The following is a 115,343-nucleotide window of genomic DNA, read 5'->3' as shown; positions in this document are numbered from 1 at the left end:
CATCAATCATTTAGCCTCCGGCAAGATGACTTAGGCGAGGCTCGTGGCATCGCGACGAGCTATCTCGGCTGCGGCGGCGACCGACGGACGAATGAAACAATGACCGCGCCCAAGACCAAGCTCCACAAAGGTGATTTGCCCGCCGGCCTGACGTTTCCGAACGGCGTCGCGATCGACACCGAAACGCTAGGGCTGAACCCCCATCGCGATCGCCTGTGCCTCGTGCAGCTTTCGAGCGGTGACGGCACGGCCCATCTCGTGAAATTCGACGGCAAGGACTATAGCGCGCCGCGCCTCAAGGCCCTTCTGACCGATCCAAAAGTTCTGAAGATTTTCCATTTCGCCCGCTTCGATATCGCCGTGCTCGAGCAATACCTCGGAGTTGCAACAGCACCCATCTACTGCACGAAGATTGCTTCGAAGCTTTCCCGCACCTACACCGACCGCCACGGATTGAAGGATCTCGTTGGCGAGCTTCTCGGAATAGAGCTGTCGAAGCAGCAGCAAAGCAGCGACTGGGGCGCGTCCGAGCTTTCCGATAGCCAGAAGGCATACGCGGCGAACGATGTGCTGCATCTTCACGCAGTCAAGACGAAGCTCGATATGATGCTCGCGAGAGAAGGGCGGGAAGGCTTCGCCAACGAAGCTTTCAAGTTCCTTCCGACCCGCGCCCGCCTCGACCTCGCCGGGTTCGAGGAGGACGATATTTTCGCACACTGAACCCGGCCGCGGCCGGGCTCGGAGCATAAGGTCCCAAAGTCTCCCCAATTAAAGGCGAGATTAGCGGGCCTTAGGGGGAACTACATGGCCAGCGCGGCTGTCACCACGGATAACTCTGCTACAGCCGGTGGGCATGCCCGCGCGTCAGGCAACAGCATCGTCATAGCCGGCGATCGCACGCAAAGCAGAATGGCGGCTCATCGCCATTCAAGACGCGTGCGAGTGCTGAAGATTGCGCTTCCGGCGACCGCAGTCGCAACGGCCGTCATCGCCACGGCGAACATCCTGGGCAACGCCGGCATAAGTCCTTCGATCCCGCCGCTCGAAATTCCGCAAATCGTTGCCGACAATCTCAAGATGCACAACCCGCACTACCAGGGCTTCAATGCCGATGGTGGCAAATACTGGGTGAAGGCGGAAACGGCGCAGCAAGATCTCAAGACGCTGACCGCCATTCATCTGCAAGGCATCACCGGCGAACTGATGGATGCCAAAAAGCAGAAGACCTATCTCGTCGCGAGCCGCGGACTGTTCGACAACAACTCGAACGTTCTCGAACTCTATGATTCGATCGACGTGACGGGCGAGGGCGGCCTGAACGCCAAGCTGACGCGGGCGACCATCAAGACGAAAGAAAACATCATCACGTCCGATCAGCCGTCGACCATAATAATGGGCGCCGGCACGATCACATCCAATCAGCTGACCATCCGCCAGAAGGCAAAAGAATATACCTTCGTCGACAACGTGCGCACGTACATGAAGCCGAAGGAAGCTTCTGCCGCCTCGGACAATCAAAACGCGCAACAGGCGCTTCCCTTCGGCAAACCCGGCGAGCCCGTCGAAGTCACGTCGAACCGGCTCGACATCGACGACGTGAAGAAAACGGCTTTCTACACTGGCAAAGTCGTCGCGACCCAAGCCGGAGCGACCATGACGGCGCCCGAAATGACCGTCACGTATGAAGGTGCGGTTGCACCCGAAGGCGGCAACGCAGCCCAAGCCGCGCCCGATGGGGACGCGGATCGCGGAACGAAGGTGAAGCAAATCCTCGCCACGGATACCGTGGTGCTGAAACAGCCGAACGGCGAAACGGCAACCAGTCACACGGCGCTCTTCGATACGATCTCGAACACCGCCGTTCTTGAAGGCGACGTCGTGCTGACCCACGGCGATGACAAGAAAGCCGTCGGTGATCGCGTCGATTACGATCAGAAGGCGCAGACGATGGTTCTCACCGGCCCTGTCGTCGTGACACAGGGAGCGAACGTGTTGCGCGGCCGCCGGCTGACCTACCATCGCACGACGAGCAAGATGCAGCTGTCGTCGCCGGCCGATGTCTCGTCCGGCGTCAGCGCAGGGCGCATCACCGCGCATTTCGTGAGGGCCTCGGCGAAGGCATCCCCGCAGCCGGCTGATGACGATCAGGACGAGAGCGGCGGCGGAATTTCATTCGGCGCCGCCTTCAAGACGGATTCAAACTCCCCTTATGATGTCGTATCCGACAAGCTCGACGTCGACGACGTCGCCAAGACGGCATTGTTCACCGGCAACGTTTCAGCCGTGCAGGGAAACATCTCGATGCGGTCACAGGAACTGACAGCCTTCTACACAGGCAGCGCCGCGATCGGTGCGACCGGTGACAAGGCAGCCGGCGGTGCGGCCGCTTCTTTGACGCACCTCACCGCCAAGAAGAAAGTCGTGGTGACCGCCAAGGATGGGCAGACAGCAACCGGCGACTGGGCTGAAGTCGATGTTAAGAAAAATCTCACGACGCTCGGCGGCGCCGTTGTGCTGACCCAAGGCAAGAATATCGTGAACGGGACGAGGCTGGTGATCGACATGAACACCGGCGAGGCGACGATCAAGACCGAACCGGCTGCCACGAGCGGAGCGCTAATGACGAGCCGCAACGGCGACGCCAACGGCGAGGTTTTCAAGGCCGAACGTCCCAGCGCCGTCTTCTATCCGGGCCAATTGAAGAAATCGAAAATCCAGGCGGACAACTGGCAGGTCCGTACGTCACCTTGACGTTGCGACCGGCTTGGACACATTTCAAACCGCGGCGACAATGCACGAAGGGCTGCGAGGTATCGGGTGTTTAAGGCTTTACCAATTCGCCTGCGATCGAAGAACGGTTCGGCCGCGAACGGCGCGAGCGAACGCACGAACGGCGTCAGTGCCAAACGCGCGGCCGCGCCCTCCGACGACCCGCACGCCATAGGTGCGGACGGTTGGCTGACTGCCTTCGATGTCAAGAAATCGTACCGCAAGCGGATGGTCGTCAAAGGCGTGAACCTGGCCGTCGGACGCGGCGAATCCGTCGGCCTATTGGGTCCGAACGGCGCGGGCAAAACGACGGTTTTCTACATGATCACCGGCCTCGTCGCCGCCGACGAAGGCCGCATCACGATCGACGGCGAGGACGTGACCAAGCTGCCGATGTATCAGCGGGCCCGCCTTGGCGTCGGTTATCTTCCGCAGGAGGCCTCGATCTTTCGCGGATTGACGGTCGAGCAGAACATCATGGCAGTCCTCGAGCTGATCGAGCCTAACCGCAAGGCACGCAAAGAGCAGCTCGACAGCCTGTTGGAGGAATTTTCCATCACCCGGCTGAGAAAGTCGGCAGCGATGGCGCTCTCGGGCGGTGAACGGCGGCGCTGTGAAATTGCCCGCGCGCTGGCCTCTCGGCCATCGTTCATGTTGCTGGACGAACCGTTCGCCGGTATCGACCCGATCGCCGTCGGTGACATTCAGCAACTGGTGCGCCACTTGACCGAACGCGGTATTGGTGTGTTGATCACTGACCACAACGTTCGTGAAACGTTAAGCCTAATTGATCGCGCTTATATTATTTACGATGGTCAAGTTCTGACACAGGGCAAGCCTTCTGAAATCATATCGAATGAAGACGTCCGGCGGGTCTACCTTGGCGATATGTTCGTTAACGCGCGATGAGTATAACTGGCTCCGATTTTATCGAAACGGAGCAACGGATTAGCGCATGGCGCTTTCAGCAAAATTAGAGCTGAGACAAGGCCAGCAGCTGGTAATGACGCCTCAGCTGCAGCAGGCGATCCGTCTACTTCAGCTGTCCAATCTCGAACTGACCGAATTCGTCGACACTGAGCTCGAACGCAATCCCCTGCTTGAGCGCGACGACCCCGCCAACGCGAAGCCCGCGGACGATGCGATCGTCGAACGCGCCGAAGAACGCGCCGCCGACGACCGCTGGCTCGATCTCAGGGAGCCCGTCAGCGACCATACCGGCGGCCTTGATGTCGATTTCGGCAACGTCTTTCAGGAGCCCGGAACAGGCGAACCGGGATCGCCCTCGGCACCCCCGTCGGGCATGAGCTGGGCTAACGTCTCCCAACGCATGCACAACGGCGGCGACGGCGATAACGACCTTGAGGATTACGTCGCCAATCAGATTTCGCTCAGGGATCACCTGAGCGCTCAATTGCCGTTGACCGTTAACGATCCCGTCGAGCGGCTGATCGGGCAATACCTGATCGATCTCGTCGACGAAGCGGGCTACATCCCGGCGGACCTCGAGGCACTCTCGCTGCGCCTCGGCGCACCGCTCGAATTGGTCGAAAGCGTACTGGGCAAACTGCAGACGTTCGATCCGCCCGGTATCTTCGCCCGGTCCCTCGCCGAGTGCCTCGCGCTCCAGCTCAAAGAGCAGGATCGCTACGATCCTTTGATGGCGCAGCTCCTCGCGAACCTTGATCTGCTTGCCAGCCGCAATATCCCCGCGCTGAAAAAGGCGATCGGCATCGATATGGACGAGCTCGCGGACATGATCCGCGAGATCAAACGGCTCAACCCGAAGCCCGGCCTCAAATTCGGTTCTGTCCAGCTTCAGCCGGTCGTGCCGGACGTCATCGTGCGGGCGGCTGCCGACGGCGGCTGGCACGTCGAACTGAATAGCGACACTCTGCCGCGCGTTCTGGTCAATCGCTCGTATTACACGCGCATCGCCAAAACGGCGACCAACGAGCGCGACAAAGGCTATATCTTCGATTGTCTGCAGACGGCCAATTGGCTCGTGAAGAGCTTGGATCAGCGCGCACGCACGATCCTCAAGGTCGCCGAGCAAATCGTACGCCAGCAAGACAGCTTCTTCATGTACGGCGTCCAGTATTTGCGGCCGCTCAACCTGAAGGTCATCGCTGACGCCATCTCCATGCACGAGTCGACCGTCTCGCGCGTGACGTCGAACAAGTACATCGCGACGCCGAGGGGCATCTTCGAGCTCAAGTACTTCTTCACGTCGGCCATTGCCTCGGCCGCCGATGGCGAAGCTCACTCATCCGAGTCCGTCCGTCACCGGATCAAGCAGCTGATCGACGCCGAAAGCGCCGATGATGTGCTCTCCGACGATCAGCTCGTCGACCGCTTGCGGGGTGAGGGCATCGAGATCGCGCGGCGGACGGTCGCAAAATATCGCGAGGCGATGCGCATTCCCTCGTCCGTACAGCGCCGGCGCGACAAGAAACTCGTTGAACGTCTGGGCGACTTCGCGTGAAACGCACGCCCTAACCCACTGAACCTTCGAAATATTTTCGTAACATTCGCGTTCAAAGCGTGATTTGACAGGGCCCGATGGGGGGCCTATCGCTTATTGATCAAGAGCCTGGGTTGGTGTCGGTCACACGCACCCGAGGTTAAAGAAAGGCAGGTCGGAACCTCGGAGCATTACGCTCGGTAACGGCAAACTCAGCCTCGGTAAGTGCAGAACAGGCATTTTCATGACCCTCCAAATCACTGGTAAGAATCTCGAAATCGGCGACGCCTTCCAGACCTACGCTGGCGACAAAATTCGCGGTGTCCTCCAAAAATTTCTGGCGCGAGAAGTAGACGGTCACATCCGTTTGGAACGCGAGCGTGAAGTCTTCAAAACCTCTTGCACGGTCCATTTCTCCAGCGGCCTTCTGCTCGAAGCGCACGGCGAAGGCGGCGACGCCTATAGCGCCGTCGATGCCGCAGCCCACCGCTTAGAGACGCGCGTGAGGCGGTATAAGAGCCGCATTAAGCACCATACATCCCCCGCTGCTGCAGCGCGCCGCAGGGTCGACATCGAAGCGCGGGACTATGTAGTCAGCCTGAGCGATGAGGATGAGCCGGAGCAGGACGGCGCGAATCCGCTTATCATCGCGGAAGGCCAGCGGAACATCGGCCATATGACGGTGAGCGAAGCTGTATTGAAGCTCGACCTGTCGGAAGCGTCCTTCATGATCTTTAGGAACGCTGCCCACGGGGGATTAAACGTCGTTTATCGGCGTACTGATGGGCACATTGGGTGGATCGACGCCGATCTTCCTTTGGCGACGAAGGCGAATGGCGCCTTGCCGCCGGAACATGCGGATTGAGGGCAGTTTATTTATTTTAATCAATGCAGTGTATGCCGTACAAATTTGGCCCGGCAGGCCACATCGACGGCCATATCATTGTGGATGGAGCCTGAATGAATATCGAAGACATGCTGGCCACCGACGCGATTATTCCGCGTTTCGAGGCTGAAGATAAGAAGCAGGCGCTTCACATCCTCGCACAAAAGGCGGAAGCGCTGACCGGCGCCTCCGCTGCCGATATCTATGCAGCCCTCCTGCAAAGGGAGAGGCTGAGTTCAACGAGCCTCGGCCGTGGGATTGCGATCCCGCACGTCAAAATGCCGACCGTCAAAAAGATCACGTGCATCTTTGCGCGTCTCGAGCGTCCGATTGCATTCGAAAGCCACGACGGTGAGCCCGTCGATCTTCTGTTCTTCCTGTTGGCGCCCGAGCACGCAGGCGCCGACCATCTGAAGGCACTCGCGCGTATTTCCCGGCTTGTCCGCGATCCGGCGACCCTTGAAGGCCTGCGGAGCGCCAAGGACGTTGAAGGACTCCGGACCGTTCTGACGAAGCCACTGACATCACACGCGGCCTGACATGCTCGCTGACGCCCTCGGCGGCCGGCTCGCGGAACGCGAGTCGCCGAGGGCAATAAGCGAATGCGTCAGTGAAGGACTGCGATCACGCCCAGTCCAATGCCACCGACCAGCAGCCGCCACCACCCGAAGAATGACAATCCGCGCCGCGATATGAAATCGAGCATGTGGCGAACCACGATCACGCCGGTGACAAACGCCGCGATAAATCCGAGCACGATGTGGCTGACGTCGTCAGGCGTTAAAATCGACCAGTTCTTGTAAAGATCGTAGGCGAATGCGCCGGTCATCGTCGGCATCGCCAGAAAAAACGAGAATTCCGCAGCCGTACGCTTGTCGGCGCCGAGCAGCACCGCCGAGACGATCGTCGACCCGGACCGCGAAACACCCGGGATCATGGCGAGACACTGGGCAAAGCCGATGATCAGCGCCGTCGTCCACGGAATGTCCATCACGTTGGTGAACCGCGGCTTGTACTTGATCCGGTCAACGGCAAGCAGAATGATCCCGCCAATCACCAACGCCGTGCACATGATCAACGGCGATTCAAAAAGAACTTCCTTGATGATCCGATGCGCCAAGACACCGATGAAAACAGCCGGCAGGAAGGCGACCAGCACCGCGAAAACGAAACGTCGCGTTGTCGCGCTGGTCGGAAAATCGAGCGCGATGTGCCAAAGTTTGCCGGCATAGACGGTGAGAAGCGCGAGAATTGCGCCGAGCTGGATCAGCACCTCGAAGGTGCGACCTGCCGAGGTGACCCCCATGAGCTCTTCGGTAAGAAGAAGGTGCGCCGTCGAGGAAACGGGTAGATATTCCGTCAAGCCTTCGATCAGCCCGAGCAGTACGACTTGCCACGTTTCCATCAGTGCTCCTTCGCGCGCTCGAAAGCGGCCGAGCGTTAACAGAAATTGTGGCGATGCCAAAGAGGTCGTTTGGCCGAGTTGCCATCGAATCGACGACAGCGGGTGTATAGTATCGCCATCAGCAGCACAGGAATCCTATGCCCCCGCGACTTACGCAATACCGCCTATGCCCGCGATCTCGGTCCATTCGATTGGCGCTTGCCGAATACGGCGTCGAAGTTCAGCTTCTCGATGAAAATCCCTGGGAATGGCGCCAAAGTTTTCTTGCGAAGAATCCCGCAGGCGAGATGCCGGTTCTCGAATTCGAGAACGGCCTGACGCTATGCGGCGCGTATTCGATCTCTGAATTCGTCGCTGAAGAAGTACTGCCCAGCGCGACGACGATTGCGCCCGGTCCCCCTCCGCTCATTCCGGGCAACCGGGAGGATCGCGCGGAGATCCGCCGCCTCATCGACTGGTATCACGGCAAGTTCGATCGCGAGGTGACGAGAGAGCTTCTCATCGAGAAGGTCTACAGCTCGATGCGCCCATCGGGCCCCGTCGCGCCTGATCCGGGCATCCTCCGTGCCGTTCGTGCAAACCTCAAATATCATCTCTCCTACACGGGCTATCTCGCCGACACTCGGCGCTGGATCGGTGGCGACGAGCTGAGCTTTGCCGATTTTGCTGCCGCAGCTCAAATTTCGACCGTAGACTACCTGGGCGAGATACCGTGGAACGACTATCCGACGGTCAAAGTCTGGTATCAGCGAATGAAATCCCGGCCGTCCTTCCGAGCCTTGCTCGGCGACCGCGTTCCGGGAACGGCGCCGCCCCTTGCCTATTCCGATCTCGATTTCTAAATCGCTCGTATGTCCGAAGCCCAAAATTCCGGTTCCGCTCTTGGCGGGATGATCCGCGCTGAAGCAGCGAAGCTTGGGCTCGACGCTGTCGGCATTGCGCGATTGGCCGACGACGCGGAGCTGACAGCTCGGCTCGCGCACTTCCTGAGCGAGAACCGCCACGGCGATATGGATTGGATGGAAACGCATGCCGATCGGCGCGCGGGTCCGCTTCGGCTGTGGCCGGACGCGAAGAGCGCCATCATCTTCGGACAATCGTACGCGCCGCCGGCCAATCCACTCGACGCCCTTCGCGATCGTTCGAACGCTGCGATTTCGGTCTATGCCAAAGGCCGCGATTACCACGACGTTCTAAAGAAAAAGATCAAGTCGCTGGCGCGTTCGTTTTCCGAACGATCGGGCGCTGAAGTCAAAGTCTTCGTCGATACCGCGCCGCTGATGGAAAAGCCGCTCGCCGCGAAGGCCGGTCTCGGCTGGCAAGGCAAGCACACGATCCTCGTTTCCCGCGAACACGGCAACTGGCTCTTCCTCGGCGCCATATTGACGACGGCCGAACTCGAACCCGATGCAGGCACCGAGGACCATTGCGGTTCGTGCCGGCGATGTCTCGACGTCTGTCCGACGAATGCCTTTCCCGCGCCCTACCAGCTCGACGCGAGGCGCTGCATCGCCTACCTCACGATCGAGCACAAAGGCCATATCGCACCTGAATTTCGCGGCCCCATCGGAAACCGCGTATTCGGTTGCGATGACTGCGCCGCCGTCTGTCCGTGGAATAAGTTCGCGAGCGCCGCGACCGAGATCCGCTACGCAGCGCGCCCCGAAACGGACAATCCTCCCCTCGCCGAATTGCTCGCACTCGATGATGCAGCATTCCGATTGCGCTTTGCGGGGACGCCGATCAAACGGACAGGGCGCGACCGCGTCGTACGCAATACGCTGATCGCTTCGGGAAATTCGGGCGATCGATCCCTCCTTCCCCTTATCGAACCACTGATGGAAGATAACTCCGCACTTGTCCGCGCGATGGCGATCTGGGCATCTCGCCGGCTGGCGAGTGACGCTGAGATCGATGCTCTGCGAAAGCGCTATGAGGCTCGCGAGCACGACGCCGAGGTCGCCGCTGAATGGAATTTGCCAATTGAGGAACTCCGCTAGCATGAGCCGGCTCTTCTGTTTCGGACTGGGATACTGCGCCACCGAACTCGGACGGCGGCTGATAGAGGAAGGCTGGACGGTCCCCGGCACGACCGCGCACGCCGAAAAAGTTGAGCGCCTCGTCGAGCAGGGCTTCGAACCCTTCATTTTCGACGGGAGGGAAGCTCTGCACGACGTCGCCGATGCACTACAAAGTGCAACGCACGTGCTGCTATCTATTCCCCCCGATGCTGATGGCGATCCGGCATTGCGATGCTACGGCGACGCGATTGCCGCGAGCCCTTCCATTCGCTGGATCGGATACTTTTCGACCGTCGGGGTCTACGGCGACGCAGCAGGCGGCTGGGTGGACGAAACGACGGAGACGCGCCCCGGAACCATCCGTGGACAGCGTCGCGTCAAAGCTGAAAACGGTTGGATCGAACTCGCGCGCGCATCCGGAAAAGCGCTCGTCATCTATCGCCTGCCTGGAATTTATGGCCCTGGCCGCAGCGCCATCGATCAACTCAAAGCAGGCACTGCACGGCGCATATTCAAGCCGGGTCAGCTCACCAATCGCGTCCACGTTGAGGATATCGCGACCGCGGTCGAAGCGAGCATCGATCTTGCCCCCGGCGTGCACATCTTCAACGTGACGGATGACCTTCCGGCAGCGCCCCAGGATGTCATCGCCTATGGAGCCGAGCTGTTGGGCATGCCCTGCCCCCCCGCAACCGATCCCGATGATGCCGATGTGTCGTCCACGGCGCGAAGTTTCTATATCGAAAACAAGAAGGTCTCGAACGCCCGCATGAAGGCCGAGCTGGGCGTCAAACTTGCCTATCCCACCTACGTCGAAGGACTGAAATCCATAGCGGGACTTTAGCGAACGGCTTTTTAGCGTTCCGTCACACGTTTTCCGCCATTCCGCCAGAATAGAGGATAAAGACGTCAGCGGCTGCGCTCCCTGTCGGGGCGCCGATGTGAGCGGGACCACGAGCTTTTCCATGGCGATTAAAACGCTCTTTGTAGCGACGTTGGCGGTGATGACCTCCGCGCTGGTCGTCCATGCCGACCCCATCGATCCGGCACAGGCGATTGCACAGAAATTCTCCAGTGCGAGCGACGAACCAGCCGCGAAGCCAGCACCAAAACCAGCCCAAAAACCAGCATGGAAGCCATCGGCGAAGCTGGCGCCAGCGGCGGCTAAGCCGGACGCCGATTATGAAGCCGACATGCTGAGCCGAGCGGGCGCCGAAGAGGCTGATCGCCTGAAGCAGGAAGCCCGCACCCGGCAGGTTGCCGTAGAGCCCGCTGCCCGCGCTCCCATTGCCCCTGTCGCCGCTGCTGCAGCCGTTGCCGTTCCCGCGCCGCCGCCGGCTGTTACCCCGGTCGCCGAAAAACAACCCGCGCCAGTTCCCGTCGCTGCAGCTGTCCCATCGAAACCGGAAAGCGAGCGGACGATTGTCGCCGAGGCTCCGAAGCCCGGCTCAGCGCCAGCCACCGTGCTGCTTGTGCTCGATACGAACGATGCGGCCCTCGGTTTCAAGCCCGACCCGATCATTTGCATCGACGATCGCTGCTGGCTTTCGAATGGCATCGAAGAACCGGCGATTAGCATGCCGCGCACTCAAGCGGTCGCGTTGCAGACGACGGAGGAAGCGACAGCGGATTCCTGTGCCGGGAAATCGGCCTGCGTCTATCGCGCCGTTTCGATCGATCCTGACGCGCGTATCGAAGTGATCGAGGTCGGCGGAAGCCGCGGCGCTTCCGCCGGAGCCTATACGGTTCCGGCTGACACGAGCTGCCGGAGCGAAGGCGGTGTCCTCGTCTGCTACAACGGCCTCGCGACGCAGAACTTTCGCATTTGGGTCGTGCCGGAAGCCATCGCCGCGTCCGCCGGACCCTCGAGTATCGAAGAGGCAATCGAGAACGGACTTCCCGATCCGGGCGCCTCAACGAGCAACGATAAATAGCGCTAAAGCAGCTTGCCGAGCTCGGAGAAAAGCAGATCGAGGTCTTGCGGCCGCGACAGCCGGTGCTCGGCGTCGGCAACCTCAATCAACTTGACCCTGTCGCCCGTCAGGAACGTCGTAAGTTCGCGCGTGTGAGATGCTGGCACATCGACATCCAACAGACCTTGCAGAATGACCACCGGCCGCCCGGGATCGAACGGCTGACGCGCGAAAAGATGTTCGCGGCCTTCCTCGATGAGGCGGCGCGTGATCGTATAGGGCTCCGCGTAAGCCGACGGTTGCTTGAAAAATCCGCGCTCCATGATTTCGCTGCGAACCTCACCGGAAAACCGCTTCCACATCAGTTCTTCAGTCATGTCCCAGGCGGGCGCGATGAGAACGAGCGCTTTGATCCGCGCCGCCTCGGCAGGACGCTCACGCATCAGCTTTCGCAAGAGCAGCAGCGCGATGTGCCCGCCCATGCTCGAACCGATGGCGATCTGAGGACCACTGGTGACCTCTGAGAAGACCGCCTCGGCTTCTTCGATCCACCGCCCGATCGTTCCATCCTCGATGCGCCCCTGAGATATTCCGTGACCGGAATAATCAAATCGCGTCGACGAGATATTATGCTCAGCCGCCCATTGAGCCATTGCTGTCGCTTTCGTCGACGACATCTCAGACATGAAACCCGAGAGCCAGAAAAGACCGGGCCCGGCGGATTTCGCCGGATGCTGCGCGATAAAGGGGATTTCCCGCGCCTGCGCGCCTCTCCCGACAGGAAGCATTTGCGGTTCCGCTGCTGGAATCTTATAGGGACTGTCCATCGTTGGCCTCAACGACTCCGATTGATGAGCTGAAATGAAAAACACTTTGACGGTGCTGCAAGTCATTCCTCGCATGCGCGCAGGCGGCGCTGAACTCGGCTGCTTGCAGATAGCAACCGCCCTCGTCAAAAACGGACATCGCGCTCTCGTCGCATCCGCAGGCGGCCCGATGGTCGATCAGATAGTCGCCGCAGGCGGCGAGCATATTCCCATGCCGCTCGCCACCAAGAACCCGCTCGTCCTCTTCAAGAATGCGCGCCAGCTCGCCGGCATCATCCGTCGCGAAAACGTCTCGATCATTCATGCGCGAAGCCGCGCACCGGCCTGGAGCGCCCTTTATGCTGCGCGGCGCACCAGCACGCCTTTCGTGACAACCTACCATTCCGAATATTCCGAAAAAACCCGGCTCAAGAATTTGTACAACAGTGTCATGGCGCGCAGCGATACCGTGATCGCGGTTTCGGACTACATGGCGCACCTCATCCGCACGCGCTACCATACCCCCGAAGAGCGCATCGCCGTTATTCATCGCGCCTTCGATGGGACTGTGTTTGATCCCGCGCTGCTGACGCCCGAAAGATTGGCCACGGTCCGGAAGTTGCTGGATGCAGACGGCAGCAAGCCGGTCCTGATCCTCGCCGGCCGCATCACGCCGCGCAAAGCCCAGCATCATCTCGTCTCTGCTTTGGGAATTCTGAAGGAGCGCGGCGCGCCGGACGTCGTCTGCGTCTTGGCGGGTGAGGTCGAAAAGCCGGCCTTCAAAGCGGAACTCGAAGCGCAGGCGCAGAAGCTCGGCGTCGCGCATCAATTGCGCTTCCCCGGACACGTGCGCGACATCGCGGCCGCTTACGGCATCAGCGATATCGCCCTCAATATTTCCGAGCAGGAAGGCCTTCCGCGCGTCGCCATCGAATCTCAGGCGATGGGCGTGCCGATCATCGTCTCGGATACGGGCCCCGGCCGCGAAGTGGCGCTGACGGAACCCGACGTCTCGCCCAATAAAGCGTCCGGTTTGCGCGTCCCATACGCCGATCCGACCGCCGTCGCCGATGCGATCGAAACAATGCTCAAGTGGCCGGCCGAGAAGCGTAAGGCGTATGGTGAACGAGGAGCGGCCAACGTTCGAAGCCGCTTTACGTTGGACCAGCTGACATCGAAAACGCTGGCGGTTTACCAACGCTTGATCAACGCAAAATGACGCCGCTGGGCTTCTCGTCCGACGGGGCGAAGGGTCTTTGATCGATCGTCGGGGGCCTCCCCCGTGACGGCGCGCGCAGGAAATTTTCGTGGAAAAGTCGAGACCGTCAGCTCTCCATTGAACGCCTTCGTCTTGCAAAGAACATTTTGCGCAATGCCCGGTTGAGCGGGCCTGACATAATTCTCCACTGCTATTACCGATACTGACACTAATTATCGGACGGTTCACTGTGCGCGCTTTTGCGTCCGCAAAACTTCCGATATCAAAGACCGGACTGGGTGGGTCGAAACCACGGGGACGTGGCCTTAGGTGTCAAAAGCGAGGCGATGCAAACAATAATCTGTATCAAATGGGGTACGCGATACGGCATCGATTACCTCAATCGCTTGGCATCGATGATCCGCCGCAATACGCAGCGGGAAACCCGCCTCATCTGCTTCACTGACGATGCAAAAGGGGTCGATCCGTGGGTGCAAATTGCACCCCTTCCCCCGATCAACTTGCCCGCGCGCGAATTTACGACGCCGTGGCGAAAGCTATCGCTCTGGCAGTACCCGCTTCACGATCTCGAAGGCGACGTACTGTTTTTCGATCTCGACGTTGTCATCACCGGATCGATAGACGGCTTCTTCGACTTCGAGCCAGGCCGCTTTTGCGTTGCCCAGAACTGGACCCAACCCAACGAGCGCGTCGGCAATACGTCGATCTATCGCTTCCCTGTCGGCAAGATGTCTCACATCTTCGACACGTTCAACGCTGACCCTGAAACCATTCTGCGCCGCTACCGGATTGAACAACAATATATTTCCGCCGAGAGCGAAGACGTCGTTTTCTTCCCCCCGGAATGGTGCCTGAGCTTCAAGCACTCGCTGCTGCCGAGTTGGCCGCTGAATTTTTTCATCCCGCCCCGGCTGCCGCCCGAAGCAAAGGTCGTAGCGTTCCACGGCAAGCCCGATCCGGATGAAGCACGCGACGGAATTTGGCCCGTCAACGCGGCGTGGAAGAGATCCTATAAGTACGTCCTGCCGACCCCCTGGATAGCGAAGCACTGGCGTTGAGGGCCATTTGGCCCGCCAAAAGAGCGCTGCGACGCCGGGAAAGTGTTCGGAAAACGGGCGAAGGCACGCCTTTTGGCAATTTTGCTCACGCGTCACGCTTGACTTGAGAGCCCGTTCTTTCCCATGTTCGCCGCTGACTGAGCCGGGAATCCGCCTTCGGTCAATAATCGGAACCACATAAGGAGTTGAACCATCCGTAAACCAATGCGACCCGAGCCTCAGAGCCGGGAAAACTCAGGGCCCCGCATCAACGACCAAATTCGGGCCCGAGAAGTCCGTCTCATCGATGAGACAGGCCAGAACGTCGGCGTCATCGCAAAATTCGATGCACTTGCCCGCGCCGAAGAGGCCGGACTAGACCTCGTGGAAATTTCGCCCGACGCGGAACCGCCGGTCTGCAAAATCCTCGACTTCGGCAAGTTCAAATTCCAAGAACAGAAGAAGGCCGCCGAGGCCCGTAAAAATCAGAAAATCGTTGAGCTAAAAGAGATCAAGATGCGGCCGGGCATCGATGATCATGACTACGACGTGAAGATGCGGGCGATTAAGCGGTTCTTCGAAGAGGGCGACAAGGTCAAGATAACGCTGCGCTTCCGCGGCCGTGAAATGGCGCACTCGCAACTTGGCATGGCCGTCCTACAACGCGTGAAAGCCGACACCGAGTCCATCTCCAAGGTCGAAAGCGAACCACGCTTCGAAGGCCGGCAGATGGTCATGGTGCTCGCCCCCAAATGACGTCAATGAAATGACTGCGGCGGGGTGTTCGCCCCGCCCTTGTCTACCTCTGTCCGTTGGCCCTCGCGCCGATTACGGCGCCGCCTCTGAGACTTGCTCTCGCACACTGACGGTTCTAGCTTTGCCCTACTGACGGAAGTCTTCGGGGGAGCGGCCGCATGAGCGATGACCGGCCTTTTGATTTCTCGATACTCGACCGCATTGGCGCCCCCTACCGGCATTTCGAGGCGGGCGAAAAAATCTTCCTCGAGGAAGATCCCGGTGACACCATGTACATGGTGCGGTCAGGCCGTGTCGACATCATCACCTATGGCATCGTGCTGGAAAACGTCCAAACCGGCGGCATTTTCGGCGAGATGGCGCTGATCGATGATGGACCTCGAAGCGCGGCCGCCATGGCCGCCGAGCCGACGGAAGTCGTCGCCATCGATAAGCCGGCGTTTCTCGCCGTCGTCCGCGACGATCCGCAATTCGCGCTCCGTGTCATGAGCCTTCTCGCGACCCGTCTGCGGCGGGCGAACAAGCAAATGTGAGATGCGCGGCATCGTCCTTTGATGCCGCGCACCCAGTCAAATGAACCTCAACATCCGTGACGCCACATGCAGCGGCGGAAACGCGGGCCGCCCCAACCCCAGCGGCTCGCGCAGATATTGCGCCAGCGCCAGCAGTACCGGCGAACGCCAACCGGCGTCGCAAGTGATTGGCTTGCTTGTATTCCCTTTAGCGGTGCGAGCTGAGCGGCTTGTGAAGAAGTGCCCGCCGCAGACAAACCGATCGCAACGACGGATGCTGCCAATAGTGGTGCAATACGCATGTTCATCTCCGCTTATCCAAAACGAACAGCACGCGAGCAAGCGTGCGAGCAACCGTCGTTGCCTACGGCTGAATGAACTCTGAATAAGGAGGGGATGCATAGGGAGAATTGTAATCTTTGTGTAAACCGCATTAACGCAGCGGGCGCCTCGTTTACACACCACGAAACAATTGGATTGAGCGCTCTAAGACACTGGAATCACGCTGCAATCTGCAGCTTCGGCTTCGCGGCGCTCTTCGAATATTTCTGGTGCGCCTCTTCGAGAAGCTGCAACAGAATATCCTGGCGATTGTAGAGATTTGGAAAAGCCTGACGCAGGTCGTCGAGCTGCTTCAGGGCCGCGCTGTTCAATCCGACATGAACGATGTGGTACATGACTCTGATCCGTGAACTGAAGATGATGCAACGGACATCGCACGTCGAAGCCCTCGCACGCTGTTCCCCGCGAAACCCTTGCGCGGCCTGAACTTCAGCGACTGACGGCGAGATCAATCGAGGTCGACCAAACCGAGTGCGGCGAGTGAGATGAAAGCCGCAATCATCAGAATGCCGACCAGCAGGACCAGCGCCGGATAGAACGCCGCGAATACGACACCGGCCCGCCAGCCGGTGGCAGAACGCAGGCTGATGGCAGCGGTCGGCAGCGCCGCAAGAAAGAAAATCGCCACGATGAACGGATCCAGTCTCATGGGCAGTCTCTTGAGGATAGTCGCAGGTCAGGGCGAGTTGAGCTTGCCACAATCGAGCCCCGGCGCCAGTCAACGGCGGCGAAGGAGACGCAATCAGCGGTAAACACGAATTTGCTGATGAATTCCGGCATCGCCGCGCGAGAAGATCCGGCTGAGGTCTATTTGGCGCATGACCGGACACATTCAAATCAGCCTAAAAACTGGCGTCGACGCGTAGCTGGCCGCACCAAAAAAACGTTCCTGTTTCCCAAGATACAGCGGTTCGCTTGTCAGTCCGCTTCAGGTATCGCATCGTCCGCCCATCAGTCGCAAAAAGGCTTCGAAATGCATCCCAAGGTTCGTCACGCCCTTCTCTACATTGGCGTTAACCTGGGTTCGACCGTCGTCGATTACGCGATCTTTCTCTCGCTCACTTACGTCTTCGGACTGCCTATTCTGCAAAGCGTCATCGCGTATTCAGTCGGAATGGTCGTGAACTACGCCCTGACGAGGACCTTCGTCTTCAATCACGACATGTCGCACAAATCCGCTCATCGCGTGTTCATGGAATTCGCAGGGACATCGTTCCTCGGTCTTCTGCTGACGGCGGGCGTGATCTGGGTGACGGTGCACGAAATGAATCTCCCGCCGATCGACGGGAAAACGATCTCGGTGCTGATCTGCTTCGTGTCGCTCTACTACGTCCGTAGCCGCGTCGTGTTCAGCAAGAACACGAACGCTCCCGCCGCCGCGGAAACCGAATTGCAATCGGTATCGTCGAGCTAGATCCCGCTTAGAAATTCACGTGCTGAATGATGTAGCTTCCGCCCGCTGCGATCAGGCCCGCGATCAGCACGTACGGCAGGATGGAAACGAGCACCATCAGCAGTTCGACGAACGCCTTGAAGATCTGTTCCGCCGCCGCCCAGAGCTGGAAGAAGCCCTTGTAAAGCACGTAGATGATGGCGATGACGACGACCGCCAGAATTGCGATTTTCCAAACCGGCAGAGCCTGCCAGTTCGATTGAAAGATCTCGAACATCTGACCGAACGACCACTGCCAGACGAGTTCGACGAACTTGAAAATGGCCGTGATGCCCTGTTGCAGCAAATTGACGATCTGATCGATGATCTGCTTCACGGCCCGTCTCCCCTCGCGCATTGGCGCACTTAACAACGTATTAACCCTGTAATTAGTTCTAATGTAACTAATGAGAATTTCGCGGGTCTCCTGCGAAATCCTTCCGCGCGTTGCTTTTTTCGCAACGCTACCGAAAATGTTGCGAATTCCCGATGCCTCCCCTATAACCCCGCTCAGAGCCGCCCGGCGAGGCATGCCGTGGCGGTTCTTATGCTTTTGAAAAACAAGCGGAAACCGCAAAAAGCACCCTTCGCAGGACCAGCCGTTTCGCAACGGCTGAGAGTGCTGGAGCAGCAATGCACCGGCACTTCGGCTCGGAAACGAGCCAGGGCATTTGAGCGCCTCCAAGCTCGCCTCCGCACTTCGGACCTTTTGGTCCGGGGCCGCAAGGCGGCCCGGCGCCGAGCGCCGCCCCCCGCGGAGGGCCAGGATGTGAAGCGCGCCAGCGCGAGCATCCGGCGGGCCCGTGAGCGAGAACTAAGGACAAGCAAAATGCCTAAGATGAAGACCAAGAGCGGCGCCAAAAAGCGCTTCAAGATGACCGGCACGGGCAAGGTTGTTGCAGCCCAGGCCGGTAAGCGTCACGGCATGATCAAGCGCACGGCGAAATTCATTCAGAAGGCGCGCGGCACAGGCGTGCTGAACGATTCTGACGCGAAGATCGTCAAGAAATACATGCCCTACAACCGCTGAGATCTCGCCGGTGCTTGCGGCCGGCTCCCTTCAGGGAGCGCCAAGCCCCGAATGAAATCTCTTTCTTCTTGAAGCACTAATTCCAGGAGTTTTCTCCCATGGCTCGCGTCAAACGTGGCGTCACCGCCCACGCCAAGCACAAGAAAGTAATCAAGGCCGCGAAGGGCTTTTATGGCCGTCGCAAGAATACGATCCGCGTCGCCAAGCAGGCTGTCGAGAAATCGCAGCAGTATGCCTATCGCGATCGCAAGCGTCGCAAGCGCAATTTCCGCGCGCTCTGGATCCAGCGCATCAACGCCGCTGTCCGCGAGCACGGCCTGACCTACGGGCGCTTCATCAACGGCCTGACGAACCTCGGCATCGAGGTCGATCGCAAGGTTCTGTCGGATATCGCGATCAACGATCCGGCGGGCTTCAAGGCTCTCGTCGACAAGGCTGCGGCAGCTGCCAGCTCGCCGGTCGCCAAGGCCGACCAGGACAAGGTCAAGAAGGCGGCTTAATCCGCCACTTCGCGCTCGGTTTTCCGACCGGTCCCGCTGCCGACCATTCCTTCATCCCCTCCCCGGCGGGGAGGGGTCAGGGGTGGGGAGAAGCCACACAACCGAGCGGGCGCAATGCAAGTTCCTGGCACAATAGTGGAGTTTCGCCGCTAGCCATGCGCCTGGATCCTCACCCCACCCCAGCCCCTCCCCTGAGGGGAGGGGTGATCTGGGGAAAAGAATGTTGGGTTCCGGCTCAAGGAGATTTCTATGAGCGGCGCTAACGACCTCGCAGTCCTCGAAAAAGACCTACTGGCCGAGATTGCCGGCGCCGGTGATCTGGCATCGCTCGACGCCGTCCGCGTATCGGCCCTCGGCAAGAAGGGCCGAGTGTCCGAGCTGATGAGCAAACTCGGCTCGCTCCCGCCTGAAGAGCGCAAGAACTTCGGCCAGACCGTCAATACGCTGAAAACGAAAGTCTCCGACGCGCTCGACGCCCGCAAAGCGGTGCTTGAAACGGCAGCTCTCGACGAGCGCCTCAAGACCGAGCGCGCCGACGTCACGTTGCCGGTTCGCCTCGGCCCCGTTGCGGAAGGCCGCATTCATCCCGTCAGCCAGGTCCTCGACGAAGTCGTAGAGATTTTCGCCGATATGGGCTTCTCGGTTGCCGAAGGTCCGGACATCGAGACCGACGAGATGAACTTCGACAAGCTCAACATCCCGGCCGAGCATCCCGCGCGCCAGGACCACGACACCTTCTATTTCGCGCCGAAACCCGACGGCTCGCGACTGCTGCTCCGCACGCATACGAGCCCCGTGCAGATCCGCACGATGGTCGCGCAAAAGCCGCCGATCCGCATCATCGCGCCGGGCCGCGTCTACCGCATGGACAGCGACCAGACGCACACGCCGATGTTCCATCAGGTCGAAGGCCTCGTCATCGACGAGTCGACCCACATGGGCCACCTGAAATGGGTGCTGCAGGAATTCTGCAAGGCGTTCTTCGAGGTCGATGAAGTGAAGATGCGCTTCCGCGCGTCGCACTTCCCATTCACCGAGCCTTCGATGGAAGTCGATATCGGCGCCGAAGCGATCGGCAAGCCCGGCCAATGGCTCGAAATTCTGGGCTGCGGAATGGTGCACCCGAACGTGCTTCGGAACTGCGGTCTCGATCCCGAGAAGTATCAAGGCTTCGCATTCGGCGTCGGCCTCGACCGGCTGACGATGCTGAAATACGGCATCCCCGATCTGCGCTCGTTCTTCTCCGGCGATTTGAAGTGGCTGAGCCACTACGGCTTTTCGATGCTCGACGTGCCGACTCTCGGCGGCGGGCTGTCGACGTGAGGTTGGAAATAATTCATCGGCCAACGCTTTCCCTCCCCTCAGGGGAGGGGCTGGGGTGGGGTGAGGACGCAGGCGAATGGTCAACGAGATCGCGCGCAATCTCCGCGAGACTCCCACTTCTTCGGAAAAACGGCTTTGGAACGAACTGCGTAAACTTCGCGCCTCCGGCTATCACTTTCGGAGGCAGCATCCGATCGAAGGCTTCATCGTTGATTTTGCGTGCCTCTCCCAGAAATTGATTATTGAGGTCGACGGAGCGCAGCATCAATTGCCGGAAAACAGTCGATCGGATGCTATGCGCGACGCACGGCTCCAATGGCTTGGATACCGCGTGCTGCGGATCGGAAACGGAGACGTTACGGACCATCTTGACGGAGTCGTCTTGGAAGTTCTGGCCGCATTGGGAGCGGTGGTGAAACAGGAATGAAACCGCTATGACCGTCCGACTGCTTCGCCCCACCCCTACCCCCTCCCCGCTCGGGAGGGGAATTCTGCGTACGAGACCTGCGAAATGAAATTCACGTTCTCTTGGCTGAAGGACCACCTCGATACGGAGAAATCCGTCGACGAGATCGCGACGACGCTGTCCGCGATCGGGCTCGAGGTCGAAGGCATCGAAGACCCGGCGAAGTCGCTCGGCGCCTTCAAGGTCGCGCGCATCGTCGAAGCCAAAAAACATCCGAACGCGGATAAGTTGCAGATCGTCCAGGTCGAGGTCGCCAAAGGCGAGCCGCTGATGGAAGTCGTCTGCGGCGCACCGAACGCGCGCCCTGGCATGGTCTCCGTCTTCGCACCGCTCGGAACGTACATTCCAGGCTCGAAAATCACGCTCGAGAAAAAGCCCGTTCGCGGCGTCGTCTCGAATGGCATGATGTGCTCCGCCGCCGAGCTCGAACTCTCCGAGGAAAGCGACGGCATTCTCGATCTGCCCGCGGAATGGGCCGATAACGTCGGCGCCCGCTATATCGATGTCGTCGGCCTCAATGATCCCATCATCGAAGTCAAACTGACACCGAACCGCCCCGACTGCACCGGCGTTCGCGGCATCGCGCGCGATCTTGCGGCGGCAGGCATGGGCAAGCTGAAGCCTGAGCCGAAGCTTGGGCCTGTCGAAGGCAAGGCCGAATGCCCGATCGACATCGAGCTGGACTTCACCAAGGAGACCGCGAACGCCTGCCCGGTATTCGCCGGACGCTTGGTCAAAGGCGTCAAGAACGGACCGTCGCCAGCATGGATGCAGGCGCGGTTGAAGGCAGCTGGCCTCCGCCCGATCAACGCGCTGGTCGACGTCACGAATTATATCTCGCTCGATCGTGGACGTCCTCTGCACGTCTATGATGCGGCCAAGCTGAAGGGCGCCATTCGCGCCCGTCTTGGCAAAGCAGGCGAGAAGTTCCTCGGCCTCGACGACAAAGAGCACGCAGTCGACGACACGATGTGCGTCATCGCCGATGACTCTGGTCCGCTCGGCCTCGGCGGCATCATGGGCGGCGAAGCCTCGGGCTCGACCGAGACGACGACCGACGTCTTCATCGAGAGCGCCTATTTCGATCCGCTCCGCACGGCGGCGACGGGCCGAAAGGTCGGCCTGCAAACGGACGCCCGGTATCGCTTCGAGCGCGGCGTCGATCCGGCGTCGGTGCGCCCCGGCCTCGATCTCGCGACGGATATGATCCTGAAGTTCTGCGGTGGCGAGCCGACGAAGGCAAAGATCGCGGGCAAAGAGCCAATCGAAAACCGTGTCATCTCTTTCGATTTCGCGCGCATCGAAAAGCTCTCGGGCGTGAAGATCTCGAACGACGAGATCTCGGACACGCTGAAAGCGCTAGGCTTCACCATCGATGGCAAGCCGAACGCCGCAAAAGTCACCGTTCCAACCTGGCGTCCTGACGTCCATGGCACTGCCGACCTCGTCGAAGAGGTCGTCCGCATTGCCGGTCTCGACCGCATCCCGGCGACGCCCCTGCCGCGCGCTGACGGAATTGCCCGCGCCGTCCTCACCGAAAAGCAGAAGCGTGCCCGTCGCGGACGCCGCTTGCTTGCCGCCCGCGGCTTCGTCGAAGCCGTGACGTGGAGCTTCATTCCGAAAGAGCAAGCCGTCCATTTCGGCGGCGGTGCGCCGGCCCTCGATCTTGGAAACCCCATCTCCGTCGAAATGTCGTCGATGCGTCCGGGATTGCTCCCTGGCCTGCTGACCGCAGTGACGCGCAACCGCAATCGCGGCATTGCCGATGTCGCGCTTTTCGAGCTCGGCCAAGCCTACCGCGGCGAGCGGCCCGAGGATCAATATGCGAGCGCCGCCGGTGTGCGCGCCGGAACGGCGGGCCTGACGGGCGCGGGGCGGCACTGGGACGGCAACGCCAATCCCGTCGGCGTCTTCGACGTTAAAGCCGATGTCTTCGCCGCGCTTTCCGCGCTCGGGCTCGACCCTTCGAAAGCGCAGATCACGCGCGATGCCCCGGCTTGGTACCATCCGGGCCGTTCAGCCGCGCTCAAGCTCGGCCCGAAAACCGTGCTCGCCTACTTCGGCGAAATTCACCCCGCGACGCTCAAGGCGCTCGACGTTGAAGCCCCCGTTTCCGCTTTCGAGATCTTCCTCGACGCCCTGCCGCCGGAGAAGAAGAAATCTCGCGCGAAGCCGCCGCTTGCAGCGTCCGATCTGTTGCCCCTCACGCGCGACCTGGCATTCATCGTGCCGAAGGACGTCGCCGCCGGAGATGTGGTAAAAGCCGCGGCAAACGCCGACAAGGCGTTGATCCGTTCCGTCAACGTGTTCGACGTTTTCGAAGGCGGCAGTCTCGCTGCCGAAGGCAAGAAATCCATCGCCATAGAAATAACGATCCAGCCTGCGACGGAAACGCTGACCGATCAGGCGATCGAAACGATAACCAAAAAAATAGTAACGGATGTTAAGAAGGCGACCGGCGGCGACTTGCGTTCCTGATGCCGCCGTCATGACTTTGCGCATGAGGCCAATATGAATTTGCAGGTTCCCGCTACATCGCCAGACAAAGGCACCGTCGAAAAGCAGCCCTATCGTATCGTCATCGTCGGAGGTGGCGCGGGCGGACTGGAACTCGCGACACAGCTCGGCAGAAAGCTCGGCCGGTCCGGCAAGGCAGAAATTACGCTCGTCGACCGTGCGCGCACGCACATTTGGAAACCGCTCCTGCACGAGATCGCGGCAGGCAGCATGGATACCGGACGCCACGAACTGTCCTATCAGGCGCAGGGCCACTGGCACGGATTTCGTTATCGCTACGGCGAAATGATCGGCCTCGACCGCGCCAACAAGCGCGTGCACCTCGCCGCCACCTACGACGAGGACGGCCGCGAGATCACGCCGGACCGTTGGTTTCCCTACGACACGCTCGTCATCGCCATCGGCAGCGTATCGCATGATTTCGGCACGCCGGGCGTGTTGGAGCATGCAATCATGCTCGACACGCCGGAGCAGGCGGAGCGCTTCAACAGGCGCCTGTTGAACGCCTGCGTTCGCGCCTACGCGCAGCCCGGCCCTGTCAGGGACGGCCAGCTCCATGTCGCGATCATCGGAGCCGGCGCAACGGGCTCGGAGCTTTCGGCAGAGCTGCACCATGCGGCTCGCGGCCTGATCGAATTCGGACTCGATAAGCTCGATCCGGAAAAAGACTTTAAGATCACGCTGATTGAAGCGGCGCCGCGCATCTTGCCCGCCCTTCCCGAGCGTCTTTCGCAAGCTACCGCAGACATTCTGAGCGGCATCGGCGTCGATATCCGCGTCGGCAGTCCGGTCACCAAAGTCACCGCAGAAGGCGTAACGCTCGCCAACGGCGAGTTCATTCCGTCGGAGCTCGTCGTTTGGGCTGCGGGCGTCAAAGGCCCGAATGTCTTATCGAAGCTCGACGGTCTTGAAGTCAGCCGCATGAACACGCTGGTCGTCAAGCCGACGTTGCAGACGACGCGCGACGACAACATCTTCGTCATCGGCGATGCGGCGTATCTGCTGCCCGACGGTGAAACCGCGCCGATCCCTCCCCGCGCTCAGGCGGCTCACCAGGAAGCGAGCCATCTCGTCAAACAGATCCAGCGCCGCATGAATGGCGCGACGGACCTCGCGCCGTTCAAATATCGCGACTTCGGCTCGCTGGTTTCGCTCGGCAAATATTCGACCGTCGGCAACCTGATGGGCTTCATCGAAGGCAAGTCGCTGCGCATCGAAGGCTGGTTCGCCAAGATGATGTATCGGTCGCTATACAAGATGCACGAAGTCGCGCTGCACGGCTATATCAAGGTCGCGCTCGACACGCTCTCGCGCATACTCACGCGCCGCACCGAACCGCAGGTCAAGCTGCACTAGGCTCGCGAAAGCGGCACGAATTTCTGTGACGGAATACGATTACGCCGGCCGCTCAACGAGCAGCCGGCGTAATTCATTTAAAGCAAACGAGTTCTAGCTGCGGCCGCGCAGCGCCGTCAGCAGCTCCGCCGTCGGATAGCTGTCGGCTGGCAGACCGAACTTCATCTGCATTTCCTTGACGGCCTTGCGCGTACCGGCGCCGAGCTTGCCGTCGATCTCGCCTACATCGAAGCCGCGACGCTTTAGAAGGCTTTGCAGCTCTTTCAGCTGCTCGTAGCTCAGCGAGACCACGCTGCCGCTCTCGCGTTTGAGGTTCGGTGCGCCCGCCATGCGCGCAGCGAGATGCGCCGCCGTCATCGCGTAGGTCAGCGACTGGTTCCAATCCGTGTAAACGTGGAAGTTCTGGTAGGCGAGAAACGCCGGGCCGTTGCGGCCCATCGGCAGCAGCAGCGAAGCCTGAAGACCATCCGCCGGGAGCTGTTTGCTGCCGACAGCTTGAACGCCCCACGCCGCCCATTGCGAGCGCGGCAGCTGGATCGCGAGATCGGCCTTATCCCACGGCAGTTCCTTTGTGAGGCGCACTTCCTCGATCCACGGCTCGCCGCGGCGCCAACCCATCTCCGACAGGAATTTCGCCGTCGATCCGATGACGTCGGCATTGCTGCGAATAAGATCGACGCGCCCGTCGCCGTCGTAATCGATACCGAGGTTGAGATAGTGGCGCGGCAGGAACTGCGTCTGGCCGAGTTCACCCGCCCATGAGCCAATCATCTGATCGGGAGTAAGGTCACCGCGCTGGACGATCTTCATCGCGGCTTTCAGCTCTTCGCGAAACATATCGCCGCGACGGCAATCCCACGCCAAAGTCACGAGCGAGTGCAGAACGGGCAGCTTACCCATTCCAGCACCAAAGTCGCTTTCGAGCGCCCAGAACCCGGTGATAACCGCGCCCGGAATGCCGAACTCCTTCTCGGCGCGGTCGAATATGTCGGCATAACGCTGCAGGTACGTGCGGCCCATCTGCTCGCGGCCCTTGGTGGCGAGCTTGAAGTAGAATTCGATGAACGTCTGCGAGAAGAAGCCCTGCTTCCGGTCGCGGCTGATCGTCCCCTGATCAGGCGTCATGCCGCCGATCGTTTCCTCGATGATCTCCGGACGAATGCCTTCGGCGATCGCCTCGCGCTTGAAATCGGCGAGCCATGTGTTGAACGGCACCGTGTTCTGGCAATTGCGCTTGTTGGGTGGCGGGGGCGGCGCGCTTTCCGCATTGGCAGTCGCAGAAAGACCCGCCAGCATGAGGGATGCCACCGTGAAAACGAGAAAACCTGCGCGCATGAGATGCCTTCGGCCGTTGATGGGCGCCGGCACTTTTGCCAGCAGCGAGCAAAGCGTCAAGAGACTATGGCTTCAGTGAGGCCTTCCCGGCGTCCTATCTACGCGCTGCCGATCAGGATGCCCACCATAAACACGATCAGGCCGCCGACGACGACTTCCGAAGCCGCTCTCCAGAACTTCGTCTCACTGAACTGGGAGCGTATTCCGGCAATGATCCAAAGCTCGATGAACACCACGCTGACAGCGATTGTCGTCGCGGTCCAAAAATCGGGAATGAGATAAGGAAGCGTGTGTCCGATGCCGCCAAGTGCGGTCATCAGCCCTGTGACCGAGCCGCGCAGCCACGGATGGCCGCGCCCAGAGATCTCCCCGTCGTCGGAAAGCGCTTCCGCAAACGCCATCGATATGCCGGCGCCGACCGAAGCAGCGATGCCGACCAGAAATGTCTGCCAAGTGTTATGCGTCGCGAAGGCCGCCGCAAAGATCGGCGCGAGGGTCGAGATCGAGCCGTCGATCAGACCCGTCAGTCCGGGCTGCACATACTTGAGCACAAACGAGCGGCGCGCGGCATGGGCCTCACGCATTTTCGCTTTGTCCGTCAGCTCGACGGCCGCAACGTCGTGCGCGATTTCAATGTGCTCGTTTTCCGCAGCAATCAGATCGCCGAGAAGCTTGCGGATTTCGGCGTCCGACGCACGCGCCAGTGCAGATTGGTAGAAACTCCGCGTCTCCGCCTCGATCTGCTCGGCCTGCCGCCGCACCTTCTCGATGCCGAGCGGCCGGACCATCCAGATCGGATCATGCCGGACGAAACCGGACACGTCCTGGCGACGGATGAGCGGAATATGGTCGCCGAACTTGCGGCGGAAGAGATCGATCAGCCAGCGGCGGTGCTCGTTTTCCTCTTCTCCGAGTTCGGAGAAGATTTTCGCCGACGCCGGATAGTCGGCGCTGAGGCCCGCCGCATAATCGGCATAGATGCGGCCGTGCTCTTCCTCGAGTGAGATCGCAAGCGCCAGGATTTCGCGCTGATCAAGATCGCCGAACTTTCGCATGAACCACACCCTAGAATTAGAATAATTCTAATCTAGAGGGAAATGGTCCATTGGGCAAGCGGCACGCTCTCCGCGCGCCGCCCCCCTGTTGATATCGCAGGGAGCGCAGACCGCTCCCTGATCGCCGAACCTCAGCTCACGCGGGGTTCGCAGCCGCCGCCGCCCCGGCAGCACTCTCTTTCGCGGCGGCCCGCTCGTACGCGTTGCCGCTGCGTTGCTGATACTTGTTCTTGAGCGCGTCCCACTCGATCGAAAGTGAGCCGCCGCTCAACCCATGCTGTCGATCCCAGTTCGACAACAGATCGATGCACGCGTGATCGATGTAATCGAGATCTCCGATATGCACGTGAACGTTCGCACCGGGCTTCAGCGCCTCGAGAGCGGACGCCAGCATCGGCAATCGAACGAGTGTCGCCGAACCTTTGAGGTGCAGATCGACCCGATTGTCCGGCCCTTCCTCTTTCGTGATCTCGAGATGCGAGAACGCGTAAACGAGCTTCAGGAGCGATAGTCCAAGCCCGACGAGCACGCCATCCAACAGGTTCGTCAGCACGATCGTGATGACTGTGATCGCGTAGATCGCGACTTCAGCCCATCCATAGGTTCGCAACGTCGGCACGATCTTCGGATAGGCGAGCTTGTAGCCCGTATAGACGAGAACGGCTGCGAGCGCGGAAAGCGGAATGAGCTTCAAAACCGCTGGAAAGAACGCGACAAGAAGCAAAAGCCAAACGCCATGCAGAATGGCCGACCACTTCGTTTGCGCTCCGGCCGCAACGTTTGCGCCCGATCGAATGATGACACCCGTCATCGGCAACACGCCGAGCACGCCGCAGATCGAGTTTCCGACGCCCTGCGCAAAAAGCTCCTTATCGTATTTTGTGCGAGGCCCCGTGTGCATCTGATCGACGGCCGTCGCGCAGAGAAGCGTCTCGGCGCTGGCGATGAAGGCGATCGAAATCGCTCCAATCAGGATTGCGGGCTCCGTGATGCGGAAGAGCTTGTCGGTGGTCGGATACATCTGGAGCGACCACTCCCAGATGTTGCTCGGAACATCGACGAACTTGATGGCGTCCAAACCGAGGAATTTGGCTGCGACCACCGCAACGACAACGCCGACGAGCGGCGCCGGCACCAGCTTCAGGGATTTGGGCGCGTAAGAACTCCACCCGACAATCGTGACGATCGTCAGAAGCCCGACGAGCCCGGCCGTTTGACGTGCGTCGCCACCGCGTATCGCGTCGAGAAAGGCTGCCGGAATCCCGATAAGGTTCTGCACCCCGCTGCCGAGCGGCTTGCCGTCGAACATGACGTGAAACTGCGAGGCGAAGATCAGCACACCGATGCCGGCGAGCATACCGTGAATGACGGCCGGCGAGACGGCGCGAAACCATTGGCCGAGCTTCATATAGCCCGCCACGATCTGAATGAGTCCGGCGAAAAGCACGATCGTCCCGAGCATCGCGGCGCCATGCTCTTGGACGAGCATATAGACGAGAACTGTAAGACCCGCGGCCGGTCCGCTGACCTGCAGTGGCTGACCGGAGATCGCCGCAACGATGATACCGCCGACGATCCCTGTGATGATGCCCGTCGTGGGAGGCAAGCCCGACGCGATCGAGATGCCCATGCACAATGGCAGGGCCACCAGAAATACGACGATGGATGCGAGAAAATCGCGTCCAAATGTGCTTGTTGCAGCCGGTGCTGAAGCCGGACTCGACATCGTCATAGAGCGTTCCCCGTTCTTGCGCGGAGCAATGTTCCGCGCAGCATTTGTTTTTTATTTTTGTGCGAAACTCTTCGCTCCGCGTGCGACATTTAACGCCGGGGACGATAGCCACAGCGAGACGCCGCCGCAACGGTGGCGACACCACGAAAAGTTGCGGCGTTGCGATATACGCATGAAAAAGATACGCATGAAAAAGGCGTCGGCCCTACACGGATCGACGCCTTGAAACTCTGTAGGATTCGCGAATTGCGAGGCGAGTTCAGCGCATTAGCGCGAGTTGCCTTTACCGCCCGATGGCTTGCCGCCCATCGCCTGCTGCTGGGTATCCACCCATGTGGACATCGCCTGCTGCCAACCCTTCTGCCACATCTCCGCGGCCTGCATCCAGAACTGGATCGGATTGACGGCCCCGCCGCCAAAGTCGGGAAAAGCTCCGCCATTCGTCGCCGAGAACCCTGGGAAGCCGGACCCGGCTCCGAACCCAGGTACGTTCGGAAAGTTCGGGAACGTCGGGAAGCCCGGCGCCTGCCCGGCATTGCCGAGCGCCTTCACCTGCTTTTCCCAGACGTCCATAACCTGGTCCACGGCCTGTAGCTGCAGCTTGGAGGCGCTTTGCATCTGCTTGCGGCTCAATTCGACGAAATCAGTCGGCCAGCCGAGAGCTTTGGCCGCCTCCGCCATCTTGTCGAAGACGGCATTGCTGTTTTTCTCGCCAAGTTCGGCAAGCTCCGCCCGCCAGTCGGCCATGGCGTCGAACGCCTGCAAAACAGCCTTCTTTGCATCTTCCCCGAGCTTGGTAAAAGCGGGGTTCGCCTCGAACGATGAATTCGCCATATCGGATCTCCAAGGGCGCCGGGGGAGCACAAAGGGCGCGATGGGTTTTCTCGCACACCGCCAGTCCTCCCGCCAGTTATATCGACGATGCGGCGATCGCGCAGCCCCGATAATCCCCTCAGTGGCTTAACGCCCCTTTTGCCGGTCAGTTCCGGGTGCTATGAGCCCCGCCCATGACAGCCATTTCACACATCCGAAATTTCTCGATCATCGCCCACATTGATCACGGCAAGTCGACGCTTTCCGACAGGCTGATCCAGCTTTGCGGCAACGTCTCAAATCGTGAAATGAAGGAGCAGATCCTCGACTCGATGGACATCGAGCGCGAGCGTGGCATCACGATCAAGGCCCAGACCGTCCGCCTCGATTACCGGGCGAAGAACGGCGAGCTTTATCAGCTCAATCTGATGGATACGCCCGGCCACGTCGACTTCGCCTACGAGGTGTCCCGGTCGCTCGCCGCCTGCGAAGGGGCGATCCTCGTCGTTGACGCGAGCCAGGGCGTCGAAGCCCAGACCCTCGCGAACGTTTATCAAGCGCTCGATAATAACCTCGAGATTCTCCCCGTTCTGAACAAAATCGACCTACCGGCCGCCGACGAGGATCGCGTCAAGCAGCAGATCGAGGACGTGATCGGCATCGACGCATCGGGTGCGATCGGGGTCTCCGCCAAGAGCGGGCTCAACGTCGAAGCCGTGCTCGAAGCCGTCGTCGAGCGGCTGCCGCCCCCGAAAGGCGACCCGAAGAAGCCGTTGAAGGCGATGCTGATCGACAGCTGGTACGACGCCTACCTCGGCGTCATCGTGCTCGCACGCGTTATCGACGGCACCTTGAAGAAGGGCCAGCGCGTCAAGTTGATGGCGACGGACGGCAGCTATCAGGTGGAACGCGTCGGCATTTTCCGTCCGAAACAGGAAATGCTCGAGCAGCTTGGCCCCGGAGAGGTCGGCTTCTTCACCGCCGCCATCAAAGAGGTTGCCGATACCCGCGTCGGCGATACCATCACGGACGAAAAAAATCCGACCGCTGAAGCCTTGCCCGGCTTCAAGCCGGCGCAACCGGTCGTCTTCTGCGGCCTCTTCCCCGTCGACGCCGCCGATTTCGAAGACCTGCGCGAGGCGATGGGCAGGCTTCGCCTGAACGACGCAAGCTTCTCCTTCGAAACGGAAAGCTCGGCAGCGTTGGGCTTCGGCTTCCGCTGCGGCTTCCTCGGGCTCTTGCATCTCGAGATCATCACGGAGCGTCTGGAGCGCGAGTTCAACCTCGATCTCATCACGACCGCGCCGAGCGTCATCTATCACTTGCATATGAACGACGGCTCGATCATCGAGATGCACAATCCGGCCGACATGCCGGAGATCTCCAAAATCGATCACATCGAGGAACCGTGGATCGAAGCCACCATCCTCGTGCCCGACGATTATCTCGGCGCCGTCTTGAAGCTGTGCCAGGACCGCCGCGGCCGTCAGAAACAGCTCACCTACGCGGGCTCGCGCGCCATGGTGGTCTACGAGCTGCCGCTCAATGAAGTGGTGTTCGATTTCTACGACCGCCTGAAGAGCGTCTCGCGCGGTTACGCGTCGTTCGACTATCACATCAAGAATTACGAGGAAGGCGACCTCGTAAAGCTGTCCATTCTCGTCAACAGCGAACCCGTCGACGCGCTCTCGATCATCGTGCACCGCGCGCGCGCCGAGAGCCGTGGCCGCTCGATGTGCGAAAAGTTGAAGGAGCTCATTCCTCCTCACCTCTTCCAAATTCCGATTCAAGCCGCCATCGGCGCCAAGGTCATTGCGCGCGAGACGATCAAAGCTCTGCGGAAGGACGTGCTGGCCAAGTGCTACGGCGGCGACATCTCACGTAAGAGAAAGCTGCTCGACAAGCAGAAGGCCGGCAAGAAGAAGATGCGCGAATTCGGCAAGGTCGAAATTCCTCAAGAGGCGTTCATCAACGCCCTCAAGATGGACGACAACTGACGGTCGCGCAGCGCGTCGTAGCTTGAGCGAAAAGCGCCTACTGGAAGCCGCCGCCTAAGCTCTTCATGACCTCGTCGGAAGAGGTGCGCCGTGGCTGCCTCTGGGCCCCGGTCGAACGCCCAGTCGAGGGCCGTACCGCGGGCTCGGGCTTCGGAATGGGCAAGCCTGTTACCGGATCGATCACGACGGCGCCCGTCGCGGTGTTGGGGTCTCCGGCGCTCCCGCCTTCGGGCGCGATGGGCTCAATCGATATATTTGGCGTCAACACGGTATTGCCCGTGCCGGCATCCGCGGGCTTAGCCGCATCTCGCGGCTCTGCCTGCTGATCGGATGGAGCGCCTGGCTGCGCAGTAGCACCGGGACTGGCTGCCGCTGGCGGTTGCGGTTGAGCTGGCGTCGCCGATGGTACGTCCGGCAGCGCTGGCTGGGCCGACGAGTTCCCGGTCCCGGCCGATTCTGGGATGACCGGCGGCAATCGTTCCATTTGCTTTTTCTTCGCGGCTTCGAGCGCCGCCGCGCGCTCGGCAGCAAGCTTCTTCCGGCGCTCCTTCTCGAGGCGAACACGCTCTTCATCGACGCGCCGCGATTGTTCAAGCTCTTCGACGTTGCGCTCCATCTGCCTGACGACCAGCTCACGCTGAAGATTGGCAACGTCGGTCTTGACCGTGACGCCCGCGAGATTGTCGAGTTGGCCGTCATACAGCACGACGACGGCAGGCAACGTTCCCTTCGGTGGCGGCGGCGTCCAATTGGCAAGCGGAATCGCGGGCGGCGGCAACGGTCTGACGACAGACGTAAGTTGGAACGCAGCGTTCATGCCGAGCGTTGCGAGGTCGGCCGTGACGTTTCCTTCCGCCTGGCCGTCGGCGCTGTCGAGAACGAACTTCTCGAGCTTGATCGAGCCATCGGAGATCGACAGGGCGAGTTCGCGGTTGCCGAGCGTCATCTTCGAACTATTGAGCGCACCCGCAAAACCCGCCGATATCGCACGCTGCTCGTTTTGCAATTTTCCGCCGAGCACATCGTCGACGAGCTGCGCGACCGTCGACGTCGAGGGGCCGGGAACTTCGACGTCCGCAAGCCTTGCTGTGCCCCCACCCGTCATGACCGCGACGAGACCCGCCGGACTTTGCGCCCGTGCTTCCGCATGGAGATCGATCGTCGCCGTGCCTTTGCCGGCCGCGCTGATGGTCGCCAGCTTCGCCTGATCGAGCTTCAGCGTCGAAGTGAAAGCGACGCCGTTCGACACCTTCTCGAGACCGGCGTTGCCGCTCAACTGTCCGCCCGCAGCCACCGCGCTGAGATCGCTCAACACAAGCTTCCCGGGGGCGAGCGTAAGCGTCATCCGGCCATCGTGCGCCGCGAGACCGCCGCTCAGTTCAAGAGATTTGAACGCGATATTGAGCGTCCCATTCGTGTTGCCCAGCGCCGCGAAATTGAATAGTCCCTCGGGCCAAATCGGTTGCGCGTCGGCGGCGGCATCGTCGGCCGCATCGGATGGCGTCGAAGCAGGCGGCGCTGGCCGAGCGTCGGTCACCGCTGCGAGCAGGCTCTGAAAAGCGACGCGATCCGTCTCGAGCTTACCGTCGATCCGCATCGCGTCCGCATCGGGCTTCACGGTCACATTACCCGCAAGCGTCGACGTGCCGACGGAAAAGCCACGTGTCGCAATCGTCCAATCGGGTCCAGTCCGGCCGATATCGAGCGAACCGCGCGCTGCCACGTTTTCGGCGCCGCTCGGCAGCGAAACGCCCGCAGCTGCCAGCGCATCGGTGAATTGCGCCGCCTTGAAATCCAGCGTTCCGCCAAGCGCCAAATTCGCGTTGTCGGGCCACTGCGAATGCCCATTGAAACTTAGTTTGAAATCGGACGACGAAACGTCGGCGCGCACGTCCGCGTCTGCGCCGATGATCCCGACAGTGACAATCGACGCGCGAGCGGGTTGTGCCGCTTGTGCCTCGCCGACCGGCGCGCGTCCGAGCGTCTTCAGGAGCGACGACAAAGATGGCGCATCGAGCGCCGTTCGTATGCGGCTTGGCCGCGAGCGCCAGCCCGCGAGACCGCCATCGAATTCCGCCGTCCCGTTGAGATGGGCCCCGTTCAACGTTCCATCGAATGTCACGTCTGTCGCCCCGGGCGCCCTGAGACCAAGCCGGATCAGCCCGGCGATTTTGCCGTCCTTCAGGCCTTTGAAGCGCTCCTCGCCGAGCACCGCCACAAGCCCGGCCTTGCTGACGAGGTCGCGCATCGCCTCGGGCGTCGCACCAGTGAGATCGAAAGCGAACGTGCCAGCAGGCCCGCTATCGCGCGTCTCGACACGTCCCTCGAGTTCGATCGAAAGCCCGCTTTGCGTGGTCAGCCTCGCAACCGGCAGCTTGATTTCCCGGTTTTCGATCGTGAACGAGACATCGACATCCCGATAGGTCGTGTCGCCATCCGTCAGCCGGCTCGCGATAAGGCGGAGCCGCACGTCACCCGGCAACACGGCGCGGGGATCTTCGGCGCCCTCCAATTTCTGAAGACCGAGCGACCGCCGGAATTCGCTGCCGAGAGCGGCAGCAATTTTCGGGAAAACTTCACGCGTATCGAGATCGGCGGCCTGCAACGTCAAATCCGTTTGCTGGCGGTCTCCGCGCAAGATCTTGAGTTCGCCTGCGAGCGCCCGCCCCGATAGATCTCCCGAGGCATCCGTCAGCGCGAAATGCGTATCGTCGACTTCGAGCTTGCCAGCTGCCGAATAAGAACCATCGGCATTGAAATCGATCGGAACCCCGGATTTCTCCGCCCACGCTTTCAATCGCCCGAAACTGCTTCCGCCGATGAACGCATTTCCGGCGAAACTGAACTTACCTGCGTTGTTCTTGAGGTCGCCCGCGAGATCGAGCCGCGACCCGCCGGGCAGGCTCACCTTGAATGTTTTGAGATGCGTGACATTGCCTTGCCGAACCGCATCTATCGACAGGCCACCCGCGTTTTCGCCGCCGACCTTCACCTGCTCGAGGCTGATCTTCGCCGTCGCTGTGCTGTCACCCGCAACGGATTGCATCAATCCGCCGGTAAGTTGCTTGAGCTTCTCGAAGGACGCGCTTCCCTGCCCGGCGCCCGCAAGCCTGTCGATGTCGAGCCATTTCGATTGCAGCGAAATATCGAGCCGGGGCGATGCTGTCCAAGTCGCGACGGCCGATCCCGTGATCGTTTGCGGAGCGGCAGTGTCGTCGAGCGAAAGTGCGAGCTTCTCGAACTTTGCGCCGAGGGGATCAGCCGTCACGTCCGATACGAGATCGAGCAGCGGCGGAGCCTTTCCGGGCGGCGTGGTCGTTTCGCTGCCGGGAATTGCGATCTTCCCCGTCCACCGGCCTTTGAATGTCGGCTTGTTGCTCAAATCGGAAACGTGCCCGTCCAGCATGTAGACGGTCGGCGAGTCATCGCCCCGCGCGGACACCTTGAGCGCGAACGCCCCGTCTGCGCTCGGAACATCGGTCGCGAATTTCACATCATGGGCGGCCCCAGCCCACGACACCGAGCCCTTGAAGCGAAATGGGCCCTTGAGACCATCGGCAGACAGCTCACCGTCGATGCCATCGATAAGGGCGACGCGCTCCGCGGCCGCATTGTAGATGGCAACGGCGCCCTCGGTGAGCCGCACCGACCGGAGCGCAACGTCATGTGGCACGAACGGCATATCGCCGGCCTTCAGCTCGATATTGGTCCAGTTCCCGCCACCGGCGTCGTCGACGGCGAGCGTTAGAACCGGCTTGTCGAGCTCAATCTGGCTCGCTTCCAGAACACCGCGAAGAATTGCCGGACCCGAAAGCCACATCGTAAAGCTCTCGGCACGGACGAATGGCTCGCCCGTCTGACCGGTCAAGTTGGCGATACGAACCTTTTCGAAGCGAACGTAGGGAACCGGAAGGAGCTTCAGGTTGACCGATCCGCCGACGCGGACGTCACGGCCGAGTACCTTCGATGCTTCTTCCTCGAAGACGCCGCGGTAACCGTTCCAGTCAACGAAATTCGGGACAGCGAAAAGCGCCGCAAGAACAACGACGAGAAGGCCGCCAAAGTATAATAGCCCGTTGTTCATGAACGTCTCTTTGAGCCGCGCCCGAAACGCAACGCACACCGGCGGACATCGAAATAACGTCCTGCCTTGTACACCTGTATTGCACGGCGGAAGTTCACTCTGAACCCGAAATTTGGCTCAATTCCAACAAGCGCGCAGCAGTGTTTCGACAAATCGAATTCGCGTTCTTAGATCATAAGCTTACATGTCTTGTAAATGCGTTAGAAATTCCGGCGGATGTACTGAGTGGGTCACGAGAACCGCGAAGCGATAAGTTGTCGTTTTGAGCAGTCGACGCAACTCGCATGATAGCTGCATCGAGTACGCGAAGACCTCCAACTTGTTTCAGAATGCGGAGGCCGGCGCCAATTCCAGAACGCGCCCCTTTCCCATACTCAGGAAAAGCAATTCCGGAATTCGAATTCTCAATCGCCGGACAAGCGAGATCTGATTTGTGCGGGAATGGACAAAAGCGCCCGCGCGCCTTCCCGGGAAAGGCCTCGCCGAGCCGGAAACCCGCGCACGTCGCTTGACCCGAAATGTCCGGCTTTCCAAACACTTGAATAGTTGTGGATCGCTGCCGCAACGCTGTTGGCGAGGCCGCGGCGCCGCGCCGCGCCGGTTGTACGATCAGCCCCGGTGGTTTACCTGAGTGCCATGATCTCAATTCAGAAGCCGAACGCCGCCGGCAGCGGAGATTTGCCGCACGACGATGATCCGCCGTTCGATCTCCCCGAGGCGCCCAAAGCTGCGCGCCAAGATGACAAGAATAGCCCGTCGATTTCGGCGCGAGCTGTCGCGGCGGCGCGCGGCCAGCCGACATATCTCGATGGCCTCAATCCCGAACAGCGGGACGCCGTCGAAACGACCGAAGGACCGCTGCTGGTGCTCGCTGGCGCCGGCACCGGAAAAACACGGGTTCTGACGACGCGTATCGCCCACATCCTGGCGACCGGCCGCGCCTACCCGTCACAAATTCTCGCCGTGACGTTCACGAACAAAGCCGCCCGCGAAATGCGCGAGCGGATCGGCACGCTGATCGGCGGCACGCTCGAAGGCATGCAGTGGCTCGGCACGTTCCATTCCATCGGCGTCAAAATCCTGCGCCGCCATGTCGAACTCGTCGGCCTGAAGCCCGGCTTCACGATTCTCGACGACGATGATCAGGTGCGCCTGCTGAAGCAGGTCCTCGAAGCCAATGGCGTCGACAAAGACCGCTGGCCCGCACGTCAGCTCGCAAACCAGATCGACGGCTGGAAAAATCGCGGCCTCACCCCGGATAAAGTTCCCGAAGGCGAAGCCTACAATTTCGCCGCCGGCAAGGGCGCGCTCCTGTACGCGGCCTATCAGGCGCGGCTGAAGGACCTCAACGCCTGCGATTTCGGCGATCTGCTTCTCGAATGTATTCGGCTTTTCCGCGATCACCCTGACGTGCTCGCCGATTATCATCGCCGCTTCCGCTACATCCTCGTCGACGAATACCAGGACACCAACGTCGCCCAATATTTGTGGCTGCGGCTCCTGGCCAAGGGATCGCCGAACATCTGCTGCGTCGGCGACGACGATCAATCGATTTACGGCTGGCGTGGCGCCGAGGTCGACAACATCCTCCGCTTCGAAAAGGATTTCCCCGGAGCCAAGGTCATCCGCCTCGAGCGCAACTATCGCTCGACGGCAAACATTCTTGCCGCCGCATCGGGGCTCATTGCCAAGAACGACGGCAGGCTCGGAAAGACCCTGTTCACGGACGGCGCCGCCGGATCGAAAGTCACCGTCGCGAATTTCTGGGACGACGAGGCCGAAGCCCGCGCCATCGGCGAGTCGATAGAGAGATTGAAGCGCAAGAACGAACGGCTGAACGATATGGCTGTTCTGGTGCGGGCATCCTCCCAGATGCGCGCCATCGAAGACCGCTTCATCACGCTCGGCCTTCCCTACCGCGTCATCGGCGGCCCGCGCTTCTACGAGCGCCAGGAAATCAAGGACGCGATTGCCTACCTCGACGTCGTCGCCAACCCGGCGAACGATCTCAAATTCGAGCGCATCGTGAACGTGCCGAAGCGCGCCCTGGGCGACACGACGGTCAAGCGCGTCCACGAGCTGGCGCGCGCCCGCGCCATTCCTCTCTATCAGGCCGCGCGAGAAATCGTCGAAACGGATGAGCTGACGCCTCGTGCGCGCAAATCGCTGTTCGATCTGACGCGGTCATTCGAACGCTGGCGCGCCAACTTGGAGCACATGCGCCATACCGATCTCGCCGAACAGATCCTCGACGAGTCCGGTTACACGGCGATGTGGCAGGCGGATAAGAGTCCGCAATCACAGACGCGCCTCGAAAACCTCAAGGAACTCGTGCGCTTCATGCACGATTTCGACACGTTGCAAGGCTTCCTCGAGCACGTTTCCCTCGTCATGGACGCCGAACAGGGCAGCGATGGCGATCGGGTTTCCTTGATGACGCTTCACGGCGCCAAAGGATTGGAATTCGGCATCGTTTTCCTGCCAGGCTGGGAGGAAGGTCTGTTCCCCCATCAGCGCTCGATGGACGAAAGCGGCAAAGCCGGGCTCGAGGAAGAGCGGCGGCTCGCCTACGTCGGCATCACCCGCGCAAAACGCCTTGCGAAAATTTCGTTCGCTCAGAACCGCCGGACGCACGGCCTCTATCAGTCGGCACTCCCTTCTCGCTTCGTCGACGAACTTCCCGTGGCGACTGTTGAGGTTGTCGAAAGCGAAACGCCATTCGGCGGCAGGCCGGATCCGTTCGGTTATGGCGGAGGCTTCGGCCAAAGCCGTTTCGATCGCCCGGGCTCATCCGAACCCTTCAGATCGACTTACAATACCCCGGGATGGCAGCGCGCCCAGCAGTCGTGGAGCAGCGGCAGCAAGCAGGACAAGAAAAAGAGATCGCGAGGACCGCTGACACTAGAAGGCGAACTGGTTGCGGCCTCGACCGCCAACGCGCCTTCGTTCAAGACCGGTTCGCGCGTCCGCCACGAAAAATTCGGCGACGGCACTGTCACCAACGTCGATGGAAACAAGCTGACGATCGAGTTCGACGACGGCGAGATAAAACGCGTCGTCGCGAGTTTTGTTGACCTGATATGACAGGTCTGCGATAGCTAATGCTCGAACGGTGTCCAATTCTTGCCGCGAAATTTCTTGGTATTGCCGCAATTGTACAACATGTTATCCCCAGCTCGTTGAGCGTGGGGGTTCATCAGCTAGAGCAGTCGTATACGTCGCTGGCATGCCGGCGATGATCAGGCGTGTCTTGCGTTCAAGTCCCTGATCTACAAGAAAATTTGCGGGGACATGAAACCGAAACAGGGGACGTTTGTTTGGGAGGGTAGAGTCCTTGAAAGGAGCTATCCAATGAGCACTTACCGCTTTCCATTAAGGGGTAAGGTAGGCGTCGTGCGCGGACAGGACGGGGATGTTCCGTCGCGGCGGATTGGTGTGCAGCGTGATTTGAGCCGGGCGAATCGCAGGAACTACCTGCTGACTGACACACCACCGCTGACCGAGGAGGAAATTCGAAACCTTCCGGTCGCCCATCGCTACTCATCTTGAAATAGAGAGAAAAACGCATTCGGACTCGCAACGGCATCGCTCTCGAGCGGTGCCGTTGTTCTTTTGAGAATACCGGCTCAAGCTGCCGCCGCCGTTCTGACTTTCAATAAGTCCCACGCAGCATTGATCTGCTTGATCCGCTGTTCGCGATAGAGGCGATCAGCCTCGTCGCGCGCATGGTCCGGGTGCCAGGACATCCGCAACGCGTCCACGATTTTCTTCACCGCCGCATCCGGCGCGTCGGGATTGAGCCCGAGAATTCTGTAAGCCTCGAAAATGGTCGATGGTGCATCGGGCTCTTGGGATGCGGCACGTTCGTCCTGCGACGCGGGGGCTGCGCCTTGAGCGATGCGCGTGATGCGGTCGAGATCCCGCGTGATCGTGCGAATCGCTGATCGCAACTTCTCGGGTCCGATCTGCGTGATGCGGCGTCCGAGCTCCGACGCACGGTCGTATAAGCTGTCGAGTTCTGACGCGAGCACATCGCGCAACAGAAGATCTCCGGGAAGCCCCGCGACGAGAAGCTCGGTTTCATGCAACCTAACATGCAGCTGAGCGAGCGGATTGGGATCTTCGCCCTCCTCCCCATAGTCTGCCGAGGCGGCTTCGTAGCTTTCATAGCTCTTGCGGAAAGCGGCCGCTCCCCGGACGAACGAGGCCGCAACAAACTCCCAAACGCGTGACGGCAGCGATCCGGCTCCTGCCGCAAAATGCAAAAACTCGAACGACGCGAGTTGCCGCCGGCGGACGAAAACCAAGCAGGCTCCCATCAAGGAGGCGAGCAACATGGAGACAACGCCCGCAACTTTCAGGGCATTCCCCGAGCCGGGCGATACGGCGGATGCGGCTTCCGGATCAACGACGGTGACCCATTGCGTCGGCGCCGCCTCCCGATCAGAGCCCCGTTCGGAGCGAAGGGCGGCTGGCAAGATGACCGCGTCGGCCGCAAGAGTTTGCGACGCGACCTGCGGTAGCATCGTGGTCTGTGCGAATCCTGGGAATACGAAACGGCCCCTCAACTTGCTGACAGGAGCGTACCCGGCCGGGAGCCGGTCGGGCAAATGAACGCCCAAAGCCCGAGCTGACGCCGCGACCCTGGACCAGGCCACACGCTGCCCGCCGCAATTGATCGAAAATTTGTAAATCATCATCGTTTCGCACGTCCACGCGGCCGAGCCAGAGCATGACGGGAAAGCGAGATCCTCGCGGGGACCGATGATGCGATAAGTGTTCTCTTCCGAGGGAGAGAGGCGAGGAACGCCTCCGTCCATCGTACAACTATAAGGTAGAACGAGTTCGTCGGCGTCGACGACGCCGCTCCCAAGGACCATGCACACCACCGCAAGGCCCGAGGCTAAACAACGCAAAGCCCCCATAACGTCCGCCCCTGAAACGAAATCCCCTCTAATTCCAGTTGTGCATGATCCCAGCCAAAGATCGGTTCTACTATGGCAAAAAAGAAAGTTATGAACCGAAAAATTGAGGGCCCGAGGGAACTTAGTGATGTATCATCAACCGACTTGGGGGCGGCTATTGAGCACCGCTCCCCGGGAAATGCTCGTCATCTTTCCGCGATGAAGAGTTGCAACGCTCGACATCAACTTCAGCGACTCGCTATGAACTTCATTGCGTAAGAAGCTGGATCGAAAAACAAAAGTTCGGGGAGTTAGCGCATGTCATCGGCAGACTTTGCAGAGGGCCGGTTACGCCGGAGGCAAGGCCTGTTTCAGCGGCTCGCTGACTTGGCGGACTTCGAGGCCAAGCCCGCCGAACTCCACGAGGAGGTCGAGAGAAAGCCGATCGATATCCTGGAGCCGGACGACACGCGTAAACGCGAACGCTTCATTCCGGTGACGCGCTTTGCGCTGCTCGACCGTCTGACGAAACCTTGGCTCTGGCCGGCAGGACAAGCTGCCGACGCCCGGCGCTTTTTCCGCTACCTCGATTACTGGCGCCAGCAGCAATACTTTGCGCTGCTGCTCGATCTCGAGCAGACCTACGAGGCATTCTCGCCCGATAGCGACCTGCTGATGACGCGCAGCTTTTCCGACGACGACCGCGCAGCGTTACAGCATCGCGTTTTCGAGGGCGTCGAAAGCCTGCTGCAGCGGGCGAATTATGAGCGCATCGATCCAAACAACATCGACATCATCCTGACCCGCGATAGCCACTACGGCCTCGATCTGTTCGTCGATATGAAAGCTTTCGAGCGGATCGCGATCTATTATCGCGGCGCGACGAACCGGAAATATGAAAAGCGGCGCCTTCGCAAGTTTTTGCGCAAGGAAGAATTCAACGTTCCGGTCTTCCAGCGGCTTTGCTTGATGTTCAAGTTGAAGCCGGCCGAAGTGTGCATCGAAGAAGCGATGCGCGACATGAAGCTCTCCCGCGAGGCGGCCGAGAAATACGTCGCCCGCACCCGCGCGCATTTCCCGAAGAGCATGAATGAGAAGAATATCTACTTGAAGCTCTTCAAGAACATTCCACGCACCGACGTCGAAATGATCTTCCCGAACACCGAAGTCCGGTTTCGACCGATGGACAAGCTTCGCCTTGGTGTGACGGCAAGCGGCGGCCTCGGCATGGGTGCAGCGGGCGCAGCCGGGAAGGTCGCTCTATTGATGAGCAATCCGATCGCGGCGATAGGTGCGCTGGCTGGCATCGGCGGCATCGCCTTTCGGCAAGCCATGGGCTTCCTCAATCAGAAGCAGCGTTACATGGTCATCATGGCGCAGAACCTCTACTTCCACACCATGGCCGACAACCGCGGCGTCATCCTGAAAATCGCGGCCCGCGGCGCCGAGGAGGATGTGAAGGAAGAGATGTTGCTCTATAGCGTTCTCGCCAAGGAGAAGTCGACGCGCGCCGATCTGCCGTCCATCGACCTTGCGATCGAGAGTTACCTGACCCGAACCTTCGGCGTGAAAATCGATTTCGAGATCGACGACGCGCTCGATCGCTTGATCCGCGACGGCATCGTCGTCGAAAAGCCGGACGGCAGCTTCGTCACGTTGCCCCCGGCTGAAGCGGCGAAGCATATCGACGCCAAGTGGGACTTGTTCCTTGACCACCTACCCGATCCCGTCAGCACGGAAGGCTACGAGTTCGAGGGCAGACCCTCGAACTGAAACATCAAATGGCATTCAAAAAATTCGCGGCGCAGTTTGGCGACCGATCCCTGGCCTATGAGACCGGCAACGCGCTTCAAGACCTGATAGAGCCGCCGCCCGACGCATTGACCGTCTTTGAAGATGGCCTCGACCGTTGGCGTCTCGAAGCCTACTTCGACGTCGAAGCCGGCGACCGCGACCTCGCGGCCGAACTCGGACCGCTCGTCCAGGGAACGTTACCGCCTTTCACCGTCGAGACCGTCCCCGACCTCAACTGGGTCGCGATCTCGCAAGCCGCGCTGCCGCCGGTCCACGCCGGTCGGTTTACAATTCACGGTAGCCACGACAAGGGACGCATAGCCGGCGGCCCGAACGCCATCCTGATCGATGCGGGTGAAGCATTCGGCACCGCGCATCACGCAACGACGCTCGGATGCCTTCTCGCCATTGACCGTCTGACGCGCTCGCGCTCGTTTCAATGGGTCTTCGACCTCGGCTGCGGCTCGGGGGTGCTGGCAATCGCCGCTTCGAAAGCCTTGCCGCATGCCGAAATCATCGCCGCCGACATGGACCCGCAATCGGTAAAAGTCGCGACCGAGAACGTTCGGCTCAACGGCGCCGCGAGCCGCATCGCGCTCGTCGTTGGAAATGGCTTGGCGCATCCCAGAGTCCGGACCCGCGCGCCGTTCGACCTCTTCATAGCCAATATCCTCGCAGGCCCCCTGATCCGGCTCGCGCCATCGATCTCCCGTTCCGTCGTAACCGGCGGGACGTTGGTGCTGTCGGGCATTCTCATTCCCCAGGCCCCCGAGGTCATCGCCACCTATCGTGCCCACGGCTTCTCGCTCGCCCGCCACGACCGCCTGACGGGTTGGTCCACGCTGACGCTCGAGCGGCGTTGAAATCGCCATTGCCCGCTGGAAATCTGCCGCTTAGAAACTGACCCATGCTGCAGACGTTTCAATCCCAATCCGAACCCGAGCGCGTCGCCGAACGCGTAAAGGCGCTTCGCGCGTGGATGGCACAAGCGAAGATCGACGCCGTTCTCGTTCCGCGCGCCGACAAGCATCAGGGCGAATATGTTCCGGCGTCCGCCGAGCGCCTGAAGTGGCTGACGGGATTTTCAGGCTCCGCCGGCATCGCCGTCGTCACGAAGCGATCCGCCGTCCTCATGGTCGACGGGCGCTACACGGTCCAAGCCGGCACCGAAACCGACACGAAGATTTTCGAAGTTTCGCTGCTGCCGCGAAATAAGCTCTCCGAATGGCTGATTGGGCATTTGGGAAAGTCCCAGGTCATCGGCTTCGACCCATGGAACCATACGGCCGGCGAGATTGAACGGCTGCAAAAAGCGCTCGCCCCGAAGGGCGTGAAGCTGAAGGCACTCGCGAAAAATCCGATAGATGTGATCTGGGGCAAGGCGCGCCCCACGCCGCCGCAAAATCCCGTGATCGCGCAACCGATTGCCTTCGCCGGTAGAACCCCCGCCGACAAAATCGCTGAGCTGCAAACGCGCCTCAAGGATGAAGGTCAAAGCGCCGTCATTCTTACGCTGCCGGATTCGATCTGCTGGCTGTTCAACATTCGCGGCAGCGATGTCGCGCACAATCCGGTCGTGCTTGCCTTCGCAATCGTGCCCGCGAGCGGCAAAGCCGAACTCTTCATTGAGACGGACCGCTTCGATCCCGAAGCCCGCGCCGCCGTCACGCCCGTCGCCAAGCTTCTTTCCCCGGCGACGCTCGCCGCACGGTTGAAAGAACTCAAGGCGAAAGGCAAACGCGTGCGTCTCGATACCGAGACGGCAGCCTATTGGTTCGAAGCGCAGCTCGGAACGAAGCTAATCTCCCGCGGACAAGACCCCTGCATCGTTCCGAAAGCGATCAAAACCGACGCGGAAGTCATCGGCGCGCGCGCCGCGCACGTCCGCGATGGCCACGCCGTCGTTCGTTTCCTTGCGTGGCTTGATGATTGGGCCGCGGATGGAACGCTGGACGAGATCACGGCCGTCCAGAAGCTCGAAGAATTTCGCCGCGACACGAACATGCTGCGCGACGTGAGTTTTCCGACGATATCGGGCTCCGGCCCCAACGGCGCCATCGTCCACTATCGCGTCACCGAGGATACCAATCGCCGGATGCGTCCGGGCGAACTCTTCCTGATCGACAGCGGCGGCCAATATCCCGACGGCACGACCGACATCACGCGCACGATCGCGATCGGCGAGCCGAGCGAAGACATGAAGCGCCATTTCACGGCCGTTCTGAAGGGTCACATCGCTGTCGCGACCGCGATGTTCCCGAAAGGCACGCGCGGCATCGACCTCGATCCCTTCGCCCGCCGCGCACTATGGCAGATCGGCGCCGATTTCGATCACGGGACGGGACACGGTATCGGCAGCTATCTGTCCGTGCACGAGGGCCCGCAGTCGATATCGCGCGCGGGAATGGCTCCGCTTCACGCCGGGATGCTGATCTCGAACGAGCCCGGCTATTACAAAGTCGGCGAATACGGCATTCGCATCGAGAATGTCGTCCTCGTCACGCTGCCCGAGCCCGTCGAAGACGGCGATCGCGAGATGATGGCTTTCGAAACGCTCACCCTCGCACCCATCGATCGCCGGTTGATTGATCCAAAAATGCTGGACACGAGCGAACGCGATTGGCTCAACGCCTATCATAAGCATGTCTTCGAAACGCTCGCCCCTGGCCTCGATCCGTCCGCGCGCAATTGGCTGAAGCAGGCGACGCAGCCGGTATAGTTCGCCCGCTTCGCCTGTATCGCCCGTGACAGCTGAACGAGCCGCTTTTCCATAGATCTCTCCCACGCATGAGCATGAGGGAGAGCATCGATGTTTCAGATCAACGAGCTAAGCGCTGCACCGCATTTTCCAGAGCCGTTGAAAGCGATCGTAGGCGTGACGCGGCCCGAAAATATTATCGCCCTTCTTGCGCAAGCCGCCGGCGGCGACGAAGCCGTCGAGGTAACGATCCGCGATGGCGAAATTTTCATTTCGCTCGCGTCAACCTGATCGGACGTCGCGCATCAGCCTTGCCCGACGAGCGCGATCCACCCGTCCTCATCGAGCACCGTCACACCCAGCGCCCGCGCGTTGTCGAGCTTCGAACCCGCCTCGGCACCCGCGACGACGTAATCCGTCTTTTTCGAAACCGATCCCGAAACCTTCGCGCCAAGCCGTTCCGCCTGCGCCTTCGCCTCATTCCGCGTGAGCTTCGTCAGTGTTCCGGTAAAGACGACCGTCTTGCCGGTCACGGGCGACGCCTTCGCTTGAATGCGCTCGTATGGCTTGACCGTCACCTCGTTCAAGAGCGCATCGACCTGCTCCTGATTGTGCTGCTCGCCGAAAAAATCGACGAGCGCGTCGACGACCGTTTCGCCGATGCCTTCGATATTGTCGATGTCCTCGTAAGCATCGCTGCCTTTGCCGCCTTCGATCGCAGCATCGACTGCCGCCCGCAAGGCTTTGAAAGTGCCGTAGGCCTTGGCCAGATCCTTCGCCGTCGTCTCTCCGATATGCCGGATGCCGAGAGCAAAAAGAAAGCGATCGAGCGCCACTTCCCGTCGCGCTTCAATCGCCGAAAAAAGCTTACGGACCGATGTCTCCTTGAACCCTCTGACTTTCGTCAGCGGCTCGTCGGAAGAGCGATCGCGTGTCTCGAGCGTGAAGATATCGGCAGGGGACTTGATGCGACCGGTATCAAAGAAGAACTCGATCTTCTCCGCCCCGAGCCCGTCGATGTCGAACGCATTCCGCGAGACGAAATGTTTGAGACGCTCCTTCGCCTGGGCCGGACAGATGAGCCCTCCGGTACAGCGGCGGACAACGTCTGCCTTCCCGGTTTCTTCCACGGACTCGCGCACGGCGTGGCTTCCGCAAATCGGACAGACCGTCGGAAATTCATACGGCTTCGAATGCCGGGGCCGCTTATCGAGCACGACCTCGACGACCTGTGGAATGACATCGCCTGCACGCTGGACGACGACCGTATCGCCTTGGCGAATGTCCTTCCGCGCGATCTCGTCCTCGTTATGCAGCGTCGCATTCGACACGACGACGCCGCCGACCGTCACCGGCCGAAGCTTGGCGACCGGCGTGAGAGCCCCGGTTCGTCCAACCTGAATATCGATCTTTTCGAGCACTGTCGTCGCGCGCTCGGCGGCGAACTTGTGCGCGATGGCCCAGCGCGGCGACCGCGATACGAACCCGAGCCGCTCCTGATAGTCGAGCCGGTTGACCTTGTAGACGACGCCGTCGATGTCGTAGCCGAGCCCCACCCGGTCCCGCTCGATATCGCGGTAGAAAGCGAGCACATCCTCGATCTCCGTCGCAACGTGCATCAGCGGATTGACCGGCAATCCCCACCGCTTGAACGCCGCGACGACGCCGGTTTGCGTATCGGCGGGAAGTTCCGATGCGGCGCCCCAGGTGTAAGCAAAAAACCGCAGCGGCCGTTTCGCCGTGATCGACGGATCGAGTTGCCGAAGCGACCCTGCAGCCGCATTCCGCGGATTGGCGAAAACCTTGTCTCCGCTCGCCGCCTGCGCCGCGTTGAGCTTCTCGAAATCCTTGTGCCCGAGATAAATCTCGCCACGGATCTCGATAACCTCCGGGATATCGCGGCCCTTGAGCGTGTGTGGGATTTCGCGAACCGTTTTGATGTTCGCCGTGACGTTCTCTCCTTCCGTGCCATCGCCGCGCGTCGCCGCCTGGACGAGAACGCCCGCCTCGTAGCGGATGGAAATAGAAAGCCCATCGATCTTCGGCTCGGCCGTAACCTCCAAGACATCGGTGTCGCCAAGCTTCAGAAAGCGGCGCACACGCTCGACGAAATCGACGACGTCCTGATCGTCGAAAGCGTTGCCGAGCGACAGCATCGGAACGTCGTGACGGATCTTACCGAATGCCGCGACCGGCGCCGCGCCGACCGTCTCCGTCGGACTGTCGGAGCGGCGAAGCCCGGGGTGCGCCTTCTCGAGTTCGTCCAAACGGCGCCGAAGCGCGTCATACGCGGCATCTGAAATTTCCGGCGCGTCCTGCCGGTAATAGAGTTCATCGTGATGCGAGATCTCGGCCGCCAGCCGGGCCATTTCCGCCTCGGGAGCTTCCGTGTTTGAACGCGCGGATGCGCTGCCCTTCGATTTCTTTTTTGAACCTGCTGGAGACATGACGATCTCGGATCACGGGAAGCAAAGCAGAAAGCGCGGCAGGATCTCCGGCCGCGCTTCAAATTCTAGCACGAGGTTATTTTCAGACGGAAACCGGCAAATCAGCCGTTTCCGAAGCTCATTTTAGGTACGCTGAGCTTGGGCACCGAGTTCCATGCCTTGGACAGCCACGATCCGCCATCCTCGCGCGGGGCCAGCCCGTCGGATTGGAGCAGCGCGTAGGAATCCTTGTACCATTTGCTGTCCGGATAGTTGTGGCCAAGCACAGCCGCAGCGTTCTGCGCTTCCTTGGTGATGCCCAGCGCCATGTAGCTCTCGACCAATCGCGCCAGGGCTTCTTCCACGTGCGCCGTCGTCTGGTAATCGCTCACCACCGTCTTGAAGCGGTTTATCGCGCCCACATAGTTGTGCTTGTTGAGATAGTACCGGCCGACTTCCATCTCGTTCGCAGCGATGTTGTCCTGGCAGATGCGGATCTTGTTGTCGGCATCGCGCGCATACTCGCTTTCGGGATACCGGCTCTTCAATATCTTGAACTGTTCGAGCGCCTTTCGAGCCGGAGTCTGATCCCGGTTCGCGGTCTTCAAATCATCGAAGTAGGCGGACGCGATGACGTGGTGCGCCAGCGGCGCTTCCTTCGTGCCCGGATGCATGGTGATGTAACGCTCGGCCGAGGCGATCGCCTCCGGCGTCTTGCCCGCGCGATAATAAGCGTAAGCCGCCATGACGATGGAGCGGCGAGCCTCTTGCGAATACGGATGCTCGCGGTCGACCGATTCGAATTTCACGGCCGCGTCGTCGAAATTGCCTTTGGCCATCATCGCATCGGCGTCAGCAAACATTTTGCTGGGCGGATCGGGATTGAGAGCCGAGGTATCGAGCTTGTTGCCTGAGCAGCCGGCGACGGCAAGAGCAGCCACGACCGCCGCAGCCCTCAGAACTCTTGTGATTTCTCGCGTCGTTCTCATCATGCGCCGCGTTGCTTCCCACACTGGCTGACGTTGTTGTCAACGCCGGCCAAACTCTGACGACGACTGCATGCGGATAGCACCCCGAAGATCGCCCCGAAAGATGAATCGTCAGCATATCCCCGCCAACAGACCCTTCCAGTGAGGCTAAAGCCAGAATGTGGTGCATTCCAGGCTGCCGCGGAAGAGAATGGCGCCCCAACCGGGCGCCACTTCGAGCATGGAATAAGCGCCGTTGGCTTATTCCGCTGCGACGACGGTCTGCGGAACGAGATGAACCGGCGACCGGGTAGCACGGGCACGAGGCGCCAGCGCGATTTCCCAGTTCGAAGCGTCAGAGAACAGGGCCTGAAGGACCATCGAATTCAGGCGGTGACCGCCTCTGTAGGAGCGATAAGCGCCGAGCAGCGGCATACCGGCAAGCGCCAGATCGCCAACAGCGTCGAGCATCTTGTGGCGGACGAACTCCTGCGGATAGCGGAGCCCTTCCTTGTTCATGATCTTGTCTTCGCCAATCGCCACCGTGTTCGTCAGATCGGCGCCGAGCGCCAGACCGGCCTTCCACAGCTTCTCGACGTCGCTCATGAACCCGAAGGTGCGGGCGCGGGAAATCTCATGGCGGAACACGCCGGGGCTCATTTCGTACTGGAGCCGCTGATTGCCGATGATGGGGGACGAGAAGTCGATCTCGACGTCCATGCGGAAGCCCGCATGTGGCTCGAGCGTACCCCAGCAGCCGTTTTCTTCGACGCGAACGGGCTTCAGAACCTTGATGTATTTGCGCGGCTCGGAAAGCTCGCGAATGCCGACCCGATCAATGGCGTCGACGAATACCGCCGAGCTGCCGTCCATGATCGGAACTTCTTTGCTGTCGATCTCGATGTAGAGGTTGTCGATTGAAAGGCCGCGAAGGGCCGCGAGAAGATGTTCGACTGTTCCGACCGTTGTTCCGGCGCCGTCGCCGATGACGGTACAGAGTGTAAGATTTTTGACGTTAGCTACGTGCGCCGCGATTTCCGAAATGACTTTTCCTCGTTTCGTAACGAGAAAGCGGAGCCCAGTATCAGCCTCTGCTGGATGCAGTGTGAGTGATACCGGAGCTCCGCTGTGCACCCCCGTGCCTGTCAACTGGATCTCGCGGGCAAGCGTGGTTTGCCGCGCACCGATGAATCGATTCGACATACAGCGCCGTCCCTCATTCTTTTGGCGGGCCGCTGCTCCCCAGCATTAACGCGGCCTACCAACCCCCTGACCCCGTTTGGACGATCCCCTTAAAGTTCAGAGCGAGCCAGCCTTATTTTGGGCCGTGTCAGCTCTGATCAAAGGCGCATCACAAGTGGTCGATGCACAAAAGCTAACTGCTTCGCTAAACACCGACAAATCACGCTTTCTTACACTGTGTTACGGTTTGGCAACCATGCTTGACGCCGTCGCGGTCTTGATGCAGCCCCATTTTCTCCGCGTTTTCCGCCCGAAAAATCGCCTGCTCTCGCCACGCTTTTTTCACGATTTAAAATCGAAAGCGTACCGCATTCAAAACAATTTTCAGGCCCGCGCTCTATTTTCTTCCCCGCCCCGCAAAACGTTCAAGAAGGCCCGGTTTTCTTGGCTCTTCTGCATCTCTCGCACCTGACCGGGAACCCGATCCGTGGTGTGCATTCCATTCTTTCTGCGCCTGCGGAGGAAACTCTTCGATGCCCGGCAGACGACGCGATCCGCGATGAATTTCGGCGGGTGCCTGCGGCTCGAATCGGGAGTCGTAATGTTGGGCCGGAGACCCCGCTGGAAGCGGCGGCGTACGTAACAATGCATTGCCTGAGAGGGGAGGAAAATTCTCCAGCCCGTCCTCGATCATCACGTTTCCGGGCGCAATCCAACTGTCACGATTCTGTCGTGCAGGTTCGCTGTGGACAGGATGGGAAATATTCTGCCCCTGATAGGAATTATTCTGCCCCGGCTGACCATTAGAAGGTTGCAGAGCCTCCGCCAGACGCCGCTGCAAATCGCCGGGCGGCGGCGGAACCGGAGCGGCCTGGCTATGCGGATGCGGCGCGGGCCGATGTTGCTGAGGCTGATTCAGCGGAGCCTGATACTGCGAAGCCTGGGGCGCGGCAGCTGGCTGTGCGGCCGGCGATCCTGCAATCGCGCGCAATCCGCCCTGCTGGCCGACGATCGATTCGGCCGCCCGGTTCATGCCCGAGGCCACGATCGATACCCGCAAGCGGTCGCCGAGTTGCTCTTCGAACGTCGCGCCGACGATGATGTTCGCATCGGGATCGACTTCCTGCCTGATCCGGCTCGCCGCCTCGTCGACCTCATAGAGCGTCATTTCGCGGCCGCCTGAAATCGACAGCAGCAGACCCTTGGCCCCGCGAAGCGTCACGTCGTCGAGCAGCGGATTGGCGATCGCCTCTTCCGCAGCGAGAACCGCGCGCCGTTCGCCGGTCGCTTCGCCGGTGCCCATCATGGCCGTGCCCATGCCGCTCATGACCGTTCTGACGTCGGCGAAATCGAGATTGATGAGGCCTTCCTTCAGCACCAGTTCGACGATGCACGCGACGCCCGAATAGAGCACCTGATCGGCGAGCACGAAGGCTTCCGCGAACGTCGTGCGCTCGTTGGCGATACGGAACAGGTTCTGGTTTGGAATGACGATAAGCGTATCGACGAGATGGCGAAGGCTCTGCACCCCCGCGTCCGCGATGCGCATGCGCCGCGCGCCTTCGAACTGAAACGGCTTACAGACGACACCAACCGTCAGCGCGCCGAGTTCGCGCGCGATGCGGGCGATCACGGCCGCAGCACCTGTTCCGGTGCCGCCACCCATACCGGCAGCGATGAACACCATATGCGCGCCCGCGATATGCGTGCGAAGTTCTTCGAGCGCCTCTTCAGCGGCCGCTTCGCCGATCTCGGGCCGCGCGCCGGCGCCAAGCCCTTCCGTCAGATTGACGCCGAGCTGGATGCGATGCTCGGCACTTGATGCCTCGAGTGATTGCGCGTCCGTGTTCGCAACGACGAATTGCACGCCTTGCAATCCGGCTGCGATCATATTGTTGACGGCATTGCACCCCGCGCCGCCGACGCCGATCACCGTGATCCGCGGCTTGGCGTCGACCAGTTTCGGCAATTGCAGCTTGATGCTCATAGCTTCCCCGACTTTGATAGTTCGCCGCTTCGCCCGAATTCGATGAGCCCCCGCGCCCACGTCGTCGACGATTGCAGCCCTCTATGCGACACGTTCAAAACCCGCCCTTGAGCCATGTACCGACACGGCCGAGATACCCTTGCGTCACCGTCTTCCGGCCTCGAGCCACGCTATGTTCGCCGTCGCCGCGCGCCGCGATCAGCGCCAGCCCCGACAACGTAGCAAGCTGCGGTCCCGCGAGGCTTGCGTTGAGACCGGGAAGATCCGTTGGCCGTCCAACACGTACGGTCCTGCCGAACTCGTGGGCGGCGAATTCCGGCAATCCCAGAAGTTGGCTGGCTCCGCCCGTCAGAACAACCTTGTCTCCCGCGTAGCGGCTTGCCGCGTTCGAGACCAAACGCTCGCGCACAAGCCCCATGATCTGTTGCACGCGCGGACGGATGATATCCGCGAGCCGCGCTCTGCTCGTTTCGTAGCTCGCATCGTCCTCTTCGCCGGCGATCGGATAGGAAAACGACTCGTGCTCGTCGGACTGGGCATTGAGAAGTGTGCCATAAAGCGTTTTGATTCGCTCGGCTTCAGCAAGTGGCGTCTGCAACGCCTTCGCGATGTCGTAGGTGATGTGCTGGCTTCCGACCGGAATAACGTCCGTTCCGGTGAAGGCGCCGTCGGCGAAAAGCGCAATGGACGTCGTTCCCGCCCCGAAATCGATGCATGTAACACCGAACTGCCGCTCCTCGGCGGTCGTTGCGGCAAGGGCGCTCGCGTAAGGCGCGGCAACCAGGCCGTCACAGCTCGCATAGCATCGGTCGATCAGAACGAGCAGGTTGCGCAACGGCGCTTCGTCCGCCGTGACAGCATGCAGCCCCGCCGAGAGCCGGCGCGCCGAAAGCCCGAGCGGGTCGCGAACGCCCCCTGCTCCATCGACTTCATAGCCGAGACGATTGAGATGTATCAGCGTCCGTCCGTTGCGTTCGGCGTAACTTTCCCCCGCAGCCATGAGCCGGGCAAGGTCATCTTGCGTTACGCTTCCAGTCTCGACGTCCGTCCGTGCCGTGCAATGAACCGATGAAAGCCGCCCGGCAGCGACCGACAGCGTAAAGCCGCCGACCGAAATACCGGCCGCACGTTCCGCCTGACCGATAACGCCGCGAACGACCGATTCCGCCTCGTCGAGATCTGTCAAAACACCGGCTTTGATGCCCTTCGAACGCTGCAGGCCAAGCCCCGCCAGCCGCAGCGAAGGCTTCGCCTCGCCGGCGATGTGTTCAGCCACGACAACCGCCGCAACAGTCTTGCTGGTGCCGATGTCGAGAAGCCCGAAGGTCCGGTAATTGCGCCGATCCGCCACAAAAATCTCCGTTAGGGCCGTTCTGAAGCGAGAGAAATAGTACGCGCGCCGGCGTTCGAAGCCGTCCGTGCGGAATTGCCGGTTAGAGGCCGGATCGCGATCCGGCCGGGGGTCCGAACATCGACGACCATCGGTGCTCCCTTGAGCGTAGCTGCGGCCTCTCGCACGGTCGCGACTTCTTGGAAGCCTTCGATTTCGCGATCGGCGCCAAGCTCCAGCGCCGTTCCATTTTTGAGCACGATCCGCCAGCGCCGCTCGGCGATACGTTCGCCATAGGCGTATTGGCGTTCGATGAGCGGGTATTGCCGCAAAGCCGAAAGCATCAGAATGGCTTCGGTGTCGGCACCTTCGCCGACGACGCGCGGCAAGTTCCAAGTGTTCGCACGAGGGACAGGCCCGAGCGTGCGGCCGGTCGCATCGACGAGGAAGTTCGTTTCGCCCCGCTGCCACATGAAAGCCGGCGTCCGCTCGCGAATGACGACGTCGAGAGTCCCCGGATACACGCGCGTAATTTGCGCCGTATCGACCCACGCGATCCGCTCGATGCGCTTCAGCGCAGCGTCCGAATTGAAGGCCGCGAATGTCTTCACGTTCGGCAGATCGAGCGCGTCGAACACGTCGGAATCCGACGCGTAATGCTGGCCGGAAACGTTCACCTGATCGATTCCGAATCCGGCGGCGATCATCACGTCGTTGGTTTTTGCTGCAAAGTCGATCGCCGCGAGTTTGCTGAACGACAAAGCGAAGGCACCCGCGCAAACGGCAACGATCGCAGCGGCGGCAATCGGCACCGGCTTCATCCAGCGCTGATTGCGGCGCGATCCGCGAAAGCGGCGTTCACCGCGTGGAATTTGCAGATCCAAAGGCGATCGCTTGGCCGTGCGGTTCGTGGCGCTTCGACCGCGCGTCGCGGGGCCGCGCGCTTCGGCAGTCCTGCTGGACGGTTGGGTCCAGCGAGCAGCATCCGGTTCAGGCGTTGGCGCATCGTGTGCAGCCCGCCACCAGAACCGTTGCTTGCTCTCTACCTGTTGCAACTCGCGTCCTCGACCATCCATCGGACGAGGTCACCGAACGACCAGCCGGCATACCCCGCCAGCTCAGGCACAAGGGAGGTTCCCGTCATGCCCGGCTGAGTGTTGACTTCGAGGCAGATCAGCTCGTTGGTTCCGCCCGCGGTATCGTCGAAGCGGAAGTCAGCCCGCGACACGCCGCGACAGCCTAAAGCTTGATGCGCCCTTAAGGTTAAGGAACGGACCAACTGGTAAATATCTGGTAAAAGTTGTGCAGGCAGCTCGTGCTTGGAGCCCCCCGGACCGTACTTCGACTCGTAATCGTAGAATGCGAGTCCCCTTAAGGGCACAATCTCGATCACGTCCGTCACAAAATCGCCGATGACAGCGCAAGTTAGCTCGCGACCCGCGATGTACCGCTCGACCATGACGATCTCCTCCAGCGGACCTCCCGCAGCGATGGAATTCGGCGGTCGCTGCGCGTCCGGCGGCACGATCACGACGCCGACGCTCGACCCTTCCTTGAGGGGCTTTACGACGTATGGCGCGGCCATCACATGGCCCTCCAGCGCCTCCCCGCGCGTCACCAGCACGGCTTCCGCAACCGGAACGTCTGCGAGCTTCATGATGTCCTTGGCCCGCTCCTTGTGCATGGCAAGGGCAGAGGCGAGCACGCCGGAGTGCGTGTAGGGAATACCGAGCAGTTCGAGGACGCCCTGCACGCAGCCGTCCTCACCGAATTTGCCATGCAACGCGTTGAAACACACGTCGGGCTTCAGTTCCTGAAGCCTCGTGGCGAGGTCGCGCTCGACGTCGATTTCGGTGACGGTATAGCCTTCGCGTAACAGCGCCTCGGCAACAGCCGCGCCGGAACTCAAGCTCACCTCGCGCTCGGCGGAAAGGCCGCCCATCAAGACGGCGACGTGACTGTGCGTGCGGCTTGGCACCGGGCCGAGTTCATTCATGGCTGGCTCGCTTACATCAAAAGAAACATCGGTGGGGCAGTCTGATCAGTTTTGGTTCGCGTGAATAGCCGCGCGTTCCGCCGCCAGCGCTTCGCCGGTGGGGCGGCCGGGCTTCGGCACGCCGATCCGGATGATTTCCCAGTTGAGCGTGATGCCGGACTGAGCCAGCACGCGCGCGCGCACAGTTTCGCCCAACGTTTCGACGTCTTCGCCGGTGGCTTGCTTGTCGTTGATCAAAAAATTGCAATGCATCTCGGAGACTTTCGCGCCCCCGACGCGCATGCCCCGGCAGCCCGCTTGGTCGACAAGCTTCCAGGCGCTGTGTCCGTCCGGATTCTTGAACGTCGAGCCGCCCGTCCGCTCTTTGATCGGTTGGTTTTTCTCGCGATAATCGGCGACTTCGTCCATCTCTTTGAGAATTTCGGCCGGATCGCCCCGCTCACCTTCGAACGTCGCCTCGGTGAAAATCCAATCCTTCTGGATCCCGCAGTGGCGATACGTGAACCCCATGTCGGCAAGCGAAAGCACGTGGATATTGCCTTGCGGGTCGACAGCCCGCGCACTGACGAGGCAGTCCTTTGTTTCCCGCCCGTGCGCGCCCGCGTTCATGCGCAGCGCGCCGCCGATCGAGCCTGGAATTCCACGGTAGAACGCGAGCCCGCGAATTCCGGCTTCGGCCGCCGCGCGCGAAACTTTGACATCCGGAAGGGCTGTGCCCGCCCGCAATCGCTGACCGTCGACCTTGATCTCACCGAAACCACGGCCGAGGCGGATAACGACGCCCGGAACGCCGCCATCGCGAACCAGCAGGTTCGACCCGAGCCCGACGACCTGAACGGCAACGTCACCTGGCCGATGCTTCAGGAAATACGCGAGATCCGCTTCATCGGCCGGCGTGAACAGCACCTGCGCCGGTCCGCCGACGCGAAACCAGGTCACGTCGGCGAGCGACGTATTCGCGCTCAATCGTCCGCGCAGATCGGGCATCGCGGCAATGAGTTCGCCGGTGATATCGGGAAACATTAGCCGTCGCTCCCGGTCCGCTGAGGCGCCTCCGCGAGCCATCCCGGAAGCGCGTTCGCCCATTCGGTCGAATTCCCCGCGCCGAGACAGACGACGATATCGCCGGGCCGCGCCAGGCGTTTGATCGCGGGCACGAGAAGGCTCGGATCGTCGACGGCTTCCGCCGGACGCCCGCCAAGTGTTCTGATCCGCTCCGCCAGCGTACGATTATCGACGCCGGCAATCGGGTTTTCGCCCGCCGTATAGAGCGGCGCAACGACGACGCTGTCGGCGTCCTTGAAGCACTGGGCGAAGTCATCGAAGAGGTCGCGCACGCGCGTATATCGATGCGGCTCGACGACGGCGATCACGCGGCCTTTGCTGCCGCCCCGGGCGGCCGCGAGCACTGCGGCGATTTCCGCCGGATGGTGTCCATAGTCGTCGTAAATACCGACGCCGTTCCATTCCCCGGCGAATTGAAAGCGCCGTTTGACGCCGGAAAATCCCGCCATCGCCGCTTTGATCTTCGCATCCGGCAAACCCGCATGCGTCGCGACCGCAATCACGGCAAGCGCATTGAGCGCGTTGTGCGAACCGGGGATCGGCACCGACCAGCCTTCGAGGCGTCTCGCGCCGCCCTTCACATGCGCCGCCAAGCTCGCGTCGAAAGTCGTTGTGTTGCCCGAAATGCTGACGGACTCGAGAACGAGGTCGGCGTCCTTGCTTTGCCCGTATGTCAGCAGCCGGCGCCCGTCCGCTCTGAGGTTCAGCCGCTCGATCATGTCCCTGACGACCGGATGATCGATGCAGGCAACCGCCAACCCGAAGAAGGGAATATTCCGCAGGAAAGCTTCATATTCGCGGTGCATCGCCTCGACCGAGCCGAAGTAATCGAGATGCTCCGGATCGATATTGGTGACGACGCCGATTTCCGTCGGCAGCCGGGTGAACGTGCCGTCGCTTTCATCCGCTTCGACGATCATCCACTTGCCCTGGCCGAGCCGGGCGTTGGACCCCCACGAGTTGATGATGCCGCCGGTGATGACCGTCGGCTCTTCACCCGCTTCCGTGAAGATATGCGAGAGGAGCGACGTCGTCGTCGTTTTGCCGTGGGTGCCGGTGACCGAGATCGTCGAGTAGAGCCGCATCAGCTCCGCCAGCATCTCGGCGCGGCGGATGATCGTCAGGCCCTTCTGACGCGCGGCGATGAGTTCGGGGTTTAGCGGCTTCACCGCCGTCGAAATGACGACGTAGCGCGCGCCGATGAGATTAACCGGATCATGGCCGACGAAAACACGGATGCCCTTGGCCCGGAGCCTTTTGACGTTGGCGCTTTCCTTCTGGTCCGAGCCCTGGACCGTATAGCCCTTGGCGACCAGAATTTCGGCGATGGCGCTCATGCCGATGCCGCCGATTCCGATGATGTGGAAAGGCCCGATGTCGCGGGGCATCTGCATGGATGGAAATTACCTCGATGAGTCTATGTCGAACGCCGGATCATGATCTTCAGGTGCTCTAACGCTCGCGCCCGGCACCAGAATACTTCCGTTCCGCTAAAGCGAGAGTAAAGTCGGCCAAATTCCGGACGGCGTCCGGGCGTCCCGCGGTTTTAGCCGCGTTCGCCGCAGTCGCAAGGGCGGCCGGCGCCTGCAAAAGCTTTTCCAACTCGTCCGCGATGCGTTCGGGCGAGAGATTTCGCTGCTCGAAGCACCAGGCACCCCCTGATTCGGCAAGCCGGCGGGCGTTGTTCAGCTGATCGTTGTCGAGCGCATGCGGCAATGGCACCAGGATAGAAGGCCGCCCGATAACGGTCAGTTCCGCGACCGTCGATGCACCCGCCCTGCCGATGACGAGATGAGCCGCGGCCATCCGCGCCGGGAGATCGGCGAAGAACGGCGCGACCTCCGCGCTGATGCTCGCCTCGACGAACGCCTCTCTCACCCGATCCAGATCTTCTTCGCGCGCCTGCTGCACGACGCGCAGCCGCTTCCGGATGTGGTCAGGAAGCGCAAAAAGTGCGAGCGGCACGGTGTCGGAGAAGAAGCGCGCGCCCTGGCTGCCGCCAAAAATCAAAATGCGAATGACGCCGTCGCTCGTTGGAGCCTCGTAACGCCGCGCCGCCGCATCGATCACGGACTGGCGAACCGGATTTCCTGTCAGAACGGCCTTTTCGGCGAGCGTGCCTTCGAGAAACTTGGTTCGCTCGAACGACGTCGCGATTGCCGTCACGCGCTTGGCAAGTAGCTTGTTGGCGCGTCCCAGCACCGCGTTCTGCTCGTGGATCGCCGTTGGAATACCCCGCAAACGCGCCGCGAGTAACGGCGGAAATGTCGGATAACCGCCGAAGCCGATGATCGCCGAAGGCCTGACCGCACCGAGCACGGAAAATGCCGCCCGCGTTCCACGTGCGAGTGCGCTCGCGGTCTTGGCGATGTCGGAAGGCGCACGCGATGCCAAGGTCGCCGAAGGAACCTGATAGACCTGACGCGCCGGAAAACCGCTGCCGTAGCGATCGCCGCGCATGTCGGTCATCAGGTCGACGGCGATGCCGCGACGCTTGAGTTCTTCGGCAAGAGCAAATGCGGGAAAGAGATGTCCCCCCGTTCCCCCTGCGGCAAGCATGATCGATTGCACGCCGGTCATTCAAATCTCGCTCATGATTTCGGTGTTTGTCCCGCGATTTGTACTTCGTCGATTGCCGGAATCCATCGCGGCTTTTTGAGGCGCTGCGGATCGGGCCGCCGGCGCGACAGAGCCAGAAGCATCCCGGCCGTTATCGAAAGAGCCAGCATGGACGATCCGCCCGCCGAGATGAATGGCAGCGTCATGCCTTTCGGTGGCAAAAGGCCGATATTCACACCCATATTGATCAGCGATTGCAGCGCAAAGACAAGCGCCAAGCCCTGTATGGCCAGCCTGTCAGCCGCGTTCGGCTCTCCAGCGGCCCGCCGCATGGCCCTGATGGTTATGAACGCGAAGACACCAAGCAGCGCGACGCAGGCGATGGCCCCGTATTCTTCGCCGATCACCGCGAAGATGTAATCGGTGTGGGCATCCGGAAGGATGGACTTGATCGTGCCTTCTCCCGGCCCCCGGCCGAATAGCCCGCCCTCGGCGAAAGACTGTATCGCTCGCCCCGCTTGCGAACTCTCGAGCGGCGCCGAGCCGAAATATTTCAGGAACCGCGATTGCACATGCGGAAAATATTCGTAGGCGAGCCACATGCCGCCGCTTCCGACGATAACGAGAAGCCCCGCCCCGACCGCAGGCAACCCCGCCAGCAGGTAAAGTAGTCCGGCCGTCGAGCTGATCAAAACCGTCTGTCCAACGTCGGGCTGGGCAACGAGAAGGCCCGCGAAGAATGCCCACAGCGCCAGCCCGAACGGCAGCGCCGGCATATCGCTGCGCGACGACGCCTCGCCGAACAGCCACGCGATGATGACGATGAACGCCGGCTTCGCGAATTCGGACGGCTGCAGCGAATAGCTGCCGATGTTCAACCACCGCTGCGCACCGTTGATCTCAGCACCGGAAAAACGCACCGCGATCATGCCCGCGACGGCGGCGAGAAAGAGCCCCGCTGCAAGACGCCTCACGCCGGCCGGCGAAAAAAACGAAATGACGATCATCAGAACCGTGCCGAGCGCCGCAAAGAAAATATGGCGCTCGACGAAGTAATACGCCGGCAAGCCCTTCTTCAACGCGACGGCAGGCGACGCCGCTGCCGACAATACGACCCCGATGACGACGAGCGAGACGAGCGCGATCAGCAGGCTGCGATCGATCGTGAACGACCATTCGGCGAGCAAACTGCGGTCTGCACGCGAGAGCTTCATGGGGCCGCTCGCATCACGATCCCGGGGAGCGACGCGACCAGCCCCCGAAAACTTTCGCCGCGAACTTCGAAGTTTCGAAACTGATCGTAGCTTGCGCACGCGGGCGAAAGCAGCACGACCGGTTCGGCGCCCTCGCTCGACTGAGCGTCATTCGAGGCTGCCCACACGGCTTCGTCGAGCGTGCCGCTCCGCAGGAAAGGAACCTTCCCCTCGAGCGTCTGGGCGAATTCGTCCGCCGCCTCGCCGATCAGGTAAGCCTTCGTAATTCGCTCGAAGTAGGGAGCGAGGCTTTCGATGCCGCCGGCCTTCGGCTTGCCGCCGAGTATCCAATAGACGTCACGCGGAAATGAAAGCAGCGCTTTCTCGGTCGAATCCGCGTTCGTCGCCTTACTGTCGTTGACGAAGAGAACCTTACCGATCCGGCCGATTTCTTCCATGCGGTGCGGCAGCCCCGGAAACGACGACAGCGCGCCTTGCCAATCGAGGTCCGTCGAATGTCCGAGCGCATTCAGGCACTCGCGCACGGCGGCGACGGCCGCGAGAGCGTTCTGTCCATTGTGCCGTCCGCGAAGCGTCGGAATGCCTTTGAGCGAACCGAGTTTGACGGCCAAGCCTTCGCGGTTGGCGCACACGATCGTATCGTCGAGCAGGCTGTATCCGGGCGCGAGCGATTTCTCGGCGCTGAAGGCGATAGCTGGTCCCGCAGGCACCCGCCGCCGCAGCATCGCCAATCCATAGTCGTCGTCAATGCCGACGGCCGCGATATCGGCCCCGGCGACGATGCGTTCTTTGATGGCGGCGTAATCGTCGATCGTTCCATGCCGATCGAGATGATCGGCCGTCACGTTCAGCATCACGCCGATCGTCGGAGCGAGCGTCGGCGTCAGATCGATCTGAAACGACGACATCTCGATGACGTGAAACCGGCGAGGCTCCGGCCCGTCGAGCGTGAGGATAGGACGGCCGATGTTGCCGCCCATCTGCGCGTCGAGCCCCGCATGCCGAAGGATGTGCGTGATGAGCGCCGTCGTCGTCGATTTGCCGTTGGTTCCCGTGATCGCGATGAAGGGCGCACCCGGCGCGTGCAAGGCGCGCTCCCGCGCGAAAATCTCGATGTCGCCGATGATCTCGACGGCGTTCTCCCGAGCCCTTTTGACCGTCCAGTGCGGCAGGGGATGCGTCAACGGCACGCCGGGCGCCAGCACGAGCGCGGCGTAGCCGGCCCAGTCCGCCACACTGAGGTCCGTCAATGGGATATCGCGGGCAATCGCAGCATCGCGCGCAGCCACGCCGTCGTCCCAGGCGGCAACGAAGGCGCCGCCGTCGCGGAGCGCTTCGGCGGCCGCTATCCCGGAAGCGCCAAGGCCGAAAACGGCAACCGATTTGCCTTTGAAAGACGTCGCGCGAATCATGGGGCCAGAGTCTACCGTATGTCGCGTCGTTTGGCGTCTAGCGCAGCTTCAGCGTCGAAAGCCCGACGAGCGCAAGAATGACGGAAATGATCCAGAACCGGATGACGACCGTCGATTCCTTCCAGCCCTTTTGTTCGTAATGGTGATGCAGGGGCGCCATCTTGAACACACGCTTTCCGGTCCATTTGAATGACAGCACCTGAATGACGACCGAGAGCGTCTCGAGCACGAACAGCCCGCCGACGACCGCCAGAACGATCTCATGCTTGATCGCGACCGCAATCGCGCCGAGCGTGCCGCCGAGAGCCAGCGAGCCGGTATCGCCCATGAAAATCATCGCGGGCGGCGCATTGAACCACAGGAACCCGAGCCCCGCCCCGATGAGCGCCCCGCATATGACGGAGAGCTCGCCCGTGCCGGGCACGTGATGAATTTGCAGGTAGCCCGCAAACTTCGCGTTGCCGGAAAGGTAGGCGATGACGCCGAACGTCGCCGCCGCGATCATCACGGGGACGATCGCCAAACCGTCGAGGCCGTCCGTGAGGTTGACGGCATTTCCCGCACCCGCGATGACGAGCACGGCCATCAGCACGAAGAACGGCCCGAGATTGATTACGAAGTCCTTGAAGAATGGGAATGTCAGATCGGTGCTGAGCCCTTTCGGGCTGAGCATCATCAGTGCGAACCCGGCGATCGCCGCGACGAGCAGTTCGAGCAGGAACCGGATACGGCCGGAAAATCCCGCCGTCGTGCGCTTCGTCACCTTCAGGAAGTCGTCGTAGAAGCCGATCGCGCCGTACGAGAGCGCGACGCCGAGCACGACCCAGATATAGCCGTTTGATAGTTGCGCCCACAGCAGCGTCGACACCGTGACGCCCGCGAGGATCATCAGGCCCCCCATCGTCGGCGTGCCACGCTTCAGAAGGTGCGTCTGCGGCCCGTCGGTGCGAATGGGCTGACCCTTGCCCTGCTTGAGGCGAAGAAGATCGATGATCGCCGGACCGAACATCAGCACGAACAGGAGAGCGGTGAAGATCGCGCCGCCGGTCCGGAACGTGATATAGCGAAATACGTTCAGCGCGCTGATCTGGTCGCTGAAATTGACGAGCGCATAGAGCATGCGGTGAAAACTTTCCCCTTGTGATCCGCGCCGGCTAGACGGCGGGCCCGTCTTTTCCAAATTGCGTCTTGAGCGCCGCGACCACTGGGCCAAGGCGTGTCCCGTTGGATGCCTTGACCATCACGACATCTCCCGGACGAAGATTCTCGGCAAGCACGGTCCCGATTGACTGAGACGTCAAAGCGTATCCGCCTTTCTTGGCCGCCGGTAGGGCATCGTATAGGCCTTTCATATGCGGCCCGCACGCAAAGACCAGATCGACATCCGCCTCGTCAACTGCGCCTTTCAGGCCTGTATGAAGCGCGGCCGCCTCGGTGCCAAGCTCCAGCATGTCGCCCAGGACGGCAATACGCCGCGAATATTTGGCCCGCGGCACCCCGGCGAGCGTCGCCAAGGCAGCCTTCATCGAGGCCGGATTGGCGTTGTAGCTCTCATCGATCAGTAGCGCCTCCCCGGCGCCGATATAAAGCGTGCTGCGCGCACCGCGCCCACCCGGAGGCTCGAGATCTGCGAGCGCTTCTAAGGCCTTCCGCACATCGACGCCGATGGAATGAAGTGCCGCGGCAACAGCCAGCGCATTTTCCGCAATGTGCCGCCCCGGCATCGCGAGATGGACGGGATAGCTGCTGCCGCCCAGGACGACCGTCATGTCGCTGCCGGTATCGGTCGCGACGAAATTCGATCCCTGGACATCCGAGCCGGCATCGAACCCGAACGTGATCGGCCTAGCGCCGAGCCGCTCCGCAGTGGCCTTCAACCGGCCCGCATATGGGTTATCGAACTTGATGATCGCCGCGCCGCCGCGCGCCAGACCTTCGAAGATCTCGCCCTTGGCATCGGCGATAGCCTCGACCGAGGGAAAGTGTTCGAGGTGCACCGCCTCGACGGTCGTGATGATCGCGGCATCGGGCCTGACCATCTTCGTCAGCGGCCGGATCTCGTCCGCGTGATTCATCCCGATCTCGAACACGCCGAATTTCGTCTCGCGCGGCATCCGCGCCAGCGTCAGCGGCACGCCCCAATGATTGTTGTAGGATTTTTCGGATGCATGCGTCGCACCGAGCCGCGACAGGCACGCCCGCAACATTTCCTTGGTGCCGGTCTTGCCAGCACTTCCCGTCACGCCGACGATGCGTGCGTCGGGCCCCAATCGCGTCCGCGCCGCAATGCCCAACGCTTCGAGCCCGCCGAGCGTATCGGCGACGCGGAACAAAGCGCCGTCTCCCGGCTGACGCGAATAGCCTTCGCTTACGAGCGCCGCTGCGGCTCCGCCCTTGAACGCCGCCGCAACGAATTCATGCCCGTCTCGCTGATCTTTGAGCGCAACGAACAGATCGCCGGGACGCAGCGTGCGCGTATCGATCGAGACGTCCGTGATCGGAGCGCCCGACCCGCCTTCGGCGTCGACACCCAGCGCAGCACTCAATTCGGAAGAGGACCAGAGAGGTTGCATCAATTCGTCAACTCGCGAGCGCCCGCCGAATTTCATCGTGATCGGAAAACGGCACGATGCGATCGCCGATGATCTGGCCGGTTTCGTGGCCCTTTCCGGCCACAAGCACGACATCCCCGGGCATCATCATTTTCACCGCCGTCGAAATGGCTTCGGCGCGGTCACCGATTTCGTGCGCCCCGGCCGCGCCGGCAAGAATTTCTTTCCGAATCTGAGCCGGTTGTTCGCTGCGCGGATTGTCGTCCGTCACGATCGTGACATCGGCCCGCTCGACGGAAATCCGCCCCATGATCGGCCGTTTACCCTTGTCCCGGTCGCCGCCGCAGCCGAACACGGAGATCAGCCGACCCGTCGCGAACGGCCGGCAACCGTCGAGCGCCGCCGCCAGCGCTTCGGGCTTGTGCGCGTAATCGACGATCGCAAGGCCGCCATTTCGCTCGCCGATGATCTCGAGACGGCCCGGCACGCCCTTGAGCCCTGCGAGCGCACTCAAGACGGCGCCCGTCTCTTCGCCGACGGCAATCGCGAGACCCGCTGCGACGAGCGCGTTCTCAACTTGATACGCGCCGACGAGCGGCAGATCGACGGAATACTCTCTTCCATCTGCAACGACACCGATCACTTGCCGGAAGCCTTCGCGCTTGACGGACGTACACTTCAGCGTGTCGCCCAGCGCACCAACCGTCAGCACGCGAAGGCCGCGCGCATTGGCGGCCGCTATAACTTCGATCGCGCACGCGCCGTCGGCATTGATGACCGCAGGTTTGCCCGGCGGCAGCAGCTCCGTGAAAAGCCTGAGCTTCGCGTCGAGATAGGCTTCGACCGTCGGATGATAATCCATGTGGTCGCGGCCGAGGTTCGTGAACGCCGCCGCCGAAAGCTCCACGCCGTCGAGGCGGTGCTGATCGAGCCCATGCGACGACGCTTCGAACGCGATATGCGTAACGCCTTCGTCGGCGAGGGCCGCGAGCGTTGCATGCAGCGTCACCGGATCGGGCGTCGTCAGCGATCCGTAGACCGCGCCACCCGGCTTCACGATTCCAATCGTCCCGATCGATGCCGCGCTATGACCGAGCGCCGTAAAAATTTGCCGCGTGAAATCCGCGACCGACGTCTTGCCGCTCGTGCCCGTTACAGCCACCGCACATGCGGGCTGCCTGCCGGAAAGCCTTGCGGCGATTTTCGCAAGTAGGGCGCGCGGATTGTCGACTTCGATCAACGCGACGCCGGGCGGAACCGTCACACCTTTGCTTTTACCGACGACGATTGCGGCCGCGCCCCGCGCGACGGCATCGGAAACGAACGATGCGCCATCGACCTTGCTGCCGGGAAGACCGGCAAAAATTGCGCCCGGCCCGACAGCGGCACTCGCCGCGGTGATGCCCGTAACCTGAATATCGGCCGCGCCCGGCGGCAATTCGATATCGGCTGGAAGCACATCGCTAAGCCGCATGACCCCGCTTTTCGCCCCTATGTTCGTCTGCCTATCATTCGGCCCGACGCTTGATACGGGGCCCCATCGAGGCCGTCAAATGCGGCCGAAATGCCTTTATTGACGAACGACGTCGAGCTGCGGCGCAACGCCGAGCTGAGCTGCGACGCGAGCGATCAGCTCTCCCGTCACAGGTGCGGCGTTCGTTCCGCCCGTCCGGTTTCCTTTCGTGTCCGCAATGCCCTTGGGCTCGAACAACATTACGAACGTCAGATATTGCGGATCATCCGTCGGAAACGCGCCGAGGAACGACGATATGACGGCATTGGACGTATAGCCGCCCTTGCTCGCAATATCGGCAGTACCCGTCTTGCCGCCGACCCTGTAGCCCGGCACGTCGGCTTTGCGGCCGGTGCCGTCCTTATCGATGACGTTGGCGCGCATGAGTTCAGCCATTTGGCGCGATGTCGCGGCGGAGATCAGGGGTTTGCCGTCGGCCGTGCCCGCGTCGAATTTCCTCAGAAACGTCGGGTGAACCGTCTTCCCGCCGTTGAAGATCGTGGCGGCTGCGGCCGCGAACTGCAGCGGCGCAACGGCGATGCCGTGCCCGAACGAGGCCGTGATCGTCGTCACCCGGTTCCAGCGCTGAGGCACTTGCGGGCTAGCAACCGCGCCTGCCTCCGTCTGCAGCGGATCGAGGAGGCCGGCTTTTTGCAGAAAGTCCCGGAACTTCTCCGGTCCCGCCTGCAGCGCCAGCATTCCGGCGCCGACATTCGACGAGTGGGTGAACACTTCCGTCACCGTCAGCGGCCGGCGGGACGGATGCATGTCCGTCACCGTAAAACGTCCGGCTTCGAGCGGCTTCGTCACGTCGAGAACGGTATCGGGTTTCACCAATCCCTCGTCGAGGGCCATGGCGAGCGTCAAAGCTTTGAACACCGAGCCAAGCTCGTAGGTGCCGCCCATCATGCGATCGACGCGCTTGTCGTTAAGTGTTTGGGCGGGCCAAGTGGGGTCGACGCGCGGCAGCGAACTGCTCGCGAGAATTTCGCCCGTCTTGATATTGAGAACGACACCGGCAGCGCCTTCCGGATGATAGCGCCGCATGGCATCGTCAAGCTCGTCCTCGAGCGCGTGTTGAACCCCGATATCGAGCGAGAGGCGCACCGGCGGCCGATTCGACAGCACGGCCGAATGAACCGGATCGACGCCGACCTTGTCGTCGATATACTTTTCGATACCCGCAACGCCCCGGTTATCGACATCGACGTATCCGAGCGCGTGACCCGCCATCTTGCCGCCGGGATACGCGCGTTTCAGCTCGTAGCGAAACGAGACACCAGGAAGTCCGAGATCGTGCACCCTCTGCGCGATGCCAGGCGACACGCCTCGGCGCACCCAGACGAAGCGCCGCGATTTATCCGAAAGCGCGCGCAGCAATTCGCTTGCGTTGAGATCGGGAAGCACGGTCGAAAGCTTTTCGACGACCTCGTCGCGATCCAACACGACACCCGGATCGGCAAAGATTGAGGGCGCTTCGAGGTCCGTCGCGAGCAACCGTCCATTGCGATCGACGATGTCGGGACGGCTGAAGCTCGTCGCCGCTACAGGTTCGGAAATCGCGAGCGCGATATCCGTACGCCGCCCGACCGCCAGAACGAGAAGCTGGGCAACGACGACCATGAAGGCCGAAAACAAAACGCCATAGACGGCCGCCTCCGCGCGACGGCGCGGAGCGCCCGACGCGGCTTCCCCGCGGCCGAGAGGCGCGCGCACGCCCGCACCACTGACCATGTGCGCCGCCGCACCCCTGATCAGAACATCGTCGCGATCAACGGCCATCGGCGCTGCCCTGGCGCTCGTTAAGTTCCGATACTTCCCGTCCGTGTGCGAATTGCTCAGGCTTCGGCGGTCCAAGACCAAGCCGGCGAGCCAAATCATCGATCCTGTCTGGGCGCGCGAGTGTGCCGCGTTCGGCCTTCAGCACGGCGATGTCGCTGCGTGCGCGATCGGCCAGGCGCTCTTTCGCCTGCAGTTCGGCTTCGAGGCGGCGCGTATCGTAATTCAATGCGTAAAGAAGCAGCGCGCTTGCGACTGCAAAAAAGAAAGCGGCAACATTCAAGAGACGCATTTTGATACAATTCCCGTTCAGCTTGTCTCCAAGCTCAGCATTAGCGGTGTTGAGGGACCCCCATCACGTCTAAATCCAACGGCCAAACTGCAGCGTCCGTGCGGGTTGCCGCCCGCAAACGTGCTGACCGCGAACGAGGGTTCACTTCCAATTCACCTTTAGAAGGTGTTAACGGGCGGGAGTTAACAATTCGGAAACTCGGCTCGCGGGATTTTATCGATTCCGGCGGCAAGTGCCGGGAGCCGCCCGCCGTCTTCCCGCTCCGCTCAACAAGAAATTTTTTGACGATCCTGTCTTCCAGGCTGTGAAAACTGACGACGACGAGGCGTCCGCCGGGCTTCAATATGCGCTCGGCCGCCGACAGCGCGTTGGCAAGTTCGCCTAGCTCGTCGTTGACGAAAATTCTCAATGCTTGAAACGTCCGCGTCGCCGGGTGCCGCCCGTCGACCTTCCGTCCGTGAAACACATGCAGGACGATATCGGCGAGTTCCCGCGTCCGCGTGAGCCTCGCCTCGTCTCGCTTCCTGACGATGGCGCGAGCGATTGCGCGCGAGCGGTGCTCTTCACCGAACGTGTAAATCACGTTCGCGATCTCTTCTTCTTCGGCCGTGTTGAGAAAATCAGCGGCGCTCATTCCGGACGACGACATCCGCATGTCGAGCGGCCCGTCGGATTGGAATGAAAACCCGCGCTCGGCATCATCGAGTTGCATCGACGAAACGCCGATATCGAGAACGACGCCGTCAACCTGCGCGCCGGATAGGTGCTCGCGGACGGCGTCTTCCATCTGGCTGAACGGAGATTCCACGACCTTCAGCCGCCCGCCGGCTTCGTCGACCAGACCGGTGGAATTGGCGATGGCCGTCGGATCGCGATCGAGAGCAAGCACACGGCAGTTTGCAGCACCGAGAATGGCACGCGTATAGCCGCCCGCGCCAAATGTCCCGTCGACGTAGATCTCGCCGTCCTTCGGCGTCAGCGTCTCGAGAACTTCCGAGACGAGCACGGGAATGTGGCGCGTAGGCTTTTCAGCCGGCCCCTGCGAGGCTCCCTCTGCCCCGCCACCGCGCGTCATTCCCGTGCCCCCTCGTCGCCGCCGTCACCAGACGGGCGGCTCCCCGCTGCAAAAAGTTTTCGCGTTACCTGGATTTTGCTTCGTGCTTCGGCCCGGCGCTCTTCGAAGCGCTTGGGCTCCCACATCTGGAACTTTTCACCAAGGCCGACAAACGAGACGGCGGCGTCCAAGTGGGCGTGGGCGCGAAGGCTTTCAGGAAGGACGATGCGGCCGTCGCCATCGATCGAGAGAACCTGGACGTCGCCGTAGAGTGCGACAGACAGTTCATCGCGCTCATCCGAATAGTCCGGCAGGCCCGCGAGAAGCCCGTCGATTTTCTTTGCAAGTCTTTCGCCGCCTGCATCGAGCGCTTGAGCATCGAGCGAGGGGTAGCAGTAGAGACCGCCCGCGATTCCGCCGGCGTAACCGTCGCGCTCGAGAACGGCGCGAAACGAGGCTGGAATGGAGACCCTGCCTTTGGCGTCGATCTTGTTTGTGAATGTCGAGACAAAGCGGTCCATCCCTCAGCTAACGAATTTCGTCCTCCACTCGGGTACCTGGTTACGCTTTTGGTTGGTCCCGGCGGCTCTCCTTCGGGGAGCTGGCCGCCTGAACCAAATCGAGACTTCCGTTTCGGGCGGCCGGCGCGCGAAACGCGTGTAGCCCGAAACAAACAAAACAAAACGAAGAAAGGGGCCGTGGCGGTCGCTCGATTTTGGGCCCTCTACCAAACCGGCGCCCTGCCACGGTGTCCTGCCCGGTGCGGACGGGCCTTTATGGGATCGCATGGGATTTGATGGTCGTCAACGGATTATTAAGGATATTTGGTGGTGCGAAGCGGAATTGCACCGACTGTCCACAATAAAGCGCCCTCAGACCTCAAGCGGAGATTGAGATAAACCGCATAAAGCAATGAAGATTATAACTATTTTCGAATAGAGTTAGCAGTAACGCAGACCTGATTTGAAGCCTTCGGATAAGGGCGCATCCTCTACTCAGCAGGCGACGGGGGGCCCACATCCGGCGCCATGGACGGTTGATCCCTCGATCGATCCCTTGGCGCCCCAACTAGACAGGTGCCGCTATGGCGAATTCCATTCCTCGACCTGGAGCCGCGCACTCCCGAACCTCTCCCGGCCTGAATTTACGATGGCCAGCGTCCATCCTTTGGCGCGACACCGATCCGGCAATCCGAAAGATAACGACAGCCGACGTTTGGAACTCTCTCCTCGAAGGCCTTGAGGACTTCCGCGCGATGCCGACGCACGTCTTCTTTGCGTTCTTCATCTATCCGGTCGTGGGCATCATCCTCGCTCGCATCCTCTTCGGATACGGGTTGCTGTCACTCGTCTATCCGATGGCGGCGGGCTTCGCCCTGCTCGGCCCGTTCGTAGCGGTTGGACTTTACGAACTGAGCCGCAAGCGCGAGGAAGGGCTTGATCCCTATGCGACCCAGGCGATCGAGGTCGTACACCGTCCCGGAATGGGCGGGATCTTGACGCTGGGCTTCGTTTTGGCGGTGCTCTTCGTCGCTTGGCTCTACGCCGCGAACCTGATGTACACGCAGATAATGGGCGGTGAGCCGGCATCCCTTTCCGACTTCGTCCATGAAGTGACAGGGACATCGAAAGGCACCGACCTTATCATCTACGGCAACCTGGTCGGCTTCATGTTTGCGCTCGTCGTGCTCGTGATCAGCGTCGTGTCGTTCCCGATGCTCGTCGATCGCGACGTAAGCGTCGGCACGGCCGTTCGAACATCGGTTCGCGCATCCGTCGAAAATCCAGGACCGGTCGCACTATGGGGATTGATCGTGGCGGTTGGATTAGTGCTCGGCGCACTACCGCTGCTCGTCGGATTGGCGATCGTTCTGCCGATCCTCGGCCACGCGACGTGGCATCTCTACCGGAAGCTCGTCGTCGGCCCGGAGCGCATTCCCATCAACGACACCGACGAAGAAATACCAGCCGGCCTGTAAGCCGGGTTCTGTCTGGAGGTTGCCCTCCGCGACGGCCATTCATCTGGGACGCCTGTCGCCAAGCGCCTCGTGCAATCAACCCGGGTGGGTAGCGTGAAGAACGCGCCTTGCGTCTGCGGTTTCCCGCTCCGCGCGCCCACCCCTATTTGATCTTGCTCCCGGTGGGGTTTGCCCTGCCGCTGCTGTTACCAGAAGCGCGGTGCGCTCTTACCGCACCTTTTCACCCTTACCGACGGACTTGGCCCGAAGGCGGTCCGGCTTGGCGGTATGTTTTCTGTGGCACTTTCCCTGGGGTCGCCCCCGGCGGCCGTTAGCCGCCACCGTGTTCCTCATGGAGCCCGGACTTTCCTCTGCCGGAAGTGTTTGCTCGCGAGCCTTTAGAGCCCGCTTCGCCACAACGAAGTCCGACAGCGGCCGTCCAGCCGGCTGGTAGCGGAGATAAGCGACCTGCGAGCCAAAACGTCAAGGGCCTGAGCACGCCGTTTACCGTCATCTTCGGCCGAATGAGCGGACCGAATAACGGCCGGAGATCCAGCGTAAGACTCGTCGAAGACACGATATTGAGCCTTCGGCAGCTTTATGCTGGATCCCCGAACACGCTCGCAATGCTCGCGCCTTCGAGGATGACGGAATTGGACAAACCACGGCTGGCTCCACAAGCCCGCCCCGGCGGCCGGCTCCCCGCAGGGGAGTCGCCGGGGCAATCAAAGGACTTCGCCGGGGCCAATTAAACAGCCAAACTCGCGCGCATGTTGTGCGAACGGTCGTGGACGGCGCGTTCCAGGCGATTGCCGGCGGCTTTCGCCGTCAGAATTTGCTGGACGCGTTCGGCGATCTGCATCGCTGCCTCGGCGGGCGGCAGGCCACCCGAATAAATGTTTGAGATCACCGTGTATTCGTAACGAACATCCGGATTGCCGCTGAACTGCGCCGCGGCTTTCTTCGAGTCATCGTCCAGCCTGTACGCGATATAGGCGGACATGCTGCGCGACGCCAAGGCATCCCCGCCCGGCCGCTCACCGATGAGGTTGATGACGAGCTTCGGCTGCAACGCGTCGCCCAGCGCTTCGGCGAGCTTCACCCGGCCATAGGGTGCGAGGATCGGCTTGCCCGCCGTGATCTTCTGTTGGCTGAGCCCTTCGAGCAGTTTCGGAAGAAGATCCGGAATGTTGTGATGCACCGCCTCCGCCGAGAGACCATCGGAGACGATGATCTGCACGTCGGCTCTTTCGGGCTTCAATTCCGCAATCATCTCGTCCGATGGCTTCGCGCCGCGGTCCGGATGACTGAGATGCGCTTCCTTGCTCTCCGCCGACGTCGCGACACGCCGGAAATCGATTGTCCCCATGCGCTCCGGCGTAACCTCGGCGTAAATCGCTTCGCGCGCTGCCGCGAGGTTCGCCTTGATGGCGCGCGATACCTGCTCCGTTGGCCGCGGCCCCGCACTTTCGAAGCCGTAAGCGGCGGGAAGATTTTTGCGCAACCGCTCGAACTCTTCATCCGAGCAGAAGATCTTCGGATTGCCCCAGTTCGGGCCGCGCTCGACTTCACCATCTTCGTCGCGCGCAAAAATTCCGCGCTCGATCGCCCATTCGAGAAATTCCGGCGCAGGCGATAGCCCGTGAACTTCGCGCATCGTCTGATCGTCATGCCCGCACGTATCGAAATACGCGAGCATCCGGTCGATCGAGAGATAGACGTCCATGAAATAGTTCGCGCCCGCCGCCGTCAGCAATTCGGCGGCAATCTGCTGGCCTTCCATCGTGATCTCGGAATGCAGCGTGTAACAGGGTGCCATTCCCATCGGCAGGCCCAACAGCTTGCCCATGAAATGATCCTGCAGGTTCGACACGATCATCTCGAAGTTCGAGCGATGCGTTTCGGGCCCGATGAACCCGGTAACGTTGTTGACCATGAACGGATCATAGCGCCGGGCGAGCCCGTAGCAGAGCGCCTCCGTCGTCGTCATGTCGATGCCGTTGTGCTTGCTGTAGGTCAGCTCGCTGCCCTGACCCGTCTCGAAATACATGAACTGCGCCGCTTCGCCGGCCAGCGGTCCATGCTTCGCCATCGTCGTATAGGCTTGGTCGAGCACGTCGGCCGTCACGTCGAATTCTTCGATCAGCGTCCGGTCGGTGCCGGCGAGCGATTGGAACATGATCTCGACCGGCGCCCCGCTTTCGAGACAGGCGAGCTGCGTCTTGACGTGCGACAGCACGCAAATCTGCGTCGGCGCACCCGTCTCCCGGCGCAGCTTGTCCAGATGCTTGAGCGTTTTGCTGATGTTCTCGACCGTGTCGATCGCCGGGTTGAGACCGAGCAGCGCGTCGCCCGAACCCATCGAGAGCCCCGTGTAGATCAACGCCGTCATCGCATCGAGATCGTCGGTCGGATGGTTGGGCTGCAGCCGCGACGACAGCGTGCCGGGAGCACCGACGAGTGTGCGCGCCTTGCCGGACCGCTTGAGCTTCTTGGCGGCATAGACGAGTTCGTGCACGTCCATGAGCTTGGCGACTGCTGCCGCCATCACGCCCGTAAGGGCCCCGCCGATGCGCTTGGCTTCCGAGCTCTTCGCCCTGAGCAGAAGATTCTTGATTTCGCCGAGCGTCTTCGATGCGATCTCGGCGAATGCATCGCGATCGATGCCGTAATTGATCCGCATCACCGAATCGACGCGGCCCTGATCGTCCGTCAGCGGGCGATCGTAAAGGTGTTGAAGCGTCAAACCCGAGAGGATCGACCGCGCCGCTTCGCGCTCGACATCATCCTTCGCGGCGAGACCGCAGTTGCGATCCCCTGCCTTGTCGAAATCGGCGGCACCGAGCAGCGCCTTCAATCCATGAAAGCGGTATCGCCGGTCGAATAGGTCGATTTCGTAGAACTCATCCGCGCGAGGTTCAGGAACCTCGATTTGCCGCCACGGCTGAAGGTCGACCATGCGCACCGCCCTCGTTGCTCACGCGGCCGATGGTTTCTGCCTGTTACGCGTCAACAGGCTTGCGGCCGACGGAGATCAACATAAGCGAAGTTCGTGACGCGCAAGTCAAGTTCCTATTAATCAAACCAATCGGAACCACGACCCGCCCCGGCGGTCGGCTCCCGCAGGGAGCAGCCGGGGCCATCAGAGGACTACCGGAGTTGGGCGGCGCGGTGCGAAACTTCTTCCTGGCTCACCTCGCCCGCCTGGATGAGCGCATTGATGCAGCGGGGAGAAAGCTTCTCACCCGCAGCGCGCATGCACTGGCGAACTTCAGGACTATCGGACGCGTACTGGCTGCAGAGCGCATAGTAGTCGCGCGAGCAGGCGAGCTTCACGCGAAGACTGACTGCATTCGCCGCCGAAGCCCAAACGATGGGCAATGCGGTCGCAATCGTAAGAGCAATCAAAGCAACCGAACGCTGACTGAACACCTTGGCATGAATCTGCGCGGACATGTCGGCCCCCCGGTCATCTAATGTGACGTTAATAGATTGAGAATAAACAGTTTAACAACCGTTAAAAGCCGTATCCATTTGCCGGATTGGCGCATAAGTCAGCTTCGCGTCAGCCACGCGAAGATTCTCGAGGGGTTATCTGAGTGCGCGATCGAGATTGATCGCCCGGTCGAGACCTTTGACTTCGGTGACCCCGATTGCGCCGACGAAGTTCGCACCGTCGAGATCTGCACCGGTGAAGTCTACGCCGGAAATGTCCGCGCCCGCGAAGTCCGCGCGGGAGAGATCGGCATCCCTGAAGTTGACGCCCTTGAGATCAGCGCCTGTGAACTTCGCAAACCACAACACGGCGCGCTCCATATTGGCATCGCGCAACCGCGCGCCGGAGAAATCGCAGTACTTCAGAATGTTGCGGTAGGCAGTCGCCAGCGTCCCTTCGCCGGGCCGGCCCTCGAGCGGATAAAAGTTCGCCCTCGACAAATCCGCGCCCCTGAAATCAGACCCTGAGAGTTCGGCCTGCACGTGCACTTCCGTCAAATTCGCGCCCGCGAAGCGCGGCGCATCGAGCGTGTTGTTCGAGAGATCCGCATAGATCGTCGGGCGAAGGATCGTCGCGCCGGTCAGATTGGCGCCGGAAAGGTCGGCGCGCATCAGAACCGAACGGTCAAGCCGCGTATGCGAGAGATCGGTGCCCTTGAGATCGGCGCCGGTGAAATCCGTCCCGTAGAAATCGGAGTTTGCGAGGTTCGCGCCTTTGAAATTCAGCTCGGAAAGATCGAGATAGACGAGGTTCTTCCCCGAAAAGTCGGGCTTCGCGCCGGGCTTTGCCTGAAACAGCGCGGTCGTAATGGTGCGGGCGTTTATCTCCGCGTTCTTCAACACAGGCCCGATGGGCTGATCCGCAACGGCAAAACCAGCGCTGCAGATCAAGATCGACAACGCCAGACCGGCCAACCTGCGGATCATGCCTGAACTTTCAAACAAACCTTTTGCAGACTGATCATGCATGAGTCCGGATCCCCCGGGGATATCATTTTCGTCGCGCCGCAAGGCGAAATCGTCGCGTCACCGCACGATTTTGCTACGTTATCTCGTTCACGTTGGATCAGGACGCCGGCTTCCGGCAGGGCGCAAAGAGATCGAGCGACGGATCGTAAACGCGGGTCGCCACACCCATGATCCCGAGGCTCGAATGAAAAATATTATCGTGCCCGACGCGGCTGCCGCTGCGGCTGACCATGCAGCCTTGATCGAGACCGCGAGCTTCCTTCATCTCCGGTGACAGCCAGACGAACATCGGCACGTGAATTTGTGCTTCAGGCGCGATCACGTACGGCATGCCGTGAAGATACATGCCGTTCTCGCCGAGGCTCTCGCCGTGATCGGACACATAGATCATGCCCGCATCGACGCCGCGGCTCGCCGCCCCTTTCAGCGTTTCGATGAGACGCGCCAGAACGTGGTCGGTGTAGAGGATCGAGTTGTCGTAAGCGTTGACGATATCCTGAAGTTCGCAGCGGCTGAACTGCGAGTCCTTGCACGCCGGCTTGAACGTCTCGAACTTTTCCGGATAGCGCTTCCAGTAGGCCGGACCGTGGCTGCCCATCATGTGCAAAACGATCACCGTATCGCGATCTAGCTTCGCGATACGCGCGTCGAGGCCATCGACGAGAATATCGTCGAAGTTCTGGGTGCTCGCATAGAACGTCGGAACTTTGTGACCGGTCAGCGTCTCCGTCGGAATGCGCGCGCACACGCCCTTGCATCCCGATTGATTTTCTCGCCACACGACGTCGAGGCCCGCGCGCTTGAAGATGTCGAGAAGATTTTCGCGTGCGTCCGCCTTGGCGTTCGTGAAGCCATCGCGGCCAAGCCCCGAGAAAATGCACGGCACCGACTGCGCCGTATCCGTGCCGCACGAGTAGGCCTGGCTGTAGTTGATGAGATCGCCGATCTTGGAAAGCCCGGGGTTTGTCGGCTTGGGATATCCATTGATCGAGAAATGATCGGCGCGCGCCGTTTCGCCGACCACGAGGACGAATAGCGATTTCCGAGAACCACCGGAAACGCTCTGGTGGGCATCCTCACCGTAGGAAGCGATGGTCTTCGCCCGCTTGCGCTTCTCCTGCCGCCAATAGCTTGTCAGCGCCGAAAAGAAATTGATGGGCGTCAGCGTCATCTTGAGTTCGCGATGGTCGCGGCCGAGCGAGATGAAGTTGCCCCATACGGGCAGCATCACGGCGACGAGAAGCAAAAGCGAAGCAGCCGCCGCCTTGAGCTTGCCCGCCGTCTCCTCGCGATACGATTGCTTCGTCCACGGCACGAGCCAGAAGAGAACCGCGGGAGCAAGTCCAAGCAGGACGACATATGCAACGAGCTTGAGGGTGATGAGATCGTTCGCCTCGCGCGTGTCGGTCTCGAAAACATTGCGAACCATGTGCACGTCGATGACGATGCCATATTCGCCCATGAAGTAAGCGGCGGCCGCCATCGCCGGCAGCAGGATCAGCAAGAGGATGCGCAGGAGCGGCTTTGCCGACAGCGCCAGCAAAACGAGATACGCGACAAGCACTGAGGACGTCACTACCGCCGCGGCGAACAGCCAATCGTCGAGGTCAGACGGAGCGACAACACCGGCAAATTTCCGCCAGAAGGGCTGATTGAGAACCAGCGCCACGTAGATCGCAACGATAAGCGCCAGGAACTCTGGCCGGCGCGGCTTGAACAAGGTTGATCCCGTTTCGGTGTTGCTTGAGTTTTCCGCACCCCCTGCGGAATGCCCCCGCACTCGGTGGGCGCACGATGTCGCATCAACATCAGCGGCCAGCGTCCGTCAAGCGGCGGTGCGTTTACCGGAGGCTTCGATCAGCCGCTCCAACGTGACTTCCGTTGACCGGTCGAGCCGGCCGTCGACACGGCGCGGACGAAAATGCAACTGGAACGCCCTGAGGACTTTCTCCGTAGCCGCATCGAGCGTGCCCGTCGCCTCGACATCGTAACCGTAGGACGCAAGGCGCTCCTGCATGCGCGCTATCCGCGAACCGGAATCCCCGAGCCCGAGGCCGGGATCATCCGCCCGAACGGGTGACGGACGCACCCAGAGACCAAGGCCCTCTTTCGCCAGCAGCAGCCAGTCGAACTTTTCGCCGGGATCGATCTTTCTGCCCGGAGCCACATCCGAATGCGCGAGAACATTCTCCGGCGCGATGCGATGGCGGCGCACGATATCTTTCGACAACGCCACGACGGCCGCCATCTGATCGGGCGGAAAATCAGGGTACCCGTGCTCATGACCGGGATTATGAATCTCGATGCCGATCGAATGCGAGTTGATATCCGTCTCGCCGCGCCAGTACGAGACGCCGGCGTGCCACGCGCGCTGCTCTTCGGGCACGAGTTGCGTGATGCGCCCCGCTTCGTCGATGACGTAGTGGCACGACACGCCGCTTTCGGCGCGCCCGAGCCAGTCGATCGCCTTGGCCGCTGTGGACATTCCCGTGTAGTGCAGAATGAGCAGCGACGGCTTCACCCCGCCGCGCCGCGCCTCGCGGTTCTCGGCCGGATGAATGTCGTGCGAAAGCGGTGTGTCGGACGGAAAGCTCACGTCGTCGGTTCCAGCGCTCTTTCGACTCGTTGGCCGCGCTCTTCCAATATCGCCTCATATGCAGAGGTGATCGCCTGAAGCCGGCGCTCCGCACCCGCGAGGAATTCAGGCGGCACGCCCTTCGAGACAAGCGCGTCGGGATGATGACCTTTGACGAGCTCGCGATAGCGCGCCTTGATCTCCGCGTCGGAGGCCGTCGGCGAGACGTGCAGGACTTCGTATGGGCCGTCGGCATCGACGACGAATCCGCGTCTGACGCAACGGAACTCGCCCGGCGTCAATCCGAAGATCTCGGCCACGTGCGCGAGATAGCGATCCTCATCGGGATGCAGGACGCCATCCGCGCTCGCAATATGAAAGAGGCATTCGAGGACGGATATCTTGAGGTCCGGCTGTCCATCGAGCATGCGTGCGATCTGCGCAGCATATGTCTCGTAACCGGCGACGTCCTGGGCCGCCAGCTCGTAGAGCTTGCGAACGTGCGCGCATTCGCTATCGGGAACCTGGAACTGCCGCTTGAAAGCTTCAGCCTCGATCGGCAACGAAACGCCGTCGGCTTTGCTCATCTTGGCTGCAAGAGCGACGACCGCAATCGTGAAAGCAACGCGCGACTGAGCCGGAGTGCGAAGGCCCTCCAGGCCGAACGCCCCTTTGACGTGCTCGAGGGCGGAGCGCAAACCTCCGCCATACGCCGCAACGGCGTTCTTCAGAAATTGCCAAGGCATCGATGGTCCGTGGGTATGTTCGCCTCAAATCGCCAGCCCGCGGCGGCTGTCACGGCGAAGCATAAACGACGCGCGTCGCCAAGACCCCTAAAATAACGGCAACATAAGCGGAAAAAGGCGAATTCCCGGTATGCAACCGATGAACGGCGAACAGCAAAACGCTACGAAGCAGACGATTCGCCGCTTTTCCGGGCCCGGAGAAAAGCCTGGAAGGCCGATGCATCTGCAGCGCGGCGCAACCCGTCGAGATACGACCGGAATTCCTCGGCCTCTTTCTCGAGTCGCGTAATCGTCGCCCGCCGATAGTCCTCGAAGGCTGAATTATCGGTATCGCGGCGCGGATATGACTCCCGTCCCGCTCCACAGCGATGGCGCGCAAACCCGCGGCGAGCTCCTAGGAACATGACGGCCGCCACAACTACGAGCGCGATCCCCACAACGTGCATGAAAAACGCCAGTGGGTGAAAGAAATGATGAAACATCAAGTCACTCCGTTCGCCTAATATTTCCCTATGAAAAACGGGGCCGCTCGAAAGCAGCCCCGTCGATTCCACGGCAATCAGGTCGTTGCGCCCTCGTTCGGAGCCGGACGATCGCGGCGTTCGGACATGAACTGATCGAACTCGGATTTGTCCTTCGCCTGCCGCAGCCGTTCGAGGAACGCGCGGAATTCCCGCTCTTCCTCCTCGAGACGCTTCAAGGTCGCATCGCGATAATCATCGAAGGCTTTGTTGCCGCTCGAAGCGGCGCCTCTGCCGAAATTCCGCATTTCTTCTTCGACGCGTGACCGCGCCCGTTCAAAGCGATCGGCGAACCTGTTTTCCCACCGTCCGCGACCTTGGTGCCATCCGCAATTCATGCGTCCACTCCAGAGCATATAGGCCAGGATGGTGAGCCCAACCGGCCAGAAAACGATGAAACCCAAGACCATCGCGGCAATCCACGCGGGCCTGCCAAAATCATCGAGCGTCTGAACCACTTGCGTCATCGCCACCCTCTCCTTGTTAGGATGTAAATGTATTTTACATTCACATAAGTGGGTCGGCAAGAGGGGACTTCAAGGGCGTGCTGAAGGATTTTCACAGGATGGCGAACAGTCCGGGCTCGTTGCCGAACAGCTTGATGGCTGCCGCCCTGCTGCGGGCGAGCACACGCTTCATTGCGCGGTCCTGCCCCTGCTCGTCAGGCGCAACTTGTCGTTCGATAGGTCCACTAATGGCGCGTGTTAGACGTTGGCCCGTCGACCATCTTGTATTCAACGTGGGTCGGCTCGGTCTTGAGATGAGCCTCGCGTTTTTTCCAGCGCGGCCAGCCTAAGGACCAGTTTTCGATGGCCGAACTGTTAGCTTCCAAATAGGCGATGGTCGCGCGTAGATGGACTATAGCATCCTGGCGGCTGACCCTGCGTTCAGTATCCCCGCGAAGCTTTAAGTGCCGCCACCTCCAGGCCCATGCACCGGGAAGTTGGTTGATCCAGCGATTGATCGTTCTGGTTTCCCATAAAGAGGCGTGGCTTCGCTCGGCGTCGTTCAGCACGGAACGCAGCGCCAGAATGACCGCATCAACCCGTGATGTCATTCTGTTGCGCTCCCCCATAAACGACCAGGTAGGACCAAGCGAAGCGAATCCTACCGCCCGCCCCTCATCCGCTTCATCAGCTCGATGGCAATCTCATTCTTGAATGCGTAGGGATCGACGGTCACGCCAAGGATCGTCTGGCAGTGGGGGCACGTGTAAGCGGCGCCGGCGAACGAGTTCCCCGCGTTATTCGTAATACTTACCTGCTCGGAACGCACACCGCCGACCATGTTTTGACACTTGGGGCACTTGCCGGCCATCCATCACCTCCGAAACATCTTCCGATATCGATTTCAAATCGAACGTTCGTGAGAGACGCTCGCAATAACGCGTTCGTGCGATCTTAAAAGTTCGAACGCGAGGAACCAGCCAAACGTTGCAGCCCGCAGCCGAGCGTAACCACCCACTGCGAACGACGCATCGCGAGTCGAAATTCCCTGCAGTATTTGTATGCGGAATAGTGCGCGGCGGACAATCGGATCATTCGTGCGACAACCCGAAGTCGTCGACAGAGTTTTTCACGCCGGATTCTCGGTCGCGTTTTTAGCCGTTCTTCTTCGGCCTTGCGCCAAGCCCGTCTAGATAAATGAGCACCGCAGCGTCCAAGAGATCCTCGGGGCTCATCGGAATGGGCCTGCGTGCCTCGTCACCGCGCGCGAAGAGCGACGCGATACCGTGCGCTTGCGCCCAGATATGGAGCGCCATCATCATGGCAGGCGGCCGCTTGGCCTCGGGCATCCCCGCAACGAGCGCTGAACACGCGTCTTTCAACACGTTGAACGCGCGTTCACCCGCCACATGCAGATCGGGAAACGCCTTGAACGACAGGCCGGATTCAAACATCGCCGAATACTGCGCAGGCTCGAGCCGTGCGAAATCGAGATAGGCGCGCCCCACGCGTTCAAAAGCGGTGAACGGATCGGGTGTGCCACCCGCCCAAGCTTGTTTCAACTTCGCCTCGAACGCATCGAACGCGCGCCGCGCCACGTCCGCCATCAACGCATCCCGGTCGCGATAATGGCGATAGGGCGCTGCGGGGCTGACGCCCGCTGCACGGGCCGCTTCCGCGAACGTGAAACCCGACGGTCCCTTGAGCGCAATCAAATCGAGCGCAGCCTTCATCAAGGCTTCGCGCAAGTTGCCGTGATGATAGCCGCGCCGGCTTCCGGGAGGCGGTTCGTGATCCCAAGTCATGCGGCGCTTCTAGCGGATTTGGAGGAAGTCTGCACGCGCAGAGCCATGAGGCGGTCGCCGATTACTTGCAGATGTTCTTCAGCCCTGTAAGGCCATGGTGTGCAAGGTCGAGATGGAAATGGTCGGCGTGCAAGCTGTTGTAGTTCGGACCAAGCACCGTCATGAAATATTGGCAGGCCCCGTTATGCACGCTGCGCAAGAACGCTTGCTCGCCTTCCGAGCCACCCCATCCGCGCTGAACACTGATCGACCGGCCGTCTGCCAGAACGAAGCCACCGATGTCGATGGCGTTCGCATAAGCGTGCTCCGAGATCGTCGCCCCGTCGACGCTGTTCATCGCCCGGCACGAATAGGACGCGAGCACCGTCAGGCCGACGAGTTCCTGGCGAAAATGACGCCGCGCCGCCGGTTCGACAACGTCTCGCACCCAGCTATCGATCTGCGGGATCATCGGGCAGCGAAGCGATGCCGGCGGTCTCAATTCGACACGGCCGTTATCCGCGGCCGACATCTCGAAAGGGCTTTCAGCGCCGCATACGCTCGGACCACCCAACGCCGACCGGGGACGGACGAATGCCGTTTCCCGCACGGCGCCCGACGCCAGGCAGGCTCTCTCTTCCGGCGAGCGCCACGGATCGTCCTTGACCACGAAATTTGGCCCCGTGGCGCAGCCCCATAGCAAGCCGAGCCCTGAAAGCATCAGGACGGCGGCAGGAACAAATACGCTGAGACGAAAACGCGAGACCATGACGGGGGTCAGTAGACGGCGTTAGGGTTAACGGCGCGTTAAGGTGTGGATCGTCACGGATTATCGCTGCGTTTTCAGACGGATTTGGGCCTCGGGCTTGTCGAACCGAAGGCGGAGTGCGGCGGACTCGCGGCGGCCAGCCATCGTGGCCGTCAAGCCGCAGACGGCCCCCTCGAAAAAGTTATCCACATTCAATTGGGAGGCGACATCTCCCTGAAATCCTCCCGTCATTGAGCACGGCTATTTGGCAAAACGCCCCCGGAGGTGCTGGGGCGGGCTCGAACTTGTACCGCGTGCGAGCCGGAATAACCGTCCTCGCGTTCTTCGATCGGGCATGTACCGCGTACCGATCAGAGGCGCTTCGGCGGATCAGCAAGCTCTCGGCGGGGCTATCGATTGAGCCTCGGTGCGGGCGTGGGCCTGGCCGACCTAGATCCCGGCGTCGCGATTATCCCCCGTGTCCGCCCGGTCATCAGGTCGCCCAGGTCGCGTCGCCCCCTCATGTCGCGTCCGTCAGCTCAAGCCTCATCGCTTGCCAGAAAAGCCAACGCCTCTGCTTTGAAACTTCTGTCGCCGACCGCCCGGTTGTGATCCTTGCCCGGAATGACATAGGCACGCGCCCCCGGAATGAGCTTCGCGAGATCTTCCGCCGACCCTCCGATCACATCGACATCGCCGACAGCGACGAGCACGGGAGCCGCGATTTCGCCCGCCATCTCCGCCGAGATCGGCGCACGCGACGACCGGATGCACGCGGCGAGCGCTTTCAAATCGCTCTTCGTCTGCTCGGCAAATGCGCGAAACGTTCGAGCAGCCGGGTTCGTAACTTCGTCGATGCTCGGGGCTTCGAGCGCACGTGCGATCGGCCCGGTCCCCGCCATGCCGCGCACCATGTTGATGCCGAGACCGCCGAAGACGACGCGCCCCACGCGATCGGGATGCGACAACGCCAGGAAGGCCGCAATCCGCGCGCCCATCGAGTAGCCGATCACATGCGCCCGCGCGACGCCGACATGATCGAGCAGCCGGCGCGCGTCTTCCGCCATCAGCGGCGCCCCGTAGTCGACGAGTTCATAAAGCTTCTGGCTCTCGCCATGCCCGCGATTATCGAACGCGATGACGCGATAACCCGCCTTGGTGAGGAACGTGACCCATCCCGTATTCACCCAGTTCGTCGCCACATTCGAAGCGAAGCCGTGGATGAGCAGAACCGGAAGCTTTCCGTCGTCGCCGCCGCCCGTATCGAGATAGGCGATATCGACGCCGTCGCTGTCAAAGTGGTCCATGCCGCCCGCCACCGCTCAACTACCGGAAGTTTTGGAGTTTTAAAGCTTTTATGTCCCCTACCATCATCGATGCCACGAGGATATGGTGCGGCCAAACATCTCCTGTCGCGGAAGGGTGAAGCATGGCCGGAGCCGTAATCCCACACTTGGCAAACGATGCTGGCGCAGAGCGAATCTTCGTTGGTGTCAAAGAGTTCAATTGCATGGGCGCGCGCGCGCCGTTCGACCATCCGCATGTCTATCTCGACATGGGCCAGGACAATCAAATTCTCTGCCCCTATTGCTCGACGCTCTATATCTTCGATCCGCGCCTGAAAGCCGATGAAAGCGATCCGAAGGGCAGCCTCGTAGCTGACGCTGCTTAACGCCATGAAGGCCGGCCGCGGCATCGGCTCGGACCAATCCCGATGACAGCGGAACCGGGACGCGCCGTCGTCGCCGGCGCCGGCATCGGAGGCCTTGCAGCAGCAATTGCGCTCGCCCGAACCGGCATCGACGTCCGAGTTTGCGAGCGCCGTTCCGAATTCCCCGAAGAAGGAGCCGGCATCCAGATCGGACCAAACGGCGCGCGGATTCTCCGCGACCTCGGCGTCGCCGAGTTCCTGGAAAAAGCCGTCGCGAGTCCGGACGTATTGAGCGTGCGCGACGGCGCAACCGGCCGCGAGCTGACCCGCCTCCCGCTTGGCCGCTGGATCGCGGAACGCCACGGTGCGCCCTACTGGACGGCCCATCGCCGCGACTTGCATATCGCCCTGAGAGCGCGCGCCGAAGCCGAGCCACGCATCACCGTGACACGCGGAACGGAGATCGTGTCCTTCGCAAGCGAACGCGACCGCGTCCGCGCGATCACCGCTAACGGTGAAACGCTGGAAGCCTCGCTTCTCGTCGGCGCCGACGGTCTCTGGTCGGCGCTACGCGATGAGATCAACGGCAGCAAAGCTGCTTTGATCCCGGTCGGCAAAACCGCTTTTCGCAGCGTCGCACCGGCCGAGCATTTGCCGTCAGGCCTTGTGCCCAACGCCGTACACATTTGGCTCGCGCCGGGCGCGCACGCGGTCCACTACCCCGTCAACGGTGGTCGCGACATCGCACTCGTCGTCATATCCGATGACGCTTTACGCATTGAAGGCTGGGATTCCCCCGCCGTCGCCGACACCGTCAAATTGAAAGTCGGCGTCTTCGCCGAACCCCTCCGCACGCTCGTCCACCGCGCAGCCAATTGGAGAAGCTGGTCGCTTTACCGTATGCCGCCGCTCGACCGTTGGACATCCGGCCGCGCCGCACTGCTGGGCGACGCCGCGCATCCCGTATTACCATTCCTGGCACAAGGCGCCGTCATGGCGCTCGAAGATGCGGTGACCTTGGCGAACTCCGTCGCCGCTCGAAAAGGCGATATCGAAACAGCGCTCGGGGAATACGAACGGGCTCGCCGCACGCGCGTCGCAAAGGTGGCTGAAGCTTCCGAGCGAAACGGCCGCATCTATCACATGCAAGGCGCGATGGCGGTCGCCCGCAACGCTACCATGAAGCTCGCTCCGCCAAATCGCGTCATGGCCGGCTTTGACTGGCTCTACGGCTGGAAACCGGGACCATGCTGATGCGATGGCCGTCTCTTCTGCTGAAACGCACCGACACCGTGACGCTTGGCGTCCAGGGCATCGTTGTCGATGAGACGCCGCGCGTGCTCCTCGTTCGCCACGGCTATCGCGCCGGCTGGCATTTTCCGGGCGGCGGCGTGGAACGCGGCGAGGAAATCGAGACGGCGATGGCGCGCGAGCTGCTCGAAGAAACGGGCGTCATCATCGCAAAACCGCCAAGCCTCATTGGCATTTACTCACATTTCGACGACTATCCGGGCGATCACATCGTCCTTTTCAAAATCGACCACTGGCGACGCGAACGCATCCCGCCTCCAAATGCCGAAATCGCCGAACACGGCTTCTTTGCGCTCAACGCACTGCCGGAACTCCTGTCGCCAGGGGCGGCGCGACGACTGAAGGAAGTCTTCGGCAAAGGCGAGCAATCGTCCGCATGGTAGCCATCGCCCCGGCGAGGCTATCGCTCGCAAATTTTCGACGCTAAGAAGATCCGGCCCGCAAATTGTGATCATCCACCCTTATTGATAAGCACACCCCATTTGATAAGCACACCCATGGAATTTTGGAGCGCGATCACCGCAAACTTCCTCATCGCGTTCCCCGCGCTGTTTTCGATTGTGAACCCGCTGGGCGGAGCCCTGATCTATAGCCAGATCACGATCGGCCGGCCGGTGTCGGAACGCACTTGGCTCGCGTGGCGCGTCGCCTTCTACTCGGCGATCGTCATGCTCGTTTCGCTTTTGATCGGCGCCACGCTGATGAGCTTTTTCGGCGTCAGCATCGATGCGTTGCGGGTCGCGGGTGGCACGGTCGTCGCCGTCAGCGGCTGGCGCATGCTGTACAATCCGCAGGAAACCGAAGATCGCAAGCAAGATCACGCGACGGCCGATAAGGCTCATGCATGGGGCAGCGACGTTGCCTTTTTCCCGCTGACGATGCCCTTCACGACAGGCCCCGGAACGATCTCGGTCGCGATCGCTTTGAGCGCCACGCGCCCGACCTCACCTGTCGCCGAGCTGTTGCCCTTCTATGCCGGCGTCTGCGGCGCCGCGCTTGCGATCGCTTTACTCGTCGGCATTTGTTACGCTTACGCCGAGCGCGTTGTCGATTTGCTCGGTCCGGCGCGCACGCGCATCCTCACCCGGTTATCCGCGTTCTTGCTGCTCTGCATCGGCGTGCAGGTTCTGCTCACCGGCGTCCAGGGAGCGCTTGAGCACGTCATCGCCCTCAAGCACTAAGCAGCAAGCACTAGCCGGCACGCGCCTTGTCGGCGACGAGATCGGCTGCTTCGCGCATGCTCGCGCCCTTGAGCAGCAGCCCGAACCACGCGAACAGCTCGCGCGAAATCGGATTTTCGGCAACCCGCCATTCCGGGTGCCACTGCACGGCCAGAACGCGTTCGCCACCGCTCGGACGAATGCCCTCGATGACGCCGTCGGCGCTCGTTGCTTCGACGGCGAGCTTATTCCCGAGATCGCTCACGCCCTGAAAGTGCGCCGAGTTGACGACAATCGACGATGCCCCCATCGCGCGTTCCAGGATGCCGCCGGAAGCAAGATCCACGCGATGTTCCAGCTTGAACATCTCCTCGATCGGCAGCCCCGGCGGGGTATGGTGAATTTGCGCCCGCTCCGCTTCACCGAGATCGCGCCTCAGCGTCGCGCCATAGGCAACCGCGATTTCCTGGAAGCCGCGGCAGATCCCGAGCACCGGCCGATCCCGCTCGACCGATTCCGATATCAGCCGGAACGCCATCTCGTCACGCCGGGGATCGAAAGGCCCATCCCCCTCGTCCGCGCTCCGGTAAAGGTGAGGGGCGACGTTGGACGGACTTCCCGTCAGCAGCACGCCGTCTAGCCGGCTCAGAATGGATGCGGCGTTCGAAATGTCCGGCATCGAGGGAACGAGCACGAAGTCCGCGCCGATGAATGGCGCCGCGCGAAGGTAGCGCTCGGCGACGCCCTGCACCGGGTCTTCCGGCACGCGTGTGCAGCAAATGACGCCAACGAGTGGCCGACGGGACATGATCCGCTATCCTTCAACATCGCAAGAACATCTGCGGGATGCATCAAGGTAGGAATCCCGGCAGGCATCGTTATCGACCGGCCCGATACCACCGCCCGGGCAATCGGGCAATGGAGACCATCGCCCGGGGGCTGTGCAGCTACTGCATACATTGGATTCATCTTCTGCATTTCCCAAGGCGCGGCCGACCCAATATAGAGTGCGGCAACGATAAGCCGATCCGGGGAGTCCAAAGTGGCCGCAGGTCCAAGTTTCGTATGGGAAGATCCGCTGTTGCTGGATGCCCAGCTGACCGAGGATGAAAAGCTGATCCGCGACACCGCGAGATCGTTTGCCGCGCGAAAGCTGCAACCCCACGTCATCGAAGCCTATGCCCAGGAAAAGACCGACCCCGGCATTTTTCGCGAGTTGGGAGATCTCGGTCTCCTCGGCTGCACTTTGCCCGCCGAATACGGCGGCTCCGCATCGAGCTACGTCTCCTACGGCCTGATCGCCCGCGAAATCGAACGCGTCGATTCCGGTTATCGCTCGATGATGAGCGTGCAGTCGTCGCTGGTGATGTATCCGATCCATGCCTACGGCAGCGAGGAGCAGCGCCAGAAATACTTGCCCAAACTCGCGAGCGGCGAATGGATCGGCTGCTTCGGCCTGACCGAACCCGACGCCGGATCGGACCCCGGCGGCATGCGAACGAGAGCCGAGAAGATTTCAGGCGGCTACCGGCTCACCGGCTCCAAGATGTGGATCACCAATTCTCCGATCGCCGACGTCTTCGTCGTCTGGGCCAAATCGGCTGAACACGGCGGCAGCATCCGCGGCTTCATTCTCGATAAGGGCATGAAGGGCCTTTCGGCGCCAAAGATCTCGGGCAAGCTTTCCTTGCGCGCGTCCGTCACGGGCGAGATCGTCATGGACGGCGTCGATGTACCCGAAAACGCGATGCTGCCGAATGTCTCTGGCCTCGCCGGGCCGTTCGGCTGCCTCAACCGCGCGCGCTACGGCATTGCTTGGGGCGTGATGGGTGCGGCGGAATTCTGCTTTCACGCCGCGCGGCAGTACACGCTCGACCGCAAGCAATTCGGCAAGCCGCTCGCCGCTACGCAGCTCATACAGAAAAAGCTCGCCGACATGGAGACCGAGATCACGCTAGGCCTGCAAGCCGCTCTCCGCGTCGGCCGCCTCTTCGACGACGGACAAATGGCGCCCGAGATGATCTCGCTCATCAAGCGCAACAATTGCGGGAAGGCACTCGACATCGCCCGCGCGGCCCGCGACATGCACGGCGGCAACGGCATATCGGAAGAGTTCCAGGTCATGCGCCACATGTTGAACCTCGAAACGGTCAACACCTACGAAGGCACGCATGACATTCACGCATTGATCCTTGGCCGCGCCATCACCGGCCTCCAGGCATTCGCATGACGGCATCAGCAGGTACGAAGCCGCTCGCAGGACTGCGCGTCCTCGAGCTTGCGCGGGTCCTCGCCGGTCCCTGGGCCGGACAAACGCTTGCCGATCTCGGCGCGCATGTGATCAAGGTCGAGCGGCCCGAGGGCGGCGATGAAACGCGAACGTGGGGTCCGCCCTTCGTCGCAGGCAGCAAAGGCGGGGCCTCCGCCGCTTATTTCCACGCAACGAACCGCGGCAAGAAATCGATCGCCCTGAGTTTTGATCAGCCCGCTGGCCTGAACGCGGTGCTGGCGCTCGCGAAAGACGCTGACGTCATCATCGAGAACTTCAAAGTCGGCGGCTTGGCGAAGTACGGCCTCGACTACGCCGCGATAAAGAAAATCAATCCTCGCGTCATTTATTGCTCGATCACCGGCTTCGGCCAAACCGGCCCATACGCATCTCGCGCAGGCTACGATTACATCGTGCAGGGCATGGGCGGGATCATGGATCTGACCGGCGCACCCGACGGCGAACCGCAAAAAATCGGCGTCGCGTTCGCAGATATTTTTGCCGGCGTCTACTCGACCGTCGGCATTCTCGCCGCGCTCAATTCCCGCAACGCGACCGGCGAAGGCGCCTACATCGATATGGCTTTGCTCGATACGCAGGTCTCCGTGCTCGCCAACCAAGGGATGAACTATCTCGTTTCCGGAAAACCGCCGCGCCGTCTCGGCAACGCGCATCCGAACATCGTCCCCTATCAGGTATTCACGGCCGCAGACCGTCCGATCATCATCGCGACCGGCAACGACGGACAATTCGCTCGCGTCTGCGAAGTGCTGGGGTTGTCGGGCCTCGAAGCCGACGAACGCTTCAACACGAACGCGCACCGCGTTGCCAATCGCGCGGCTCTCATTCCACTCATAGAAGCGGAAACGGCCAAGAGATCATCCGTCGATCTGCTGGCAGCCTTAGAGGCGGCTGGCGTACCCGCGGGCCCCGTGAACCGGCTCGATCAGACGTTTGCCGACCCGCAGGTCATCGCGCGCCAACTGCGCCAGGACCTGACCCGAGACGACGGAACATCGGTCCCGGCAATTCGCAGTCCGATCGTCATGAATGGCGAACCCTGCGTCGCAACCGTTCCAAGCCCTGAGCTTGGCGAACACACGTCGGATATCTTGGATTTACTGGCCGAAGGAGGCGATCCATGGACCGCCTTCCCGAAAGACGCCGGCTAAATCTCGCGAAGCTTCGGCAGAGCGCTCGAATACGTTCGCGGATGTTTCGGACCGGTCAGATGCGCATAGGCTCCGATCGGCATCGGCTTGCCGAAGAGATAGCCTTGGATCTCGTGGCAGCGAAGAAGCCGGAGCATCGCCACCTGCTCATCCGATTCCACGCCTTCCGCCACGACGCGCAATCCCATGGCGCGGCCGAGCCCGATGACGGAATTGACGATCGCGGCGGCATCCGAATTGTTGATCATGTCGGACACGAAACTGCGGTCGACTTTGATCCGGTCGAACGGAAATGCCCTGAGCGTGCTGAGCGATGAATATCCGGTCCCGAAATCATCGATGGCGACGCTCACGCCGAGATCCTTGATCTCCTGCAACGTCATCTTCGCCGTCGCCGAATCTTGAATGAAAAGACTCTCGGTCACCTCGACCTCGAGCCGTTCCGGTGCAAGACCCGTCTCGGACAGCACGTCCTTCACGAGTTGCGCGAAATCGGCCTGGACGATCTGAGCCGCCGATACGTTGACCGCGACTCTGAGCTGCGCCGTCCAGCGCGCGGCTTCCCTGCAGGCTTCACGCAGAACGAAGGCGCCCATGGGGATGATGGCGCCGCTCGTTTCAGCCGCGGGAATGAAATCCGCGGGAGATATCGAACCGTGCTCCGGATGCTTCCACCGGAGCAGAGCTTCGAAGCCGCCGACCGCGACCGTTCGGGCATCGACCTGAGGCTGGAAGACGACCGACAGCTCACCCTTGTCGACAGCGAGACCCACGTCACGCTGCATGATGCGGCGCCGATGCTGCTCGCGCTGCATCTCCGACTCAAAAAGCGCGTACCCGCATCCACCTCTTTTGACACGCCGCCGTGCCGTCTCGGCATGCGCGAGCAGAGTATCCTGATCTTTTCCGTCGGCGGGAAAATTCGAAACGCCAACGACCGCTTCGACGGAAATCCGCTCGCCGCTCTCGTGGTCGTAGCGGCCGCTCAAGCCTTCAACGAGCTGGCGGGCGAACTCTTTGCATGCGCCATCCTCGGGGCCGACCGTCTTGGCAACCAGAAACTCATCGCCGCCCATACGGACGATCAAATCGGACTCGGATGCAACCGATCTGAGACGATCGGCGACTTTCCTGAGCACGATGTCGCCGACCGAATGCCCGTGAAGATCGTTGATCGCTCTGAAATCGGCAAGATCGACATGGAAAAGGCCGACGGACCGCTCCATTTCCGAGGCGCGCTGCAGCGCCACTGCAAGCCGCTTCCGGAGCGTCGCGCGATTGCCGAGCCCCGTCAAAGGATCGAAGAACGCAAGCTCGTTAAGCCGCGATCGCGCATCCGTGCTCTCGATCGCCATGGCGCAGATGTTCACGCACTTGGAAACGATCAGGCGCTCGAGGTCGCTCGCTCCGCGCGATTTGCGAAAATAAAATGCGAAAGCCCCGAGCACCCGACCGTCGGGCGCTTCGATGGGGCTCGACCAACAGGCGCGCAGCCCATGGTGCAAAGCGTGGTTCTTAAAATTTTCCCAAAGCGGATCGGTTTGAATGTCCTGAACTTCAACCGCCTCCCTCCGGAAAATTGCCGTACCGCAGGAGCCGACATTGGGCCCGATGGCAACCCCGTTCACCCATCCGCTGGCTTCGGGAAGACTCGGGCCCGCAATGAAACTGAGGCGGCCGTCGTCGTCGACGCTGATAACGGAACAGATGACTTCGGGAGCGAGTGCTTCGACTTCATGGCAAAGCATGGTCATCATGTTCAGGAGGCTTTCGCCGGAAGCAATTCCGACAAGCATCTCCCGTTGAAGAGTTTGCAGCCTCTCCTTGATGAAGTCCGCATTTGCAAGCGGGGCGCCGCTCAACATCATGGCTCGATAATTTCTCCGAGGCGTCGCACGACATTCACCTATTGGGACACGAGCACTCCGACCGGTATGTAAAGAAAAAGTTGCGGAGAGTTTAATCTGAAGTCCACCAATGTTCTTGCGAGTGACATCAGAGATGAAATCAACAATTTGGCTAACGAGACTTTGTTCGCAGGTGCCGAATTGAAACGTCCCGGCGACCGATTCAGCGGCTGCTCAACATCATTGTGGATGAAACATTAACGCTGGCCGAAGGGCCTCCCGAACCGTTGCTGATACCCGCTTGAGTTCGTGAGAAAGCGAAGCTGTAGCGGTAGGACGCCGCAGTCCAAATATCGTCAAACTCAGGTCTCGCCGCCGGGGCATGATCCGCCCGTTGGAAAGACCAGCCGGCAGAACAGTCTGATCTCAACGGACGGCCTCTCGCGCGCCTAGTTGAAATATCCTCTTTCCTAGCAGATATAGGCGACGCCACACCGTTATTTCCCACCAACCTCTGGTCACACCGGAATAACATGCCCTTTACGCTTGACCGTCGACATGTCTTGGCTGGCGCCTTAACCAGTGCCGCGGTGGGTTGGAGCAGTTCCGCAATGAGCGGCGCACCGATTGGGGCCGCCACCCTCGGATCGCCGCAACCGTTTTCCTTCGATGACCTGAAGGAAAGAGCAAAAACCTTATCGCAAACGCCTTACGCCCCCGCGCCCCAGCCGGACGATCCGCTGCGGGGCATGACCTTCGATACGTTCGCCCAGGCAGTCTACAAGCCGGAAATGGAGCTCTGGCGGGAAGTGCCGGGCGCCCAGACCGTGCGGCTCTTCCCTCAAGGGCGGTTCTACGCGGAGCCGGTGGGCATCTACGTGCTCGAGAATGGCTCGGCCCGCGAGGTGGTTTACAACCCCGACTACTTCAATATGCCGGCAGATCATCCGCTCAGGAAATTGAAGTCGGCGGGCTTTGCCGGTTTTCGATTGATGAGCCGAGGCGGCCAGAGCGATTGGCTCGCCTATCTCGGCGCTTCCTATTTCCGCGCCTCCGACCCCTACGACCAGTATGGCGGATCGGCGCGAGGACTGGCCATCAACACGGGCGAGCCCGAAGAATTCCCGCGCTTCACGAACTTCTGGCTGGAACCGAACGGCAGCGGCATGACCATCTACGCCCTGCTCGAGAGCAAGAGCGTAACCGGCGCCTACCGGATGGACAGCCGGCGCATCGAAGGCGGCCAGGGCGGCGCGATCCAGGACATCGAGTGCGAACTCTATTTCCGCGCTCCCGTCCGTTTGCTCGGCATCGCGCCGTTGACCGGCATGTTCTGGTACGGCGAAAATTCCGGGCACTACCGTGGCGACTGGCGCCCGGAGGTTCACGATTGCGACGGCCTCTCCATGTGGACCGGCCGCGGCGAACGCATCTGGCGGCCGCTTTCCAATCCGCCCCGCATCGTCACCAACAGCTTCCTCGACGACAATCCCAAGGGTTACGGGCTGATCCAGCGCGACCGCAACTTCGAGAACTACCAGGACGACAGCCTGTTCTATGACAGACGGCCGAGCATGTGGGTCGAGCCGTTGTCAGGATGGGGCAAGGGCGCCATCAAGCTCGTACAGCTGCCGACACCGAACGAAACTGAAGATAACATTGTCGCCTTCTGGAATCCCGAGCAACCGATCGTGGCCGGATCTGTCATCAACGCGCGCTATCGGTTGTATTGGGGCCTGGACTCGCCGCCCACCGGCGACGTCGCCCGCATCGTCGCAACGCGCGTCGGCCTCGGCGGTCTCGGCGGACGCGACCTCGACCTCCGCCATACCAAGCCCGGCGCGCGGAAATTCATGATCGACGTTGAAGGCAAGACCTTGGAGGACGAGGTTCGCTACGGCGGCCTGGAGACGATCGTCACGACATCCAACGGCACCATCAGCGGCGTCGAAGCGTTTCCCGTTGTCGGCACCAAGCGCTGGCGCATGATGTTTGACTTGGGCGACCTCAACGGCCAGCCCGCCGATCTCCGCGCTTTCCTTGCGAAGAAGGGAGAAGCGCTGAGCGAAACCTGGCTCTACCAGGCTTTCCCCTGACGAGGTTGCGCACCCAAAAATCCGCGTCGCCCGGCCCAGATCGTTGGAAGCTACCCGCCCCAGAACTGTAGAGGGCTGTAGAGGCCTTTAGAGGGAACGCGCGGAACGATCGCCCCGTAGCGAGGTTCAGTGTCGTGGGGGCCGGAAGCAGGCGCTTCCGCGTTTCTCCGCAATGATCTCCTCGTCTAGCGATCGGAGGCATCGGCTGCACATGGTCACCACGGACCAATTGCGAGCGCTCTTTCCCGAAGCTGCAAACCTCGAGGCCCATTCCCCGCCGGCTCCCATCGATCAGCGCGATATACTCGTCGACGGCGCGCTGAAGCGCTGGACGGGCGAAACCATTCCCGTACGCTCCGCGATCTGCGCCCGCAAACCTGATGGAACTCTCGAACAGATCCCGCTTGGAAGCTATCCGACGGCGGGAATTCCGGAGGCGATGGAAGCGCTGGCTGCAGCCGTCGAAGCCTACGACGACGGCCGGGGCGAATGGCCGACAATGGCAGTCTCCGAGCGTATCGCCTGCATGCAGGAATTCACGCAGCTGATGATGGAGAGCCGAGCCGCCATCGTCGAACTGATCATGTGGGAGATCGGCAAGAGCCGCGTCGATTCCGAAAAGGAGTTCGATCGCACCATCGACTACATCAAGGCGACTATCGAAGCGCTGAAGGAACTCGACAACGCCAACTCACGCTTTTTGGTGGTCGAAGGCACGATCGGCCAGATCCGCCGGACGCCGCTCGGCGTGGTGCTCTGCATGGGCCCTTATAATTATCCGGTGAACGAAACCTTCGCGACGCTCATCCCCGCGATGATCATGGGCAATTCCGTCGTCTTCAAACCGCCGACATACGGCGTACTCCTGTTCAATCCCCTGCTCCAAGCCTTCAAGAAAGCGTTCCCGCCGGGCGTGATCAACACCGTTTACGGCAAGGGCGAGGAGATCGTCCCCGCGCTGCTCGAATCCGGAAAAATCAACGTCCTCACGTTGATCGGCTCGAGCAAGGTCGCGGACCACCTGAAGAAGATGCATCCAAAGGTGAACCGCCTTCGCGCCATCCTCGGCCTCGACGCGAAGAACGCGGCAATCGTTCTTCCCGACGCCGACATGAACCTCGCCGTGAAGGAATGCGTGACGGGTGCACTTTCGTTCAACGGACAGCGTTGCACGGCGCTCAAGATGTTGATCGTCCATCGCGACATCGTCGACACCTTCACTGAGCGCCTCGTCGCGGAAGTCGAGAAGCTCAAGATCGGAATGCCTTGGGAAAAGGGCGTGGTGATAACCCCGCTCCCGGACATTTCCAAAGTTCGGCACATGACGCGGCTCGTCGAAGACGCAAAATCGAAAGGCGCACGCGTTCTCAATAAGGATGGCGGAACGGTCTGCGGAACGCTCTTTGCGCCGGCCGTCGTCTATCCCGTCAAGGAAAACATGCTCCTGTATCGGGAGGAACAGTTCGGCCCAATCGTGCCTGTCATATCATTCGACGATTTGGAAACCGCGCTTGAGTACGTCATCACGTCCGAGCACGGCCAGCAGGTATCGATCTTCAGCGAAAATCCCGAAACCATCGGCCACCTTGTCGATCCGCTCGTCAATCAGGTGTGCCGCGTGAACGTCAACTGCCAATGCCAGCGCGGACCGGATGTCTTTCCATTCACGGGACGCAAGGATTCGGCCGAAGGAACGCTCTCGGTGACGGACGCGTTGAGATCGTTCTCGATCCGCTCCATGGTTGCCGCGAAGCAGACGGACGATTCAAAACGCATCTTGAACAAGATCGTCCGCGACCACGACAGCAACTTCATCAACACGGACTTTATTTTCTGATCGGCACAAACGCGAAGACGGGGGAAATTCGCCCCCTCGCCTTGTCCATTCGTCTTTGGGCGGCGCATTAGAGCAGCACACAACATAATATCTCGCGAAGAGGATCTTTTCGGCGCACAATTAGCTTGACCAACGCCAAGAGAAATAGCACGGCGATGCGGGGAATCCCTTCACCGGAGACGCCATGCAGGTCCTTCTGCGAGGAGACTGGAGACAAAGGCTCCGCCTCATTTCAGGGCTGATCCTTTTTGCCTTTGCGACGACCCACTTCCTCAATCACGCCCTCGCGCTATTCGATCTGCAAGCGATGTACGAAGTCCAGCAATGGCGCTGGATCGTAACGCGCTCGTGGCCGGGCACGATCATCCTCGCAGCCGCGCTCGTCACGCACATCGTGCTTGCGCTCGACAAGCTTTCCGACCGCGCCACTCTGCGCCTTCCGGCGTGGGAATTCATCCAGCTCGCCCTTGGCCTTGCCATTCCGTTTCTGCTTCTGCCGCACATCGTCAACACACGCTTTGCGCGCGACATCTTCGGAGTGAACGATACCTACCTCTACGAGCTCGCGCGGCTCTGGCCGGATAGCGCCGTGCTGCAAAGTACGCTTCTGCTGCTCGTCTGGATTCACGGCTGCATGGGCATTCATTTCTGGCTGCGCCTTTACGCGCCTTACCGGAAATTCCAGCCGCTCCTGCTGTTGATCGCGATCGCCATTCCGATTGCGGCGCTCGGCGGCTTCATGGTCGGCGGCCGCGCCGTCGCACAGATGATCGCTGACCCGAAAACGTTCGATGAGGTGAAGCAGCTTTCTCATTGGCCGAGCCCCGACAACGCCGACCGCTTGGCGGCCATGCGCCTGATCGTGCGCCTCGTCTTCGCGGCGATGCTGACAGCCGCTCTCGGTCTTCTCGTCTGGCCGGCGATCCAACGCCGCTACTGGCCGCACTTCATTATCAATTACGTCGGAGCTGGTTCCGCGAACTGCACCTTCGGACCGACGCTGCTCGAAATCAGCCGAATGAACGGCATCCCGCACGCATCCGTTTGCGGTGGCCGCGCCCGCTGTTCCACATGCAGGGTCCGGGTCGAGGAAGGCATCGACGCTGTTCCTCCGGCAACTTTTCCCGAAGCCGTCACGCTTGCGAGCATCGGTGCGCCTCAGAATGTGCGCCTCGCCTGCCAGGTGAGACCGCGCGGCCCGATGACGGTCACAAGGTTGCTTAGACCATCCACGGCAAGCCCCGCGGATGTCGATGAAGCCGAGCGCGGTTCCGAAGGCATCGAAAAGCCGCTCGCCGCTTTCGTTCTCGACCTGCGTGACTTTACGCGGCTCTCACAGAAGAAAATGCCTCACGACATCGTCTTCATGCTGAACGAAGTCTTCGCCGCAGCCGGCAGCGCCATCGCCGTCCACGACGGCTGGATCGATAAGTTTATCGGCGACGGGCTGCTCGCAGTGTTCGGCGAAAAGCATGGGATAGAAATCGGCTGCCGACAGGCGCTCAGAGCCGCACGAGACATCGATCTCGCACTGGACCACATCAACGCCAAGATGGAAGCCGAATTCGGCCGGCCCCTTCGCGTCGGCATCGGCATCGAAGCCGGTCCGCTATTGATGGGACGGATTGGCTACGGCCCGAACGTCGACATGACCGTGATCGGCAGTGCCGTGAACGTCGCGAGCCGCCTCGAAGCCGTCGCCAAAGAGAAGGGCGCCCAGGTCGTCATATCCCACGAGGTCGCAAGGCTCGCCGGATGGACACCCGCTCCCGAGCTCCTCTCCAAGGTGGACATTCGCGGCGTCAGCGAACCCCTCGAGATCGTCGCAATCCCGCGCGGACGCGATCTCCCGGCGAGCCTCCTCGCCTCCATCGAGGACGTGGACGAGCGCGTCGTCGGCAGAGCGGCCTTTTGAGGCACCGCCGGGGTCGACGCGTTTGCCGCGCGCTAAAACTATGAAAAATCTAGCGATATGCCGTTTCCGCATAACGGTTATTCCTTGCCCGTGCGTTGCGGACCCCCATCATTTCGCACATGCACAATGAGGGCCGGGATGGCAAACGTTGGTGAAGGCGCGATGGGCAAACCTGAATTTATTGGCAAGAAGTCGAAAGCGGCCGGTGGCTGGGGCGCGCTGAAGAGCTGCGGAAAGAAGCTGCTCGCAAGCGGCGCACCGCTTTCCGGCGCCGCGGCGATGCTGAAGGCCAATCAGCCGGACGGCTTTGACTGCCCGGGCTGCGCATGGGGCGACCCGGAGCACGGCTCATCATTCGAATTCTGCGAAAACGGCGTGAAAGCCGTCGCCTGGGAATCGACCGACAAACGCGTCAAGCCTGACTTCTTCAAGAAACACACGGTCAGCGAGCTTCGCACCTGGACGGATTACGACCTCGAGCGCGAAGGCCGCTTGACCCACCCGATGCGCTACAACGCTGCGAGCGATCGCTACGTGCAGGCTGGCTGGGACGAAGCCTTCGGTGAAATCGCCGGCGTCCTGAATAGCCTCGACAGCCCCGACCGCGCCGAATTCTACACCTCCGGCCGCGCGTCGAACGAAGCCGCCTTCATCTATCAGCTCTTCGTCCGCCTCTACGGCACGAACAATTTTCCCGACTGCTCGAACATGTGCCACGAGGCGAGCGGCGTCGCGCTCGACCAGGCCGTCGGCATCGGCAAAGGCACGGTCATGCTCGAAGATTTCGAGAAGGCCGACGCAATCTTCGTCATCGGACAGAACCCCGGCACGAACCATCCGCGCATGCTCGGCGATCTCCGCCGCGCGGCGCTCCGTGGTGCCCGCATCGCCGTCTTCAATCCGGTGCGCGAGAAAGGCCTCGAACGCTTCGCCGACCCTCAGGACAAGCTGGAAATGATCACGGGCGGCTCGACGCCGATCGCCAGTGAATACTTTCAGGTCCGCGTCGGCGGTGACATGGCGGCCGTACGCGGCATGGCGAAGGCTGTATTCGCGGCCGATGACGCCGCCCGCGCGGCCGGACGCCCGTCGGTCCTCGATCACAACTTCCTGAAGCAGCACACATCGGGATTCGAATTCTATAAAGCGAGCGTCGACGCGACGACGTGGGACCAGATCGAAAATCAATCCGGCCTGTCGCGCGCTCAGCTCGAAGAGCTGGCGCAAATCTACATCGGATCGAACAGAACGATTTGCACATGGGCGATGGGCGTCACGCAGCATCGCCACTCGGTCGCGACCATTCGCGAAATCGCGAACTTCATGTTCCTGCGCGGCAACATCGGACGGCCCGGTACGGGGCTATGTCCGGTGCGCGGCCACTCCAACGTCCAAGGCGATCGCACGGTCGGAATTAACGAGAAGCCGCCGCGCCAATTCCTCGATGCACTTGAAAAGGAACTCGGCGTTCCGATGCCGCGCCGCAACGGCCACAACGTCTTGGCCGCAATCGGCGCAATGCTCGATGGATCGGCACAGGCCTTCATCGCTCTCGGCGGCAACTTCGCCCGCGCGACGCCCGACAGCCCGTTGATCGCCAAAGCGCTGATGAACCAGAAGCTCACCGTGAATATTGCGACGAAGCTCAATCATTCGCATCTGCTGCCGGGTAAGGTCAGCTATATCCTTCCCTGCCTCGGGCGCACCGAAATCGATCGCAATGCCGACGGCGTCGCGCAAATCGTGACCGTCGAAGACTCGATGAGCATGGTGCACGGATCAGGCGGCATCAACCGGCCGGCCTCGCCCGAGCTTCGCTCCGAAATCGGCATCATCGCTGGAATCGCAGAAGCGACAGTCGGATCGGCGACCGTTGATTGGAAGAGCCTTGCCCATCACTACGACCGTATCCGCGATCTCATCGCGCGCACCATTCCGGGCTTCCACGATTACAACGAGCGTGTTCGCCGCCCGCGCGGCTTCCGCCTGCCGAACGGCGCCGCGGAGCGCATCTGGCATACGCCGTCCCAGAAGGCGACCTTTGCGAGCTCGGAGCTTCCCGACCAGACCGAGCACCAGCTTGCGATCGCCGAGCAAGGCACGTTCGTGCTCCAGACGTTCCGCTCGCACGATCAATATAACACGACCGTTTATGGCCTCGATGATCGCTACCGCGGCGTCTACGGCGAGCGCCGCGTGGTATTCGTCAATCCGACGGACCTAGAAGAAATCGGCGCCGAAGCCGGCGATCGCGTCGATATCATCGGACGCCACGACGACGGCGTCGAGCGGATCGCGGAGAGCTTCCGCGTCGTTCCCTATGAACTCCCGCGCGGCTCGGTCGCCGGTTATTATCCCGAGTTGAACGTGCTCGTCCCGCTGTCGATCGCCGGCGCCGAGAGCGATACGCCGACCTCGAAATCGGTGCTGGTGTCGTTCCGCCTGTCAGAGCAAGCTAAGGCCGCATGAGCGCGGACCGCGAAGACGAAATCACGGAAGAAACAATTCTCGAGGCCGTCTCGGCCTTGAGATCCGAAGAGGCGGCGCTATCTCCCCTGGGCGCCGCGATACTCGCGGCCCTGCATTTCGGCATCGCGAAGGACAGCAGGACTTTTTCCCGAAAATTCGACATCGCGCACGCGCTTGCACTTCGCGAGATCACGACGCTCTCTGACGATCTAGGACTTGTAACCGTCGTCGGACGAAATCCGCGCACGCAACGCACCGAACTCGCATTGAGCGAGCAAGGTCTGCACCTCTTCTCGCGTGCGACAGAAACGTAATGAACGCCGCCTTATCGCTGGCGTTTTCTCAACGTAAACACAGTCATCCCTTCAACCTCGGCTGATCGGCATATGCATTGAGCATTGCTTATGTCCGATGCCGTTCCTTCTTCGGTTTGACACGTACATGTGCTACATTGTTTCGCGTGGGGGAGAACATTCGGAGGTACCGATGGACTCTTCTCACGTCTACCAGCCCGAAGCCCTCGAACGTATGACCGTGGTTCTCGAGCGCGCCGCAAGAGAGCTTCGCCTCGACAGCACGCGTCCCGGCGAAAAAGAGCGGCTCGCCAGCTGCATTCTCTCAATCGGAAATATGTACAGTGACGTCAATCGTCTGCTCGAGAAGGCCGTGCGCTTGTATCTTCGTGGCAGCTCCCTCGGCGTCGAGACACGTCGTCAGATTGGTTCCGAAACGATCTCTCTCTGCTAACTACTTGCGGGGCGAGAGGCTCGGGACGACATCGTTGTCGGCATCCGTTCCAGACAACACGCCCGTGCGCTCAGACAGGCTCCGGTCGCTGTGGAAGCTGTAGGCAACAGCGGCAATACCGGCGAGCACGACAAGCGCCAGAAGCCATGGAAACCGGACGCGCGGCGAGGAGGCACGTTTCGATTGCCCTTCGATCTTCTCGGGAGTAACGGCCATCGCATCCTCCAGGGTTCACCCATCTGGCGAAAACCCATGCTCGGCCCCTCAGGTTCCACAAGACGGATTCCAAGAGATCGGCTTCGGGCTCCGCCTAGTGCGCGCCCCACGGCATGACGGGAACGGTCGAGATGGCGTTATACGGTGAGCCTTCGATTAACCGATCGCTGATCGCCACATAGACGAGCGTGTTGCGCTTCCTGTCCACCGTCCTGAACACGTGGGTGTGCTTGAAGAAAAGCGACGTGCTCGCCGAATAAACTTCCTCTTGATCGGGAAGCTTCGAAATGTCGGCGCTGATCGGTCCGACCTGCCGGCACGCAATGGAGAAGTTCGAGGGATCTTCAGCCAAGCCGAACGTCCCTTTGAGGCCGCCCGTTCGCGCCTGACTGATATGGCAGGCGACGCCCGGCACCTTGGGATCATCGAAGCCGCTTACACAGACTTTATCGTTGGCGCCGAAGATTCGAAACGTCGTGCTCATGCAGGCGATGTCGTCCGCCCTCGCGCTCCAGGCCGAAAGCATCAAAAAGAAGGTCACGGCCGGAAAATATTTCATCACTCTCTCCCTCGCGCCTGATTGCCGGCGCACGGAGAAAGTGGATATCGCGGCCCCGCCGCGCAAGAAGGCCGACGGCTTCTGCCGTTGCGATCAATCACTCATCGTACGATATGCGCGTCGCGCCTCGGCAATCTCGCGCCTTCCGCGCTCACATGCGAGACAAGTATGCGACTACCGCTGTCTGAGATATCGCGCGGGCACTTCTCCGGCATTGACCAGTGCCTCGATGCAGTCTCTCGAAAGCACCCTGCGATTGCTTTCGAAACATCTGCGCAGCTCGGAACTTCCCTGCTTATACTTTCCACAGAGGCTGCTGTAGTCGGAGGAGCATGCGTCCTTGACCTTCCGGGTGTAGGCATGGCCCGGCGTGCCAAAAAAGGTCAGCGCTGCTGCGGAAATTACAATTGTTTGAACTATTTTTATCGTCTTCATCGCTGCTGTTCGGACCTGAGCGGCCCACCCCTTATTGTAAAAACGCGTCCGCCAATGCCACGACATTGAGTTACGCGGCGCGGATTTCAAGCAAATAGAGCACGATGTTGCACATATGCCTCCGGCGACGTAACGGGCCTTTCCTGCAAGCAATCTCTCAACCTTGCAACCACTTTATTGATAACCATGTTCTAGCGGCCAAATAGCGGCCGGGTTGCGGTCGTCGGCGCAGTCATTATTGTCCGCATGTGTAATTCAGATCCGACCTGGGTTTATTAGATTGCGAAAACGTATTGTCCCGGTAAGCAGCGTCGCAATTTTTCGAAGTCGGCGCCCCGAAAGAAGCTGCATTTTCGCGGCAGCAGCCTTTGGATTTTCTGTTCTTTCGAGCGCTCATGCCTATGCGGTAAGCGACAACGTTAGACAGGCGTGCAGAGACGATTACTATCAGCACTGCAGTCAGTACTCGGTCGGCACGGAAGAGCTTCGCCAGTGCATGCGGAAGGTCGGCGACGGCTTATCGACCCCTTGCCTCGTTGCGCTCGTGCAGGAAGGGGAAATCACCAAGGAAGACGTCGAACGGCATAACGTCGCGAAAGGCGGCAAGACCTCAGCCAAGAACGTCGCCGACAACGCCGGCGCCAAAGCGGCCGACGACCCCAAGGACGTAAGCAAAAAGAACGCGCAGAAGAAACCGAAGATCGCGAAGACGAAAATCGCGACCGATCCGGCCAACGCGAAGAAGGTTTCGAAAAAGGCCAAGGCAGGCTCTAAAGCGCTGCCGGAGAAGCCGGTCAAGAAAGCAGACAAAAACGTCAAGAAGACAAAGAAATCTGCAAGCGCCAACACCAACCCCGGCGGTCCGAACAAAGGTATCGGCAAAAAACTCTCGACCGCCAAAAACAAAAAGTCCGTGACGAAGCCTGCCGGCGCCAAGCCAAGCGCGACAAAGGCGAGCTCCAAAATGTCAGTGAAAAAGGTGAAGAAGGCGAAGAAGGTCCCTGAAGAGCAGGCTCCCTGAAGATCATTGAAAAGTACCGACCGGGGGCATGGCTGGGGGCAAACGACGTAACGAGGCCAGAGCTCATTCTTACGGAGATCTCATGTCAGAGCACCATTTTCACGCCGTCGTCTGGATCGATCACCACGAGGCCCGCATCTTTTATTTCAGCATATCGGATGCAAACGAGATCGTGGTCCGCCCGAAAGATCCCACGCGCCATATCCACCACAAGGCGAATACCATCGGCAGCGGCCACGCGCCCGAAGATCCCGATTTCTTGCAACGCGTAACGGACGCGTTGGCGGACGCCGGAGCGATACTTGTCCTTGGCCCGGCGAACGAAAAGCTCGCTCTCTTAAACCATATCGACCGTCGCGCACCCGCGCTTAAATCCAAAATACGAGGGGTGGAAACAGCCGATCATCCGACCGACGGTGAGATTCTGGCGCTCGCACGCAGGTTCTTCAAGGATGATCACCTGGAACCGCCGCGCGTCCAGTAACTGAAAAATAATCACCTGACGGGACGTTGCAACCAATGGACCCGGCCGGATCGAGTGCGCTCCTTGGCGACAGATCGATCTTATCGCGGTAGTCTCCTCGCGCAGCTACTTTCTCGACGGATCAATCCGCAAGCGAAAGAGTATTCATGTCAAACAGAGATCCGATGACCTGGATGTTGGCCGAAGCCGTGGAAACATTGACGCGTGCGGAGCGCATGCACCGGCAGATATTTTCCCTGCAGCGATCCGGAGCTAGGAACGAACCTGCATGGGAACCTCCGATTGACGTGCTGGAGACGGAGCGGGAAATTCTAGTCTTTGTCGCTCTTCCAGGCGTCGATCCGGAAATGGTCGAAGCCTCGATCGAGGACGGCATTCTCATTGTGTCGGGCCGCCGCGTTGTCCCGCCACAGCTTCGCAATGCCGTGATCCATCGCCTCGAGCTTCCGCAAGGCCGCTTCGAGCGTCGCGTGCAGTTGCCGGCTGGCCGGTACGGCGTCCGTCAATTCGTATCGAATGGCTGTTTGGTATTCTCGCTGACCAAGGCAGGCTGAGGTAATTTCAAATGATACTCGGTGACTCGAACTCCGCCGGCACGAGCGGCCATACCGCCCCCCGGACAGGAAACGGCACTCCAAATATCGCCCTGCCGTCAGACGCGCTGATCGTCCTGCCGGTCCGCAAAGTCGTGCTCTTTCCGGGCCTCATACTTCCGCTCTCCATCGGCCGCGATAAATCGATCGCTGCCGTCCAGCAAGCTGTGCGGGAAGAGCGCCAGATCGGACTGTTCCTGCAGCGCGATGCCGATAACAACGATCCGGGCCCCGACGATCTCTATCGCATCGGCACGCTTGCCAACATCGTTCGCTACCTCGCGACGCCCGACGGAAACCACCATCTCGTCGTCCAAGGCGTCCAGCGAATTCGTATCGAGGACTTTCTCCCCGCCACGCCGTTTCTGGTCGCGCGCGTCGTCCATATTCCGGAGCCCGACACGAAATCGACCGAAATCGAAGCGCGCTTCCGCAATCTCAAAAGCCAGGCACTCGAGGCGGTGCAGCTCCTACCGCAATCGCCTCCGGAATTGGTGACGGCCATTGAGAATACGGCAACGCCGGCGGCCCTCGCCGACATGGCCGCCGGTTACATGGACATCACGCCCGAAGACAAACAGGCAATCCTCGAAACGGTCGATCTTTCGACGCGCATCGAGCGCGTCTCGACCTTGCTCGCCGAGCGCATCGAGGTGATGCGAATTGCGCAGGAAATTGGCCGTCAGACGAAAGCCGCGTTCGACGACCGTCAGCGCGAAGCAGTCCTGCGCGAGCAAATGGCGACCATCCAGCGGCAACTCGGCGAGGGCGATGGCAAATCGCAAGAAGTCGCCGAACTGAGCGAAGCCATCACCAAAGCTCAGATGCCGGATGACGTCGAAAAGCATGCGCGCAAGGAACTCTCCCGCTACCAAAGACTCCCCGAGGCCGCGGGCGAAGCCGGTATGATCCGCACGTATCTCGATTGGCTGACCGAGCTGCCTTGGGCCCTCCCCGAAGAAAAGCCGATCGATATCGCCGCCGCGCGCCGTATTCTCGATGAAGACCATTTCGGGCTCGAGAAAATCAAGACGCGCATCATTGAATATCTCGCCGTTCGAAAACTCGCGCCTCAAGGCAAAGCCCCAATCCTCTGCTTCGCAGGTCCCCCGGGCGTCGGCAAAACGTCCCTCGGCCAGTCGATAGCACGCGCTATGCAACGCCCATTCGTGCGCGTCAGCCTCGGCGGCGTACACGACGAAGCGGAAATCCGCGGCCATCGCCGCACGTACGTCGGAGCGCTCCCCGGCATCATCATCCAAGGCATCAAGAGGGCTGGCGCCCGCAATTGCGTGATGATGCTCGACGAAATCGACAAGATGGGCCGCGGCATCCAAGGCGATCCATCAGCTGCGATGCTGGAGGTGCTCGATCCCGAACAGAACAGCACCTTCCGCGACAACTATCTCGGCGTCCCGTTCGACCTGAGCCGCGTCGTTTTCATCGCAACGGCAAACATGCTCGACACCATACCGGGCCCGTTGCGCGACCGGATGGAGATCATCAGCCTTGCCGGTTACACCGAAAGCGAGAAGCTGCAGATCGCCCGCCGCTATCTCGTCAACCGTCAGCTCGAAGCGAACGGATTGAAGCCCGGCCAGGTCACGATCGACGACGCGGCTTTGGCCGCCATCATTCACGGCTATACGCGCGAAGCGGGCGTGCGCGGACTCGAACGTGAAGTCGGCAAGGTATTCAGAAACACCGCCGTCAAGATCGCTGAAGACAGCAACGCCCACGTCGACATCACCTCGGCCGGCCTCACGGATATACTCGGTGCACCGCACTTCGAGAATGAAGTCGCGATGCGAACGAGCGTACCCGGCGTCGCGACGGGCCTCGCATGGACGCCGGTCGGCGGCGATATCCTATTCATCGAGGCAAGCAGGTCGCCGGGCAAAGGTGGCTTGATCCTCACCGGCCAGCTCGGCGACGTGATGCGCGAGAGTGCCCAAGCCGCGATGACACTGGTGAAGAATCGCGCCGAATCCCTCGGCATCGATCCTGCCGTTTTCGAGAAGAGCGAGATCCACGTGCACGTCCCGGCGGGCGCAACGCCCAAGGACGGACCGAGCGCCGGCGTCGCGATGTTCATGGCGCTCGTCTCGCTCCTCACAAATCGCACGATCAGAAACGACACCGCGATGACGGGAGAAATCTCGCTGCGGGGGCTCGTCTTGCCTGTCGGCGGCATCAAGGAAAAAGTCGTCGCCGCGGCGGCGGCCGGGATTACGCGCGTTATGCTACCGGCGCGAAACCGGCGCGACTTTGACGATATTCCGCAAGACGCCCGCGATCGGCTGGAATTCATATGGCTCGAACGCGTCGATGACGCCGTTGCCGGCGCGTTGGACAATAGCCAAGGCGCCGCTGCGGCGAACACAATCGTCGCCTGACGCAAAACGGAAAAGGCACAGTACCGAGAGCCTCACGGCGCCGGTTTGGAAGGCGCGGCGTCACGCGCGGATTTGCGCTTACCCATATACGCGAGATAGGCGATGACCGCATCGACGTCTGCATTTGAAATGGCCGCCTCGTCGAAGGCCTCCATCTGCTGCTGCGGCCACGTACGCACCGCCTTCGGATCGCGAATGATGGCGCGAATCCCCTTGGGTGTGATGTATTCGGTGACGTTCATAGGTTGACCGAGATCGGGGCCCATCTCGCCATCCCCCGCACCCTCGATGCGATGGCACGACAAGCAGATCTTGGCGAACACGGTCTGTCCCCTCCGCTCAGGCGCGTCGTTGGCGACCGAGCGATCGACGGCCATTTGCGGCCAACGCTTGAGTGGATCTTCGCCCCCTGAAAGCGACACCAGCGAAAACGGCCATTGCGCATCGCCGACACCGGAACGCTCGGGATTTTCCCAGACCAGATAGAAAGGACCAGCACTGACTGTCTGCCCCGGAAGTTTTGGCCACGGCGCCGCCGGGTCCTCGACGGCGACCCAGGCCACAGCGCCGCCCGCGGAACTCTTCGTCACCATCGAACGCGGAATTTGCGATGCGTATCCATCGCTGGCCCGCGCCTCGATCGTATCGAAGTCGCCATTCAGCGCTGGCCCGATCAGCGCGAGAAGCGGCACCGCGCGATACTTCATTTCGCGATGATATGCGGGGTCCTTTGGGACGGTCAGCAAAGTTGTATCCGGCCTCGCTAGAAGTTCGGCTGCCGTGACGCGCCGCGCCTCGCCACCGAAAGTCAGCGTGAGAACGCGCTCGCTCGCGGCGCAGTGGCCGGCACCGAAAGTCCAAAGGACCAGGAGCGCCAGAATCCGGAACATTCCATTTTCCCCAAAATCAGCCGGCCGCTAACGGACGATCTTCGCCGAGAGCGGCCCTCACCTTCACCCCGGCGGACCGCACGTCAAGTCGCGAATGATTGGACCAATTATGACTGCGCTTGCACGGCACCCGAGGGCAACGGTGACTGACCCGATTTCTTGAGTGACGCGATCCTCTCCTCGACGAGAGCCTCGAGCTCAGGCAGCAGGACGACGCTCTCTTGCTCGTTGGGATCTGTACGCGCAATCACCGCAGACGCCGGCTTGTCGCTGATGTTGATCGGCAGATGCGGCATGCCGGCGGGAATATACACGAGGTCGCCGGCCCGGGTCGGAATGCAGTGTTCCAGCTGATGCCCGAAAAGCGTCAACACCTCACCATCCAGCATATAAATTGCAGTCTCGTGATTTTCGTGAAGATGCGCCTTGGCCCGTCCGCCCGCCGGGACGGTCAAGAGATGCATGCAGATGCCTTTTGAACCGACGGTCTCGGAGGCAATTCCGCAGAAGTACGTCAGACCCTGCTTCCCATCATAGGTATCCGCCGCACGAATAACTCGGCACGTGAGATCTGGCGAAGTTGCCATTTGAAATCACTCCTTTCCTCAGGTCGTTGTTCGTGACAAAACCGGCTCCAGGGTTTGCGGATCAAATCGATTTCGCTGCAGCCATTTAAAAGAGCTTGTTCGAGCTTAGCCAAGCGCCCTGTTTCAGTTAAACGAGCTAGGCAACGAAAAATGACAGAGAAAAAGAAAGATGTCCTGCAGCCCGTCGATGACGCGGCACGGCGCCAGGCAAAAACGCTGGTACGCACCGCCCGTTACGCTTCGCTGGCAACCATCGACCCGCTCGACGGCTCGCCCTCCGTCAGCCGCGTGAGCCTGGCGACCGCGATGGACGGTTCGCCGGTATTTCTCATCTCGCGGCTTTCGAGCCATTTTGCGAACCTCGAGGCGGATCAGAGATGCTCGCTGTTGGTCGGCGAGCCCGGCAAGGGCGACCCGCTCGCCTATCCCCGCATGACGTTGATCGGAACAGCCGAAAATCTTGGCCAGAGTCCTGAACGCGCCCCTGAACGCGCAGCGGTCAAAAGCCGCTTTCTCAGGCGCAATCCGAAAGCCGCATTGTACGCGGACTTCCCGGATTTTGCATTTTGGAAGTTTGCAACATCGCGCGCTTCGCTGAACGGCGGCTTTGGCAGAGCTTACGCATTGGCGGCGGGCGACCTCGCAGTGCCAGCCGGCGCCCTGCAATCGCTCACCGAGTTCGAAGAAGGCGCGGTCGAACACATGAATGCCGACCACGCCGACGCCGTCGGGCGCTACGCCGTCAAATCGGGCGCGACCTCGGCCGAAGGCTGGCGTCTCGCGACCATCGACCCCGAAGGTCTCGATATGACGTGTGGAGACGAGGTTGCCCGGCTCTGGTTCGACGATCCGCTGAAGTCGGCGCAGGAACTCCGGCCCGTCCTCGTAGCTCTCGCCAAGCAGAACTAGATCGCAAGGAGCGCCCTTCGTTCAAACCGGCTTGCCGGCGCTGGCCGATTTGCGCGATTGCGCCGCGTGCCGGCTGAGAAAGCGCACGAAGCTGCGAACAATCGGCCGGTCGTCGTCGCTTTTGCGGTAGGCGGCGAAATGGCTCGACTGAAACTGATAAGCCTGCGGCTTCAGCTCCCGCATGAGACCCTGCCGCACCCAGTCCTCGGCAACATGGCGCGGCAGAAAGCCGATGAACCGGCCTGACAGGATCATCATCACCTGGGCCTCCATCTGCACCACCTGACCCGTCGCGCGCGGATGATCGGCGCGATAAAGATCGTCGAGGTGGCGATAGCCGCGGACGGAGAAGAGCGACTTCCCGATGGCTTCCCGCGTAATGGCTGCAGACGGCATCTCGAAGAGTGAATGCCCCTTGCCGCAGTAAAGACCGTGCGGCTCCCGATGAATGGCGACATAGGTGACGCCGGGCACCTTTTGCGACATCGGCCCGATGACGACATCGCGGCGGCCGTCTGCGATGGCCTGCTCCAGCAAATGGGGCGTACCAAGCTCCAGGTCGATGAAGACGTTTTCCGCGTTCTCCATGAAGCGGCCGATGACGTGCTGCAAACCGAGGTATGGATTCGTGACGACACCGTCGACGATCCCCACGCGCAGGCGCCCGACGAGCTGCCCGTTGTACTGACTGACCCGCTCTTCGAACGAGCTGATATCGGCGAATAGTTTCTGGGTCGCGAGGTAGGTCGCTTCACCGAACGGCGTCAGCTGGAAGCCACGCCGCCCCCTGATGCAGAGCGGCGCCCCGAGTTTGCGTTCCAGTGCTGCCAGATGCGTGCTCAGCGTCGGCTGAGACAGGTTCAGCGCAATTTGTGCATCGCCGAACCCACCCGCCTCCACCAGCGTCGCGAACACCCGGAGCAGGCGAATATCGATATTGTCGAGCCGGCGCATCCGCTTTCCCTCTCAAACGGTCTTGACGATCACATTGACAGTTTTCGATGTATTCTTCCAATAATCAATATTGGTCTCAATGTAAATTTACCCGAGATTTCAACATCACGGTGGTCTTTCATTTAGGGGTATGCCGATGCACATGACGATGAACGTCCGGCGAGTTGCCGGGGCCGGATTTGCGATGGCTTTGGGATTGAGCGTGTCGCTGGCCGCGACTGCGGCACGGGCCGACGAAACCATCCGGATTCTCTGCCCGACGTGGAGTGGCTTCGCCCCCGTTTTCGTGGCGCAGGACCTCGGATACTTCAAGAAGCTCGGCATCGACGTCAGCATCAAGTTCGAAGATGAACGCGCGAACGTCATGGCAGCCATGGCGCGCGGCGACATCGAAATGGATATGCGCACGGTCGGCGAGTATCAGGGCAAGCCGCGTGACGCCCAAACCCCCGGCATCATCATCGGCACCATCGACGAATCGCTCGGCGGCGACGGCGTCCTCACCCCAGGTGACATCACGTCCGTCGAACAGTTGAAGGGCAAGACCGTTGCATCGGAGCCAAACATTCCGGGGCGCCTGCTGCTCCAGATGGCATTGAAGAAGAAGGGCATGTCCCTGTCCGATCTCGTCGTCAAACAGATCGCGACCGCAGACACCGTCGCCATCCTGACCGATACGTCGATTGACGCGGTCGTATCCTACCAGCCGTACCTGTCCCAGGCCGTCGATAAGGTCCCGGGCCGCAAGCCCCACATCCTGGTCTCGTCGGCACAATACCCGGGCATCATCGTCGACATCATCACCGCGCGCCAAGACGATCTGAAAGCCAATCCCGAGAAGTACAAGAAGTTCATGATCGGCATCTTCAAGGCGGTCGAATATTTCAACACGAACAAGGCTGACTTCATCAAGCTCGCGGCCCCGCACTTCAACTTGACGCCGGACGAGTTCGCGGCGTCGATCGAAGGCAGCTTGGTCTATACCGGGCACAAGGAAAACACCGGTTACTTCGGCAAACCCGGCGCTCCCGGCACGCTGTACGGAACCTTCGACGAGGTGATGCAGCTCAATATCGAGAATGGCGCCGCCGAGAACAACCTCAAAGCGGCCGAGCAGATCGATAATTCGATTGTCGCCAGTATCACCGAAGCCGATCTGAAGTAGACTAAGTCCGTGCCGGGCGCACCGCTCATCAGAGCGGGTCCCCGGCACATTCAACAGTCAGCAGAGCCGACTCCGGGATCATCGCGTGACCATCATAAAAGCGACAGTGTCTGCGGCGCCTCACGCGCCGGCCGCGAACGCGGCACCCACGCCGCGTCCTCAACGAAGAACAGCTCCGCGCAATCAGTTCTTCGCGTTTCGCGGAACGCTTTCGAAACGCGCGAAGATCCTCACCGCCATCGGCGCGACCCTGTTCGTCTTAGGCGTATGGGAGCTCTTGACCCGCCTCGGATTGATCAACGCAACCTTCCTTCCGCCGCCGAGCGTCACGCTCGAGACGCTGTGGAACATGATCCTTCACAAGAACCTGCTGATGCACGCAGGTATCTCGACGCTGCGCATATGGGTTGCATTTGCGCTGGCCGTCATCATGGCGGTGCCCATCGGCATCGCGATGTCGAGCTTCCGCGGCGTGGGCGCCGCACTAGAGCCGATCGTGGATTTCATCCGCTACTTGCCGGTCCCCGCGCTCGTGCCTCTAAGCATCATTTGGTTTGGCGTCGGCGAGACGACGAAAATCTTCCTGCTCTGGCTCGGCACCTTCTTTCAGCTCGTGTTGCTCGTCGCCGACGATATGCGCCGCGTGCCTCAGGAATACGTCGAGATTTCGTATACCGTCGGCGCGCGACCTAGGCAGATGCTATCGGACGTGGCCTTCCGGGCGATGCTGCCGAGCCTGTTCGACAATCTCCGCATCACGCTCGGTTGGTGCTGGACCTATCTCATCATCGCGGAAATCGTTGCCGCCGATACCGGCCTCGGCTTCGTCATCTGGGCCGCGCGCCGCTACATGAACACGTCGGAAGTCATGGCGGGCGTGGTGGCGATCGGATTGATCGGCCTCGTCACCGACCAGATTCTGCGCCTCGTTCACAAGCGCTTATTCCGTTATCTTTGAGAGGCGCAACGTGGCTCCCGCTCCCTACCTCGTTTTCGATGGCGTCGCCAAATACTTCGGCGATCTCGAAGTCGTCGCCCCATCCTTCAACCTCACCATCAGGCGCAACGAATTCGTCGTCTTTCTCGGGCCATCCGGCTCCGGCAAGACCACGTTGATGCGGATGGTCGGCGGCCTCGAAACACCGAGCGTCGGCGAAATACGCCTCGACGGCCAGCCGATCGGCGCCCCCGATCGCGAGCGCGGCATGGTCTTCCAATCCTACTCTTCATTTCCGTGGCTGACCGTTTCCGAAAACGTCGCCTACGGCATGAAGTACCGGAACGACATGACGCCGGAGCGAAAGAAGAAGCGGCTCGATCACTATCTCGAGCTCGTCGGCTTGACGGACTTCGCCGACTTCTATCCCAACAAAGTTTCGGGCGGCATGCGCCAGCGCATTGCCATTGCTCGCACGCTCGCGGCGGGATCCGAAGTTCTCCTGATGGACGAACCCTTCGGCGCGCTCGACGCCCAGCGGCGGGAAGGATTGCAGCTCGAATTGCGCCGCATCCATCGCCAGGACGCAAAGACCATTATTTTCGTGACCCACGACGTGGACGAGGCTGTGTTTCTCGCAGACCGGATCGTCGTCTTCTCGAATCGACCCGCGCGCATGCTCGAAGACGTCGATATATCGGCGGAGCTGGGCCCGGATCGCACGATCGCACTGCGCGACAGCGAGCAATTTTTCAAACTTCGAACGCGCATCTTGAGAATGGTGCGCGCGGCGACCGGGGAAGAAGAAAAAGTATAGGACCCTGAGGAAAGAGCTTGATCAACTTTCAAAATAAGTCGGTGCTCGTCACGGGTGCCAGCCGAGGCATCGGCTTTGCTGTCGCGGAAGCGTTAGCGGTTGCGGGCGCCGACGTCGCGATCCTTGCAAACGACGATCTCGTTACCGATGCGGCGGCGCGCCTGTCGGATGCCTGCGGACGCCCGGTCCAGGCCTTCTTCACCGACATTACCGACAAGACCGCGCTGCAAACCGTATTTGCATCGATCTCGACGCTCGACGTGCTGGTGAACAACGCTGGGCTCGAACTCATCACGCCGCTGACCGATCCAAGCGACGAAGTCGACGCGACCTTTGCGCGGATTATCGACATCAACGTGCGCGGCACCTGGAACGTCACGCGCGCCGCGCTGCCTCTTCTGAAGCCCGGCGCTCGCATCATCAATACGGCATCGGTCTGGGCGAAAAGCGCCGTCGGCGAATTCGCCGCCTACATCGCATCGAAGCACGCCGTCGTAGGTCTGACCCGCACGTTCGCGCGTGAACTCGGACCGCGCGGCATCGCCGTCAATGCGGTCTGTCCCGGGTGGGTGCGAACCGTCGCCTCGGTGCGCTCCGCCAAAACCATGGCTGAACGCACGGAGCGGAGCGAAGCCGATATCTTCGCCGATGTCGTCGCGGCGCAGGCGCTGCCCGGCTTGATGGAACCGGCCGATGTAGCCGGCCTCTATCTTTTCCTCGCAAGCGACCTTTCGAACAACATCACCGGTCAAGCGATCGGCGTCGATCGCGGAGAATTTCTCGGATGAGCATGCTCGAAAACAAAAAAGTTATCGTCTCCGGCGCAGCGAGCGGCATAGGTCTCGCCATCGCCGATCTCTTCGAAGCGAAAGGCGCACGCGTCGCGAGATTCGATCTGAGCCCTATCTCCACCGGCGCTGGCCCGTCTTTCACACTCGACATCACGGATGAAGCGCAAGTCGTCGAGGCGGTGAAGGCAGCAGACGAAGCGCTCGGCGGTATTGACGTCATGGTCAATACGGCGGCGATTTTTCTGATGTCACCCCTGCTCGACACACCCGTTGCCGAAGCGCGCAAAGTTCTCGACGTCAATCTGATCGGTACACTCCTGATGGTGCGCGAGTCTGTGCGCGCCATGCAGAAGCACGGCAATGGCGGCAGGATCATCCTGTTCAGCTCTGAGCTTGCTCAGCTTGGCCGCGAGCATCACGCCGCCTACTGCGCGTCGAAAGCAGGGATCAGCGCCATGGTGCGCTGCTGGGCGAAGGAATTCGGGCCCGACATTCTCGTCAACGCGGTCGCTCCCGGACCGACCGACACGCCACTGCTCGATTTCGACAACATGCCGCCGGACTGGAAAGCGCTCGAAACAGCAAATCCGCTACGCCGCATCGGAAAGCCGGAAGAGATCGCCGAAGCCGCGCTGTTTCTCGCGGGCCCCGGCTCGAGCTTCATGACGGGACAGGTAATTGGCGTCAACGGCGGCGCCTCGATGGTTTGAAAGAAGGAAAACATGAGCGACCGACTTTTTATGAACGAGATGAGCTGGACCACCTACCAAAAGCGGATCGAAGGGGGCGCTCTCATTCTCTTGCCGGTGGGAGCAACCGAGCAGCACGGGCCGCACTTACCGATGGGAACCGACGTTATGCTGGCAACGGCCGTGGCCGTCGACGTCGCAAAGCAGCTCGATGCCATCGTCGCGCCCGCCGTCGCCTTCGGCTACAAGTCACAGCCGAAAATGGGCGGTGGCAATCATTACTGCGGAACCACCAGCCTCGATGCCGATACGCTCACGCACGTCCTCCGCGACGTCATCAAAGAATTTGCGCGTCACGGTGCGCGCCGGCTCGTCCTCATCAACGGCCACTACGAAAACATGATGTTCACGATCGAAGGCATCGACCTTGCGATGCGTGAACTTTCATACATGGGCATTCGCGATTTCGAAGTGCTGCGGCTCGAGTACTGGGATTTCACGCGCACGGAAACAATCGAGAAGATTTTTCCCGAGGGATTCCCGGGCTTCGCCCTCGAACATGCAGCCGTGATGGAGACATCGCTGATGCTCTATCATCATCCCGAACTCGTCGACATGGCGGCGCTGCCGACCGACAAGCCGGCCGACTTCCCCGCGTACGATGTCTATCCGACGCGAACCGGCTGGGTCCCGTGCTCGGGCGTGCTGTCGCCGGCCACCGGCTGCGCAGCTGAGAAAGGAAAGTTGCTCGCCGCCGATTATGCAATCGGCGTCACGGACGCAATCCGCAAAGAATTCCCGAATGTAAAAGCGAAGACACAGGTGATGGCATGAGCGAACTTCAACAGCTTCCCGCGCGACAGGGCCGCGCCGTTGCTCTGAAAGCGGGACAATCGATCCGAATAGTGAACACCCATGGCCATCAGGTCGTTGATACTTGGGCCTTCAACGCGCACGACCTCGGCGAATTTCTCTCCATGGAACATATGCGTGCAGCGATCGACAGGATCAGCCCAAAGCCCGGCGACAAGCTCGTGACGAACAAGCGCCGGCCGATATTGTCATTGGAAGCGGACTCGTCGCCCGGCGTCCACGACACCTTCATCGCCGCTTGCGACATCTATCGTTACCAGGGCCTGGGCTGCAAAGAATACCACGAGAATTGCGCTGACAATCTCCGCGCCGGAATGGCGGGCCTCGGCTTAACGCCGTCTGAGGTCCCCTCTCCGCTCAATCTTTGGATGAACATTCCAATCAAAACTGATGGCTCTATCGGCTGGGAAGAACCGGTCTCGAAGCCCGGCGACTATGTCGTACTCAAGGCCGAGATGGATTGCATCGTGGCGATGTCTGCCTGCCCGCAGGACATCGTCAAGATCAATGCAGGCGCGCCGACCGACGCGCATTACGAGGTGCTGGCATGAGCTTGATCGCACCTTCCGTTACTAACAAAGTTCCCTGGGGACTCGATTCCGAGACCGGCGTGCTGCGGCACGTTCTTCTCGGAAAGCCCGACTACTTTGAGTGGCGTCCCGTCAGCGCCGTCGCGCGGCAAACGCTCGCGCTCGGCTTGCGCTTCGATGCCCAACTCGCCATGGCGCAGCATCGCGCAATGGTCGACGTCTATGAGAGCGCCGGCGTGACCTGCCATTGGCTCGATGCACGGCCGGAGCTGAAGTACGGCGTGTTT

Annotated in this window: 102 protein-coding genes, 1 other RNA gene and 1 pseudogene (1 of these 104 only partly in view); 53 read left to right on the top strand and 51 right to left on the bottom strand. The window is 61.0% G+C overall.

What is annotated here, in order from left to right; genetic code table 11:
• Positions 1-99 precede the first annotated feature (99 nt).
• The 6 genes from BM399_RS01380 (at position 100) to BM399_RS01355 (ending at position 6,658) form a co-directional block, all read left to right on the top strand.
• Positions 100-720, top strand: a complete 621-nt coding sequence (locus tag BM399_RS01380) for a ribonuclease D (protein WP_092863165.1) — start codon at positions 100-102, stop codon at positions 718-720.
• Positions 721-804: 84 nt separating this feature from the next.
• Positions 805-2,751: an LPS export ABC transporter periplasmic protein LptC gene (lptC, locus tag BM399_RS01375; protein ID WP_092863161.1), complete on the top strand. Its 1,947-nt coding sequence runs from the start codon at positions 805-807 to the stop codon at positions 2,749-2,751.
• Positions 2,752-2,817: 66 nt separating this feature from the next.
• Entirely contained in the window at positions 2,818-3,678 is an 861-nt protein-coding gene (gene lptB / locus BM399_RS01370; RefSeq protein ID WP_092863158.1) for an LPS export ABC transporter ATP-binding protein, read from the top strand.
• 46 nt (positions 3,679-3,724) lie between these two features.
• The gene (gene rpoN / locus BM399_RS01365; protein ID WP_092863155.1) at positions 3,725-5,254 is read left to right on the top strand and encodes an RNA polymerase factor sigma-54; all 1,530 of its coding nucleotides are present in this window, start codon (positions 3,725-3,727) and stop codon (positions 5,252-5,254) included.
• Between the two features lie 223 nt (positions 5,255-5,477).
• Positions 5,478-6,098, top strand: coding sequence for a ribosome hibernation-promoting factor, HPF/YfiA family (hpf, locus tag BM399_RS01360; protein ID WP_092863152.1), 621 nt, complete (start codon positions 5,478-5,480; stop codon positions 6,096-6,098).
• 95 nt (positions 6,099-6,193) lie between these two features.
• Positions 6,194-6,658, top strand: coding sequence for a PTS sugar transporter subunit IIA (locus BM399_RS01355; protein ID WP_092863149.1), 465 nt, complete (start codon positions 6,194-6,196; stop codon positions 6,656-6,658).
• Positions 6,659-6,726: 68 nt separating this feature from the next.
• Here BM399_RS01355 and BM399_RS01350 read toward each other — a convergent pair whose 3' ends face one another.
• Complete coding sequence (locus tag BM399_RS01350; RefSeq protein WP_092863146.1) at positions 6,727-7,524, bottom strand: undecaprenyl-diphosphate phosphatase; 798 nt, start codon at positions 7,522-7,524, stop codon at positions 6,727-6,729.
• A gap of 137 nt (positions 7,525-7,661) precedes the next feature.
• On the opposite strand from BM399_RS01350, the gene BM399_RS01345 reads away from it, so the two are divergent.
• The 4 genes from BM399_RS01345 to BM399_RS01330 all read left to right on the top strand — a co-directional run bounded on the left by BM399_RS01345 (position 7,662) and on the right by BM399_RS01330 (position 11,479).
• On the top strand, positions 7,662-8,366 hold the full coding sequence (locus tag BM399_RS01345) for a glutathione S-transferase family protein (protein ID WP_092863143.1): 705 nt from the start codon (positions 7,662-7,664) through the stop codon (positions 8,364-8,366).
• Between the two features lie 9 nt (positions 8,367-8,375).
• Positions 8,376-9,524, top strand: a complete 1,149-nt coding sequence (queG, locus tag BM399_RS01340; RefSeq protein WP_244531020.1) for a tRNA epoxyqueuosine(34) reductase QueG — start codon at positions 8,376-8,378, stop codon at positions 9,522-9,524.
• A gap of 1 nt (position 9,525) precedes the next feature.
• On the top strand, positions 9,526-10,389 hold the full coding sequence (locus BM399_RS01335; RefSeq protein WP_092863140.1) for an SDR family oxidoreductase: 864 nt from the start codon (positions 9,526-9,528) through the stop codon (positions 10,387-10,389).
• A 121-nt stretch (positions 10,390-10,510) separates the two neighbouring features.
• Positions 10,511-11,479 carry a hypothetical protein gene (locus BM399_RS01330; RefSeq protein ID WP_092863136.1) on the top strand — a complete coding sequence of 323 codons (969 nt, stop codon included), beginning with the start codon at positions 10,511-10,513 and terminating at the stop codon, positions 11,477-11,479.
• A 2-nt stretch (positions 11,480-11,481) separates the two neighbouring features.
• Here the strand turns inward: BM399_RS01330 and BM399_RS01325 are convergent, their stop codons facing one another.
• The gene (locus BM399_RS01325) at positions 11,482-12,285 is read right to left on the bottom strand and encodes an alpha/beta hydrolase (RefSeq protein WP_092863133.1); all 804 of its coding nucleotides are present in this window, start codon (positions 12,283-12,285) and stop codon (positions 11,482-11,484) included.
• Between the two features lie 34 nt (positions 12,286-12,319).
• Between BM399_RS01325 and BM399_RS01320 the strand changes: the two genes are divergently transcribed.
• The 4 genes from BM399_RS01320 to BM399_RS01305 all read left to right on the top strand — a co-directional run bounded on the left by BM399_RS01320 (position 12,320) and on the right by BM399_RS01305 (position 15,809).
• On the top strand, positions 12,320-13,483 hold the full coding sequence (locus BM399_RS01320) for a glycosyltransferase family 4 protein (protein WP_092863130.1): 1,164 nt from the start codon (positions 12,320-12,322) through the stop codon (positions 13,481-13,483).
• Between the two features lie 326 nt (positions 13,484-13,809).
• Positions 13,810-14,541, top strand: a complete 732-nt coding sequence (locus tag BM399_RS01315; RefSeq protein WP_092866100.1) for a hypothetical protein — start codon at positions 13,810-13,812, stop codon at positions 14,539-14,541.
• A gap of 204 nt (positions 14,542-14,745) precedes the next feature.
• Positions 14,746-15,276, top strand: coding sequence for a translation initiation factor IF-3 (gene infC / locus BM399_RS01310; RefSeq protein WP_092863127.1), 531 nt, complete (start codon positions 14,746-14,748; stop codon positions 15,274-15,276).
• 158 nt (positions 15,277-15,434) lie between these two features.
• The gene (locus BM399_RS01305) at positions 15,435-15,809 is read left to right on the top strand and encodes a cyclic nucleotide-binding domain-containing protein (protein WP_092863124.1); all 375 of its coding nucleotides are present in this window, start codon (positions 15,435-15,437) and stop codon (positions 15,807-15,809) included.
• 479 nt (positions 15,810-16,288) lie between these two features.
• On the opposite strand, the gene BM399_RS21030 is transcribed toward BM399_RS01305, so the two are convergent.
• Together BM399_RS21030 and BM399_RS01290 are read right to left on the bottom strand one after the other, a co-directional pair.
• Positions 16,289-16,465: a hypothetical protein gene (locus tag BM399_RS21030; protein WP_177228008.1), complete on the bottom strand. Its 177-nt coding sequence runs from the start codon at positions 16,463-16,465 to the stop codon at positions 16,289-16,291.
• Positions 16,466-16,578: 113 nt separating this feature from the next.
• Positions 16,579-16,779, bottom strand: a complete 201-nt coding sequence (locus tag BM399_RS01290) for a hypothetical protein (protein ID WP_092863118.1) — start codon at positions 16,777-16,779, stop codon at positions 16,579-16,581.
• Positions 16,780-17,103: 324 nt separating this feature from the next.
• On the opposite strand from BM399_RS01290, the gene BM399_RS01285 reads away from it, so the two are divergent.
• Positions 17,104-17,544, top strand: coding sequence for a GtrA family protein (locus tag BM399_RS01285; RefSeq protein ID WP_092866094.1), 441 nt, complete (start codon positions 17,104-17,106; stop codon positions 17,542-17,544).
• Positions 17,545-17,551: 7 nt separating this feature from the next.
• Here the strand turns inward: BM399_RS01285 and BM399_RS01280 are convergent, their stop codons facing one another.
• Entirely contained in the window at positions 17,552-17,899 is a 348-nt protein-coding gene (locus tag BM399_RS01280) for a hypothetical protein (protein WP_092866091.1), read from the bottom strand.
• A gap of 492 nt (positions 17,900-18,391) precedes the next feature.
• Here BM399_RS01280 and rpmI point away from each other — a divergent pair, with 492 nt between their 5' ends.
• From rpmI to BM399_RS01250, 6 genes are all read left to right on the top strand, one after another.
• A complete protein-coding gene (gene rpmI, locus BM399_RS01275; RefSeq protein ID WP_015596609.1) occupies positions 18,392-18,592 on the top strand; it encodes a 50S ribosomal protein L35 in 201 nt (66 codons plus the stop codon).
• A gap of 98 nt (positions 18,593-18,690) precedes the next feature.
• A complete protein-coding gene (gene rplT / locus BM399_RS01270; RefSeq protein ID WP_045837307.1) occupies positions 18,691-19,092 on the top strand; it encodes a 50S ribosomal protein L20 in 402 nt (133 codons plus the stop codon).
• Between the two features lie 249 nt (positions 19,093-19,341).
• Positions 19,342-20,415 (top strand): phenylalanine--tRNA ligase subunit alpha, encoded by a 1,074-nt coding sequence (gene pheS / locus BM399_RS01265; RefSeq protein ID WP_092863115.1) that lies wholly within the window; start codon positions 19,342-19,344, stop codon positions 20,413-20,415.
• Between the two features lie 76 nt (positions 20,416-20,491).
• Positions 20,492-20,842, top strand: coding sequence for an endonuclease domain-containing protein (locus BM399_RS01260; RefSeq protein WP_092863112.1), 351 nt, complete (start codon positions 20,492-20,494; stop codon positions 20,840-20,842).
• Positions 20,843-20,926: 84 nt separating this feature from the next.
• Entirely contained in the window at positions 20,927-23,359 is a 2,433-nt protein-coding gene (pheT, locus tag BM399_RS01255) for a phenylalanine--tRNA ligase subunit beta (protein WP_092863109.1), read from the top strand.
• A gap of 33 nt (positions 23,360-23,392) precedes the next feature.
• Positions 23,393-24,754 (top strand): NAD(P)/FAD-dependent oxidoreductase, encoded by a 1,362-nt coding sequence (locus BM399_RS01250; protein WP_092863106.1) that lies wholly within the window; start codon positions 23,393-23,395, stop codon positions 24,752-24,754.
• Between the two features lie 93 nt (positions 24,755-24,847).
• Here the strand turns inward: BM399_RS01250 and BM399_RS01245 are convergent, their stop codons facing one another.
• The 4 genes from BM399_RS01245 to BM399_RS01230 form a co-directional block, all read right to left on the bottom strand.
• The gene (locus BM399_RS01245; protein WP_092866088.1) at positions 24,848-26,089 is read right to left on the bottom strand and encodes a lytic murein transglycosylase; all 1,242 of its coding nucleotides are present in this window, start codon (positions 26,087-26,089) and stop codon (positions 24,848-24,850) included.
• Between the two features lie 98 nt (positions 26,090-26,187).
• Complete coding sequence (mbfA, locus tag BM399_RS01240) at positions 26,188-27,144, bottom strand: iron exporter MbfA (protein WP_092866085.1); 957 nt, start codon at positions 27,142-27,144, stop codon at positions 26,188-26,190.
• A gap of 136 nt (positions 27,145-27,280) precedes the next feature.
• The gene (locus tag BM399_RS01235) at positions 27,281-28,876 is read right to left on the bottom strand and encodes a SulP family inorganic anion transporter (RefSeq protein ID WP_244531019.1); all 1,596 of its coding nucleotides are present in this window, start codon (positions 28,874-28,876) and stop codon (positions 27,281-27,283) included.
• Between the two features lie 267 nt (positions 28,877-29,143).
• Complete coding sequence (locus BM399_RS01230; protein WP_092863103.1) at positions 29,144-29,710, bottom strand: hypothetical protein; 567 nt, start codon at positions 29,708-29,710, stop codon at positions 29,144-29,146.
• Between the two features lie 173 nt (positions 29,711-29,883).
• Between BM399_RS01230 and lepA the strand changes: the two genes are divergently transcribed.
• Complete coding sequence (lepA, locus tag BM399_RS01225) at positions 29,884-31,686, top strand: translation elongation factor 4 (RefSeq protein WP_092863100.1); 1,803 nt, start codon at positions 29,884-29,886, stop codon at positions 31,684-31,686.
• 37 nt (positions 31,687-31,723) lie between these two features.
• Here the strand turns inward: lepA and BM399_RS01220 are convergent, their stop codons facing one another.
• Positions 31,724-35,770: an AsmA family protein gene (locus BM399_RS01220; RefSeq protein WP_092866079.1), complete on the bottom strand. Its 4,047-nt coding sequence runs from the start codon at positions 35,768-35,770 to the stop codon at positions 31,724-31,726.
• Between the two features lie 636 nt (positions 35,771-36,406).
• Between BM399_RS01220 and BM399_RS01215 the strand changes: the two genes are divergently transcribed.
• Positions 36,407-38,854, top strand: a complete 2,448-nt coding sequence (locus tag BM399_RS01215; RefSeq protein WP_092863097.1) for an ATP-dependent helicase — start codon at positions 36,407-36,409, stop codon at positions 38,852-38,854.
• A gap of 542 nt (positions 38,855-39,396) precedes the next feature.
• Here the strand turns inward: BM399_RS01215 and BM399_RS01205 are convergent.
• Entirely contained in the window at positions 39,397-40,650 is a 1,254-nt protein-coding gene (locus tag BM399_RS01205) for a J domain-containing protein (RefSeq protein ID WP_244531018.1), read from the bottom strand.
• A 342-nt stretch (positions 40,651-40,992) separates the two neighbouring features.
• On the opposite strand from BM399_RS01205, the gene BM399_RS01200 reads away from it, so the two are divergent.
• The 4 genes from BM399_RS01200 (at position 40,993) to BM399_RS01185 (ending at position 45,457) form a co-directional block, all read left to right on the top strand.
• Positions 40,993-42,447, top strand: coding sequence for a TMEM143 family protein (locus tag BM399_RS01200; protein ID WP_092863091.1), 1,455 nt, complete (start codon positions 40,993-40,995; stop codon positions 42,445-42,447).
• Between the two features lie 8 nt (positions 42,448-42,455).
• The gene (locus tag BM399_RS01195) at positions 42,456-43,331 is read left to right on the top strand and encodes a 50S ribosomal protein L11 methyltransferase (protein ID WP_092863088.1); all 876 of its coding nucleotides are present in this window, start codon (positions 42,456-42,458) and stop codon (positions 43,329-43,331) included.
• A gap of 44 nt (positions 43,332-43,375) precedes the next feature.
• A complete protein-coding gene (locus tag BM399_RS01190; protein WP_092863085.1) occupies positions 43,376-45,187 on the top strand; it encodes an aminopeptidase P family protein in 1,812 nt (603 codons plus the stop codon).
• A 90-nt stretch (positions 45,188-45,277) separates the two neighbouring features.
• Positions 45,278-45,457, top strand: a complete 180-nt coding sequence (locus BM399_RS01185) for a hypothetical protein (RefSeq protein WP_092863082.1) — start codon at positions 45,278-45,280, stop codon at positions 45,455-45,457.
• 14 nt (positions 45,458-45,471) lie between these two features.
• Here the strand turns inward: BM399_RS01185 and ligA are convergent, their stop codons facing one another.
• From ligA to BM399_RS01090, 19 genes are all read right to left on the bottom strand, one after another.
• Positions 45,472-47,613 (bottom strand): NAD-dependent DNA ligase LigA, encoded by a 2,142-nt coding sequence (ligA, locus tag BM399_RS01180; RefSeq protein ID WP_092863079.1) that lies wholly within the window; start codon positions 47,611-47,613, stop codon positions 45,472-45,474.
• Positions 47,614-47,714: 101 nt separating this feature from the next.
• Positions 47,715-48,584 carry an outer membrane protein assembly factor BamD gene (locus tag BM399_RS01175; RefSeq protein WP_092866073.1) on the bottom strand — a complete coding sequence of 290 codons (870 nt, stop codon included), beginning with the start codon at positions 48,582-48,584 and terminating at the stop codon, positions 47,715-47,717.
• 237 nt (positions 48,585-48,821) lie between these two features.
• Positions 48,822-49,763: a UDP-3-O-acyl-N-acetylglucosamine deacetylase gene (gene lpxC / locus BM399_RS01170; protein ID WP_092863076.1), complete on the bottom strand. Its 942-nt coding sequence runs from the start codon at positions 49,761-49,763 to the stop codon at positions 48,822-48,824.
• 376 nt (positions 49,764-50,139) lie between these two features.
• The gene (ftsZ, locus tag BM399_RS01165; protein WP_092863073.1) at positions 50,140-51,729 is read right to left on the bottom strand and encodes a cell division protein FtsZ; all 1,590 of its coding nucleotides are present in this window, start codon (positions 51,727-51,729) and stop codon (positions 50,140-50,142) included.
• Between the two features lie 94 nt (positions 51,730-51,823).
• On the bottom strand, positions 51,824-53,080 hold the full coding sequence (ftsA, locus tag BM399_RS01160) for a cell division protein FtsA (RefSeq protein WP_092863070.1): 1,257 nt from the start codon (positions 53,078-53,080) through the stop codon (positions 51,824-51,826).
• Between the two features lie 11 nt (positions 53,081-53,091).
• Positions 53,092-54,114, bottom strand: coding sequence for a cell division protein FtsQ/DivIB (locus tag BM399_RS01155; protein WP_092863067.1), 1,023 nt, complete (start codon positions 54,112-54,114; stop codon positions 53,092-53,094).
• Positions 54,102-55,055 carry a D-alanine--D-alanine ligase gene (locus tag BM399_RS01150; RefSeq protein ID WP_092863064.1) on the bottom strand — a complete coding sequence of 318 codons (954 nt, stop codon included), beginning with the start codon at positions 55,053-55,055 and terminating at the stop codon, positions 54,102-54,104. The genes BM399_RS01155 and BM399_RS01150 overlap by 13 nt, the downstream gene beginning before the upstream one ends.
• Positions 55,056-55,100: 45 nt before the next feature.
• On the bottom strand, positions 55,101-56,078 hold the full coding sequence (gene murB / locus BM399_RS01145; protein ID WP_092863061.1) for a UDP-N-acetylmuramate dehydrogenase: 978 nt from the start codon (positions 56,076-56,078) through the stop codon (positions 55,101-55,103).
• Positions 56,078-57,514, bottom strand: a complete 1,437-nt coding sequence (gene murC / locus BM399_RS01140; protein WP_092863058.1) for a UDP-N-acetylmuramate--L-alanine ligase — start codon at positions 57,512-57,514, stop codon at positions 56,078-56,080. Before murC ends, murB begins: the two co-directional genes overlap by 1 nt.
• A 58-nt stretch (positions 57,515-57,572) precedes the next feature.
• Positions 57,573-58,700, bottom strand: a complete 1,128-nt coding sequence (murG, locus tag BM399_RS01135; RefSeq protein WP_092863055.1) for an undecaprenyldiphospho-muramoylpentapeptide beta-N-acetylglucosaminyltransferase — start codon at positions 58,698-58,700, stop codon at positions 57,573-57,575.
• An 11-nt stretch (positions 58,701-58,711) separates the two neighbouring features.
• Positions 58,712-59,893 (bottom strand): FtsW/RodA/SpoVE family cell cycle protein, encoded by a 1,182-nt coding sequence (locus tag BM399_RS01130; RefSeq protein ID WP_092863052.1) that lies wholly within the window; start codon positions 59,891-59,893, stop codon positions 58,712-58,714.
• Entirely contained in the window at positions 59,890-61,305 is a 1,416-nt protein-coding gene (murD, locus tag BM399_RS01125; protein WP_092863049.1) for a UDP-N-acetylmuramoyl-L-alanine--D-glutamate ligase, read from the bottom strand. The genes BM399_RS01130 and murD overlap by 4 nt, the downstream gene beginning before the upstream one ends.
• A gap of 37 nt (positions 61,306-61,342) precedes the next feature.
• Positions 61,343-62,425, bottom strand: coding sequence for a phospho-N-acetylmuramoyl-pentapeptide-transferase (gene mraY / locus BM399_RS01120; protein ID WP_092863047.1), 1,083 nt, complete (start codon positions 62,423-62,425; stop codon positions 61,343-61,345).
• Between the two features lie 34 nt (positions 62,426-62,459).
• Positions 62,460-63,878: a UDP-N-acetylmuramoylalanyl-D-glutamyl-2,6-diaminopimelate--D-alanyl-D-alanine ligase gene (locus tag BM399_RS01115; protein WP_092866070.1), complete on the bottom strand. Its 1,419-nt coding sequence runs from the start codon at positions 63,876-63,878 to the stop codon at positions 62,460-62,462.
• A gap of 7 nt (positions 63,879-63,885) precedes the next feature.
• A complete protein-coding gene (locus BM399_RS01110) occupies positions 63,886-65,331 on the bottom strand; it encodes a UDP-N-acetylmuramoyl-L-alanyl-D-glutamate--2,6-diaminopimelate ligase (protein WP_092863043.1) in 1,446 nt (481 codons plus the stop codon).
• Positions 65,332-65,427: 96 nt separating this feature from the next.
• Positions 65,428-67,152, bottom strand: a complete 1,725-nt coding sequence (locus tag BM399_RS01105; RefSeq protein ID WP_244531017.1) for a peptidoglycan D,D-transpeptidase FtsI family protein — start codon at positions 67,150-67,152, stop codon at positions 65,428-65,430.
• A complete protein-coding gene (gene ftsL / locus BM399_RS01100; protein WP_092863040.1) occupies positions 67,142-67,441 on the bottom strand; it encodes a cell division protein FtsL in 300 nt (99 codons plus the stop codon). The genes BM399_RS01105 and ftsL overlap by 11 nt, the downstream gene beginning before the upstream one ends.
• Before the next feature lie 40 nt (positions 67,442-67,481).
• Positions 67,482-68,516: a 16S rRNA (cytosine(1402)-N(4))-methyltransferase RsmH gene (gene rsmH, locus BM399_RS01095; RefSeq protein ID WP_092863037.1), complete on the bottom strand. Its 1,035-nt coding sequence runs from the start codon at positions 68,514-68,516 to the stop codon at positions 67,482-67,484.
• Entirely contained in the window at positions 68,513-69,016 is a 504-nt protein-coding gene (locus BM399_RS01090; RefSeq protein WP_092863034.1) for a division/cell wall cluster transcriptional repressor MraZ, read from the bottom strand. The genes rsmH and BM399_RS01090 overlap by 4 nt, the downstream gene beginning before the upstream one ends.
• 563 nt (positions 69,017-69,579) lie before the next feature.
• Here BM399_RS01090 and BM399_RS01085 point away from each other — a divergent pair.
• Positions 69,580-70,413 (top strand): annotated as a pseudogene (locus tag BM399_RS01085) (DUF2189 domain-containing protein); the annotation flags it as partial.
• A gap of 41 nt (positions 70,414-70,454) precedes the next feature.
• Here the strand turns inward: BM399_RS01085 and rnpB are convergent.
• From rnpB to BM399_RS01015, 14 genes are all read right to left on the bottom strand, one after another.
• Positions 70,455-70,903: RNase P RNA component class A (rnpB, locus tag BM399_RS01080), an RNA gene on the bottom strand.
• 297 nt (positions 70,904-71,200) lie between these two features.
• Positions 71,201-73,411, bottom strand: coding sequence for an ethanolamine ammonia-lyase (gene eutB / locus BM399_RS01075; RefSeq protein ID WP_092863031.1), 2,211 nt, complete (start codon positions 73,409-73,411; stop codon positions 71,201-71,203).
• 191 nt (positions 73,412-73,602) lie between these two features.
• Positions 73,603-73,908, bottom strand: a complete 306-nt coding sequence (locus BM399_RS01070; protein ID WP_092863028.1) for a hypothetical protein — start codon at positions 73,906-73,908, stop codon at positions 73,603-73,605.
• Between the two features lie 135 nt (positions 73,909-74,043).
• Complete coding sequence (locus BM399_RS01065) at positions 74,044-74,874, bottom strand: pentapeptide repeat-containing protein (protein ID WP_092866064.1); 831 nt, start codon at positions 74,872-74,874, stop codon at positions 74,044-74,046.
• Positions 74,875-75,013: 139 nt separating this feature from the next.
• Positions 75,014-76,636 carry a phosphoethanolamine transferase gene (locus BM399_RS01060; RefSeq protein WP_092863025.1) on the bottom strand — a complete coding sequence of 541 codons (1,623 nt, stop codon included), beginning with the start codon at positions 76,634-76,636 and terminating at the stop codon, positions 75,014-75,016.
• 105 nt (positions 76,637-76,741) lie between these two features.
• Complete coding sequence (locus BM399_RS01055; RefSeq protein WP_092863022.1) at positions 76,742-77,512, bottom strand: N-acetylmuramoyl-L-alanine amidase; 771 nt, start codon at positions 77,510-77,512, stop codon at positions 76,742-76,744.
• Entirely contained in the window at positions 77,509-78,237 is a 729-nt protein-coding gene (locus tag BM399_RS01050) for a molecular chaperone DjiA (RefSeq protein WP_092863019.1), read from the bottom strand. Before BM399_RS01050 ends, BM399_RS01055 begins: the two co-directional genes overlap by 4 nt.
• A gap of 161 nt (positions 78,238-78,398) precedes the next feature.
• On the bottom strand, positions 78,399-78,641 hold the full coding sequence (locus BM399_RS01045) for a DUF2852 domain-containing protein (protein WP_244531116.1): 243 nt from the start codon (positions 78,639-78,641) through the stop codon (positions 78,399-78,401).
• Positions 78,642-78,796: 155 nt separating this feature from the next.
• Complete coding sequence (locus tag BM399_RS01040; RefSeq protein WP_092863013.1) at positions 78,797-79,225, bottom strand: DUF2852 domain-containing protein; 429 nt, start codon at positions 79,223-79,225, stop codon at positions 78,797-78,799.
• Positions 79,226-79,449: 224 nt separating this feature from the next.
• Positions 79,450-79,815: a hypothetical protein gene (locus BM399_RS01035; protein ID WP_143111297.1), complete on the bottom strand. Its 366-nt coding sequence runs from the start codon at positions 79,813-79,815 to the stop codon at positions 79,450-79,452.
• Positions 79,816-79,865: 50 nt separating this feature from the next.
• Complete coding sequence (locus BM399_RS01030; RefSeq protein ID WP_092863007.1) at positions 79,866-80,075, bottom strand: hypothetical protein; 210 nt, start codon at positions 80,073-80,075, stop codon at positions 79,866-79,868.
• Positions 80,076-80,358: 283 nt separating this feature from the next.
• Positions 80,359-81,009 (bottom strand): TetR/AcrR family transcriptional regulator, encoded by a 651-nt coding sequence (locus tag BM399_RS01025; protein WP_092863004.1) that lies wholly within the window; start codon positions 81,007-81,009, stop codon positions 80,359-80,361.
• 61 nt (positions 81,010-81,070) lie between these two features.
• Positions 81,071-81,757 (bottom strand): extensin-like domain-containing protein, encoded by a 687-nt coding sequence (locus BM399_RS01020; protein ID WP_092863001.1) that lies wholly within the window; start codon positions 81,755-81,757, stop codon positions 81,071-81,073.
• A 518-nt stretch (positions 81,758-82,275) separates the two neighbouring features.
• Positions 82,276-83,043: an alpha/beta fold hydrolase gene (locus BM399_RS01015; RefSeq protein WP_092866061.1), complete on the bottom strand. Its 768-nt coding sequence runs from the start codon at positions 83,041-83,043 to the stop codon at positions 82,276-82,278.
• 122 nt (positions 83,044-83,165) lie between these two features.
• Between BM399_RS01015 and BM399_RS01010 the strand changes: the two genes are divergently transcribed.
• The 4 genes from BM399_RS01010 (at position 83,166) to BM399_RS00995 (ending at position 85,879) form a co-directional block, all read left to right on the top strand.
• The gene (locus BM399_RS01010; RefSeq protein ID WP_092862999.1) at positions 83,166-83,408 is read left to right on the top strand and encodes a zinc-finger domain-containing protein; all 243 of its coding nucleotides are present in this window, start codon (positions 83,166-83,168) and stop codon (positions 83,406-83,408) included.
• Positions 83,409-83,450: 42 nt separating this feature from the next.
• The gene (locus tag BM399_RS01005; protein WP_092862996.1) at positions 83,451-84,641 is read left to right on the top strand and encodes an FAD-dependent monooxygenase; all 1,191 of its coding nucleotides are present in this window, start codon (positions 83,451-83,453) and stop codon (positions 84,639-84,641) included.
• The gene (locus BM399_RS01000; RefSeq protein WP_092862993.1) at positions 84,635-85,081 is read left to right on the top strand and encodes an NUDIX domain-containing protein; all 447 of its coding nucleotides are present in this window, start codon (positions 84,635-84,637) and stop codon (positions 85,079-85,081) included. The genes BM399_RS01005 and BM399_RS01000 overlap by 7 nt, the downstream gene beginning before the upstream one ends.
• Before the next feature lie 114 nt (positions 85,082-85,195).
• Positions 85,196-85,879, top strand: a complete 684-nt coding sequence (locus BM399_RS00995; protein ID WP_092862990.1) for a MarC family protein — start codon at positions 85,196-85,198, stop codon at positions 85,877-85,879.
• 10 nt (positions 85,880-85,889) lie between these two features.
• On the opposite strand, the gene BM399_RS00990 is transcribed toward BM399_RS00995, so the two are convergent.
• Positions 85,890-86,666: a gamma-glutamyl-gamma-aminobutyrate hydrolase family protein gene (locus BM399_RS00990; RefSeq protein WP_092862987.1), complete on the bottom strand. Its 777-nt coding sequence runs from the start codon at positions 86,664-86,666 to the stop codon at positions 85,890-85,892.
• A 234-nt stretch (positions 86,667-86,900) separates the two neighbouring features.
• Between BM399_RS00990 and BM399_RS00985 the strand changes: the two genes are divergently transcribed.
• Together BM399_RS00985 and BM399_RS00980 are read left to right on the top strand one after the other, a co-directional pair.
• Positions 86,901-88,088, top strand: a complete 1,188-nt coding sequence (locus BM399_RS00985; RefSeq protein WP_177228007.1) for an acyl-CoA dehydrogenase — start codon at positions 86,901-86,903, stop codon at positions 88,086-88,088.
• Positions 88,085-89,299 (top strand): CaiB/BaiF CoA transferase family protein, encoded by a 1,215-nt coding sequence (locus tag BM399_RS00980; RefSeq protein ID WP_092862981.1) that lies wholly within the window; start codon positions 88,085-88,087, stop codon positions 89,297-89,299. Before BM399_RS00985 ends, BM399_RS00980 begins: the two co-directional genes overlap by 4 nt.
• Here BM399_RS00980 and BM399_RS00975 read toward each other — a convergent pair.
• The gene (locus BM399_RS00975; RefSeq protein WP_244531016.1) at positions 89,296-91,167 is read right to left on the bottom strand and encodes a bifunctional diguanylate cyclase/phosphodiesterase; all 1,872 of its coding nucleotides are present in this window, start codon (positions 91,165-91,167) and stop codon (positions 89,296-89,298) included. The two genes, BM399_RS00980 and BM399_RS00975, sit on opposite strands and share 4 nt — an antisense overlap.
• Positions 91,168-91,757: 590 nt before the next feature.
• Here BM399_RS00975 and BM399_RS00970 point away from each other — a divergent pair.
• From BM399_RS00970 to BM399_RS00945, 6 genes are all read left to right on the top strand, one after another.
• On the top strand, positions 91,758-93,242 hold the full coding sequence (locus BM399_RS00970) for an OpgD/OpgG family glucan biosynthesis protein (protein WP_244531015.1): 1,485 nt from the start codon (positions 91,758-91,760) through the stop codon (positions 93,240-93,242).
• Between the two features lie 211 nt (positions 93,243-93,453).
• Positions 93,454-95,079: an NADP-dependent glyceraldehyde-3-phosphate dehydrogenase gene (locus tag BM399_RS00965; RefSeq protein ID WP_092862975.1), complete on the top strand. Its 1,626-nt coding sequence runs from the start codon at positions 93,454-93,456 to the stop codon at positions 95,077-95,079.
• 184 nt (positions 95,080-95,263) lie between these two features.
• Entirely contained in the window at positions 95,264-96,994 is a 1,731-nt protein-coding gene (locus BM399_RS00960) for an adenylate/guanylate cyclase domain-containing protein (protein ID WP_092862972.1), read from the top strand.
• Positions 96,995-97,156: 162 nt separating this feature from the next.
• A complete protein-coding gene (locus BM399_RS00955; protein ID WP_092866056.1) occupies positions 97,157-99,463 on the top strand; it encodes an FdhF/YdeP family oxidoreductase in 2,307 nt (768 codons plus the stop codon).
• Positions 99,460-99,777: a hypothetical protein gene (locus BM399_RS00950; protein ID WP_092862969.1), complete on the top strand. Its 318-nt coding sequence runs from the start codon at positions 99,460-99,462 to the stop codon at positions 99,775-99,777. The genes BM399_RS00955 and BM399_RS00950 overlap by 4 nt, the downstream gene beginning before the upstream one ends.
• A gap of 172 nt (positions 99,778-99,949) precedes the next feature.
• Positions 99,950-100,210, top strand: a complete 261-nt coding sequence (locus BM399_RS00945; protein WP_092862966.1) for a hypothetical protein — start codon at positions 99,950-99,952, stop codon at positions 100,208-100,210.
• Here the strand turns inward: BM399_RS00945 and BM399_RS00940 are convergent, their stop codons facing one another.
• Both BM399_RS00940 and BM399_RS00935 read right to left on the bottom strand, forming a co-directional pair.
• A complete protein-coding gene (locus BM399_RS00940; protein WP_092862963.1) occupies positions 100,211-100,426 on the bottom strand; it encodes a hypothetical protein in 216 nt (71 codons plus the stop codon). It lies immediately after the preceding gene.
• A gap of 94 nt (positions 100,427-100,520) precedes the next feature.
• The gene (locus BM399_RS00935; protein WP_092862960.1) at positions 100,521-100,985 is read right to left on the bottom strand and encodes a CreA family protein; all 465 of its coding nucleotides are present in this window, start codon (positions 100,983-100,985) and stop codon (positions 100,521-100,523) included.
• A 931-nt stretch (positions 100,986-101,916) separates the two neighbouring features.
• On the opposite strand from BM399_RS00935, the gene BM399_RS00925 reads away from it, so the two are divergent.
• From BM399_RS00925 to lon, 4 genes are all read left to right on the top strand, one after another.
• Complete coding sequence (locus BM399_RS00925) at positions 101,917-102,441, top strand: hypothetical protein (protein WP_092862957.1); 525 nt, start codon at positions 101,917-101,919, stop codon at positions 102,439-102,441.
• Between the two features lie 82 nt (positions 102,442-102,523).
• The gene (locus tag BM399_RS00920; protein ID WP_092862954.1) at positions 102,524-102,925 is read left to right on the top strand and encodes a translational machinery protein; all 402 of its coding nucleotides are present in this window, start codon (positions 102,524-102,526) and stop codon (positions 102,923-102,925) included.
• A 146-nt stretch (positions 102,926-103,071) separates the two neighbouring features.
• Positions 103,072-103,479, top strand: a complete 408-nt coding sequence (locus BM399_RS00915; RefSeq protein WP_092862951.1) for an Hsp20/alpha crystallin family protein — start codon at positions 103,072-103,074, stop codon at positions 103,477-103,479.
• Positions 103,480-103,490: 11 nt separating this feature from the next.
• Entirely contained in the window at positions 103,491-105,914 is a 2,424-nt protein-coding gene (lon, locus tag BM399_RS00910; RefSeq protein ID WP_092862948.1) for an endopeptidase La, read from the top strand.
• Between the two features lie 32 nt (positions 105,915-105,946).
• Here lon and BM399_RS00905 read toward each other — a convergent pair whose 3' ends face one another.
• A complete protein-coding gene (locus tag BM399_RS00905; RefSeq protein WP_092862945.1) occupies positions 105,947-106,804 on the bottom strand; it encodes a c-type cytochrome in 858 nt (285 codons plus the stop codon).
• Between the two features lie 107 nt (positions 106,805-106,911).
• Complete coding sequence (locus BM399_RS00900) at positions 106,912-107,391, bottom strand: cupin domain-containing protein (RefSeq protein WP_092862942.1); 480 nt, start codon at positions 107,389-107,391, stop codon at positions 106,912-106,914.
• Positions 107,392-107,541: 150 nt separating this feature from the next.
• Here BM399_RS00900 and BM399_RS00895 point away from each other — a divergent pair, with 150 nt between their 5' ends.
• Complete coding sequence (locus BM399_RS00895; protein WP_092862939.1) at positions 107,542-108,300, top strand: HugZ family pyridoxamine 5'-phosphate oxidase; 759 nt, start codon at positions 107,542-107,544, stop codon at positions 108,298-108,300.
• A 21-nt stretch (positions 108,301-108,321) separates the two neighbouring features.
• Here BM399_RS00895 and BM399_RS00890 read toward each other — a convergent pair whose 3' ends face one another.
• On the bottom strand, positions 108,322-109,254 hold the full coding sequence (locus BM399_RS00890; protein WP_092862936.1) for a LysR family transcriptional regulator: 933 nt from the start codon (positions 109,252-109,254) through the stop codon (positions 108,322-108,324).
• Positions 109,255-109,396: 142 nt separating this feature from the next.
• Here BM399_RS00890 and BM399_RS00885 point away from each other — a divergent pair, with 142 nt between their 5' ends.
• From BM399_RS00885 to BM399_RS00850, 8 genes are all read left to right on the top strand, one after another.
• Positions 109,397-110,419, top strand: a complete 1,023-nt coding sequence (locus BM399_RS00885) for an ABC transporter substrate-binding protein (RefSeq protein ID WP_244531014.1) — start codon at positions 109,397-109,399, stop codon at positions 110,417-110,419.
• 85 nt (positions 110,420-110,504) lie between these two features.
• Positions 110,505-111,377: an ABC transporter permease gene (locus BM399_RS00880; RefSeq protein WP_244531013.1), complete on the top strand. Its 873-nt coding sequence runs from the start codon at positions 110,505-110,507 to the stop codon at positions 111,375-111,377.
• 10 nt (positions 111,378-111,387) lie between these two features.
• Complete coding sequence (locus BM399_RS00875; protein ID WP_092862933.1) at positions 111,388-112,173, top strand: ABC transporter ATP-binding protein; 786 nt, start codon at positions 111,388-111,390, stop codon at positions 112,171-112,173.
• A gap of 17 nt (positions 112,174-112,190) precedes the next feature.
• Complete coding sequence (locus tag BM399_RS00870; protein WP_092862930.1) at positions 112,191-112,961, top strand: SDR family NAD(P)-dependent oxidoreductase; 771 nt, start codon at positions 112,191-112,193, stop codon at positions 112,959-112,961.
• The gene (locus tag BM399_RS00865) at positions 112,958-113,674 is read left to right on the top strand and encodes an SDR family NAD(P)-dependent oxidoreductase (protein WP_092862926.1); all 717 of its coding nucleotides are present in this window, start codon (positions 112,958-112,960) and stop codon (positions 113,672-113,674) included. Before BM399_RS00870 ends, BM399_RS00865 begins: the two co-directional genes overlap by 4 nt.
• A gap of 12 nt (positions 113,675-113,686) precedes the next feature.
• On the top strand, positions 113,687-114,487 hold the full coding sequence (locus tag BM399_RS00860; protein WP_092862923.1) for a creatininase: 801 nt from the start codon (positions 113,687-113,689) through the stop codon (positions 114,485-114,487).
• On the top strand, positions 114,484-115,077 hold the full coding sequence (locus tag BM399_RS00855) for a DUF1989 domain-containing protein (protein ID WP_092862920.1): 594 nt from the start codon (positions 114,484-114,486) through the stop codon (positions 115,075-115,077). Before BM399_RS00860 ends, BM399_RS00855 begins: the two co-directional genes overlap by 4 nt.
• Positions 115,074-115,343: the 5' end (the start) of a dimethylarginine dimethylaminohydrolase family protein gene (locus BM399_RS00850; protein WP_092862917.1), read on the top strand. It continues 621 nt past the right edge of the window; the window shows 270 of its 891 coding nt (coding positions 1-270); its start codon is at positions 115,074-115,076; its stop codon lies beyond the right edge, outside the window. The genes BM399_RS00855 and BM399_RS00850 overlap by 4 nt, the downstream gene beginning before the upstream one ends.

Source organism: Hyphomicrobium facile (assembly GCF_900116175.1).
Classification (GTDB): Bacteria; Pseudomonadota; Alphaproteobacteria; order Rhizobiales; family Hyphomicrobiaceae; genus Hyphomicrobium_B; species Hyphomicrobium_B facile.
The sequence above is the reverse complement of the archived record's forward strand: the minus strand, read 5'-3'. Positions and strand labels throughout refer to the sequence as shown.

What these genes read in the sequence shown, in the direction of transcription:
- BM399_RS01380 (WP_092863165.1), top strand. Translation starts at nt 100, where the DNA reads ATGACCGCGCCCAAGACCAAGCTCCACAAAGGTGATTTGCCCGCCGGC.
- lptC (WP_092863161.1), top strand. Translation starts at nt 805, where the DNA reads ATGGCCAGCGCGGCTGTCACCACGGATAACTCTGCTACAGCCGGTGGG.
- rpoN (WP_092863155.1), top strand. Translation starts at nt 3,725, where the DNA reads ATGGCGCTTTCAGCAAAATTAGAGCTGAGACAAGGCCAGCAGCTGGTA.
- hpf (WP_092863152.1), top strand. Translation starts at nt 5,478, where the DNA reads ATGACCCTCCAAATCACTGGTAAGAATCTCGAAATCGGCGACGCCTTC.
- BM399_RS01355 (WP_092863149.1), top strand. Translation starts at nt 6,194, where the DNA reads ATGAATATCGAAGACATGCTGGCCACCGACGCGATTATTCCGCGTTTC.
- BM399_RS01350 (WP_092863146.1), bottom strand. Translation starts at nt 7,524, where the DNA reads ATGGAAACGTGGCAAGTCGTACTGCTCGGGCTGATCGAAGGCTTGACG.
- BM399_RS01345 (WP_092863143.1), top strand. Translation starts at nt 7,662, where the DNA reads ATGCCCCCGCGACTTACGCAATACCGCCTATGCCCGCGATCTCGGTCC.
- queG (WP_244531020.1), top strand. Translation starts at nt 8,376, where the DNA reads ATGTCCGAAGCCCAAAATTCCGGTTCCGCTCTTGGCGGGATGATCCGC.
- BM399_RS01335 (WP_092863140.1), top strand. Translation starts at nt 9,526, where the DNA reads ATGAGCCGGCTCTTCTGTTTCGGACTGGGATACTGCGCCACCGAACTC.
- BM399_RS01330 (WP_092863136.1), top strand. Translation starts at nt 10,511, where the DNA reads ATGGCGATTAAAACGCTCTTTGTAGCGACGTTGGCGGTGATGACCTCC.
- BM399_RS01325 (WP_092863133.1), bottom strand. Translation starts at nt 12,285, where the DNA reads ATGGACAGTCCCTATAAGATTCCAGCAGCGGAACCGCAAATGCTTCCT.
- BM399_RS01320 (WP_092863130.1), top strand. Translation starts at nt 12,320, where the DNA reads ATGAAAAACACTTTGACGGTGCTGCAAGTCATTCCTCGCATGCGCGCA.
- BM399_RS01315 (WP_092866100.1), top strand. Translation starts at nt 13,810, where the DNA reads ATGCAAACAATAATCTGTATCAAATGGGGTACGCGATACGGCATCGAT.
- infC (WP_092863127.1), top strand. Translation starts at nt 14,746, where the DNA reads ATGCGACCCGAGCCTCAGAGCCGGGAAAACTCAGGGCCCCGCATCAAC.
- BM399_RS01305 (WP_092863124.1), top strand. Translation starts at nt 15,435, where the DNA reads ATGAGCGATGACCGGCCTTTTGATTTCTCGATACTCGACCGCATTGGC.
- BM399_RS21030 (WP_177228008.1), bottom strand. Translation starts at nt 16,465, where the DNA reads ATGTACCACATCGTTCATGTCGGATTGAACAGCGCGGCCCTGAAGCAG.
- BM399_RS01290 (WP_092863118.1), bottom strand. Translation starts at nt 16,779, where the DNA reads ATGAGACTGGATCCGTTCATCGTGGCGATTTTCTTTCTTGCGGCGCTG.
- BM399_RS01285 (WP_092866094.1), top strand. Translation starts at nt 17,104, where the DNA reads ATGCATCCCAAGGTTCGTCACGCCCTTCTCTACATTGGCGTTAACCTG.
- rpmI (WP_015596609.1), top strand. Translation starts at nt 18,392, where the DNA reads ATGCCTAAGATGAAGACCAAGAGCGGCGCCAAAAAGCGCTTCAAGATG.
- rplT (WP_045837307.1), top strand. Translation starts at nt 18,691, where the DNA reads ATGGCTCGCGTCAAACGTGGCGTCACCGCCCACGCCAAGCACAAGAAA.
- pheS (WP_092863115.1), top strand. Translation starts at nt 19,342, where the DNA reads ATGAGCGGCGCTAACGACCTCGCAGTCCTCGAAAAAGACCTACTGGCC.
- BM399_RS01260 (WP_092863112.1), top strand. Translation starts at nt 20,492, where the DNA reads ATGGTCAACGAGATCGCGCGCAATCTCCGCGAGACTCCCACTTCTTCG.
- pheT (WP_092863109.1), top strand. Translation starts at nt 20,927, where the DNA reads ATGAAATTCACGTTCTCTTGGCTGAAGGACCACCTCGATACGGAGAAA.
- BM399_RS01250 (WP_092863106.1), top strand. Translation starts at nt 23,393, where the DNA reads ATGAATTTGCAGGTTCCCGCTACATCGCCAGACAAAGGCACCGTCGAA.
- BM399_RS01245 (WP_092866088.1), bottom strand. Translation starts at nt 26,089, where the DNA reads ATGCGCGCAGGTTTTCTCGTTTTCACGGTGGCATCCCTCATGCTGGCG.
- mbfA (WP_092866085.1), bottom strand. Translation starts at nt 27,144, where the DNA reads ATGCGAAAGTTCGGCGATCTTGATCAGCGCGAAATCCTGGCGCTTGCG.
- BM399_RS01235 (WP_244531019.1), bottom strand. Translation starts at nt 28,876, where the DNA reads ATGACGATGTCGAGTCCGGCTTCAGCACCGGCTGCAACAAGCACATTT.
- BM399_RS01230 (WP_092863103.1), bottom strand. Translation starts at nt 29,710, where the DNA reads ATGGCGAATTCATCGTTCGAGGCGAACCCCGCTTTTACCAAGCTCGGG.
- lepA (WP_092863100.1), top strand. Translation starts at nt 29,884, where the DNA reads ATGACAGCCATTTCACACATCCGAAATTTCTCGATCATCGCCCACATT.
- BM399_RS01220 (WP_092866079.1), bottom strand. Translation starts at nt 35,770, where the DNA reads ATGAACAACGGGCTATTATACTTTGGCGGCCTTCTCGTCGTTGTTCTT.
- BM399_RS01215 (WP_092863097.1), top strand. Translation starts at nt 36,407, where the DNA reads ATGATCTCAATTCAGAAGCCGAACGCCGCCGGCAGCGGAGATTTGCCG.
- BM399_RS01205 (WP_244531018.1), bottom strand. Translation starts at nt 40,650, where the DNA reads ATGGTCCTTGGGAGCGGCGTCGTCGACGCCGACGAACTCGTTCTACCT.
- BM399_RS01200 (WP_092863091.1), top strand. Translation starts at nt 40,993, where the DNA reads ATGTCATCGGCAGACTTTGCAGAGGGCCGGTTACGCCGGAGGCAAGGC.
- BM399_RS01195 (WP_092863088.1), top strand. Translation starts at nt 42,456, where the DNA reads ATGGCATTCAAAAAATTCGCGGCGCAGTTTGGCGACCGATCCCTGGCC.
- BM399_RS01190 (WP_092863085.1), top strand. Translation starts at nt 43,376, where the DNA reads ATGCTGCAGACGTTTCAATCCCAATCCGAACCCGAGCGCGTCGCCGAA.
- BM399_RS01185 (WP_092863082.1), top strand. Translation starts at nt 45,278, where the DNA reads ATGTTTCAGATCAACGAGCTAAGCGCTGCACCGCATTTTCCAGAGCCG.
- ligA (WP_092863079.1), bottom strand. Translation starts at nt 47,613, where the DNA reads ATGTCTCCAGCAGGTTCAAAAAAGAAATCGAAGGGCAGCGCATCCGCG.
- BM399_RS01175 (WP_092866073.1), bottom strand. Translation starts at nt 48,584, where the DNA reads ATGATGAGAACGACGCGAGAAATCACAAGAGTTCTGAGGGCTGCGGCG.
- lpxC (WP_092863076.1), bottom strand. Translation starts at nt 49,763, where the DNA reads ATGTCGAATCGATTCATCGGTGCGCGGCAAACCACGCTTGCCCGCGAG.
- ftsZ (WP_092863073.1), bottom strand. Translation starts at nt 51,729, where the DNA reads ATGAGCATCAAGCTGCAATTGCCGAAACTGGTCGACGCCAAGCCGCGG.
- BM399_RS01150 (WP_092863064.1), bottom strand. Translation starts at nt 55,055, where the DNA reads ATGAATGAACTCGGCCCGGTGCCAAGCCGCACGCACAGTCACGTCGCC.
- murB (WP_092863061.1), bottom strand. Translation starts at nt 56,078, where the DNA reads ATGTTTCCCGATATCACCGGCGAACTCATTGCCGCGATGCCCGATCTG.
- murC (WP_092863058.1), bottom strand. Translation starts at nt 57,514, where the DNA reads ATGCAGATGCCCCGCGACATCGGGCCTTTCCACATCATCGGAATCGGC.
- murG (WP_092863055.1), bottom strand. Translation starts at nt 58,700, where the DNA reads ATGACCGGCGTGCAATCGATCATGCTTGCCGCAGGGGGAACGGGGGGA.
- BM399_RS01130 (WP_092863052.1), bottom strand. Translation starts at nt 59,893, where the DNA reads ATGAAGCTCTCGCGTGCAGACCGCAGTTTGCTCGCCGAATGGTCGTTC.
- murD (WP_092863049.1), bottom strand. Translation starts at nt 61,305, where the DNA reads ATGATTCGCGCGACGTCTTTCAAAGGCAAATCGGTTGCCGTTTTCGGC.
- mraY (WP_092863047.1), bottom strand. Translation starts at nt 62,425, where the DNA reads ATGCTCTATGCGCTCGTCAATTTCAGCGACCAGATCAGCGCGCTGAAC.
- BM399_RS01115 (WP_092866070.1), bottom strand. Translation starts at nt 63,878, where the DNA reads ATGCAACCTCTCTGGTCCTCTTCCGAATTGAGTGCTGCGCTGGGTGTC.
- BM399_RS01110 (WP_092863043.1), bottom strand. Translation starts at nt 65,331, where the DNA reads ATGCGGCTTAGCGATGTGCTTCCAGCCGATATCGAATTGCCGCCGGGC.
- BM399_RS01105 (WP_244531017.1), bottom strand. Translation starts at nt 67,152, where the DNA reads ATGGCCGTTGATCGCGACGATGTTCTGATCAGGGGTGCGGCGGCGCAC.
- ftsL (WP_092863040.1), bottom strand. Translation starts at nt 67,441, where the DNA reads ATGCGTCTCTTGAATGTTGCCGCTTTCTTTTTTGCAGTCGCAAGCGCG.
- rsmH (WP_092863037.1), bottom strand. Translation starts at nt 68,516, where the DNA reads ATGACGCGCGGTGGCGGGGCAGAGGGAGCCTCGCAGGGGCCGGCTGAA.
- BM399_RS01090 (WP_092863034.1), bottom strand. Translation starts at nt 69,016, where the DNA reads ATGGACCGCTTTGTCTCGACATTCACAAACAAGATCGACGCCAAAGGC.
- eutB (WP_092863031.1), bottom strand. Translation starts at nt 73,411, where the DNA reads ATGGTCGACCTTCAGCCGTGGCGGCAAATCGAGGTTCCTGAACCTCGC.
- BM399_RS01070 (WP_092863028.1), bottom strand. Translation starts at nt 73,908, where the DNA reads ATGTCCGCGCAGATTCATGCCAAGGTGTTCAGTCAGCGTTCGGTTGCT.
- BM399_RS01065 (WP_092866064.1), bottom strand. Translation starts at nt 74,874, where the DNA reads ATGATCCGCAGGTTGGCCGGTCTGGCGTTGTCGATCTTGATCTGCAGC.
- BM399_RS01050 (WP_092863019.1), bottom strand. Translation starts at nt 78,237, where the DNA reads ATGCCTTGGCAATTTCTGAAGAACGCCGTTGCGGCGTATGGCGGAGGT.
- BM399_RS01045 (WP_244531116.1), bottom strand. Translation starts at nt 78,641, where the DNA reads ATGTTCCTAGGAGCTCGCCGCGGGTTTGCGCGCCATCGCTGTGGAGCG.
- BM399_RS01040 (WP_092863013.1), bottom strand. Translation starts at nt 79,225, where the DNA reads ATGACGCAAGTGGTTCAGACGCTCGATGATTTTGGCAGGCCCGCGTGG.
- BM399_RS01035 (WP_143111297.1), bottom strand. Translation starts at nt 79,815, where the DNA reads ATGACATCACGGGTTGATGCGGTCATTCTGGCGCTGCGTTCCGTGCTG.
- BM399_RS01030 (WP_092863007.1), bottom strand. Translation starts at nt 80,075, where the DNA reads ATGGCCGGCAAGTGCCCCAAGTGTCAAAACATGGTCGGCGGTGTGCGT.
- BM399_RS01025 (WP_092863004.1), bottom strand. Translation starts at nt 81,009, where the DNA reads ATGACTTGGGATCACGAACCGCCTCCCGGAAGCCGGCGCGGCTATCAT.
- BM399_RS01020 (WP_092863001.1), bottom strand. Translation starts at nt 81,757, where the DNA reads ATGGTCTCGCGTTTTCGTCTCAGCGTATTTGTTCCTGCCGCCGTCCTG.
- BM399_RS01015 (WP_092866061.1), bottom strand. Translation starts at nt 83,043, where the DNA reads ATGGACCACTTTGACAGCGACGGCGTCGATATCGCCTATCTCGATACG.
- BM399_RS01010 (WP_092862999.1), top strand. Translation starts at nt 83,166, where the DNA reads ATGGCCGGAGCCGTAATCCCACACTTGGCAAACGATGCTGGCGCAGAG.
- BM399_RS01005 (WP_092862996.1), top strand. Translation starts at nt 83,451, where the DNA reads ATGACAGCGGAACCGGGACGCGCCGTCGTCGCCGGCGCCGGCATCGGA.
- BM399_RS01000 (WP_092862993.1), top strand. Translation starts at nt 84,635, where the DNA reads ATGCTGATGCGATGGCCGTCTCTTCTGCTGAAACGCACCGACACCGTG.
- BM399_RS00995 (WP_092862990.1), top strand. Translation starts at nt 85,196, where the DNA reads ATGGAATTTTGGAGCGCGATCACCGCAAACTTCCTCATCGCGTTCCCC.
- BM399_RS00990 (WP_092862987.1), bottom strand. Translation starts at nt 86,666, where the DNA reads ATGTCCCGTCGGCCACTCGTTGGCGTCATTTGCTGCACACGCGTGCCG.
- BM399_RS00980 (WP_092862981.1), top strand. Translation starts at nt 88,085, where the DNA reads ATGACGGCATCAGCAGGTACGAAGCCGCTCGCAGGACTGCGCGTCCTC.
- BM399_RS00975 (WP_244531016.1), bottom strand. Translation starts at nt 91,167, where the DNA reads ATGATGTTGAGCGGCGCCCCGCTTGCAAATGCGGACTTCATCAAGGAG.
- BM399_RS00970 (WP_244531015.1), top strand. Translation starts at nt 91,758, where the DNA reads ATGAGCGGCGCACCGATTGGGGCCGCCACCCTCGGATCGCCGCAACCG.
- BM399_RS00965 (WP_092862975.1), top strand. Translation starts at nt 93,454, where the DNA reads ATGGTCACCACGGACCAATTGCGAGCGCTCTTTCCCGAAGCTGCAAAC.
- BM399_RS00960 (WP_092862972.1), top strand. Translation starts at nt 95,264, where the DNA reads ATGCAGGTCCTTCTGCGAGGAGACTGGAGACAAAGGCTCCGCCTCATT.
- BM399_RS00955 (WP_092866056.1), top strand. Translation starts at nt 97,157, where the DNA reads ATGGGCAAACCTGAATTTATTGGCAAGAAGTCGAAAGCGGCCGGTGGC.
- BM399_RS00950 (WP_092862969.1), top strand. Translation starts at nt 99,460, where the DNA reads ATGAGCGCGGACCGCGAAGACGAAATCACGGAAGAAACAATTCTCGAG.
- BM399_RS00945 (WP_092862966.1), top strand. Translation starts at nt 99,950, where the DNA reads ATGGACTCTTCTCACGTCTACCAGCCCGAAGCCCTCGAACGTATGACC.
- BM399_RS00940 (WP_092862963.1), bottom strand. Translation starts at nt 100,426, where the DNA reads ATGGCCGTTACTCCCGAGAAGATCGAAGGGCAATCGAAACGTGCCTCC.
- BM399_RS00935 (WP_092862960.1), bottom strand. Translation starts at nt 100,985, where the DNA reads ATGAAATATTTTCCGGCCGTGACCTTCTTTTTGATGCTTTCGGCCTGG.
- BM399_RS00925 (WP_092862957.1), top strand. Translation starts at nt 101,917, where the DNA reads ATGCGGAAGGTCGGCGACGGCTTATCGACCCCTTGCCTCGTTGCGCTC.
- BM399_RS00920 (WP_092862954.1), top strand. Translation starts at nt 102,524, where the DNA reads ATGTCAGAGCACCATTTTCACGCCGTCGTCTGGATCGATCACCACGAG.
- BM399_RS00915 (WP_092862951.1), top strand. Translation starts at nt 103,072, where the DNA reads ATGTCAAACAGAGATCCGATGACCTGGATGTTGGCCGAAGCCGTGGAA.
- lon (WP_092862948.1), top strand. Translation starts at nt 103,491, where the DNA reads ATGATACTCGGTGACTCGAACTCCGCCGGCACGAGCGGCCATACCGCC.
- BM399_RS00905 (WP_092862945.1), bottom strand. Translation starts at nt 106,804, where the DNA reads ATGTTCCGGATTCTGGCGCTCCTGGTCCTTTGGACTTTCGGTGCCGGC.
- BM399_RS00900 (WP_092862942.1), bottom strand. Translation starts at nt 107,391, where the DNA reads ATGGCAACTTCGCCAGATCTCACGTGCCGAGTTATTCGTGCGGCGGAT.
- BM399_RS00895 (WP_092862939.1), top strand. Translation starts at nt 107,542, where the DNA reads ATGACAGAGAAAAAGAAAGATGTCCTGCAGCCCGTCGATGACGCGGCA.
- BM399_RS00890 (WP_092862936.1), bottom strand. Translation starts at nt 109,254, where the DNA reads ATGCGCCGGCTCGACAATATCGATATTCGCCTGCTCCGGGTGTTCGCG.
- BM399_RS00885 (WP_244531014.1), top strand. Translation starts at nt 109,397, where the DNA reads ATGACGATGAACGTCCGGCGAGTTGCCGGGGCCGGATTTGCGATGGCT.
- BM399_RS00865 (WP_092862926.1), top strand. Translation starts at nt 112,958, where the DNA reads ATGAGCATGCTCGAAAACAAAAAAGTTATCGTCTCCGGCGCAGCGAGC.
- BM399_RS00860 (WP_092862923.1), top strand. Translation starts at nt 113,687, where the DNA reads ATGAGCGACCGACTTTTTATGAACGAGATGAGCTGGACCACCTACCAA.
- BM399_RS00855 (WP_092862920.1), top strand. Translation starts at nt 114,484, where the DNA reads ATGAGCGAACTTCAACAGCTTCCCGCGCGACAGGGCCGCGCCGTTGCT.